The sequence below is a fragment of the Nocardia sp. NPDC059229 genome, from assembly GCF_042754165.1.
GTDB lineage: Bacteria > Actinomycetota > Actinomycetes > Mycobacteriales > Mycobacteriaceae > Nocardia.
The window spans coordinates 144739-258171 of record NZ_JBHZAK010000011.1 but is presented as its reverse complement, the minus strand read 5'-3'; the positions used below and the strand labels follow the sequence as shown (position 1 = coordinate 258171).

The window sequence follows — 113433 nt, the reverse complement described above, 5'->3', positions numbered from 1 at the left end:
CGGGCCGTGATTCCAGGTGCAGGCGGCCGATATTCGCGCCCGGACGGGCGAGCACGGTGAGCGAGGCGGTCCAGCCGACCGCGTAGATCACCACGTCCCCGGTTTCGCCGTGCACCACCACCTCGTGGAAGCCGCCGCCGTGCGCGGTGGCCGAAAGCCGGTGGGAGAGCGAGAGCTGGGCGGCGGTGAGCGCGGCCATGCCCGCGGGCTCGATGTGCGCGGGCAGATCGTGCGCGATGAGCAGCCCGTCGGTGGACGCCACCAGTGTGCCCGTCAGCTGCGGCACCCGGTCCCGCAGCGACTTCAGCTCGTTGAGTACCTGCGTGTTCGGTTCTGGGCCGGACATCGCCACTTTGGTCAACCTTCCTATCAATTCACCGAGCCGCCTCTTCCGCGCGGTCACGCGTGCTCCTCCAAGGCCGCCTCCCTATCCGTTCGCCGAGCGGTTGTGCCCGTTGTCTCCCACCGGGTGCACCGGCCGCGGTCATGCCAGTTCCTCCAGTGCTGCCCGCAGTCGTATGAGCACGTCCCGGTCGGGCGGCTCCCAGCGGTCGGGGACGGTGACCGCCGCGGCCTGCCGGATGCGGCGGCGCAGCGGGGGCATGGAATCGGCTGCCGCGCTTGCGGGCTGGGCCGGGACGGCCGGTTCCGCGGCACGGTGGCGCGCGCCGGTGCGGTCACCGGGATCGGGGCGGCCGCCGGCGTCGGGCGGGGCCGGCAGGCCGATGTGGTCGGCGAGGGTGACCATGACCGGCGGCTCGATCAGTCCGGCCGCGGTGAGTTCGCGCACCGCCAGCAGACAGCCGTAGGTGGTGCGGCCCAGTTCCTCGGCGATGGCGGTGATGCTGTGCCGGGCGTCGACGGCGGCGAGCACCTCGGCCTGGCCGCCGGTGAGTACGACGCGCCGCCGCCGGACCCGCCGCACCGGCACCACGGCGACCCGGTCGACCAGTTCCACCGGCCACTCGCCCGCGGCCGGGTCGCCGCGCCGGGCGCATTCGTGCAGGAGCGCGCCCGGGGTGATGCGGCAGGCGGCGGCCAGCCAGTGTGGCGGCCCGGCCCGGAATTCCAGCGGCCCGGGCGCGGCCAGCAACATGTAGGCGGCGTCGAAGACCGACAGCAGCGCAAGGGTTTCCAGGCGAAGGCTCGTCAGTAGCCCGCCGGCCGGGCCCGGCCGTGGCCCGCCGGCCGCGGCCGCGCGGGCGCGCCGCCAGCCCTCGGCATCGGTCAGGCCGGCCGTCACCGCCATCCGGTCCAGCCCGGTGGTGCGCCGGCATTCGGCGGCCACGATCGCGCCCTCGACGAGATGAAATGCGCCGTCGCCCACGGTGAGTGCGCCGGTGCCGCATTGCTGCTCCAGCCGCCGTAGTTCGAGGACGAGTTCACTGTCCATGATCGTCCTCGGCAAATTCGGCAAGAATTGCCCGCAGCTGGTATCGCGCCATGGCGAGATTGCCGGTGTCACCGTCGAAGAGGATGTGCACGAAAAGCCGTCCGTCGAAATCGCCGTCGATCAAATTCAGCAGGTGATATCCCTGGGTTCCGCAGACGATGATCTCGGTGATGTCGTCGCCGGCGCGGCCGGTGACCAGTGCCGGGGAGGTGAGCACGGAGCGCACGACATCGGTTGCCGCAGCGGCGTCTTCGTGTTGATCGACCACATCGTGGCGCCCCGCCGCGGCAATGGCCAGGCCGCTCGCGCCGTCTACCAGGGTTACGCTGCATGCACCGGGAATGTCCATGATGCGTTTGAGGCATCCGTCGATACCGACCACTGCGCCACGTTTTTTTCAGGAGAGAATTCCAGCAAATCCAGACGCTACACATGATCTGCTCGTGATGGGCGGCAAACGCCGGATCAATCCGGGTAACTCATCATTCTCCCGGGTCCGAAATAAAGAATACTAGACAGTATTCAATACCTTTCGGTATTTAATGCCATGGGGCGGAGTGGATATCCACAATGGATAAAAGGAGTTGCTGAGCAGCGTCAGGGCTTTCACCAGCGACGATGGGTGCGCGACGGACACCGGCCCGCCGAGGGCATCGGAAGGCGCGGTGCTACCGGGGAACTCGGCGGTAGCCGGGCGGGCGCTCGGCGCGGTATGCGGGAATCTCAGCGGGGCAGACGGGGATACGGCAGATCCGAACTGGTGTGCTCGCTGATCGCCAGCGGCCGCCCGATCTGCGGGAAGGCGCGCTGGGCGCAGCCGGGGCGCTCGCACACCTTGCAGCCCGCGCCGATGGGCGCGGCCGCGGCCGGATCGTCCAGCTCCAGGCTGCGCGAATACACCAGCCGGTCGGCGTATTCGATGTCGCAGCCCAGCCCGATGGCGAATTCCTTTCCGGCCGTGCCGAATCCGGTCGGGGTGGGCGCGGTGGTGCGGGCCACCCACAGGTAGCGCCGCCCGTCGGGCATGGCGGCGATCTGGGACAGCATGCGGCCGGGATGGTTGAACGCCTCGTGCACCACCCACAGCGGGCAGCTGCCACCCACCCGGGAGAAGTGGAAGGCGGTGGCGGACTGGCGTTTCGAGATATTGCCCGCGCGATCGGTGCGGATCAGGAAGAACGGTACCCCGCGCTGGCCCTGCCGCTGCAGGGTGCTGAGCCGATGGCAGACGGTCTCGAAGCCGACCTCGAAGCGCAGGCTCAGCAGGTCGATGTCGTAGTGCAGCTCCTCGGCCGAGCGCAGGAACTTGCTGTACGGCAGGACGAGCGCGCCGGCGAAGTAGTTGGCCAGCCCGATCCGGGCCAGGGTGCGGGATTCGCCGGTGAGCGCGGGACTTTCGTCGAGAACCTCGTCGAGCAGGCCGCCGTGCAGCAGGAAGGCCAGGGTGGTGGCGATCTGGAAGGCCCGCTGCCCGGGCCGCAGCCGCCGGGCCAGGGTGAGGGTGCGGGTCTCGGGTTCGTAGTGGCGCTTGGGGATGTTCGGATCGGCGCCGTCGCCGCGGACCAGGACGGTGACCCCGGCGCGTTCCTCCGCGACCCGGGCCAGCTGCCGGTCGAGGGAGCCGATGGTGAGCCCGCTCTCCTCGAACAGCCGCTCGGCCGCGAGATCCAGCTGGGCGATGTGATTGTGGTGATCGTAGAAGAAGTCGCGCACGTCCTCGTAGGGCATGGGGACGCCGGGCGCGCCGGTGGGGGTGGCCACCTTGGAGGACAAGAGATCCAACTGGTCGGTCGCGGCACGTAGTCGGCGGTGCATGGCCACAACGATTTTCGCGACCTCGGGCATGCGGGTGGCCAGGTCCTCGACCTCGGCCACCGGCGCGGCATTGCCGCCCGCGGCCTCCACCAGGATCTCGTGCAGGTCCGAGACCAGCCGCGCGTCGGAGTCCGCGGCGAAGAACTGCACATCGAGGTCGAAGGTGGAATTCAGTTTCAGTAGCACGGGAATGGTGAGCGGCCGCTGATCACGTTCGAGCTGGTTGAGGTAGCTGGGCGACAGGTCCAGGGATTTGGCCAAGGCCGCCTGGGTCATCCGCCGTTCCTCGCGCAACCGCCGTAGTCGGGCGCCCGCATACATCTTGCGCACGTGCAGGATGGTACCGATTCGGCTTCGCAAACATCGCAATTTGAGGAGACTCGCCGCAACGTCACCGACCCTGCGTGGCACTTCGCCATGACGGACGGCCTGCGTAGCATGCGAATTCGGTGCTACGAGCGGTTTTGTGCGCGAGTCCCCATCGTACGACCAACCCGACGCCGCCGAGGGGGAACGAGGTCCGGAATGTCCGCCGAAATCAGCGGGCTCACCCCAGAATCAGGTGAACCTGGAGTTCGCCGACCAGGAACCCGAGTACCGCACCGATGGCCACCAGCTTCCATTCGTCCTGTTTGAACGCCGGGCGCAGCAGGCCCTCGTACTCGTCGTCGGTGAGTTGCTTCGTCTTCTCGATGACGAGGTTGCGCACATCCAGGGCCTCGATGGCGTGCTGATCGAAACCGGAGTGCGCGGCGGCCTTGACGTGATCGAGCACGAAGGTGACCGCATCGCGTTCCAGGGCGGTGTAGCTGTCGCGCGCGACCATCATCATGAGCGGGCGGGCCGGGCCGGTCTGCAGTTCGAGGAACTCGCTGGCGTGCCGGCTCAGGAGAGATGCCAACCGGTCGGCACGCTCGCCATTGAGGACGGCCTCGAGAATGCGTGCGGGGGTGAGGATCTCGGTGGCGATGAGATCGCCGTAGTCGGTGCAGACCTGCTCCCGGCGCTTGTGGAACAGGCCCTGCCACTTGAACGGTCCAATACCGATCGGACGGATCGGACGGAAGATCATCTGCAGCGCCAGCCAGTCGGTGATCAATCCGGTGAAACCGCCGAAAGCGGGCATGAGCAGCGGGGAGTGGGTGAGCGCCCAGGTGATCATCTGCACGAAGCCCAGCACCGTGCCGAAGATCAGGCCCGAGCGGACGATGAAGCGCAGCTCGTTGCGGCCCACCCGGCGCACCATCTCCACCAGCAGCGACTTGTCGTCCACCAGTGCGCTGATGGCCATGCCGCGCAGATCCATCACCTGGTCGATATTGGTGCGCAGGTCGTAGACGATGTCCGCGATCAGCTGCGGCAGATCCCGTTGCGCGCGTTCGATGATGGCGCGCTGGGCGGCGTCGGGCATGTTCACCCAGAGCCGGGGCTGATGCTTCATCATCATGGCGCGGACCATGTAATCGACACCGGCGTCGAGGGGTTCGCGCAGCCGCGTGGTCAGCTCGGCGACATCGATGCGGGCGATGATGTCCTGCGGATAGATGAGCTTGCCGAACATGAGATCCACCGCGATGGTCGCCATGCGCGGCGCGGAGCGTGGAATGACGCCCTGCCAGCCCAGCCACGGTGGGATGCCCTTGAATTCGAGCGGATACATCAGCATCTGCACGGCGACGATCTTGGTCACCCAGCCGATGAGGGCGGCGACGAGCGGGATGGAGCAGTACAGCAGCCAGTGGTCGGCGAAATCCGCGATCAACCCTTCACCCCGGTGGTTGCCATGCCCTGCTCCTCGGTGCAATTATTCGTATTCAGCCGTACGGCTATTTGTGCCGCGGCTCAGGCTAGGAGACCCGCGTGCCCACTGGCAAGACCGAGAGCTCGCCGCCCACCCAGCGCGTCATCGCCATCGTGGAACTGCTGGCCGCCCAGGACGACTCGCTCACCTCCGCCGAGATCGCCGACAGCCTGGACCTGAACCGGTCCACCACCGGAGCGATCCTGGCCGCGCTCGCCGAAGGCGGCTGGGTGCGCCGGCGGCCCGATCTGCGCTATGAACTCGGCGAGCGGCTCGCCGCGGTCGGGGCGCGCGCCGCGCTGGGGCAGCGCGATCGCGCCTGGCTGGACCGGGAATTGGCGCGGCTGGCCGATCGCGTCGACTGTGGTGCGGCGCTGACCGCGCTCAGCGGCGGCCATCTGAAGTTCGTCGCCGTCACCCGCGACCGCCTCACCGTGGGAATGGAGTCCGGCGTACGGATTCCGCTGCTGGCGCCGGCCGGCGCCGCGATCATCGCCCACACCGGCGCGGCCCGCCAACGGGATTGGATCGACACCCGCGGGGCCGAGCGACGTGACGAATATCGCGCCGTCCTCGACACCCTCCGCACCGCAGGCTACTGCGCCTGGCGGCTGGAACGCGACAGCCTCCCCGGAGTCCGGGTGCTCTCCGAGGTCGCCGACCACCTCGCCGAACATCCGGGAAACACGGACCTGCAGGGCAAGGTGCTGGCACAGCTGGCGACCTTCGGCGGCAGCGCCTACGACCAGCAGACCTTCGACAGCGACGCGACACTGCCGCTCAGTTATATGAGTGCCCCGGTTTTCGACGGCGGCGGCCACGCGGTCATGGAATTACAGATCGGCCCCCTGCGCGAGGACGTCACCCGCACCGAGCGCCGCCACTACCTCACGGAATTGTCCGCGGCCGCCCGCCGCATCGGCGACGGGCTCGAGCCCGTCAGTCATCGCCCCACACCACCGCCTGCGCGGCGATGACCGCGGTGCCGTTGAATGTCACCGCCGGTGATCCGTGCAATCGATACCCCTCATCCAGCAGTGCGCTGATCCGCTCGCAGAAGGTCGCTTCGTCGGGCCCGGTGATCAGTCGATAGCGCAGTCGCGGTTGCTCGGTCATGACGCCAGCCTAGGGACGGCGGATTCCGGAGGGGCGGGCGCTATTGCATGTCGCGGGTGGTCGCGATGAGGAATTGGATGGTGTCCTGGACCTTCTGGTCCGTCATCCGCAGTGGGACCGAGCTCGTCGCGGCGATCTTGTCATCGATCGCCAGCATCCCTTCCCAGGTGCCGACCCGGGTCAGATAGCTGTCGTCCGGGGTGCGCCAGACGTCCTCGCCGAAACCGTCCAGGCGCTGGTAACGGGCGCCGATCGGGTCGGTGTGGTCCGGCTTGTGCATATTGCGGACCGTCAGCCACGCCACGTAGGGGGCGCGGCGCTGCAGGTTCAGGTAGCAGGATCCGGTGGTATCGATCGAAGCGTCGATCGTGCCCTGGCTGAGTTCGGCCACCTGCACCTCGGGAACGCCGAGCGTGTTGTGGAAGAAGTCGATCATCCGCGTGCACAGATCCCGGTTCGAATGCGCGGAAGTCGTTGCACCGGGACTGATTTGGGTTGCCGGGGGCGATCCGCATCCCGCCAGCGCCAGCACGGCCACGACCGGCAGGCACCGGCCCCCCCACCGCTTTCCGATCACCTCGACCTCCTGTACGGGCCGCAGCGTAACAGGACCGGCGGGTCCGGCCAACCGTCGTGGCGCAACTGCGCCGGGCCGCCCATCAAGCGCCACAACAACTCTCGATGCGGAGGACGTCGACCGGGCTCGGTCAGAGCACCTTCACTATCGCGGGCACGACCTTCTGGACAAGGACGTCGGGGGAGCGGTCGGACCAGGTCTGGAAGGACTGGACGGTGGCGGGATCGTCGACGATCACCAGCCTGGCGTGGGAGAGGCTGGAGGAGAGGAAGCTGCTGGGCAGGCCGCGCAGGCCGCCGTTGCCCGCCTGCCGGTCGGTGCGCACGACGATCACGATGTCGACGTCGGGGACCGAGACGTCGGAGGGGGACAGTGGGCGCGGCGACGCCTCGCCGGGCTGGGCGCGGTAGTCGGTGCTGTAGCGAAAGCCGATGTCCACCAGGAACTTCGCCTGATCGCTGGTGTCCAGGTCGGCGGAGAGGCTGCCGTCGCCGAAGTTGAACGCGGCGACGGTCTTGTTCTGGAAGGTGGGGTGGGCGGAGCGAACCTGATCCAGCGCATCGGTGTGCACGGTGGTGGTCGCGCCGGTCGAGCCGCCGGACTCGTGGTTGGTGGCCAGGAAGGCGGTGATGCCCGAAATACCGAGCAGCACAACGATTGCCGCGATGAACGGAGCGAGCCGGCGCCGCCGGCGCGGCTCGGGGACGACCGGTGCGGCGGACGGCATCCGGCCCTGCAGTGCCAGCGCCGCGTCATGGGTGAAGTCGTGGCAGGTCGCGTAGCGGTGGTCCGGATCCTTGGCCAGCACCTTGGCGATGACCGCGTCCAGCGCCGGCGGCAGATCCGGGCGCAGCGGGCTCAGCGCGGGCGGCGGCTCCTGCAGGTGGCCCAGGGTGGCCTGGGCCAGGGAGGTCACCGGGAACGGGGTGCGGCCGGTGAGCAGCTTCACGAACGCGCAGCCCAGGCTGTAGATGTCGCCGCGATGGTCGAGCGGCCCGGCGACCAGGCGTTCGGGCGGCGCATAGGCCAGCGTCGCCATCAGGCTGTCGGTGGCGGTGAGCTCGCGGCCGTCGGTAATCGATGTGGCCACACCGAAATCGGTGAGCAGCACCCGCTCCTCGCCGCCGGGCTCGTCGTCCGGTTCACCCGGCGAGAGCAGGAAGTTCGCGGGCTTCACATCGCGGTGCAGCAGCCCGCGCCGGTGCGCGTGGTCGAGGGCCTTGCCGACCTCGGTGATGATGCGCAGCGCCCGCTGCGGCGTCATGCCGGCGGGGTTCTTCTTCAATTCCACGGCGGCATCGGTGCCGGGCACGTACTGCATGGCGATCCACAGCCGGCCGTCCTCCTCGCCGCGCGCGTAGACCGTGACGATGTTCGGATGATCCAGCTCCGCAGCGAGATTCGCCTCACGCTCGAACCGCGCCCGGTAGTGCTCGTCGTGGGACAGATCGGCGCTGAGCACCTTCAGCGCGTCGAGCCGCCGCGGGAACATCGGATCCTGCACCAGATACACGGTGCCCATGCCGCCACTGCCGAGCACGCGGATCACCCGGTGGCCGCCCACGATCGTGCCGGGCCGCAACGGCATGGACATCCTCCCTCAGCACTGCCAGGATCCCGACCCTTACGAATGTAGCAACGATCGTCACCTCCGGCCCGGCATCAGATGTGCCCGTAGGCCAGTAGCTCGTACTGTGCCGAAAGTCGTTGGCGCAGATCCTGGGACTGGTCGGCGAACACCTCGGCGACAAAGTGGTCGTAGGGCAGATAGCACATGAATTTCGCTCCGGCGGCGTTCTTCTCGTCCTTCAGCTGCAGGCACCGGGCGGTCGCCAGGCCGGGCGGCGGGTCGATGGGTTTGTACCGGTCGCCCAGCTCGTCCACGAAGGCGCCGGTGAGCCGTTGCGCGCCGGCCGCGTCCCGGGCCCGGTAGACGCCGGAGAGCGCATGCGCCACCAGGTCCACCCCGGCCTCGTCGAAGGCGCGCCGCGTGGCCACCGGCCGGTCGTCGAGGGTCAGGGCGGCATGGGGACCGTACAGTCCCTCGGTCGCCCAGATCTGGCCCTTGCCCGGCGGCAGGGTGCGGCCGAGCAGATCCTCGGGATCGGCGGCCAGCCCGGCGAGCTGATCCAGCGGGGTGGGCCGGTAGTCCCGCATGGCCTCGATCGTCTTGTCCAGCACCAGTTTCGCCGTGTCCAGCAGCGCCCCCGGACCGTCGGGCACCGTGAGGTCGTCCTCGATGTAGAGCCAGTAGAGGTAGTCGTCCTGCGCGTAGGTGGCCTTCACCCATTCGAGCGAGGTCAGCGCCGCCTTGGCGGTGGGGTACCCCGGAATCTGCAGCGGCGCCTTGTCCGGATAATCCGGACTGGCCAGTCCGACAAGGAAATTGCCGGCCGCCGCGGCCTGCTCGGGCTTCGCGAACCGCAGCACCGTGATGTCCACGTTCAGCCCGAGCGTGGTGTCGGACCGATGCCGCCCGCCCGACTCCCAGCCCGAGATCAGGCCCGGCGCTTCGTCATTGAAGTTGTCGATGCTGATCGGCGGGTAGTCCGCCGTGATCGCGTGCGCGGAATTGTTGAACACCAGGCGGTTGTCGATATCCAGCGCCAGTGGCACGTGTTCGGCCATCCGGATCGACTCCTGCAGCAGATCGCCCACCGTGATGTCGGGCTTCTGGCTGGTGATCGCGCGCGGTACGACCGGGTAGTTGCCCGGATCCAGTTGGGAGGTATCGACGATCGCGGCCTTCGAGGCGGGTGTCGCGGGATCGCGATGGTCCGAGCCGCACGACGCCGCGAGGACGGCCGCCAACGCCAGCAGGACCAGGCGGCCGGGCAGGGTGCTGGTGCGCGCGGTGGTCATGACTGTCCACTCTTGGCCAGCATCGAATACTGCGCCGCCACCCGTTGCGGGAACGAGGCCGGTGCGCCGCCGCTGAACCGCGCCTCCGCCCCGATCACCGCGACATACCGGCCGTACACGACCGCGCAGATGTAGGTGTACTGGCGAATCGGCTCGGGTTCGTCGAGCTGGATGCAGTGCGCGTCGGTGATGCCGGGCGGATTGGGGAATTCGTCGTCGTCGCGGCCCAGGGTGGTCAGCGCGGCCTGTAAACCGAAGGCGGCCGCCAGATCCCGGGTGCGGTAGACGGTCGCGGCATTGCGGGCGACCAGATCCACCCCGGCCGCCGCGAACGCCTTGCGGGCGGCGGCGCCGTCGCGTTCGTAGTGCAGGGCGCCCGCCGGGGTGTAGACACCGCCGTAATTCCATCCGAACTGATCGGCATCGGAGGTGTCGTACTTGTTCGGCAGCGTCAGACCCAGGATGTTGTCGGGGTTGATCGGCAGATCGGGGAGGTCCTCCAGCGGGGTCGGCGTCAGATCGGCCATCCGGGCGAGCTGGGCCTGCACCATGGCCCGCAGCCGCACCCCCAGCGCGGCGGGATCGGCCTGCGGGATCACGGCGTGGCCGACGATCGCGTACACGCCGTGCACTGCGAAGACCTGGCCCTTGGCATCGGTGATCGACGACGCCCGCGCGTCGACGCCGTCGATCGGAATCGCGTGCAGCCCAGGGGCGGCCAGCGCATCGGCGAACCCGTCGATCGCGGCCCGGGCGGCCGGCTCGGTCGGGAACCGCATGACCGCCAGCGTGATGTGCTTGCGCGCCCGGACACTGTTGTTGTTGCGCCAGATGTACGCGCCCGCGATCATGCGATTGTGCTGGGCGATCGCCTGCCAGGCCTTGGGGAAGGGGCCGTCGGTGTCGTCGAAGTTCGCGTCGGAGGTGTCCAGCACCCGGGCCCCGCCCAGATACGTGACGTCGGGATCGATTTCGTCCGGACCGACCAGATAGGTCATCATGCGGCGCGACTCGATCTGGTACGCGTCGGTGGCGACCGAGTACGTCGGGGCGTACTCGACCGGGGCCGAAGGATACGGTCCGACAATGAGTTTCGAGAAGTCGGCCGGTGTCATGCCGGGGATCGGGCGACCCGGAACCGCCGGCAACGCCACCGCGATGCCCAACGCCAGGACGGCGGTCACCACGGTCACGATCGCCAGAACCATTCGCGGCCTGCGGAATTCGCGGATTCGCCTCACGCCGTCACCTGCTCGTCACCAGCACGTACTCGGCCGAGGTCTTCTGATACAGCTCCGGCACGTTCATGGAGCCGACCTGCACGGTGTACCGGTCCACGTGGAAGTTGCACTGGTTGGCGACCACATTTCCGTGATCCAGCACCGCGAAACAGCCGATGTCGCCGGGGAAACCCGGTGGCGGGGCGATGCTCCGGCGATCGCCGGAGGTGTCCGTGGCCGGATTCCACCGGTCCCACAGCGCCCGGGCCGCCGTCCCGGTCCGGCTGTGGAACACCAGCGCGTCGCCATAGCCGACCAGGTCGATGTCGCCGACCGTCAGGAAATCGAGGTCGTGGTCGGTCAGGCTCTGCAGTGCACCGCGGCCCGTGTACACCCCGTCCGGGTCCGGCCGCATGGGCTCTTCGGGATTCGTCGGCAGGGTGCGGCCGAGAATGCCGTCCGGATCGAGCGGCAGGTGCTCGAACCGATCCGTGGGTGTGGGCTGGAACCGGTCCAGCAGCGGTAGCGCCACCTCCAGCATCCGCTCGGTGCGGGCGGTCAGGTCGGCCAGGTCCGGTGCGGTGGCCAGCTCGTCGACGACCTTGATGAACACCACGTAGCGGTCGTGCGCGGTCCAGGAGCCGATCGAGGCCACGTTCGGCCGCCAATGCGCCTTGCTGTCAGGGTATTTCGGCAGGGTGACGGCCCGGTTGTCGACGTTGTAGGTGAAGTCGTCGTGCTCGAGCGCGGGGCCGACGGCCGCGGCCCGCCCGGCGTCCGGCAGCTCCAGCACCGCGATGCTCAGCCTGCGGTGCTTGTCGTCGGAATCGGATCCGGTGCACCAGGTATCGACCCAGCCTCCACGTAGATCGTGGGCGACCTCGTCGAAGGTGTCGTTGATGAGGATGTCGCCCAGGCCCTTGTGATTGGTGACGATGTGCGGGCGGACGTCGTTGGAGCACTCGTAGGCGTAGTCCCGGTCGGCCTCGAACGGCAGTGCCACGTAATCCGACAGCCGCTGTGACTCGCGGATGCGGGATTGCTTGTCGGTCTTGGCATTTCCCACCACGCGCGGCGTGATCTGATAGTTGCCGACCTCGAGGCTGCCCGGATCGGTCTGCTGCCGCACCGGTTGCCCGGAAACGCTGGCGGTACAGCCGGTCGCGGCGGCGAGCACGACCGCGACACCGCACAGCAGCGGCGCGCGCGACGCGAACGATCTCACCGTCCCCTCCTCGCGCCGGATGTTACCGGCGCGCAAGTCTTCTCGCGCGGCTTTGGCGGCCGGCGGTGTGGTCTCGGACACGATCGCGCGGCAATCCGGGCACCGTGATGTCTCGGCGCGCCCCCGCGCCGCGGCGGGCCTCGGGGCCGCAATCCTTAGCATGGCGGCGAATTCCGTGGTCGGAGCGCCGCAACCCTCACCGACAGGGATGTATCGCGGTGATTAACACAAATTCGCAAGCGAGAGGTCCGTCCTGTGAAGATTGCACCGAACGGGACTTCGATGCCCGATCCGTATCCCCGGGCAGGTACCTTCTACCCATGTTCTCCAAAGTCCTGGTCGCCAACCGCGGCGAGATCGCCATTCGCGCCTTCCGCGCGGCCTACGAACTCGGCATCGGTACCGTCGCGGTTTTTCCGTACGAGGACCGCAACTCCGTGCACCGGCTCAAGGCCGACGAGGCCTACCAGATCGGTGAGCCCGGCCACCCCGTGCGGGCGTACCTGTCGATCGAGGAGATCATCAAGGCCGCCAAGAGCGCCGGTGCGGACGCCATCTACCCGGGCTACGGCTTCCTGTCGGAGAACCCGGACCTGGCCGCCGCCTGCGCCCGCGAGGACATCACCTTCATCGGCCCGTCCGCGCAGGTCCTCGAACTGACCGGTAACAAGGCGCGCGCCATCGCCGCCGCCAAGGCCGCCGGGCTGCCGGTGCTGCGCTCGAGCGAACCGTCCGCCGATGTGGACGCGCTCATGACCGCCGCGGAGTCCATGGAGTTCCCGCTGTTCGTCAAGGCCGTGGCCGGCGGTGGCGGGCGCGGCATGCGGCGGGTCACCGATCCGGCCCAGCTGCGCGAATCCATCGAAGCCGCCGCGCGCGAGGCCGAATCCGCCTTCGGCGACGCGACCGTGTTCCTCGAGCAGGCGGTGGTCAACCCCCGCCATATCGAGGTTCAGATCCTGGCCGACCAGCAGGGCAATGTCATCCACCTCTTCGAGCGCGACTGCTCGCTGCAGCGCCGCCACCAGAAGGTGATCGAGCTCGCCCCCGCCCCGAATCTGGATCCCGAACTCCGCGACCGCATTTGCGCCGACGCGGTGGCCTTCGCCCGCCAGATCGGTTACTCCTGCGCGGGCACCGTGGAATTCCTGCTCGACGAGCGCGGCAATCACGTCTTCATCGAGATGAACCCGCGAATCCAGGTGGAGCACACGGTGACCGAGGAGATCACCGATGTCGACCTGGTGCAGTCGCAGCTGCGCATCGCCGCCGGGGAGACCCTGGCGGATCTGGGCCTGAGCCAGGACGGCATCCAGATCCGGGGCGCGGCGCTGCAGTGCCGCATCACCACCGAGGACCCGGCCAACGGCTTCCGGCCCGACACCGGCCGCATCACCGGCTACCGCTCGCCCGGCGGCGCGGGCGTGCGCCTGGACGGCGGCGCGAATGTCGGCGCGGAGGTCGGGGCCTACTTCGACTCCATGCTGGTCAAGCTCACCTGCCGCGGGCGCGATTTCGCCACCGCGGTGGCGCGCGCCCGGCGCGCGGTCGCCGAATTCCGCATCCGCGGCGTGACGACCAACATCCCGTTCCTGCTCGCGGTGCTGGACGATCCGGACTTCCGCGCGGGCCGGGTGACCACCTCGTTCATCGATGAGCGGCCGCAGCTGCTCACCCTCAAGAGCTCGGCCGACCGCGGCACCAAGATCCTGCAGTACCTGGCCGACGTCACCGTGAACAAGCCGCACGGCTCGCGGCCGACCAAGGTGTACCCGCACGACAAGCTGCCCGTCCTCGACATGACCGTGCCGCCCCCGCCCGGCTCCCGGCAGCGGCTGCTCGAGCTGGGACCGGAGGGCTTCGCGCAGTGGCTGCGCAACCGCGAGGGGGTGGCCGTCACCGACACCACCTTCCGCGACGCGCACCAGTCGCTGCTGGCCACCCGGGTCCGCACCAACGGCCTGCTCGATGTGGCCGGGCACGTGGCGCGCATGACGCCCGAGCTGCTGTCCATCGAATGCTGGGGCGGCGCAACCTACGACGTGGCGCTGCGCTTCCTCTACGAGGACCCGTGGGAGCGGCTCGCGGCGCTGCGCGAGGCGGTGCCGAACATCAACCTGCAGATGCTGCTGCGCGGCCGCAATACCGTCGGCTACACGCCGTACCCCGAAAAGGTCACGCGCGCTTTCGTTTCCGAGGCCACCGCCACCGGCATCGACATCTTCCGCATCTTCGACGCGCTCAACAATGTCGACCAGATGCGCCCGGCCATCGACGCCGTCCGCGAAACCGGCACGGCCCTGGCCGAAGTCGCGCTCAGCTACACCGGCGACCTGTCGAACCCGAGCGAGGACCTCTACACCCTCGACTACTACCTCAAGCTCGCCGAGCAGATCGTCGAGGCCGGGGCGCACGTCATCGGCATCAAGGACATGGCCGGACTGCTGCGCGCGCCCGCCGCGCACACCCTGGTCACCGCGCTGCGCCGGGAGTTCGACCTGCCCGTGCACGTGCACACCCACGACACCCCGGGCGGCCAGCTGGCCACCTACCTGGCGGCCTGGCAGGCCGGTGCGGACGCCGTCGACGGCGCGTCGGCGCCCATGGCGGGCACCACGTCTCAGCCCGCGCTCTCGGCCATCGTTGCGGCAGCGGCGAATTCGCCCCACGACACCGGGCTGAACCTGCAGAACGTGTGCGACCTGGAGCCGTACTGGGAGGCGCTGCGAAAGGTGTACGCGCCCTTCGAATCCGGGCTGCCGGGGCCGACCGGTCGCGTCTACCACCACGAGATTCCCGGCGGCCAGCTGTCGAACCTGCGCCAGCAGGCCATCGCGCTCGGCCTGGGCGACCAGTTCGAGCAGGTCGAGGCCAAATACGCCGCGGCCGACCGGATGCTGGGCCGGCTGGTCAAGGTCACCCCGTCCTCCAAGGTGGTCGGCGATCTGGCGCTGGCACTGGTCGGCACCGGCGTCGACGTCGAGGACTTCGCCGCCGACCCGGGCCGCTACGACATCCCGGACTCGGTCATCGGCTTCCTACGCGGCGAACTCGGCACCCCGGCCGGCGGCTGGCCCGAGCCCTTCCGCAGCCGCGCCCTCGCCGGCCGCGGCCCCGCCAAGCCGGAAACCCAACTGACCACGGCCGACGAGGCCGGGCTGAACGGGACCTCGGCCGAGCGCCGGGCCACCCTCAACCGCCTGCTGTTCCCCGGCCCCACCGCCGAATTCGTCGCCCACCGCGAGAAGTTCGGCGACACCACCGGGCTGTCGGCCAACCAGTTCTTCTACGGCCTGCGCCACGACGAAGAACATCACGTCCAGCTCGACAAGGGCGTCACCCTGCTCATCGGCCTGGAGGCCATCTCCGAGCCCGACGAGCGCGGCATGCGCACGGTCATGTGCATCCTCAACGGGCAGCTGCGCCCCATCACGGTGCGCGACCGCTCCATCGCCAGCGAGATCCCCGCCGCCGAGAAGGCCGACAAGACCAATGCCGGCCACATCGCGGCGCCCTTCGCCGGCGTGGTGACCCTGGCCGTCTCCGAAGGCGATTCGGTCGCGGCGGGCGACACCATCGGCACCATCGAGGCCATGAAGATGGAGGCCGCCATCACCGCTCCGCGCGCGGGCGTGGTCCGCCGCGTGGCCATCGCCAAGGTGCAGCAGGTGGAGGGCGGCGACCTGCTCGTCGACCTGAGCCTCACCGAGGCCGCCGCCGAATGACCCGCATCGTGGCGGGTACCGCCGGGGGCCGACGCCTGCGCGTCCCCCCGGCAGGCACCCGCCCCACCTCCGACCGTGTGCGCGAGGCGCTGTTCAGCCTCCTGCACGCCCGCATGGATTTCGACGGCCTGCACGTCCTCGACCTCTACGCGGGCTCGGGGGCGCTGGCCCTGGAGGCGCTGTCCCGCGGCGCCTCGCACGCGCTGCTCATCGAAGCGGACCGCAAGGCCGCCGCCATCATTCGCGGCAATATCGGCGACCTCGGGCTGCCGGGCGCGGAGCTGCGCCAGAACTCGGTCACCAGCGTCCTGTCCGGTGTGCCGCCGGAACGCTACGACCTGGTCTTCTCCGACCCGCCCTACGACCTCGACGTCGCCGCCGTGCAGGCCGACCTCCGCGCCCTCGCCGCCAACGGCTGGCTCCACGACGACGCCCTCATCGTCGTCGAACGCTCCACCCGCTCGCCCGAGGTGTCCTGGCCCGACGGCTACGCACCGCTGAAGTCCCGCACCTACGGCGAAACCCGCATCGATCTCGCCGAATTCGAGGGCTGACACCCGACGGATTTCCCGGCTCCCGCTGGTCTGAATACCGACAGGAACAGACCGGAGTAGGGAGTACGTGATGTCGGATTCGATACGGACCGCCGTGGTCACCGGTGCGAGCCGGGGATTCGGGCGGGCGATCGCCGCCTCACTCGTCGCGTCGGGCGCGCGGGTGATCGGCGTGGCGCGGGACGAGCAGACCTTGCGGGACGTCCGTGCGGAGCTCGGGGACCGATTCGTGCCGGTGGCGGCCGACGCTACCGAGGAAGCCGTGGCGCAGAAGGTGATTCGCGTGTACCGGCCGGATCTGCTGGTGCTCAATGCCGGGGCCACTCCGCCCCTGGCCCCCGTGCACGAGCAGACCTGGGAGACCTTCAGCCGCAACTGGGAGACCGATACCAAGCAGGCGTTCGTCTGGATCGGGGCCGCCCTGCGGGAGCCGCTGCCCCCGGGGAGTGCGGTGATCGCCATGTCCAGCGGGGCCGCGCTGGCCGGGTCACCGCTCAGCGGCGGATACGCGGGAGCCAAGTCCACCATCCGATTCATCCGGACCTACGCCGCTGAGGAATCGGACCGCGCCGGGCTCGGCATTCGGTTCGTGGCCCTGCTGCCCAGGCTGACACCGGCCACCGGGCTCGGTGAGAAGGCGGTCGCGGGGTATGCCGCCCGGCAGGGCATCGACGTGGAAACCTATCTCGCCGGGATGGCGCCGGTGCTCACACCCGAACAGGTCGGCAAGGCGGTGGTCGAACTCGCCGATGATCCCCGCAGTGCGGCGGAATACTTGGTGAGCGGCGCCGGGCTGAAGCAGATCGGCTGAGGGGCCGCGACCATGACGACCAGCGCACCTCCGGGAGTAGCGGCCATGCCCTCCGACACCGAACGGCCTGCGGTCACCGCACCGCCCACCGAGCGCGAATTCGCCGCTCTCACACAGCGATTCCGGCCGGAGCTGCTCGCGCACTGCTATCGCATGCTGGGGTCGGTGCACGATGCCGAGGACCTGGTGCAGGAGACCTACCTGCGGGCCTGGCGCGGGTTCGGCGGGTTCGAGGGCCGGTCGTCGCTGCGGCGCTGGCTGTACCGGATCGCGACCATGGCCTGCCTGACCGCGCTGGAGGGGCGTTCACGTAGGCCGCTGCCGTCGGGGCTGGGTGCGCCGGAGGACGATCACCGGGTGGCGATGGCGGCCCGGGAGCCCGAGGTGGCGTGGTTGCAGCCCGCGCCGGACTCGTTGTTCGGGTTCGACGATCCGGCCGCCATCGTGGCCGGGCGGACGGGAGTGCGGCTGGCCTTCATTGCGGCACTGCAACTTCTGCCCGCCCGGCAGCGGGCGGTGCTGACGCTGCGCGACGTGCTGGCCTTCCGGACCGCGGAGGTCGCCGCCATGCTGGACACCACGCCGACCGCCGTGGACAGTGCGCTGCGGCGGGCGCGGAGCCGATTGGCGCAGGCCGGGCCGGTGGAGGCGGACCTGGCCGAGCCGGACGAACTCGCGCAGCGGCGGCTGCTCGACGGCTATGTCGACGCGTTCACCCGCGCCGACCATGCCGCGCTGCTCCAACTGCTGCGTGCCGACGTGGAGATGGAAATGCCGCCCACGCCAACGTGGTTCACCGGACGCGAGGCGGTCCTCGGGTTCCTGCGCAGCCGTATCCTGCGGCCGGGCCTGTGGCGTTTCACGCCGACCCGCGCGAATGACCAGCCCGCCTTCATCGTTCACAAACGCGTCGACGACCACCACTACGAGGCCTACGGGATCCACGTCCTGACGCTGATCGGGGCCAGGATCGGGCGCATCACCGCGTTCAACGACCCGGCCCTGGTCCGCACCTTCGGCGCGGAGGCCGCGCTCGAACTCTGAGGCCCGGCCCGCCGTCGAGATCCGAAGCGGGAGTGGAGGATACGGCGATGCCCGCCGTGCGCGAACACGGCGGGCATCGTCACAAAGGTCCGAGAACGTCAGTTCTGGAACAGGTCCTTCACCGACTCCGGGGCCTTGTACTGGCAGGTGTTGGCCAGACAGCCCAGGTCCCACAGCTGCTCGATGGCCGACAGCACCGAGTAGTGGTCCGAGACCTCGGTCGAAACCTTGTGGTGCGGCTGAGGCTTGCCCTGCTCGCCCTTTTCCTTGTGCACCTTGTCGGAGTTGATCACCAGCAGCGGGGCGTCGCCGCCACCGAGCACGGTGCCGTTGGCGCCGACCGGGCTGCCCGGGCCGCCGGAGAAGCCGGAGTAGTCGTTCTCGTCCCAGGCGATCACGATGCTGGAGCGGGTCTTCTTCCAGACCTCCGAGTTCGTGATCTTGGTGACGGTGTCCTTCAGGTAGTCGTCACCCAGGTGGATCGGGCCGTGCGCCACACCGGAAGCCGGCTCCTCACAGGTCGGCTTGTTGATCAGCGTCGCAGCCGCGTGGGAGAGGCCGTGCATGTCCGAGCACTGGTCGGGGCTGATCCAGGTGAAGGCCGGCACGTTGCCGCTCTTCAAGTCGGCGTCGAAGTTGTCCTCGAACGGCACGACCTTCTGCAGGCGGGCGTTGCCGGGGGAGTTGACGTCCGAGAAGTACATGAACGGGTTGTGCTTCTGGGCGTACAGCTTGACCGTGGTGCCGTTGACATTGCCCGGCGCGAACTCGCCCTGGAAGCCGGCCGACGGCATGCCGCCCATGTAGGCCTTCCAGGACTTGCCCTTGCCCTCGAGCTCGTCGACCAGGTTCTTGCCGGCGAACATGTGCGGCTTGGCGGTCGCGCTGGCGATCTGCGCCGGGGTCAGCGCGGCGCCGGAGGTGCCGTCGCCGGAGTTCGGGACGAATTCCTCGGGGGCGCAGGTGGAGTCGGCGCCGGCCTTGCAGTCGTCCCAGATGCCCTGGAAGTCGCCCGAGAACATGGAGAGATAGTTCGGCAGACTCGGGTGGGTCACACCGTGGAAACCGGTGGACACGCCGTTGTCGTTGGCCAGCTGGTTGATGAACGGCGCGTCGGCGGTGTTGCCGAGGATGTCGTCGTCCCCCTGGTTCTCCATCATGATGTAGAAGATGTGTTCCGGCGCCGCCCCTTGGCCGTTCCCCGGATCGGCCGACGCGGACGCGCCCACCAGGCCGCTGAACGCGCTCACCGTCGCAGCCACGGTGACTGCGATCTTCCGACCCAACGATGCCCTTGCCATATGTGTGTACTTCCTTCATCGAGCGAGATTGCCGATGCAGCTTCGCAATCGGGTCAGGAAACGATCAACGCGAGCAAACCGAACAGTACGCGAACGGGGGGCAAGCAGATGCTAGGTTGTGGAACCATAGCTGACCAGGCATAACTTGGCAGCGGAGGTCGGACCGGGCTGCGGCAGCCCCGCCGACATGCGGTAGCGTTCGGCCATGGCTGGAGCACTGTGCCCCGGGTCGTTCGACCCCGTGACCAATGGACATCTCGACGTGATCGCCCGCGCCGCCGGGCAATTCGACGAGGTCGTCGTGACCGTCGTGGTGAACCCCAACAAACAGGGCATGTTCACCGTCGAGGAGCGGATGGACCTGATCCGCGAGGTCACCGCCCACCTGCCCAATGTGCGGGTGGAATCCTGGCGCGGCCTGCTGGTTGACTTCGCCAAACAGCAGGGCATCACCGCCATCGTCAAGGGCCTGCGCGATGCCACCGACTTCGGCTACGAGCTCCAGATGGCCCAGATGAACCGCAAGCTCACCGGTGTCGACACCTACTTCATCGCCACCAACCCGGCCTACGGCTTCGTCTCCAGCTCCCTGGTCAAGGAGGTCGCCGCCTACGGTGGTGACGTCGCCGACCTGCTCCCGCCGATCGTCCACAAGCGCCTGCTCGCCCGCATCGCCGAACGCCGGGCCTGATCGCCACCGCAGGGGCGCAACCCCTTCCGCCCCTGCGGAATCCGGCCCGATTCAGAGTGCGCGAACGGCGATATCAAAGTGCGCGGATCGTCAGGCCGCGCGGTTCGGGCGCCGGGGCCGGCTCGATCCGGCCGTCCGGGCGGCGTCGGCGGGTGGCCAGAGCGGACCGCAGGTGCCGGGCCGGCCGCCCCCTGACCAGGTCGTCCCAGGTCCAGCGGACCACGTCGAAACCGAGGGCGCGCAGATAGGTTTCGCGGGTCCGCTCGCGCTGCACGGCGGCCGCGAGGTCCTGACCCGGCCGCAGCAGCCGGCCGTACTCGGTGGGCCCGTCGAATTCACAGAGGACACCGGCGGATTCGTAGTAGAAGTCGACCCGGCCGACGAACCGGCCGTCCGGAGTCAGCACATTGCCCTGCGATCGGGGCAGCGGTAGCGCGTGCTGCTGGATCATGGTGCGGCTGAGGGACTCGCCGATGCTCCGACTACGGCCGTCGAGCATCGCGATCACCTGCTTCGCCTGGCCGATCCCGTAGCGGCCCTTGGCCCGGGCGAGCTCCTCACCCAGTTCGGCCGCTCCCAGCCCGAACATGCCCGCCAGCGCGTCGCCCGCCACGACGGCCGCGTCGAACGGCAGGGTCAGGGCCAGATCCACCACCGTCCGCGCCGGGGTGGTGACCAGCAGCCCGTCGAGCTCCGCCGCCGAATCCACCGGCGAACCATGGACTTTCGTGCACGGCCTGGTCCGGCCGCCGCCACGTCGGTTGCGGGTGACGCACACACGGTCCAGGGGAGTGCGCCACAGCGTGGTGCCATAGAGCACGGCCGCCGACTGGTGACTCACCACGGTGCCCGCCGCCATGTCCGGTAGCACGGCCCGGATCAACTGCCGATGCTGTTCGCGCCGGTCCAGTGCCGGCGCGAGCCCGTGCTGCCCAGGTCTGCGCTGCTGCCCGAGGCTCCGCCGCTGCCCGTGCCCCCGCTGCTGCCCGAGGCTCCGCTGTGCGCCGCACCCCTCGAGCAGCGCCTGCCGGGATCCGCTTGTCCCGCACCGCCGTCCGCCCCTCCCGGCCGTCCCGCCGGCGCTGGTGGCGATCGTCTCGGCCGTGGCGCCCATCGCCGCGGCGGCAGCCGTGGTCCGGGTTGTCACTCGCCCTCCCGGCGGGGCGGCTGCGGGCGCCGGTGCCGCACGCACGACCCGCAGACCCGCCCCGTCGGCCGCTGTGGTCGCGGCCCGGCCGTATCCCGCCGTCCCCCAAGGCATCCGCGCCAACGGTCCATGTCGGAACTCCTTTCGTCGTCGATGCTGTCTTGGACGCCGACAGGCCGAAAAGGGTTCCCGCACACACGGAGAACACGGAGCGGATGGGGCTCAGAACACCCAGAGCCGCAGGGTGAGGAAGCGCATGGTGCCGACCGCGGCGGTGATGCCCAGCACCGCAATGGCTTCGGTGAGGCCGCCGATGCCCGGATCGGTGACCTCGAGAATGGCCAGCCCACCCGAGGTGATGGCCAGTCCGGCCAGCGCGAGCGCGCCGCCCTCCAATTGCGCTGTGTACCAGCGCACCCGGTCGGCCGCCTGGAAGGTGAGCCGCCGGTGCATCTCGTTGGCCAGCGCGGTGCTCACGATGGAGCCGGCCAGATTGGCCAGCTGCGGGCCGCCGCCGTAGAGCGCGAGGAACAGCAGGATGTAGCCGACATTGCTGAGGCCGCCCACCAGGGCGAAGCGAATCAACTGCGCGAAGACCGCGTCGCCGCGGAGCCATACCCCGAGCCGGCCCAGCCAGCGCGAGCCCGTCGCGTGCAGGGCTTCGGTGCCGTAGGCCAGGGCCTCGGTGCCGTAGGCCAGGGCCTCGGTGCCGTAGCTATAGGTGTTCACCAGCCCGGTCACGGGCATCGTCGCCCGTTCCGGAATCTCGTGGACAGCCATCGTCTTCCCCATCCGAACACATGGGTGTCGGCCAGGCGGTCCGGAGTTCTTCCGGGCCACAGCCATTGGCCGACACGTTCTCGCCCTTCCACGGTAACACCAAGTGGAGTGGATTCCTCCACTTGTTTTTGTGGTCTGTGAAACAGGCCATGTTCCGGAAAACCAGCGACACGCCGTGTCGGACCTTGTTGACAGCGCTGAGATTGGCAGACTGGCGGAAGCGGAGAGTCTCGCCGTGAGTCCTGGCAGGAGAGTGGGGTAGCACATGTACCGGGTATTCGAAGCGCTCGACGAACTGGTGGCCATCATCGAAGAGGCCCGTGGCATCCCGCCGACCCGCAACTGCATCGTGCCGCGCGGTGAGGTGCTGGAACTACTGGACGATGTGCGCGAGGCCCTGCCCGGCGAACTCGACGACGCCCAGGACGTGCTCGATCACCGCGACAAGATCGTCACCGACGCCCGCACCGGCGCCGAGACCACGGTCAAGACCGCCAATGAGCAAGCGCACCACACCGTTACCTCCGCGCGTGACGAGGCCGACCGCATCCTCGCCGACGCCAAGGCGCACGCCGATCGCATGGTCGCCGAGGCCCGCGCCCACGCCGAGCACCTGGTCGGCTCGGCGGAGGAGGAGGCCGAGCGCACCGTCGCCGACGGCCAGAAGGAATACGACACCCTCACCGGCCGGGCCCGCGCCGAGGCCGACCGCCTGGCCGTCGCCGGACAGGCCTCCTACGACCGCTCGGTCGCCGAGGGCAAGGCCGAGCAGGACCGTCTGGTCTCGCAGACCGAGGTGGTCCGCGCCGCCCACGCCGAATCCGCCCGGCTCATCGACACCGCCCAGGCCGACTCCGACCGCCTCCGCCAGGAATGTGACGACTACGTCGACGGCAAGCTCGCCGACTTCGAGGAAACCCTGCACAACACGCTGCGCATCCTCGGCCGCGGCCGCCACCAGGTCCGCCCCGGCTCCAGCGTCCCGGATTACGCCTCGGAATTCCGCCGCTGATCGCTGATCGTTTCGCCCCGCTTGCTCATTTGGGCTGCAAGCGGGGCTTTCGGTATTGTTGGGTGGTTGCCCATTCCACACCTAAGGTGAGTGAGTTCGTAGATGCCTGCCGATTCCGGTAAAGCTTCGCGTCATCGTCATCAGATGACCGACGCGGGCTTCGTGCTGGACGTACGCAGTCTCGGACGCGCGCCGGGGTCGATGAAGGAACGGCATCGGAGCTTCACCACCGACTCGCGGATCGGGCTCGACCTGATCGCCATCCCCGCCGGTGCGCAGATCGAAATGGATCTGACGCTGCAGTCGGTCTCCGAGGGCGTGCTCGTCATGGGCACGGTGACCGCTCCCATCGAGGGTGAATGCTCGCGCTGCCTCGAATCCTTCACCGACGAGATCGAGTTGCAGCTCACCGAGCTGTTCGCCTACCCGGACAGCGCCACCGAGCAGACCACCGAGGAAGACGAGATCCACCGTCTCGTCGACGACATGATCGACCTCGAGCCGGTCGTCGTCGACGCCGTCGGCCTGGAGCTGCCGTTGCAGCCGCTGTGTGAGCCGGACTGCGCCGGATTGTGCCCGGAATGCGGTGTCAGGATGGCGATTGCGGGTTCCGGCCACGGTCATGAGATACTTGACCCTCGCTGGGCCGGGCTCGCCAAGTTCAACGCTGAGTCCCCCGATACGGACACCGTGTCGGACCCATCAACCGATTCCACCCTTGCGGGACACAACGGTGCCGCAAGTATGAAGACAGAGGAGAGCTAGTCGTGGCCGTTCCGAAGCGCCGGATGTCCCGTGCCAACACCCACGCGCGTCGCAGCCAGTGGAAGGCCGCCGCGCCGACCCTGATCACCTGCCCGAACCGCGCCTGCGGCCAGAAGACCCTGCCGCACATCGCGTGCCCGAGCTGCGGCACCTACAAGGGCCGTCAGGTCACCTCCGCGATCTGATTCGCGTTCAGCGACCGTGACCGCCAGCAAGGATGCGGCGGATATTCCCGCCGTAGGTGATGCAGCCGACCATGCCAGTCTGCTCGAGGCACTCGGCGTGGACGTACAACCGGAGCTTTTGCGCCTAGCGCTGACGCACCGGTCGTACGCCTACGAGAACGGTGGCTTGCCGACCAACGAGCGCCTGGAATTTCTGGGCGATTCGGTGCTCGGCCTGAGCATCACCGAGCGTCTCTATCTGGAGCACCCGGACAAGTCCGAGGGCGAGCTGGCGAAGCTGCGCGCGAGCGTGGTGAACATGCACGCGCTGGCCGAGGTGGCCCGCTGCCTCGGTGAGGGCGGTCTCGGCCGCCATCTCCTTCTCGGTAAGGGCGAGGAGCTCACCGGTGGCCGCGACAAGCCGAGCATCCTGGCCGACGGCATGGAGTCGCTGCTGGGTGCGGTGCACCTGCAGCACGGCATCGATGTGGCACGCACCGTCGTGCTGCGGCTGTTCGCCGAACTGCTCGAGCGCGGTCCCCGCATGGGGGCCGGGCTCGACTGGAAGACCAGCCTGCAGGAGCTGACGGCCGAGCGCGGCATCGGCGTGCCCAGTTACGAGATCACCTCCACCGGGCCCGACCACGACAAGGAGTTCACCGCCACGGCGGTGATCGGTGGTCAGGGTTACGGCCAGGGGGTGGGCCGCTCCAAGAAGGAAGCGGAACAGAAGGCCGCGGGCGCGGCCTACCAGGCGTTGAACGCCGAGAACGCGCCCGAGGGTTCGGCCGACGGCTCGAAGAGCTAGATGCCCGAACTTCCCGAGGTCGAAGTCGTCCGGCGCGGGCTCACCGAGCATCTGGTGGGCCGCGTCCTGGACCGGGTGACGGTCAAGCATCCGCGTTCGGTGCGCCGGCACGAGCTGGGCGGGGACGATCTCGCCGCCCGATTGACCGGTCTGCGCGTAGAGAACGCGCAGCGGCGGGGCAAATTCCTGTGGCTCACCTTCGACGAGCCCGACACGTCTCTGGTCGTGCATCTCGGCATGTCCGGGCAGATGCTGGTGCAGCCCGCGACCGCGCCGCTGGAAAAGCACGCGCACATCATCGCCGCCCTCGACGACGGGAACGAACTACGGTTCGTGGACCAGCGCACCTTCGGCGGCTGGATGCTCTCGGATCTGGTCGAGGTGGACGGGACCTGGGTGCCCGAGTCCGCCGCGCACATCGCGCGCGACCCGCTGGATCCGCTCTTCGACGCCGATGCCGTGGTGAAGACCCTGCGCGGCAAGCAGTCCGAGGTCAAGCGGCTGCTGCTGGATCAGACCGTGGTGTCCGGGGTCGGCAATATCTATGCCGACGAAGCGCTGTGGCGGGCCAAGATCCACGGTGAGCGCTCGGCGGCCAAGCTGACCGGGCCCGCGCTGCACACGCTGCTCGGCGAGACGCGGAACGTCATGGACGAGGCGCTGCGGGCCGGCGGCACCTCCTTCGACGCCCTCTACGTGAACGTCAACGGCCAGTCCGGGTACTTCGAGCGGTCGCTCAATGCCTATGGGCGCGAGGATGAGCCGTGCCGGCGCTGTGGTGCGATCATGCGCCGGGAGAAGTTCATGAACCGTTCGTCTTTCTCCTGCCCTCGCTGCCAACCCCGCCCGCGCGGCTGAGACCAGCGGGTATTCTTCGCGTCAAGGTCATTCCAGTGTGGCCGAGCCTCCCTATCCCGTCTGTCGAGGCGCTACCTTTTTCACTAGCGGCATATGTTGTGCCGGCTGGAGGAAACAAATGCGCAAACTGACCTACTACGTCGCGGCCACCATCGACGGATTCATCGCCACCGATGCGGGCTCGGTCGACTTCTTCCCGGTCGGAGGTGACCACGGGCCCGCGATCATCGCGCAGTATCCCGAGACCCTCCCGACCAAGGTTCGTCAGGTGCAGGGCCTCGACAAAACCTGCCAGAACTTCGACACCGTGATCATGGGCCGCAAGACGCACGATTTCGGCGTCCGGACCGGCACTTCCAGCCCGTACGCCCATCTGCGGCAGTTCGTGGTGTCCACCACGCTGCCGGAGAATCCCGCCCCCGATGTGGAATTGATCGCCGAGAACCCGATCGAGCGGGTGCGCGAGCTCAAGCGCGAGAAGGGGCTCGGCATCTGGCTGTGCGGCGGCGGTGAGCTCGCCCAGACCCTGCTGCCCGAGATCGACCAGGTGTTCCTGAAGCTCTACCCGATGGTGCTGGGCCACGGCCGCCCGCTGTTCGGCACGGCCGGTCACCTGCCCGAACCCGCCCGGTTCCGGGTGCTCACCAGCCGCGTCTTCGAGGACGGCGTGGCCTTCATCAAGTACAGCCGGGTGCGCTGACCGCCGCTATGCCAGGTCGTGGTCGAGCGCGTAGATCGCGGCCTGGGTCCGATCCCGGACGCCCAGCCGCGTCAGGATGTTCGAGACGTGGTTCTTCACCGTGCCCTCGCTGACATACAGGGCGCGAGCGATCTCCCGGTTGGATGCGCCCCCGATCGAGAACATCACGAGCTCGGCCGGCCGCGCGGTGCCGGTGCGGTCGTCTGCGTGCAGCGCGACGGCGGTGGCCACCACGCCGAGGATCGTCGCCGCCACCCCGATCGCGGCTCGGCGGCCCAGCGTCACAAAGGCTTCGAACGGCAACAGCACGAACAAGACCTTGGCATTGCCCGAAACGTCGGCAGCCGCCGCCACCGCGAACAGCGCCGGTGTGGTGTGTGGTGCGGCCACCGCACTCGCTGGTGTCCTGGAAACCATTGCCGGGCAGAAGTTTCCGGTCACCGAGGTGCTCAACGGCGGGGCGGTGCCGTTCGGGATCGCGTTCGCGGCGGGGCTCTACCTGGCGCAGTACGAGCGGATGGGGCGGTTCGGCGGGTGGGCGTTCGCGGTGCACTTCCTGAGCTTCGGATACTTCGCGGGCATCGCGTTCACCATGAACTTCGTCCTGGTGCACCTGGATCCGGCGGTGGTCGGCCACCTGCTCGACGGGCCCGCGCGCTGGGCGTTTCTCGCCACAGCGGCGCTCACCCTGCTCGGGACCTGGCTGTTCTCGGCGGCACTGTGGCTTGTGCGCGTGGTCCCGCCCTTCGCTGTCGGGTGCTACGCCGCCGGACTGACGGCGCTGTCGCTGACGTTCCTACTGCCCGCGCCGATCGTGCGGGTGGGCCATGTGTTCGTGGGCGCCGGCACGATCTGGCTGGCCACGTGGCTGCGGGCGGCGGCCGGGCGCGCCGCGGACCAGCTGCCGCAGTACAGCTAGCCGGGCCTCAGAGGATCGCGACCGCCACCACCAGGCCGATGGCGATGTGCGCGGCGGACACCACCACGGACTCGGTGCTGAACTCCGGATTCTTCAGCACCGTACCGATATCGATGCCGAGCACGAATTCCAGGCTGCGCATCGCGATCACCTGGGCCACGATGCCGACCAGTCCGTAGATCGTGGTGGCGATCAGGCCCTCGGCCAGCTTGCCCGCCTGCGCGTAGATGGCCAGCACCACGATGAACGCCGTGCTGAGCATGGCCGCGGAGCTGACGATCACGGCGTTCGGCAGCCCGCGCGCCACCATGGCGCGCAATGGACCCGGGGTGGTCCAGTCCACGGCCTGGAAGCCGATGAGCAGCAGCACCAGGCCCAGCAGGGCGTAGCACAGGATCGCGCCGACGCCGCGGCCCAGGGAGTGCCAGTACCCGGCTTCGAGTGCGAGAGCGGTGGTCATCGGGATCCTCCGGGTCGGGGTGAATCGGGCGGTGGCTACTGCGGTGTGTGGTGGCTACTGCGGTATGCGGTGCGGGACGAAGGTGGAGCTGTCGTCGGTGATGAGGCCGACGGTCTCCCGGATACCCAGTCCCGCGGAGGTGTCGCCCACGATCCAAGCACCCAGCACCGGTCGCATGCCGTCGAATTCGGGGAGCGGGTCCAGCATTTGGTAGACGTACCCCTCGGCGCCGTAGACGCCGCCGGTGGCGGTTTCCATGCCCGCCCCGACGATGGTCATGTTCGCGCCCTCGCGGCCCAGCTTCGGCTTGCGGATGTACTCGGTCAGCTCGTGCGGGTCGTCGAGGTAGGCGGGCAGCAGGTTGGGGTGGCCGGGGTACATTTCCCACAGCACCGCCAGGATCGCCTTGTTGGACAGCAGGGACTTCCAGAGCGGTTCGATCCACATGGTTTCCGGCAGGGACTCCACCACCCGGCGGCCGAAATCGTCGTCGAGGGCCCATTCCCACGGGTAGAGCTTGAAGATGGCCTCGATGGGAGCCTCGGCCAGATCCACGAAACGGTGCAGCTCCGTGTCGAATCCGACGTCCTCGATGGGCAGGGCGACGGTGTCGAATCCGGCCTCGGCGGCGGTCTCCTGCATGTAGGCGGTGGTGACATTGTCCTCGCCGGAGGAGTCCGCGCCCGACCAGCTGAAGTGCAGCTGCGAGCCCGGCAGCGTCTCGCGCATCTCACCCCAGCGCTCGACCAGCTTCTCGTGCAGCGAATTCCACTGGTCGTCGTCCGGGTGGGTGTCGGTGAGCCAGTGCCACTGCACGATTGCCGCCTCCAGCAGGGAGGTGGGCGTATCGGCGTTGTACTCCAGCAGTTTCGCCGGGCCGCGGCCGTCGTAGCGCATGTCGAAGCGGCCGTAGATGTGCGGGTCGGAGCGGTGCCAGGACTTGGTGATGGGTTCCCAACTCCATTGCGGCAGACCGAAATCGGCGAATCGCTCGGTCAGCACCACCTGTTCGACGGCGTGCAGGCACATGGAGTGCAGCACCTCGACCTGCGCCTCCATGGCCAGGATCTCGTCCATGTCGAACTCGTAGTGCACCGACTCGTCCCAGTAGGGCCGGAGTTGCCCGTTCGGGTATTGCCCCGGCGAGCCGTAGACCAGACCCTGACTCTCGATGATCCGCTGCCAGCCCGGCCGCGGAGTGCTGCGTACCCGCCGCACTAGGAACCTCCACCGTGGATCTTCGCGCCGAGTCCGCCGCGTTGAATCGTGCTGCCGCTCTTGGTCTTCACCGTCGAACCGCTGGGCGCCGACGTGCTACCGCCGCTCGGCGCGTGCCCGATGGTGCCGGTGCCGCCGTAGTAGTAGCGATACGAGTGCCCCGCCAGGAAGAAGAAGCCCGGGTGAATCCCGCCGTCCCCGTGGTCCGTCGCATCCGAGCAGTAGTTGTCCGGAACGACGATCTCCTGATTGTCCTGTGTCGCAGTGACACTCTGCCCCTGCCCGGTGGGCACGGTCTCACCCTTGTTCGCCACCACCGTGCAATAGGCGGTCACCTCGGGTCCGTTCCACGCCGACGCCACCAGATATCCGCCACCGACCAGCGCCGCGATCCCCACCACGGCGGCACCGCCGATGAGTAGTCGCTTCTTCTTGCGCTGCTTGGCTTCCGCGGCCTCCGCCTCGGCCCGCTCCTGCGCCTCGGCCCGCTTCCGGGCCTTCTCCCGCGCCCGCGCCTCCGCGACCGTGGGCGGCCGCGGCTGGGTGATCCCCGCCTCCTGCGTGGTGATGCTGCCACGTCGCGGCGGCGCGGCCGGCTCGTCCACCGTCGCCGGCAAGGCCGGTTCCGCCGGCTCCAGCACCGGCCCGGGCAGGACGAATCCGGCGTTGCCCAGCAGCGGCCCCGGCGCGGCGGTCGGGCCACCGGCCCCCGGCCGCCCGAAAGCTCCTGGCCCACCATGGAATTCCCCCGCGAGATGATGCGGCCCGTGCTGTTCGCCGCCGTGCTCCGCCCCGAAATCCGCCGGCATCGGCAGCGTCGGCTGATGCCCGGCCGGTCGATCCGCACCGGGCTCGCCGAAACCGCCCGCGCCGCTCTGAGATTCGCCGGAGCCGGATTCGTTCGGCAGCGCGAGCGTCGGTTCGTAGCCGCCCGGACGGCCAGGGCCCGGCGCGCCGGATTGTTCGGACTTGCCGCCCGCATCTTCTGCACTGGATTCGGCGGGCAGCGCGAGAGTTGGCTCCTGGCCGCGTGGTTGACCTGGTGCGGGTACTCCGGTCGAACCAGGTGCGGAGTCCGAACCTCGCGCGGTCTCCGGTGTGAATCGGACGGTCGGGTCGGTACGGCCGATGGGCGTGGCGGTCTCGGCGTCCGGATCGCTGGGTAGCGGGTAGTGCTCGTGGCCCGGGTGGGCGGGATCGGCTGGGGCGGTATGGGATTCGGCGGGGTGTGCGGGGTCGGGGGTGGGGCGGTCCGGGTTTTCCGGACTACCGGGACGGTCTGTGGACATTGGTCGACTCCGTGGGCTCGCCGCTCGCTAGCGTTCTTCGAATCCTGTCATGTCGCCCGCGGCGGCACTCCAGTCTTCCACCACCAGGTTTACCCGACCCGGTGTAGTACCGGAACGTAGCAGGTCGAGCAGGGTTTCGCAGCGATCGCGGGGCCCTTCGGCCACGACGTGCACGCGGCCGTCGCGCTGATTGCGGGCATAGCCGGTCAGGCCCAGTTCCAGGGCGCGCGAGCGCGTCCACCAGCGGAAGCCGACTCCCTGGACCAGGCCGTGGACCCAGGCGCTGAGCCGGACCGGTTCACCGCTCATTCGTCGACGCGGAATGTCAGGTTGACGGTGGTGCCCGCCTCGAGGGTGCGGCCGACCGTGCAAACCTTGTCGACGGCGCGCTGCGCGGCGACCAGCAGGCGCTCGCGGGTTTCGGCGTCGAGTTCGCTGAGGTCGAGCTCGAACTCCTCGTTGAGCTCCGGGTACACCTCGTTCTCGCGGTCGGCGTCGCCGGAGACGTGCACGGTGGCGTCGAACGACTCGCCCAGCCGGCGCGCGAGGGTGAAGTCGGCGCTCAGGCCGGTGCAGCCCGCCAGCGCGATCTTCAGCAGCTCACCCGGGGTGAACGCGCCGGGCACGCCCGCGGACGCGATGAGCACCTCACCACCGCGGTTGTTGCGGCCGGTGTAGGCGCGGGTGCCGGTGCGTTCGGCCCACAGCTTGACCGGCTCGGCGGCCGGGTCGGTGGTGGCGGTCTGCGGTGCGGCGGTCTGTTCGGACATAAGGAAGATCCTCCCATTGGGTCACCCGGGACAACCATCTGGTTGCCGCTCGTGGGAACGCCGAGGTCGTCAGCGGAATTCCGCCATCAGCTCCGGGGTGACCTCTTTCAAGCTGTCGGCGACGTACGCCGCCAGCGCGAGGGCGTCCACGGCAGGCGGGTACTTGGGATGCGGAACGGCGATCACCGTCATGCCCGCGGCGTGGGCAGCGCGCAGGCCGTTGCTGGAATCCTCGATGGCCACACACGCGTCGGGGTCGATGCCCAGCCGCGCGGCGGCCTCCAGGTAGCCGTCGGGCGCGGGCTTGCCGCGCGCCACCTCCTCGGTCGAGACGGTGGCGGCGAACAGGTCGGTGACGCCCATGTGATCGAGCACCACGTCGATCAGCCGGCGCGGGGACGAGCTGGCCAGCCCGAGGGTGTAGATACCGGCCAGCCGGCGCACGGTGTCGACCGCGTCCGGCATGAGCGGCAGGTGGTCGCTGTAGCGGGCGGCCATCCGGGTGATGACGTCCTCGGCGACCTCGTCGGGTGTGCGGCGGCCATCGAGCAGCTCCTCGCTCAGGTACCGCGACCATTCGGCCGTGCTCATTCCCATCAACCGGTCCTGGGTGTCGGGCAGCCAGCGCCCGCGCATCTCCTCGACGTACGCGCGCCGCACCTCTTCCCAGATGGGTTCGGTGTCGATGAGCACACCGTCCATGTCGAACACGATCGCAACAGACATGTCCTCCATGGTGGTTCATCACCGTCGGGGTACCCGGCATCGGGGGCGCATGCGGCGCGTCCACTGAATGGGATCGCGGTGCGGAACCGCGCCGCCTGCTCGCGCGCGGCGTTAGCGTCCGAAGCGAAAGACGCATACCCGCAAGCGAATACCGAGGTGGGCCGTGGGCACGGTCATGGACATCTACGATCCGGAGCTCTATGTGTCCGGGCCGATCCACGAGATCTTCGCCGATCTGCGGCGCACGGACCCGGTGCACTGGCAGGAGATGCCGGGCGAACCCGGCTACTGGGCGATCCTCAAACACGCGGATGTGGCGTACGTGGCCCGCAATCCGGAACTGTTCTCCGCCGAGCGGGAGGGCGTGATCCTGGAGAACCAGCCGCCCGAACGCCTCGAGCAGACCCGCAACATGCTGCTCATGATGGATCCGCCGCGGCACACCGACTACCGCAGGCCGCTGGCCGAGCACTTCAAGGCGCGGGTCATCGGCGAGCTGGAGGACCGGGTCCGGGAGCTGACCCGGAACCTGCTCGAAAGCGTCGACGGCGACGTCGAATTCGTGCACGACGTGGCGGGCGTGCTGCCCAGCCAAGTGGTGGGCGGTCTGTTCGGGATTCCGGTCGCGGACTGGCCGAGCATCCGGCGCTGGGCCGAACAGTCCACCAGCCAGCAGGATCCGGACCTGGTCGGCGATTTCGACGTGACGGCCGAGCTCACCAATATGGCCATCTACGCCATCCAGTTCGCCATGGCGCGGCGGGCCGAGCCGCCGCAGGCGGATCTGACCTCGCTCATCCTGGGCGGGTCCTACGGTGGAAAACCCATGTCGGACCTGGAGTTCGGCAGCTTCTTCACCCAGCTGGTGACCGCGGGGAACGACACCACCAAGACCATGCTGTCCTCGGGTCTGGAACTGCTGCTGCGGCATCCCGAGCAACTCGCGGCACTGCGCGCGGATCCGGCGCTGATTCCCGGTGCGGTGGAGGAGATCCTGCGATACGCCAACCCGCTGCACTACTTCCGGCGCACCGCCACCGCCGACACCGAGATCCGCGGGGTGCCCATCAAGGCCGGGGACAAGGTGGCCATGTGGTACACCTCGGCCAATCGGGACGAGGACGTCTTCGACGACGCACAGCGGTTCGACATCCGCCGAAATCCCAACCCGCACCTGTCCTTCGGGCTGGCCCAGCACTTCTGCCTGGGCGTGCACCTGGCCCGGCTGGAGGGGCGGGTGTTCTTCGAGGAGCTGCTGACCCGCTTCCCGGGACTGGAGCAGACCGGCGAATCCCGCCGGATCCGTTCGAATCTGAACAACGGCCTCAAGACGCTGCCGCTCCGCCTGACGCGGTAAGTTCGCGCGTCCATCACCACGGCGACGCCCGGCCGTTACCCGCACCCGCGACTCTGTCGGGATCTCGGCGTACCCGTTCGGGTGGCCGGAGGTGAGGAGACGGAATTGAGTCAGGTGCGGGGACTGGGCTACCGGCTGGCGGCGGCCGGGGTCTGCGGGATGCTCGGGCTGGCGGCCGCCGGGTGCGGGAGCAGCGGAAATTCGGCGGCGCACGATCAGCATGTGCTGCTGCTGTCGATCGACGGCATGCATCAGTCGGATCTGGCCGGTTATGTGGCGGCGCACCAGGATTCGGCGCTGGCCAAGCTGGTCGCGCGCGGCGCGCAGTACACCGGCGCGCAGGTCCTGGCGCCGGCCGACTCCTTCCCGGGCACCATGGCGATGATCACCGGCGGCAGCCCCAAGACGACCGGCGTCTACTACGACGACACCTGGGCCCGGGACCTGCTCCCCGCCGGCACCAAGGACTGCGCCACCGCCAAGAAGGGTGCGCAGGTCCCGCTGACCGAAGAGATCGACAAGAACACCGACGAGCTCGACGGCGGCCAGGGCCTGACCGGTCTGCCGGACGGCATCACGGCCATGACCGGAGATCCGGGCTCGGTGCTGGATCCGGCCAAGCTGCCGGTGGATCCGGCTACCTGCAAGCCGATTTCGCCGTCCGACTACCTGAAGGTGAACACTGTCTTCTCGGTGGTGCACGACGCCGGGCAGCGCACCGCCTGGTCGGACAAGCACCCGGCGTACCAGATCATGAACGGCAAGGGCGGCCGCTCGATCGATGACCTGTTCACCCCGGAGATCGACAGCAAGTCGCCGAAAGGTGATGCCTGGACCAAGGATTCGGACCAGACCAGGCGTTACGACACCTACAAGGCCGATGCGGTCGTCAACGAGATCAATGGCAAGGACCACTCCGGCGCCCAGCAGGTCGGTGTACCCGCGGTGTTCGGCATGAACTTCCAGGCGGTGTCGGTCACCCAGAAGCTGCCTGCCTCCAAGGGCTACTCCGCCGACGGGAAACCCGGTGCGCTGCTGTCGGCTTCGCTGGATTTCGTGGACCAGCAGATCGGCCGTTTCGTCACCGCCCTGGACCGCGCGGGCCTGACCGGCACCACCACCATCGTGCTGACCGCCAAGCACGGGCAGTCGCCGATCGATCCCAACGCGCTGACCCGGGTCGACGACAAGCCGATCATCGATGCGGTGAACAAGGAGTGGGCGGCCACCCACCCCGAGACGCCGAAGCTGATCGCGCACTCCATCGACGACGCGGCCATCCTGTGGTGGCTGGCCGACCGTTCGCCCGAGGCCACCGCCTTCGCGAAGCGAAAGCTGCTGGAGGCCAGCGGAACCGGCACCGACATCAACGGCAACCCGAAGCCGTTCACCGCGTCGGGCGTGGACACCGGCCAGGTGTACGCGGGCGCGGACGCCGTGAAGTACTTCGGCGCGGATGCCGAGGACACCCGCGTGCCCGATCTCTTCGCGGGCACCAACGGCACGGTCTACACCGCCGGCAAGTCCAAGATCGCCGAGCACGGTGGCACCAGCCCCGACGACCGCCACGTCCCGCTGGTGGTCGTGGGCTCGGGCATCTCGAAGCACGATGTCCCCGACCAGGTTTCCCTCACCCAGGTCGCTCCCACCATCCTGGCCCGCCTCGGCCTGGACCCCCGCAAACTCGACGCCGTGAAATCCGAACACACGGCGACCCTGCCGAGCTAGGGGTCCATACCAGATCAGGGAGCTCTCAGCGCGGAATTCTGTCCGATACCGCGCGGTGAGAGCTCCCTGATCGCTGTCCGGGGATTTACGACTGGAAGCGGTAGCCCATGCCCGCCTCGGTGAGGAGATGTTTGGGCTGGGAGGGGTCGTCCTCGAGTTTGCGGCGCAGCTGGGCGAGATAGACACGCAGGTAATGGGTTTCGGTCGCGTAGGACGGGCCCCAGACCTCGCGCAGGAGCTCACGGCGGCCGACGAGCTTGCCGCGATTGCGGACCAGCATCTCCAGCACGCCCCACTCGGTGGGGGTCAGGTGCACGTCGTGGCCATGGCGGGTCACCTTCTTGGCCGCGAGATCGACGGTGAAGGAGGCGGTTTCGATGACCGGCTCGGCGGTGTCGGCGGTACTGGCCGAGCGGCGGACGGCGGCGCGCAGGCGGGCCAGCAGTTCGTCCATGCCGAAGGGCTTGGTGACGTAGTCGTCGGCGCCGGCGTCGAGGGCCTCCACCTTGTCGGAGGAGTCGGTGCGGGCGGAGAGCACGATGACCGGGGCGGTGGACCAGCCGCGCAGGCCGGCCAGCACCTCGATGCCGTCCATATCGGGCAGGCCGAGGTCGAGAATTATGACGTCCGGGTGCTTCTCGGCGGCCGCGCGCAGGGCCGCGGCCCCATTGGACGCGGTGGTCACCTCGTAGCCGCGGACCGACAGATTGATGCGCAGGGCGCGCAGGATCTGTGGTTCGTCGTCGACCACGAGCACTTTGATCGGCGCTGCCGCCGCGTTCGTCACCCGACCTCCTCTTCGGTGTTCGCGGGGTCGTCCCCCGCGGGCAGATCGATCACCATGGTCAAACCGCCGCCCGGGGTGGGCTCCGCGTGCACGGTGCCACCCATGGCGTCCACGAAACCGCGCACCACCGACAGGCCCAGGCCCACGCCGGTGGAGGTGTCGCGGTCGCCGAGTCGCTGGAAGGGCTCGAACAGCTGGTCCTCCAGGCCGGTCGGTACGCCCGGACCGGTATCGACCACCGTAACGGCCACCCGCGTCCCGACCTGCTCTGCTGCCACCCGCACCATCGAATCCCTGGGGGAGTAGCGGGCGGCATTGTCGATCAGATTGGCCAGGACCCGTTCCAGCAGACCGGGATCGGCGCGCACCGAGACGGTGTCGACGTCCACTTTCACCCGGTCCATGGTGGTGCGGCGCATGCCGCGGGTGCCCATGCCCATGAGCGCATGATGCACCACCTCGTCGAGGTAGACCTTGCGCACCTGCGGCTTGATCACGCCGACCGCCAGGCGCGAGGAGTCCAGCAGGTTGCCGACCAGCGCCGTCAGCTGATCCACGGATTCCTCGATGGTCTCCAGCAGTTCGGCGGTGTCCTCGGGGGAGAACTCCACATCGTCGCTGCGCAGGCTGGACACCGCCGCCTTGGCCGCGGCCAGCGGGGTGCGCAGATCATGGCTGACCGCCGAGAGCAGGGCGCGGCGCAGCTTGTCGGCCTCCATGACCGCCTGCGCGGCGCTGGCCTCCTCCTGCAGCTGCTTCTGTTGCACCAGTCCCGCCGCCTGATTCGCGACCGCGCCCAGCACCAGGCGGTCCCTGGAGGTCACAGGACGTCCTCGCAACAGCAGCCAGTGCATGTCATCGCCTGCCTCCAGAGCGGTTTCGGCGTCGCTGACCTTCGTCGGCGGCCGCTGGCCCACCGACGCGATTACCTCGTCGTCGGTGACCAGGCTGACGGCGTCCTGGCCGTAGGTCTCGCGGGCGCGTTCGAGCAGATCCGGGAGATCCGCGCCGTGCAGCACCGAGCCCGCGAACAGCGTCAGCAGCTCGGCCTGGCGAGAGGCCTTGCGCGCCTCCAGGGTTCGCTTGGCGGCCACATCCACCAGCGCCGCGACCGCGACCGCCACGAACAGCAGCACCACGATGGTGAGGAAGTTGTCGAGCTGGTCGATGGTGAGGCTGTAGCGGGGTTCGGTGAAGAACCAGTTCAGCAGGACGCCCGACAGGAGCGCCGACAGCGCCGCGGGGGCTACACCGCCGAGCAGCGCGACCGCGATGACGCCGATGAAGAACAGGGCGCTCTCACCGCTGAGGTCCAGCAGGCGATCGAGCCAGAAGTAGATGACCGCGCAGATCAGCGAGGGCACGATGAACGCGGCCGACCAGGAGCCGACCTTGCGCTCGCGCCGGGTCAGCGAGGACCAGCGGAAGCCGCCCTTGTTGGATTCCTCATGGGTCACCATGTGCACGTCGATCTTGCCCGACTCCTGCACCACGGTGGCGCCGATACCCTCGTCGAGCATGCGTGCCCAGCGTGAGCGGCGGGAGGTGCCCAGCACCAGCTGGGTGGCGTTGACCTGGCGCGCGAAATCCAGCAGCGCGGTGGGCACGTCCTCACCGGTGACGGTGTGCAGGCTGGCGTCGAGACTCGTGGCCAGGTCGCGCAGGCGGCTGAGCCGCTGCGTCGAGACCCCGGCCAACCCGTCACCGCGCACGATGTGCACCACGATCAGCTCGGCGCTGGACTTGGCGGCGATGCGGCTGGCGCGCCGCACGATGGTCTCCGATTCCGGGCCGCCGGTCACCGCCACCACGACGCGTTCGCGCGCCTCCCAGGTGGTGGTGATCTTGTGGTCGGCACGGTATTTGGCGAGCGCGGCGTCGACCTGATCGGCCAGCCACAGTAGCGCCAGCTCGCGCAGTGCGGTCAGATTGCCCGGGCGGAAGTAGTTGCGCAGCGCCGCGTCGACCTTCTCGGCGGCGTAGACATTGCCGTGGGACATGCGGCGGCGCAGGGCTTCCGGCGTGATGTCCACCAGCTCCACCTGGTCGGCGGAGCGAACCACCCAGTCCGGCACGGTTTCCCGCTGCACCACGCCCGTGATCTGCTCGACCACGTCGTTGAGGCTCTCCAGGTGCTGCACATTCACCGTCGACACCACGTCGATGCCCGCGTTCAGCAGGTCCTGTACGTCCTGCCAGCGCTTCTCGTGCTTGCTGCCCGGGACATTGGTGTGCGCCAGCTCGTCGACCAGCACCACCGCCGGATGCCGCCGCAGCACGGCGTCCACATCCAGTTCGGGCATGGTGGTGCCCCGGTACTCGATCATCCTGGGCGGGATGCGCTCGATTCCGGCCAGCAACTCGGCGGTCTTGTTGCGGCCGTGGGTCTCGACGACGGCGGCCACCACATCGCGCCCGCGCTCGAGCCGCCGATGCGCTTCGGCGAGCATCGAGAAGGTCTTGCCCACGCCGGGGGCCGCGCCGAGGTAGATGCGTAGTTGGCCGCGTTTCACTCGTCCATCATCGCGCGCGGTGCGCGGAAGCCCTGCTGTGCCGTGCGGATGGATTCGCGGGTGCCTTCGGCGGCGGCCAGGACGCGCAGTATCAGCGCGCAACCGAGGAATCCGAAGATCACCATCAGGGTGACGGCGATGTGCGGCACGGCTTCTCCTTTATCTATCGGGGGTGTGCGCCCGGGCGCACCTGCGCGCGTACGGGTTCCCACTTCATACCTCCGATGCTGGTCAGGTCGCTGATCCTGACGGTTTCTTTACGGTGGTGTCTCGCGTTGTTGACAGGATCCGAGCGGGCCCCGAAAGGCCGACCGGTACGAGATCTAGCTGGATGTCGGCGTCCAGGAGTCGATCGGTGAGCCGCTACGCGGATAGCAACAAAGTGGCAAACATTCTGCGGCATCGAAGGCGGAGACCCTTCATGTCATGCGGGAGTCACCGTGGCTCGATGCGGCCTATGGCTAAATAATGTGGTTTGCGCCACACTTTTCTGCAGGACACAGTTACTGTGTAGCTATCATTCTTGATGCGCATGTCCGATAACCAGTGGCCAGGGGAGCTGTTCCAAGTCGAATCCAGCGAGAAGGTGGTCGCATGACTCGTCGGTATGGAGAATCCAAGACCAGCGCGTCGCGACGCGCCCTGCTGCCGATCGTCGGCGCGATACCACTGGCCGTCGCGGTGACCTGCTCCATCGCCACGGGCGACGCTGCGGCGCAGCCCAGCGTCCCGGCTCCCGCGGCTGTCGAGCAGCTCTGGACGAGTCCGGTACAGCCCGGTGCGTTCGGCATCCCGGTGCCGCAGAGTGTCCCCGACACCATGCTCGATCAGGCGAAAAACGCTGCAGCCGCCACCAATGCCGCCATCGGTGGCGGCCTGCACTCGGTTGACGACAACTACTCGGACAGGGTCACCAGGCTGAACGTGGGTAGCGGTGCCGCCGGTATCGCCATCGGCGCGGTCGTGGCGGGTATACCGTGCGCGGTGGTCGGGGCGGTTCCGGGAGCGGTTATCGGGGCTGCGGTCGGTGCGATTGCCGGCGCGGTCATGGGCGGTGTCGTCATGGCCGTTCCGACCCTGGGGATGGGTGCGCCCTTGGGAGTCGCAGGCGGCGCTCTCGCGGGGGCTGTCGTCGGTGGTGTGGTGGGCGCTGTGGCCGGCGGGCTGGTGGGCGGTGTTTCCGGTGGCGTCGTGGGCGCAGCCGTCGGTTACGAGCTCGGCGCAGCCACCGGGACCGGCAACGGTTTGCAGGGTACTTAGCCTGAATTCATCGGGCTCGAAAAGACTGACCGGTACGAGATCTCGCGTGAGCAGTGGGAGAACCCTAAGCTGTCGTGCGTGAATTCCGGGCGGGCAATGGTCGACGGGCGTTTCGAGTTGATCGAACCACTCGGCAGTGGCGGCATGGGCACGGTGTGGCGCGCCTACGACATCGCGCTACACCGTGAGGTGGCGTTGAAAGAGGTGCGGGCCGAAGGCGACGCGGGCTCCGCGGAGGTGCAGCGGGAACGGGTGCTGCGCGAGGCACGCGCGCTGGCGCGCATCACGCACCCGAATGTGGTTGCCATCCACCACATCGTGGACACACCCGCCGAGAAGCATCCGTGGATCGTGATGGAACTGGTCGCGGGCGGCTCGCTCGCGGACCGGATGGACGAGGGGCCGATGTCGCCGGGACAGGCCGCCTGGGTCGGTCGCGGCATCCTGGCCGGCCTCCGCGCCGCGCACGCGGTGGGCGTCCTGCACCGCGATGTGAAACCCCCGAATGTGTTGCTGCGCACCGACGGTTCGCCCGTCCTCACCGACTTCGGCATCGCGGCAGTGAACGACCTCACCGGTCTCACCTCCACCGGCAGCGTCGTCGGCTCCCTCCCGTACGTCGCCCCCGAACGCCTCCAGGGCCACGAGGGCAACCCCGCCTCCGATCTCTGGTCCCTCGGCCTGGTCCTGTTCGCCGCCGTCGAGGGCTACCAGCCCATGCGCCGCGACACCGACGTCGCCACCCTCGCCGCTGTTCTGATGGGCGCGGTCCCACCCCCGCGCCAGGCGGGCCCGCTGACCCCGGTCCTGCAAGCCCTCCTGGTCCCCAACCCCGGCCACCGCCCGCCGGCCGACCAGGTTGACCAGATGCTCGCCCAGGTCACCCAGGACTTCACGCCGCCGTCCCAGGGCTTCCAGTCGTCGCCGCAGGACTTCACGCCGCCGCCCCATTTCCAGGGATTCACGACGGCGTCCGGACCCCAGGACGCGCCGCCGTTGCAGGGCTTCCCGGCAATGCCCCCGCCCCAAGGGTTTTCGACCGCACCGCAGCAGCAGGGCTTCCCGACCTCGCCACCGCCGACGGGATACCCGACAGCCCAGCAGCCCCACGGATTCACCGCATCCCAGCCGTTTCCGCACGGCTCGCCGAACCCCGTCCCCCCTGCGCCGCAACGCAATTCGCGCCCCTTGATCCTCGCCGGCGTCGCTGTCGTCCTGGCCGTCGCCGCGGTCGCCGCCATCGCCTTGTGGCCCTCCTCCTCCGGCGGCGGCCAAGGCCAATCGGGTCAGCCGAACATCCCCACCCAGCCCACCGGCATCCCCCTGAGCGGCATCATCCCACCCACCGTCATCGCCCCCACCACCGCCAAGGACGACGACACCACCGACCTGCTCACTCCCGACGGCGTCCGCAAGGCCGTCGCCGCCCTCGAAAAGGTCACGGGCGGCAAGCAATTCACCGAAACCACGATCTACCCGACCTACATCAGCACGGGCGCCCCGGTCCAGGGCCAGCCCAAGCTTTACGACCAGTTCTCCTACCGCAAAGGCACCGCAAAACGCGACGCCGCCGGCAGCGAGCTGACCGCCCCCACCATCGACCTCGGCTCCATCAACTGGGACCTCCTCCCCGCCCTCCTCACCGCCGCCGCCCAGCAACTCAACGTCCCCAAACCCACCAGCCGCTACATCATCGTCAACCCAGCCTGGACCTTCAACGACGACCAGCCCAGCCTGCTGGTCTACCTCTTGGACGACTACGGCGGCGCCTACCTGGCGGCCGGCCTCGACGGCACCATCGTCAAGACCTACCCCCGCTAGTAACCCCGCCGTTCAAGCCACGGTCGAGGACGGCCCGGCCAACCGGGTCCGTTCCGATGCGCCTTCTGGCGACAGCCCCGGAGAGCATTGCTCTCCGGGGCTTCTCCGCGTCCGGGTTCCGTCGAAATGCCTGGTCCTGACGGTTTCTTGATGGTTTTGGGTGGTATGTCGACGACATCTCTGCGACACGCGGGGCGACCCTGTAAGCGGAGCGTCAATGCAACCCGCTGGGACGCTAAGAACGCGTAAATGGCCTCGAAGTTGGGCTATCCGGGCGCTTGACTCACCTCCGGCGCGTCTCAGGACGTGCCCGTTAGCAGAGAGGTTTCAAGACATGTCTGTCGTGGTGTTCACGGTGCTGACGGTGGCGATCTTCGCCCTGTTCGGCTTGATCCAACGCGGGGTGGAACGGCTGTGACGCAGAACATTATCGGTCTGGTCCTTGCCATCGGCATCGCCGTTTACCTGGTAGCTGCGCTGCTGTATCCGGAGAGGTTCTAAGTGAGCACGACAACAGCGGGGATCCTGTTCGCGGTATCCCTGGTCATCGCGCTGGCCGCGGTGCATGTGCCTTTGGGCGACTACATGTACCGGGTTTACAGCAGCGAGAAGCACTCCAAGGCCGAGAAGGGCATCTATCGACTGATCGGCGTGCAGCCGGGCGTCGAGATGACCTGGGCCGTCTACGCGCGCAGCGTGCTGGCCTTCTCGGCCATCAACGTGCTGCTCCTGTTCTTCCTACAGCTGATTCAGGGCAAACTGCCATTGCACTTGAACGATCCGGGTACCAAGATGACCCCGGATCTGGCGTGGAACACCGCCATCAGTTTCGTCACGAACACGAACTGGCAGAACTATGCCGGTGAATCGACGATGGGTCACGTCGTTCAGGCCGTGGGCCTGAGCGTGCAGAACTTCGTCTCGGCGGCTGTCGGTATGGCCGTGGCGGTCGCGCTGGTGCGCGGTTTCGCCCGGCGTCGCAGCGGCGAACTCGGCAACTTCTGGGTGGATCTGGTGAGGGGAACCATCCGTATTCTGCTGCCGCTGTCGATCGTGTTCGCCATCGTGCTCGTCGCGGGCGGCGCCATCCAGAACCTGCACGTGTACGACCAGATCGCCCAGACGGTGGGCAACACCGGTTCGCAAACCCTGCCGGGCGGACCTGTTGCCAGCCAGGAAGCGATCAAGCTGCTCGGCACCAACGGCGGCGGCTTCTACAACGTGAACTCGGCGCACCCGTTCGAGAACCCGACCGCGTGGACCAACTGGGTCGAGATCTTCATGCTGCTGGTGATCAGCTTCTCGCTGCCGCGGACCTTCGGTCGCATGATCGGCTCCAAGAAGCAGGGTGTGGCCATCGCAGCCGTCATGGCGACCCTGGCCCTCCTCAGCGTCACGGTGATGAACTTCTTCCAGCTGCAGCACCACGGCACCGTCCCGAGTGCCATCGGGGCGTCCATGGAAGGCGTGGAAACCCGCTTCGGTGTATCGAATTCGGCGACCTTCGCCACCGCGACCACGCTGACATCCACCGGTGCGGTGGACTCGGCGCACGACTCGTACACCAGCCTCGGCGGCATGATGACCATGTTCAACATGCAGCTCGGTGAGGTCGCGCCCGGTGGCACCGGCTCGGGCCTGTACGGCATGCTGATCTTGGCCGTGATCACGGTCTTCGTCGCCGGTCTGATGGTCGGCCGCACCCCGGAGTACCTGGGCAAGAAGATCAACCCGCGCGAAATCAAGCTGGCCGCTTCGTATTTCCTGGTGACCCCGCTGATCGTGCTGACCGGCACCGCCATCGCGATGGCACTGCCGGGCGAGCGTGCGGGCATGGCCAACTCGGGTCCGCACGGGCTCTCGGAGGTGTTGTATGCCTTCACGTCCGCGGCCAACAACAATGGTTCGGCCTTCGCCGGTCTGTCCGGCAACACGCAGTGGTGGAACACTGCGCTCGGCCTGGCCATGGTCTTCGGTCGCTTCCTCCCCATGATCTTCGTACTGGCACTGGCCGGTTCGCTGGCGGCTCAGGGTCACACCCCCGCCTCCGAGGGCACGCTGCCGACGCATCGGCCGCAGTTCGTCGGCATGGTCGCGGGCGTCACCGTCATCCTGGTCGCGCTCACCTTCCTGCCGATGCTGGCGCTCGGCCCGCTCGCTGAAGGAATCCACTCATGAGCACTCCCACCCTCGATTCCGCGCCGGCGGAACAGGCGCACGGCAAGCCGAAACGCGGCGTCTCGGCAGGGTTGTTCGACCCCAAGATGCTGGTGAAGTCCCTGCCGGACGCGGTCAAGAAGCTGGATCCGCGCGTCATGTGGCGCAATCCGGTGATGCTGATCGTCGAGATCGGTGCGGTCTGGTCCACCATTCTCGCGCTGGTGCATCCGACGTTCTTCGCCTGGGCGATCGTCGTATGGCTCTGGCTGACAGTGATTTTCGCCAACCTGGCCGAGGCCGTGGCCGAGGGCCGCGGTAAGGCGCAGGCCGACACCCTGCGAAAGGCCAAGACCGACACCATCGCTCGCCGTCTGGTGGACTGGTCCCCGGGCGCGCGAGTGGTCGAGGAGAAGGTCGCGGCCCCCGAGCTGCAGCGCGGCGACTACGTGGTCGTCGAGGCGGGCCAGGTCATTCCGGGTGACGGCGATGTCGTGGAAGGCATTGCCTCCGTGGACGAGTCGGCCATCACGGGTGAGTCCGCGCCGGTGATCCGCGAGTCCGGCGGTGACCGTTCCGCGGTCACCGGCGGCACCACGGTGCTGTCGGACCGGATCGTCGTCAAGATCACCCAGGAGCCGGGCGGCTCGTTCATCGACAAGATGATCGCGCTCGTCGAGGGCGCGTCGCGGCAGAAGACGCCGAACGAGATCGCGCTGAACATCCTGCTGGCCGCGCTGACGATCATCTTCGTGTTCGCGGTGGCGACGCTGCAGCCGCTGGCCATCTTCTCGAAGGTCAACAACCCGGGTGTGGGTGACAACCAGGCGCTCGACATCAACGGTGTCACCGGCATCGTGATGGTCTCGCTGCTGGTGTGTCTGATCCCGACCACCATCGGCGCGCTGCTGTCCGCCATCGGCATCGCCGGTATGGACCGTCTCGTGCAGCGCAACGTGCTGGCCATGTCCGGTCGTGCCGTCGAGGCGGCCGGCGACGTCAACACCCTGCTGCTGGACAAGACCGGCACCATCACCCTCGGTAACCGCCAGGCCGCGGACTTCGTGCCGATGCCGGGCATCACCGCCGACGAATTGGCCGACGCCGCACAGCTTTCCAGCCTCGCGGATGAGACCCCCGAGGGCCGCTCCATCGTGGTGTACGCCAAGCAGGCGTACAACAAGCGCGAGCGCACCCCGGGCGAGCTGGTCGGCGCCAGCTGGGTGGAGTTCACCGCCCAGACCCGTATGTCGGGTGTGGACCTGGCCGACGGCCACCAGTTGCGCAAGGGCGCGGCCAGCGCGGTCACCGAGTGGGTCCGCGCCAACGGCGGCGAGATTCCCAACGAGGTCGGCGTGACCGTCGACGGCATCTCCGCCTCCGGTGGCACCCCGCTGGTGGTTGCGGAGATCAAGAAGGGCACCGCCAAGCTGGTCGGCGTCATTCACCTGAAGGACGTCGTCAAGCAGGGCATGCGCGAGCGCTTCGACGAGATGCGCAAGATGGGCATCCGCACCGTCATGATCACCGGTGACAACCCGTTGACCGCCAAGGCGATCGCGGACGAGGCCGGTGTGGACGACTTCCTCGCGGAGGCGACTCCCGAGGACAAGCTGGCGCTCATCAAGAAGGAGCAGCAGGGCGGTCGCATGGTCGCGATGACCGGTGACGGCACCAACGACGCTCCCGCCCTGGCGCAGGCCGACGTGGGTGTGGCCATGAACACCGGTACTTCCGCAGCCAAGGAAGCCGGCAACATGGTCGACCTGGACTCCGACCCGACCAAGCTGATCGAGATCGTGGAGATCGGCAAGCAGTTGCTGATCACCCGTGGTGCGCTCACCACGTTCTCGATCGCCAACGACATCGCCAAGTACTTCGCGATCATTCCCGCGATGTTCGTGTCGCTGTTCCCTGGTCTGGACATCCTGAACATCATGCGGCTGCACTCGCCGCAGTCGGCGATCCTCTCGGCGGTCATCTTCAACGCGCTCGTCATCGTGGGGCTGATCCCACTGGCGCTGCGCGGCGTGAACTACCGTCCGTCGAGCGCGTCGAAACTGTTGAGCCGCAACCTGTACGTCTACGGCATCGGTGGCATCATCGCGCCGTTCATCGGGATCAAGCTCATCGACCTTGTCATCCAATTCTTCCCGGGGATGTCCTAATGCGTATGTCAACCTGGATCCGGCAACACATCGCGGCGCTGCGCGCGCTGCTGGTGCTCACGGTGATCACCGGGCTCATCTACCCGGCCGTGGTTCTGGGTATCTCGCAGATACCCGGGCTGAAGGACAAGGCGGACGGGTCACTGATCACCAAGGACGGAAAGCTGGTGGGCTCCAGCCTGATCGGGCAGGCGTTCACCGACGGTAAGGGCAATGCACTGGTGCAGTACTTCCAGACGCGGCCGTCCAACTCCGCCCCGACCGACGGCAGCATCCCCGACGGCTACGACCCGACCAACACCGCGTTCGGCAATATGGGCCCGGAGTCGGTGGTCGACACCCTCGACGCCAGTGACCCGAAGAAGGACAAGCTGAGCCTGCTCAGCACCGTGTGCTCGCGTAGCGCGGCGGTCGGCCGGCTGGAGGGCGTGGACGGCAGCCGTCCGTACTGCACCTCCGGTGGCGTCGGCTCGGTGCTGGCGGTCATGGGCGACCGTGACTCGCACGGTCTGGTCACCCACCCGACCCAGGTGATCAGCATCAACGAGGCCTGCTCGACCGATCCGAAGAACCCGACGACGCCGTTCATGGAGGCGTACGAGGGCGTGAAGGTGGAGTGCGCCAAGCGTGGCGAGGACTACTCCGCCGGTCAGATCGTGCCGATCCGCGGCGACGCCTCGTCCGACACCCCGGTGCCGACCGACGCGGTGACCGCCTCGGGCTCCGGCTTGGACCCGCAGATCTCCCCGGAGTACGCGGCCATCCAGGTGGCGCGGGTTGCCAAGGCGCGCCACGTCTCCGAGGATCAGATCAAGGCCCTCGTGGATGCCCACAGGAGCGGCCGGGCCCTGGGCTTCATGGGTGAGCCCACGGTCAATGTCGTCGAGCTGAACTACGACCTGGACAGCAAGTACCCGTCCAAGGGCTGATCAGCCGATCCCTGGGGTCCGGTCGCTTCGCTCACGAAGGTGACCGGGCCCCTTGGCATGTCACCGTCTCGATGCCGGAAGCCCTTGCCGCGTCGGAGTATTCGCGGCCTAGCGCCGGTGGCGACAAGGTTCCGTGGTCGAAAGGCGAGGCGTCACCATCCGGGTCCGCGCAGCAGCGGGCCCGGAATCGTCGTGTCAGGGGGCGTGTCAGGTCCGTGTCAGGCGTTTGCCAGCGGGGGCGACGACAGTTGCGGACATCGCCCCAAGCGGATCAAGGAGCAACCTGTCATGACGAACAACAGCATTTCCCCAGCTACCTCGACCTGGACCGGCATGGTGGCGGTGGAGGACACGGCCCTCGCGGTCACCGACACCGGCGGTAGCGGCGTTCCGGTCGTCTACCTGAACGGTTCCTATGCCACGCAGAAGAACTGGAAGAAGGTGATCGCCGATCTCGGTCCCGGGTTCCGGCACATCACCTTCGACGAGCGGGCGCGCGGCAGGTCGAGGACCTCGGCGGACTACTCGTTCGACGCCTGTGTGCGGGATGTCGATGCCGTGCTCGCGGCGCGGGGTGTGGAGCAGCGGCCGATTCTGGTGGGCTGGTCCTACGGTGCGCTGGTCGCGGTGCACTGGGCCGACCGGAACCCCGACCGCATCACGGGCGTCGTGTCGGCCGACGGTGCGATGCCCTGGGGTTTCACCGATGACGAGAACCTGGAGCGGATCCGGGCGATGTTCCGCAAGATGGGGCCGATGATGCCGGTGCTGCGCCCCCTGGGCCTGGCCGCGCGGATGAGCGCCGAGCAGCATGCCGAGGTCAATGTCGAGCTCAACCAGCTCTGCGCCGCCCTCGCCCCGGTCCTGGAACGGCTGCGCTGCCCCGTCCGCTACGTCGTGGCCACCGGCGCCAATCTCGGTGCGGCCGAAGCGGAGATCGAAGCGGTGCGGGCCTCCCTGGAACCGCTGCTGGCGGTCAACCCGAACCTGACGGTCAGCGTGCGGGTCGCCAGCAACCACTCCAAGATCCTCGCCAAGGACTTCCACGCTGTCGCCGAGGCCATCCGCGAGACGGCGGCGGCTCTCGACCAGCTGATCTGAGCAGATCAATCCACCGGACACTCACCAGGTTTCAGGACATCCATGTACTTTCCGACATCCGGCAAGCGGGTCGGCCCGCTTGCCGCGCTGCTTGCCGCGCTGCTGGCCGCGGCCGCTCTCGTCGCGGTCTCCTGCTCGTCGTCACATGACACCGCGGCACCGAAACCCGCGGAATTCCCTGGATTCCAGGACGGAACCGTCGACGCCGACGGGATCGCGATGCACTACGTCAAGGGCGGACAGGGTCCGGCGATCGTGCTGCTGCACGGCTGGCCCGAAGACCTGCAGGCGTTTCAGAAGGTCGCACCCGATCTGGCCAAGGACCACACCGTGATCGCCGTCGACTTGCCCGGGTTCGGGGATTCAGGATTCCCCGAGACCGATGACGGGTATCAGGCCCTGGCTGTCGCCGCCGACGTGCACGCGGTGACCCAGGGCCTGAACCTCGGCCGCTTCGACCTCGTCGGCCACGACTGGGGCGGGGCGATCGCATTGGCCTATGCCGCCGAATACCGTTCCGATCTGGGGCATCTGGCGATCCTCGAAGCCCCGCCGACCACCGACTACCTCGAGCTGGTGCAGCACAGGCCCGGGACCTTTTGGTGGGATTGGCTGGCGAACGGCCCCAAGAACGACCTGGCCGAACAGCTCATCGACGGCAAGGAGTCCGCCTTCTACGGATCCTTCTACCGGGAGGCCGACGGCGCCATCGACAAGGCCGAAAGCGATGGCCTGATCAGCGCTTTCAGCAAGCCCGGCCGCACCCACGCCGGACTGGAGTACTTCCGTGAGCAGGAGATCGGCGAGAAGGCGGTCGACGCTCTCATCGCCAAGGACGGCAAGATTACCGTCCCTGTGCTGGGCATCGGCGGCGAGCACAGCATGGGCGCCGGCGTCGGGGGGCTCTCCGCACGGGTCGCCGAGCACGTCACCACCGATATGGTGCCCGGCGCCAATCATTGGGTGCTGGAGGAGAATCCGATCTACGTGCTCACCAGCGTGCGGAACTTCCTGAAGAGCTGAACGATCCGCCCGGCGCCAGGGCAACCATCGGTCCAGGATGGGCTACCACCAGTCCAGGATGGGCTGGAGTTCGCGGGCCAGTTCGGGGGCCATGGACCGCGAATAGCTTGCGGTCAGATGGTGTTCGTCGTGGTAGATGAGGATGTTGCCCTCCACGACGGGGCAGATGTCGGGTTCGCAGACCGCGTCGTTGGGGTCGATGAGGTGCATGTTCGGGAAGGCGGCGGCGGGTGTGGCGGCCGGGTTCTCCGCATTGAGGGCCTCGGCGCGCGGGATGCCGCAGCTGAGGCGATCGCCGCCGCCGGCCAGGCAGTCGATGGCGCGGTAGCGAATGCCGTTGCGGCGCAGCCACGGAGTGTCGCGGATGCCGATGAGCTGGAGGCCGCGGTCGGAGAGCGCCGACCAGACGTCGACGTAGTCCTGCGGGGTCTCGTCGCCGCCATTGTCGCTGGGGCGTGTGGCGGTGGTGAAGACGTAGTCGGGGCGCTCCACGCCGAGTCGGTCGATCACCTCGGACGACCAGTCGCGGCAGTCCGGATTCTGCTGGCCCTTGTACACGGGATCCTCGGCGACCGTGAGCGGGCAGCCCATCTTCAAGTAGACGACGACCCGGAAACGGTACTGCTCGCCCAGGATCTGCAATGCCGGAATCCAGTGCTCGGCATGCGAATTGCCCACCACCGCGAGGGTGCGGTGCGCGTCGCGATCACCGTAGGTGCAGGTGGTGACCGCGCGGGTGTCGAAGTCGGAGATGCAGCCGTCGCGCGTGGGGTAGGGGATATCGGCGGGGGCTTCCTCGGTGGTGGGGCGCATCGGGGCGCGGGGCACTAGCGCGTGATCGGTGAGCGCCTCCGCACCCGGATATTTGGCGGGATCCAGCTCGCCGACCGCGTGCGCCTTCGCACCCATGCTCCACTGCCAGGCGAGGGTCGAGCCGACCAGCAGCACCCCGACCGTGGACACCGCCACCCCGGCGAGCACGCGGCCGAGCGCGGGGGTCGCGGCGGGCCGCGAGCGCAGCCGCAGCGGCTCCTCGACCAGATGATGGGTCACGAAGGCCAGCAGCAGCGAGATCAGGATGATGACCAGCCCGCCCAGCCACCCGGCCCGGCGCTGATGCTGTTCACCCAGATAGAAGATGAGCATCGGCCAGTGCCACAGGTACAGCGCGTAGGCGAACCCGCCGAGCTGCACCACCGGTCCGGTGGCCAGCAGGCGATTCACCACCGGCTGATCGGCGGTGTCGCGGCCCGCGCCCGCGAGAATCAGTGCGGCCGTGGCCAGGACCGGAATCAGCGCGGCCGGGCCGGGGAAGACCAGGGAGCCGTTCACCATCCAGCCACAGCAGGCGATGGCCGCGATTCCGGCCCAGGCGAACACTTCCCGCGTCGGCCTGGGCAGCCGGATCAGCGGCGCGGCCAGGGCGAGCAGACCGCCCACCAGCGGTTCCCAGGCGCGGGCGACGGTGTCGTAATAGTTCCAGCCCTGCTGGGTCGAAACGCCTTCACCGGCATGGCGGAACGAGATGATGGCGCCGGCGGCGAATATCACCGCGAGCGTCAGCCGCAGCACGCCGTCCTGTCCGGCGCGGCGCAGCAGCAGGTACTCGGCGGCCAGTTTCCACGCCCCTGCCTGGACCACGCGGCGCAGCACCCAGGCCACGGCGGCGACCGTCAGCAGCAGCACGAGATACATCTGGCCCTGTACCGACATCGACCACAGATGCTGCAGCGGGCTCACCGAGGGATCCGCGGCCAGATAGTCCGACCAGGACAGCGCCAGGTACCAGTTCTGGTAGTAGAACAGCGAGGCCAGCGTCTGGCCCGCGATATTCGACCAGCGGGTGTGGGGGAGCAGCACCACCGTGGCGACGACCACCGCCGCCAGCACCACCACCATGGCGGGCAGCAGCCGGCGCAGCGTGCGCCGGATGGTGGTCAGCACACCCACCGATCCGCCGTCGGCGCGGCGCACCAGCATGCCGGTGAAGAAGAAGCCGGACAGCACCAGGAACACGTCCACACCGCCGGAGACGCGTCCGGCCCAGATGTGGAAGGCGACCACCAGCGCGATAGCTACGCCACGCAATCCGTCCAGATCGCGTCGGTAGGCCCCGGGCCTGGTGGGTGCGTCCGGGGCGTCCTGTCGGTCGCTGCCCGGCGCGGTCGGGTGATCGGTGCTGGATATGGACATGGCGGCTGCCATTGTCGGTCAGGGGTCGCGGAAATTACCAATCGCCACACAGAAGTGGTCCGTGTTGGGCCGATTGTCGCTGGTCAGGCGAATGCGAAATAGCGCAGCCACAGATATGGCGCGGCCACCGCAATCGTGACCGCAGTCACCGGAATGCCCTTCCGGGTGAATTCCCAGAACGAGATCGGATGGTCCGATCGCCGCGCAATGCCGAGCATCACCACATTCGCGCTGGCCCCGACTGCTGTGAGATTGCCACCGAAATCCGCGCCCAGTGCCAGCGCCCACCACAGAGCGTTCGCCTGGGCCGGGTGATCGACGTGCTCCACCAGCTGGGCCACCAGTGGACTCATGGTCGCCACGTACGGGATGTTGTCGATGACACCCGACAGCACCGCCGAGACCACGAGTATCAGCAGAGTTGCCACGAGCGCGTCACCGCCGGTGAGTTCGGTCGCGGATTTCGCAATCCGGGCGATCACACCGGTTTTCACCAGCGCCCCGATCATCACGAACAGGCCGGCGAAGAACAGCAGCGTCTCCCATTCCACCGCGGACAGGTAATCCTGTTGCGGCAGACCGGAAATCAGCACCAGCGCGCCCGCGCCGAGCAATGCCACCAGCGATGGTTCGAGGTGGAAGATCGGGTGGCCGAAGAATCCCGCGAATACGGCGGCGAGCACAATTCCGCACTTGATCAGCAGCTTCGGATCGCTGATCGCCTCGCGCTCGTTCAGCTGCATGATGTCGGCGGCGCGTTCGGGATCGACGTCGAACGAGCCCTTGAACAGGCGCGGCAGCAGCAGGGTGAACACGGCCAGCGTGATCAGCACGATCGGCGTCAGATTCAGGAAGAAATCGTTGAACGACAGCCCCGCCCGGCTGCCGATGATGATGTTGGGCGGGTCGCCGATGAGGGTCGCCGCGCCGCCGATATTGGAGGCCAGCACCTCGGCGATGAGGAACGGTGTCGGCGGCACCTCGAGGCGCTCGCACACCAGCAGGGTGACCGGGGCGATGAGCAGCACGGTGGTGACATTGTCCAGGAAGCCGGACGCAGTGGCGGTGATGAGCACCAGCAGGATCATCACCCGCAGCGCGGATCCCTTGGCGCGCTTGGCTGCCCAGATGGCGACGTACTCGAAGATGCCGGTCTGCCGCAGTACCCCGACGATGACCATCATGCCGAGCAGCAGGTAGATGACGTTCCAGTCGATGCCGGTCTCGTGCGAGTAGAAGACGTCGTCGGAGTCGAGGATGCCGATGCCGATGACCACGCCCCCACCGACCAGCGCCGCAATGGTCTTGTGCACCCGCTCCGTCGCGATGAGCACATACGCGACGACGAAAACGGCGATGGCGACAGCGGTCACGACTGCCGCCCCAGCGGGCTCAGTTCGCCAGCGCCACCTCGAGCAGCCGCGCGGACGTGATCACGCCGAGCAGCGTGGTCCCGTCCTGCACCGCCACCAGCGGCGACTTGTACTTCGCCATCAGCGCGGCCACCTCGACGATATTGTCGTCGGCCTTCGCGGCCGGAATCTTGGTGAGCCGCTCCGGAATCACATCCCGAACCTTCTTGCCCCGCAACCGCTTCACCACCTGCCCGCACATGGACTCGTTCAGCACCCCCGCCAGCGACGGATCGTCCTGCACGTACTTCGGCACGATGAACAGCGCCACCTGCGATGCCGGCAGCACCGAATGCGGCGCCCCCTTGGCATCGGTCACCAGAATCCCGGGTAGTCGATGCTCGGCCAGCAACTTCGCCGCGTCGATCGCGTCGGAGTCCAGGTCGATCACGGGATAATCCTCGGCCATCTGAGCGGCATGCATAACTGCAGGATACGACGAACAGCCGGGCATTCACGGCAGCAGAATACGTCAAGATCGAAAACGGATGCCGCATCGAAACTCCCAGGTCGGACCGTGCGGCCCGAGGTTTCGGACCGGCCGACCAGACTTCCCGGCACACCGTGTGTAGAGATTTCGTCAACGGTACCGCGAACGGGTTTACCTGTCGCTCGGGTGGCCGAGCTCGTACACCCGGCAGGCTGCGCGGATGACCGGATAGGAGGCGTTGCGCACCTCGACGCCGCCCGCGGTGCGGCCGAATTCGGTGCCGCCGTGGGCGTGGCCGTGGATGGCGAGGGCGGCGCCGGCCGCGTCCACCGCCTCGGCGAGATCGTGGCAGCCCAGGCCCGGGTAGATCTTCGGGGGTTCGCCGGCCAGGGTGCCGACGACGGGGGAGAAGTGCATGAGGGCGATGCGGAGATCGGTGTCGAGGGATTCCAGGGCGGCGCGCAGGCGGGTGGCGTCGGCGGGGCCGCGGCGGAAGCGGGCGCGGTGTTCGACACTGCCCTCGGCGGGATTGCCCGGGTGGCCGGGAAATCCGCCGCTGCCGCCCATCACCCCGGCGATGCCCAGGCGAATCCCGTTGACGGGCAGGGTGATCGCGGTGCCGTCGAGCATGTGGACGCCGATCTCGCTGAGCCGCACCGAGATCCGGAAGCCGAGCCGGCGGTCGTGATCGTGATTGCCCAGGACCGCGACCACCGGGACCGGCAGGTCCTCGATCTCGGCGCACAGCGCGTCGGTGTCGCGCAGGGTGCCGCCATTGGTCAGATCACCGGCCAGTAGCAGCACATCCGCGCGTTCACCCAGTTCCAGCAGGGCGGGCCGGAATCGGCCGCGCATGCTCTCGCGCATGTGCAGATCGCCCACTGCCGCGATCCGGACGCGTCCGGAATCGCTCTCACCACGGCCCATACCGTCAGCCAGCCACAGAACCTTCCTGGCTGTCAACGCTATTCGGGCCGTGGCCGGTGCGGGCTACTCGCCCAGGGGCTCCAGCCGCAGCGGGACGCCGATCCGGTTCCACAGGTTGATCTGCGCGGTCACCGCGACCAGACCCGCCCGCTGGCCCTCGTCGAAGTGCTTCTCCACGCCTGCCCAGATCTCGTCGCTCACCCCGTGCGGGCCGAGTTGCGTTGCGGCCTCGGCGTATTCCAGCGCGGCCTGTTCGGCCGGGGTGAAGAGCTCGGACTCCCGCCAGGCGTTGAGGTGCCAGAGCCGCCGCTCGGTCTCGCCCTCCTTGCGGGCCTCGGTGGAGTGCATGTCGATGCAGAACAGGCACCCGTTGACCTGCGAGACCCGGATCTTGACCAGTTCCCGCACGGTGGCGTCGAGGGGGCCGCGACGGATCGCGGTCTCAGCGGCGATCCAGGCCTTGTAGACCTCGGGGGCCGCCTGTTGCATGTTCAAACGCGACATGGTGTCGTCCTTTCCTCCCGTTCGTTTCCACACCAAGGACGAGACAGGGCCCGCGGACGTGACGGGTGGGCCGCTGTGGCCTCGATCACACCAGCATGGCGCTGGTCGCGGCCGCAGTTGCCGGTGGGTTCCCGGACCGCGTCCCAGCTGGACCGGTCGGCTCCTTCGGTCCGGAGGGTGGCGTTTGCCGTAATTGTGCGAAATGCGGCGCGGCGGACAATAATCCGCACGTGGGAACAGTTCTGCTGATCGCGCTGGGTCTGCTGTGCTTCGTCACCGGACCCGCATTGGCGCTGGTTATCGTGCTCGCCGTGCGAGGATCGGCGCGGGGCGCCGCCGCCGCGCCCCGCGCCGGACGCCGTGATGCCGGACGGATACCCGTCGGCGTCGACCAGGGCCATCGCCGGTAGCTACGGGATCGCCCGCGCGACGGCCGGGTCACCCCTGAACCGGTGCGCGGGAACCGCTACGGCCGCGTCAGTGCGGCATAGCGGGCGATGTGCTGGTCGGTGGTGCCGAACTCGTACTGCACGGCGGTCAGGCGCTTGAAGAAGTGGCCGATGGCCAGCTCTTCGGTCATGCCCATGGCGCCGTGCAGTTGCACCGACTCCTGGCCGATGCGCCGGGCGGCGCGGCCGATGGTGGCCTTGGCGGCCGAGGCGGCGCGGGCCCGCTCGGGTGCGGGGGCGTCCAGCTTCAGCGTCACCAGATACGTTGCGGCCACGGCCTGTTCGAGCTCCAGCAGCATGTCCACCATGCGGTGCTGCAGCGCCTGGAAGCTGGCGATCGGGACGCCGAACTGCTGGCGCTGCTTGGTGTAGGCGACGGTGTCGGCGACCACCTTGCGCATGGCTCCGACCGCCTCGGCGCACACCGCCGCGATGGCCTCGTCCAGGGTGGCGGCAATGGCCTCGCCCGCGTCCGCGAGCAGCAGGGCGTCGGCGGGCACGCGCAGGGCCTCGAAGGTCAGGTCCGCGGCCTGGCGCTCGTCGATGGTGCGGTACGGGCGCGCGGTGAGCCCGGCGGGGGGATGGGCGGCGTCGAAATCGACCACGAACAGCGCGATGCCGCCGTCCAGTCGCGTGGTCACCAGCAGGTGGGTGGCCAGCGGTGCGGCGGTCACCACCGTCTTCTCACCGGTCAGCACCCAGTCGTCACCGTCGCGGACCGCCGTGGTCGCGACAGCGGTGTAGTCGTAGCCGGATCGCGGTTCCAGCGCGGCGAATCCGGTGACCACCTCGCCGGCGGCGATGCCCGTCAGCAGATCCTCGGCCCGCTTGCCGCCGGCGCGCCGCAGCAGGCCGCCGCCCACCACGACGGTGTCCACGTACGGTTCCAGCACCAGTGCCGCGCCCAGCGCCTCGGCGATGATCATGGTCTCGACCGGGCCGCCCCCGATGCCGCCCACCGACTCCGGCAGGCTCGCCCCGAGAATCCCGACCTCCTCGGCCAGCCCGCGCCACACCTCCGGCTGCCAGCCGGCCCCGGTGTGCGCCGCCGCGCGGCTGGGCTCGAGCGGATAGCGCGCCGCGAGGAACTCGGTGACGGTGTCGCGGAGCAGTTCTTGTTCGGCGGTGAAGGAGAAGTCCATGGCTACAGTCCCAGGGTGGCTTTGGCGATGATGTTGCGCTGAATCTCGTTGCTGCCGGCGTAGATCGAGCCGGCGCGGTCGTTGAAGTACCGCAGCGGTGCGACCGCCTGCCAGTCGGCGCCGGCGACGAAACCGTCTGCGGGCGGGGTGAAATCGGCGATCGGGCCGCCCGGCATGGTGGCGTGCGGCTGATAGGCGCGACCGCGCGGACCGGCGGCCTCCAGCGCGAGCTCGGTGAGTGTCTGGCTCAGCTCGGTGCCCAGGATCTTGATGGTGGACGCGGCCGGGCCCGGGTCCTTCCCGCTGGAAACCAGTGCGAGGGTGCGGTATTCGAGGATCTCCAGCACGTCCGCGCGCAGGCGGGCATCGGCCAGCTTGGCGGCGAAGGCGGGGTCGTCGATGAGCGCGCCGCCGTTCGGGGCGACCTGCTGCGTGGCCGCCTGGGCGAGCTCCTCGGCCATGACCTGCAGGGCCGGGGCCGCCGCGCCGCCGCCGCGCTCGAAGTTGAGCAGGTACTTGGCGACGGTCCAGCCGTCGTCGATGGCGCCCAGCACATTCGCCTGCGGCACCCGCACCTGATCGAAGAACACCTGGTTCTGCACCTGCTCGCCGGAGGTCATGACCAGCGGGCGGATCTCGATCCCCGGGGTGCGCATGTCGATGAGCACGAAGGTGATGCCCTGCTGCTTCTTGGCCTGCCGGGAGGTGCGGACCAGGGCGAAGATCCAGTTGGCCTCGGTGGCGTGCGTGGTCCAGATCTTGGAGCCGGTGACGACCAGGTCCTCGCCGTCCGGCACCGCGGCCATGGTCAGCGAGGCCAGGTCCGAGCCCGCCTCGGGCTCCGAATAGCCCTGGCAGAAGAAGACGTCGCCGGTGAGGATGCGGGGCAGGAAGAAGTCCTTCTGCTCCGGGGTGCCGAAGGCCATGATGGCGTGCGCGACCATGCGAATTCCCATGGGGGACAGGTTCGGTGCGCCGGCCAGGGTGCATTCGCGGCCGAAGATGTAGTGCTGGGTCAGGCTCCAGTCGCAGCCGCCGTACTGCACCGGCCATGCCGGGGCGGCCCAGCCGCGTTCATGCAGGATGGCCTGCCACTGCATGCTGGCCTCGTGGTCCGGGTAGACGCTGGTCGCCAACCGTCCCGCACGGCGAAGATCGTCGGTTAACTTTTCGTCGAGGAAGCTGCGCACTTCATCACGAAATGCCAGATCGGCAGGCGACCATTCGAGGTCCACGATGACTCCTTGTCCGAGAACTGGCACTAACCATCTCATCGCATCACCCCTGCTGGCAAATGTGCTGGCACCCGCCATCACTTCAATGTCCTTGACATTCCACTGTGGAGGTTTATCCTGGATTCATATTCCACTGTGGAACATATGGCAGCGTCCGACCGAGAGGATCGACATGGACATCACCACCGGCACCCGCGCCTCCGACGCCGAGCGCGCCCAGATCGCCGACCTCCTCGGCCGCCACCTCTCCGACGGCCGCCTCGACCTGGCCGAATACAACGAGCGCCTCACCCGGGTCTACGCCACCGCCACCCGCGAAGACCTCCAACTTGTCCTCCAGGACCTCCCCAAACTGCCCAAGACCGTTGCACCCCGGTCCATCTCCCGCACCCGCTTCCCCATCTGGCAGCAGATCGAAGGCAGCGCCTGGCTGGGCGTCAGTCTCCTCTGCCTCGTCATCTGGGCCGCAATCTCCCTCACCACAGGCGAATTCACCTACCCCTGGCCCATCTGGGTCATCGGCCCCTGGGGCGCAGTCCTCGTCTTCCGCGTCGTCATGGGCTGGGAATCCGCCGCCCAGAACCGCCACCGCACCCGCTGACCCCGCCGCCCTCGAGCGTGCCGCACGTCCGATGCAGGAGGTGCGGCACGCTGTTCGGCCTTGGACGTTGGCGGTCGTCCCTTCAGCGCTGACCGATTCGGGTGCGGAGCGCGGTGGCGAACCAGTCGAAGGCTGGGGTCAGGTCGGGGAGTGGGGGCCAGGCGTTGATGGTGGCCACCAGGCGCCAATAGCGTTCTACCCGTGGGTCGTTGGCGATTTCCAGGCGGTTCAGGATCCATTCTCGGAGATTGCGGTCGTCCGGCTTGGTGAAGGTTTCGGCGTAGCGGGCTGTGAGGGCGTCGAGGACGGGTGCTGCGGCGGGGCTTTCGGGGGCGATGCCGTCGGTCAGGGCTCGGGCGACTTCGGTGCGGACGGCCTCGGTGAGGTCGTGGTGGAGGCCGGTGTGGTCGCCGGCGGCGCGTTCCTCGGCCTGGTACTCCGCCATGCGGCGGACCGCGGCGCGAAATTCCTTGTCCTGCACCAGTTCCACCAGGTCCATCCAGGCGCCGACCTGGTCGGGGGTGGGGTCGTCGGGGAGTTCCGGCATGGTGGAACGGAGTAGTTCCAGGACGGCGGGGTTGCCGTCCACGGCGCCGAAGGTGTCGTCGACGAAGTCGTGAATGATCCGGGCGCGTTCGGCTTCGGACAATTGCACCAGTTTGTGCATGAATCCCATCTCCTTGTCATCCGATCCCCGGTTGGCCACCGCGCGGAGCACCGCGCGCCGGAGCCGCAGTACGCGGATCTGTACGTCCACCGCTTCGGCGTGCGCGGTCGCGACCTCGGTCAGGGAGGTTTCGCGGGACAGCACGCGCCGCACGGTCGCCAGGTCCATGCCCAGTTCGCGTAGGGTGCGTACCAGTTCCAGGCGCGCCACGGCCTCGATGTCGTACAGCCGGTAGCCGCCGGGGCTGTACATGGTCGCCGGAACGATCCCCTTGTCGGAGTAGAACCGAATGGTCTTGACCGTCAGGCCGGTGCGTTCGGCCAGCGCCCCGATCGTGTAGAGCGTTTCGTCGTCCATGCGTCAACCTTGGTGCTTCCCCTTGGGGGAGACTCAAGTCCTGGTGTCCGGCATACTCGGGGCAATCCCGGCGGAGCGGGTAGTCTGAGCCGCTGTGCACCTGAAGAGTCTGACGCTGAAGGGGTTCAAGTCCTTCGCGTCCGCGACGACGTTGCGATTCGAACCGGGGATCACCTGCGTGGTCGGGCCCAACGGGTCGGGGAAATCCAACGTCGTCGACGCGCTCACCTGGGTGATGGGTGAGCAGGGCGCGAAAGCCCTGCGGGGCGGGAAGATGCAGGACGTCATCTTCGCCGGTACCACGGGCCGCGCCCCGCTCGGTCGTGCCGAAGTCACGCTGACCATCGACAACTCCGACGGCGTGCTCCCAATCGAGTACTCCGAAGTGTCCATTACCCGCCGCATGTTCCGCGACGGCGCGGGCGAGTACGAGATCAATGGAAACTCCTGCCGGCTCATGGATGTCCAGGAGCTGCTCAGCGACTCCGGCATCGGCCGGGAAATGCACGTCATCGTCGGTCAGGGCCAGCTGTCGGCGATTCTGGAATCGCGGCCGGAGGATCGGCGGGCCTTCATCGAGGAGGCCGCGGGCGTGCTCAAGCACCGGCGGCGCAAGGAGAAGGCGGTCCGCAAGCTGGACGCCATGCAGGCCAACCTGGCCCGCCTCACCGACCTCACCACCGAATTGCGCAGGCAGTTGAAGCCGCTGGGCCGACAGGCCGAGGTGGCCCGCCGCGCCGCGACCGTCCAGTCCGACCTCCGCGACGCTCGTTTGCGCCTGGCCGCCGACGATCTGGTGAGCCGTCGCCGCGAACTGGAGAGTCAGCAGAGCAAGGAGGCCTACGCCCGCGAGCAGCAGGTCAATATGCAGGCCGAGCTGGACGCCGCCAATGCCGCCCTGGCCCAGCAGGAATTCGAGCTCGCCAAGCTCACCCCCAGCGCCGAGGCCGCCGCCCAGACCTGGTTCCAGCTGTCCGCCCTGGCCGAACGCGTCAATGCCACTATCCGCATTGCCCGCGATCGCGCGCGCAACCTCACCATCGAGCAACCCGCCGGCGCCGGCCGCGACCCGGAACAGCTGGAGCGCGAGGCGGATCGGGTCGAAGCCGAAGAGGCCGAACTACGCGAAGCGGTCGAAATGGCCACCGAAACGTTGGAAGCCGCCCGCGAGCAACTGTACGAACGCGAGCAGGCCGCCAAGGCTGCCGAACAGGCCCACCTGGCCGCCGTCCGCGCCATCGCCGACCGCCGCGAGGGCCTGGCCCGCCTGTCCGGCCAGGTCGACAGCCTGCGCATTCGCGCCCAGTCCGTGGACGGCGAGATCGCGCGCATGTCCACCGGCATCGCCGAGGCCCGCCGCCGCGGCGAGGACGCGAACGCCGAATTCGAGGCCGTCCAGGGTGAATTGAGCGAACTCGACGCGGGTGAGGAGGGCCTCGACCACTCCTACGAGCACGCCGCCCAGGCGCTCGCCCTGGCCGACCAGCGCGTCACCGAACTGCGCGAGAAGGACCGCGAGGCCGGTAAACGCGTCGCCTCGCTGACCGCCCGCATCGAGGCCCTCACCATGGGCCTGCGCCGCAAGGACGGCGCGGCCTGGCTGCTCGAGCACCGCACCGACGGCCTGCTCGGCCCGCTGTCCGGGCTGATCCGGGTGCACGGCGGTTTCGAGTCCGCGGTCGCCGCCGCGCTGGGCCCGCTGGCCGACGCCGTCGCCGCCGACACCGGGCCCTCGGCCCACGCCGCCGTGCGGGCCCTCAAGGAATCCGACGGCGGCCGCGCCGCCATCGTCTACGCCGACGCCGCCGATCAGCCGGTGGCACCGGCGGATTCGCGACTACCGGCCGCCGCGCGCTGGCTCACCGAGGTGGTGGACTGCCCCGCCGATCTGCGCGCCGCCATCGCCGCCCTCACCGCCGGCATCGCCGTCACCGACGATCTCGCCACAGCCGCCGGGGTCCTCGCCGAGCGCCCGGAACTGCGCGTGGTCACCCGCGACGGCGACCTCACCGGCAGCGGCTGGTTGCTCGGCGGCTCCGACCGCGCACCCAGCCAGCTCGAGGTGCAGGCCGACATCGATTCCGCCAAGGACGAATTGGCCTCCTGGCAGCGCACGGCCGAGGAACTCGAGGCCGCGCTCGCGGGCGCGCTCGCCGAGCAGTCCGACCGCAAGGAGGCGGTCGATCACGCCCTGCTCGCCCTGCACGAATCCGATCAGGCCCTGGTCGCCATCTACGACCGCCTGGGCCGTCTCGGCCACGCCGCCCGCACCGCCCAGCGCGAATGCGACCGCCTGCTGGCCCAGCGCGACGACGCCGAAACCGGCCGCGAGGACACGCTTTCCAAGCTGGCCGACCTCGAGGACCGGCTGCGCCACGCCGAACTCGAACAGGCCGAAATGGATCCGGAGGCCGCCGGCACCGAGACCGCGGGGTACGCCCGCGAGGAGGCCGCCGCCGCCCTCGCCGAGGCCCGCTCGATGGAGGTCGAGGCCCGCCTGGCCGTCCGCACCGCCGAGGAACGCGCGGAATCGGTACGCGGCAAAGCGGATTCGCTGCGCCGCGCGGCCCGCGTCGAACGCGAGACCCGCGCCCGCGCCGAACGCGCCCAGGCCGCCCGCCGCCAGGCCGCCGCCGTCGCCGCCGTGGTCGCCGAGTCCGCGGAACGGGTGGCCGCCGAACTCGAGCAGGTGGTCGGCCAGGCCGCCACCCGCCGCGACGAATTGGTGCGCCGCCGTAGCGAATTCGCGGCCCAGGTGGAGCAGACCAAGGAACGCTCCCGCGCCCTCACCACCCAGCTCACCCAGCTCACCGACGCCGTGCACCGCGACGAGGTGGCCCGCGCCCAGGCCGCGCTGCGCATCGAACAGGTCGAGACCACCATCTCCGAACAGTTCGGCATCAGCCTCGACGACCTCATCGCCGAATACGGCCCGGACGTCCCCATGCCGCCCACCGCGCTGGAGATGATGGAGTACGAGCAGGCCCGCGACCGCGGCGAAGCCGTCAGCGCACCCCAGCCCATGCCCTACGACCGCGCTACCCAGGAGCGCCGCGCCAAGCGCGCCGAGAAGGACCTCACCACCCTCGGCAAGGTGAATCCCCTGGCGCTGGAGGAGTTCGCGGCCCTCGAGGAGCGCTACACCTTCCTCAACACCCAGCTCGAGGACGTCAAGAAGGCCCGCCAGGACCTGCTCGACGTGGTCGCCGAGGTGGACGAGCGCATCCTGCAGGTCTTCACCGAGGCCTACGAGGACGTCGAACGCGAATTCACCGGCGTCTTCGGCCGCCTGTTCCCCGGCGGCGAGGGGCGGCTGCTGCTCACCGATCCCAGCGACATGCTCACCACCGGCGTCGAGGTCGAGGCCCGCCCGCCGGGCAAGAAGGTCAAGCGGCTGTCGCTGCTCTCCGGTGGCGAGAAATCCCTTGCGGCAGTGGCTTTCCTGGTGTCGATCTTCCGGGCCCGGCCCTCCCCGTTCTATGTCATGGACGAGGTCGAGGCGGCGCTGGACGACACCAACCTGCGCCGGCTCATCGGCCTGTTCGAGCAGCTGCGCGAGAAGAGCCAGCTCATCGTCATCACCCACCAGAAGCCGACCATGGAGATCGCCGACGCGCTCTACGGCGTCAGCATGCGCGGTGACGGCATCACGCAGGTGATCTCGCAGCGCATGCGCGGGGAGAATCTGGTCGGCGCGACACCGTGACCCGGTGACGATCGTGGCGCCGCCGTCCCGGTGAGCGGGATTGCGGTGCGGGGCAAAGTGAAACGCCTGCGCGTCGCATAGGCGGGGCATTAGCGTCCGGCCCCATGAGACGTTCCATCGCAGTACTGGCCGCCGGCATCGCCGTCGGCCTGGTCGCCCCGCTCCCGGCCGCCCTGGCCGACTCCGGATCCTCCGCACTCGGATCCGGCTCGGCGTCCGGCTCGGGCACCGGCTCCCTGTCTGGTTCCGGCGGCAGCAACAGCAACCTGCCGCCCTACAGCCAGTGGATCGGCGACATCACTCCGATCGCCGCCGACGCGCAGACCTACCTCACCACCGCGCTGCCCGGAACCACCAAGCCCGCCATCGTCTTCGACGTCGACAACACCGTGCTCGAGACGACCTACCATCCGGGCCCGATCACTCCGGCCATCCAGCCGATCCTGAAGCTGGCGCAGTGGGCGAAAAGCCAAGGCGCGTCCATCATCTTCGTGACCGGCCGGCCCGCGCTCATGAACTTCTACACCCAGATCAACCTGACCACTGTCGGCTACCCGGTGGACGGGCTGTACGGCGGCGGCCTCACCACCGGCTCCAGCGGCGCGGGCGCCCTCGCCGACTACAAGACCGCCACCCGCGCCTCCATCGAGGCCCAGGGCTACACCATCGTCGCCAATATCGGCAACAGCGCCTCCGACCTGTCCGGCGGCCACGCCCTGAAGACCTTCAAGCTGCCGGACTACAACGGTGCCCTGCAGTGACCTACCCAGTCCGGTGACCGCGGGAGAGGAGGCTCGGGTCTTCCTCGCCCGCGGTTCTCACCCGTCCAGCAGCGACTTCAGCCGTGCCGCACCGGTTTCGGCCAGCCACATGTCGAAAGTCCGCAAGCCGGGATGGATTTCGCGCAGCGCGGGAATGTCGGCGTGCCAGCCCTGGCCCTGCCGCGACAAGCGCCAGACCGCCCCGACCTCGGGTCCCATGGCCTCGGCCTCGGCCTCGGTGCCCTCCAGGTAGCGCACCGCGTGCCCGGTGGCGGCCGTGATGGCGGCGGCCGCGGCGGGCATGGTCGGATCGTCACCGGCCAATTCCAGGACCCGGCCGTGGAATCGGGCCGGATCCTCGAAGGCCAGGTGCGCGAACACGGCGATATCGTCGAGGGCGATGGACTGCACCGGCCGGTCCGCCGGGAACAGATGCTTGTGCACACCATCGTTGATGCCGTCCACCGGGAAGCCCTGTATGAAGTAGTTCTCCATGAAGCGGGCCGGGCGCAGGATCGTCCAGTGCAGGCCACTGGACTGCAGCGCCTCCTCCACCCGCCGCTTGCCCTGCGCACCCCACTTGCCGTCCTCGGTGTAGGAGGCGACGGTGGTGAACACGATGAACTCCACCCCGGCGGCGCGCGCCGCCGCGATGAACCGCGTGCCGCGCTCGACCTCCAGTTCGGTGTCCCAGCCGTTCGGGCCGAAGGTCGCGGGCGGCACCAGGAAGGCCGCGCCCACGCCGGACAGCGCCGGGGCGAGGGACTCGGGAGCGTCGAAGTCCCCGACGGCCAGTTGTGCACCCGCGGCCGCGAGTACCTGTGCCGCAGGCGATTCCGGATCACGTACCAGCGCCCGCACCGCCCGGCCGGCGGCGAGCAGCCGGCGCGCGGTGGCCCCGCCCTGCTTGCCGGTCGCCCCGGTCACCAGCACCAGATCATTGCGAGAAGGCTCGGTCGGATCATTTCGAGAAGACATCGTCAGCCGTTCGTTCGGTAGTATTCGGGTCGGTCAACCCGAATATGGACGCTAGAACCGCCCGTTTCCGTTGACCACCACCGGAAAGGACCCGCGTAACGAAATGTCCGCGCCCAGCCTGTCCCACGTAGAGCACACCCTGTCCCGCGTAGAGCCGACTCTGCTCCGCGACAAGCCCGCCCCGAACACCCGGTCCGATGCGCGCCGCAATCGCGCGCTGGTGCTGGCCGCGGCGCAGCGGGCCCTCGCCGAGGGCGGCGTCGCCGTGTCGCTGGCCGAGGTGGCCCGCCGCGCGGGCGTCGGCGCGGGCACCGTCTACCGGCATTTCCCCACCAAAACCGCACTGCTGGAGGCGGTCATGCAGCAGCGCATCGACCGCCTCACCGCTCTCGCGCACCGCCTGCGGGACGCGCCCGACCCGGGCCGGGCCTTCTTCGTCTTCTGTACCGAGGTCATCGTCACGTCCCATCGCAACCAGGCCGTCTGCGACCTGGCCGCCAATGACGGCTGGCCCCGCGAACTGGTGCAGGACGCGGGCGCCCGCTTCCACACCGCCCTCGACGATCTGCTGGTCGCCGCGCAGCGCGCCGGCGCGGTCCGCCCGGACCTCGCGCTCTCCGACGTGCTGGCCCTGTTCACGGGATGTGTTGCCATCCAACGCCTCAGCCCGGGCCACGAGCTGTCCCGCCCCGCCGCCCTGGTCCTGGACTCCATGCGTGCCCGGCCCGTGTCCGGCACCGTGACGAAACTCCGGAACCCGCCCGCGCCCCGTGACGAAACCATGGCGCGTGACGAAACGCCGCACTGCCCGATCTGCGCGACCCCGATCCACCCGACCGGCACCGGCCGCCCGGCCCGCTACTGCTCCGCCGCCTGCCGTCAGAAGGCACATCGCCGTCGCCACGCCACCCCCGCATGAGCCCCTAATCGGCCCCGCCCTGAAAGCCGTTGGGGCACTCCGTGACCTGGGTGTGTCCGAACGGATGCGAAGGTGTGACGAGGCGGGTGTGGAGGCGAAAAATACTGGTAGAAGGCCATATTTGGCGTCTTCGTATGGACCCGCAACGGGCCAGTGGGGAAGTACGCTCCCTGCGTGGTTTGGGTGTCGGCCGCGACGTTCGGTGTCGCATGGTGGCTCGGTTTGTATCTACTGGCGCGGGATCCGCGAAAGCCGTTGTTACGCAGGGCTGCCATCGGGCTGCTGGCATTCGCCGCGGCCGTGGTGGCGGATCGGCTGGCCGGCGGCAACTCCTGGTTCGACGGTCCGCGCATCGTGCTGGTGTGCGCGCCGGTGCTGGCCTTCAGCGGAGTCTTCGTGCGGCTGCTGCCCCTCGGCGCCGTCGAGCGCGTAGACCGCTGGTGGCGGGTCGGGCTGCTGCCGCTGTGCGCCCTGCTGGCCATGCCCGCCGCGGGCGGCTTCCTGCCCGCCGGGTACCTGCTCGGCGCGCTCACCCTGCTGGCGCTGCTCGGCACCATGCTCGGGATGCTGGGACAGCACGCCGAATGGTCCGAGGATTCGCGGCGGTCGGCGGCCGGCCTGCTCACCATCGGCGCGCTGCTGCTCGGGCTCAGCGCGGCCCTGATCCTGTTGGGGCTCAACGTCCTGCCGCGCACGGCCATGCTGTCGGTGATCGCGGCCGACCTGGTGGTGCTGGGCCTGGGCATCGCCGTGGTGGACGCCTACGACGAGGGCGAGGCGCTGCGCGCCGACATGACCCACTCGCTGGTGCTCTCGGCGGCCACCGCGGCCGTGTTCGGCGGTCAGGCCGCGCTCGCCCTCACCCTGGCCGGTGAGCGCCCCGCCCTGATCGCCCTGTTCTTCGGCGCCGTCGCCGGCTCCATCGCCCTGCAGGTCCTCCACGGCCCCCTGCACGCCGGCGCCGATCGCGTGGCCTTCGCCTCGGACCCGCAGCTGTGCGCGGCCCGCGTCGAATTGCGCAGCGCCACAGAGGCATTGCTGCGCAGGGGTAGCGACAACGGACTACACACCGGCGGCTGAGCCGACTGCGGCAGGGTCTCAGAGCAGGTCGCTGACGTCGTCGGGGACGTCGACGGCGTACTTGCGCAGGGTTTCCATGGGCACCACCTCGAGGGCGTTCTCGTGGGTGGCGGCCAGCACCACCGGCGCGGCCACCCCGTCCTCGTGGGCGTGCAGCCAGCGCACGGCCACCACACACCACCTGTCGCCCGGTTGCAGGCCCGGGAAGTTGTTCTCGGGCCGCGGAGTGACGAGATCGTTGCCGATCGACTTCTGGTGCTCCAGGAATTCCGCCGTCACCACGGTGCAGACGGTGTGGCTGCCCAAATCCTCGGGACCGGTGCTGCAGCATCCGTCCCGGTAGAAGCCGGTGAGAGGATCGGTGCCACACTCCTCCAGCGGTCCCCCAAGCACATTTCGATCGGTCACGTCGCCGATCCTATTGTCTCGGTGTCGCATTCGCCGCTCCTTCCGCACTGTGGCACTTTCTCGAGCAGACCGGTTGGTAGTTGCTGGGATTTCCAGGCCCCTACCCGGCGTGTCTCCGCATCACACGGCATCGCTGTGTGATAGACGACACTGCCCTGCGACGCGTCGGTAGGTATGTGAATCCGGTAATACAGGTGCCTCTGAAAGGATGGGGGCGTGACGACTGCTGAACTGTGGATTCTCATCGCCGCGATCGCGGCGGTGCTGCTCGTGGCGCTGGTTGCCGGCTACGCCCTGAACAAGCGCCGCCGGATCTCGCTGACCCCGGAGGTCACCGAGACCAAGGAGGTGACCGACCGGTCGGGCGGATATCAGGCCTCGAGCGGATTCAACTTCAGCCAGGGCAGCGGCACCGCCGAGCGCGAGCAGGCGCCCGCCGCCAAACCCAAGCCGCAACCGCTGCCGCTCCCGCCCGAGCGCACCGACGACGAGGGTCAGCCGCACGTCGGCGACGACGCCGCCGTCCCGCGCGACGCCGCCAAGCGCAGCATCACCAATGTCCGCCTCCCCGACCCGGTCCAGGGCCCTGAGCCCGCTCCGGCAACCGAGCCCGTCACGCCCACCGAGCCCGTCGCCACCGAATCCGCCCCGGCCGCCGAGGTCGCCGACGCGGGTGACGCGGCGACGCAGTCGCCCGAGAACGCCGAGGACAGCGCCCGAGCTGCGGCGGTCGAGGCCGCCGATCAGGCCGGTGAGACCGCGGCCGGCACCGCCGCCGGGGATGTCGTCGAGCACCCTGTCTCGGAAGAGGCCGCCGCCGAGGAGGCCGCCGAGGCCGCGGTCGCCGCCGCCGAGGTGGCCGCTGCCGCCGAGGCCGCCATCGCCGCGCACTCGGGCGCGCCTGCCGCCGCGCCCGAAACCGCGCCCCCCGCCGAGGCGGCCGCCGCGGCCATCGCCGAGATCGAGCCCACCGCGGGCCGGCTGACCCGGCTGCGCGGTCGCCTGTCCCGCTCCCAGAACGCCGTCGGCAAGTCGCTGCTGGGCCTGCTGGGCGGTGGCGATCTGGATGAGGACTCCTGGGAGGAGATCGAGGACACCCTGGTCATGGCCGACCTGGGTACCGCCAGCACCGCCGCCATCGTGGAGCGGCTGCGCCAGGAGATGGCCGCCCGCAGCATCCGCACCGCCGCCGACGCGCGCGTCCTGCTGCGCGAGGTGCTCGTCGACGCGCTACGACCCGAGCTGGATCGCGCCATCCGTGCCCTACCGCACGCCGATCACCCGTCGATCCTGCTGGTCGTGGGCGTGAACGGCACCGGAAAGACCACCACCACCGGCAAATTGGCGCGTGTGCTGGTGGCCGACGGCCGCCGCGTGCTGCTGGGCGCGGCCGACACCTTCCGTGCCGCGGCCGCCGATCAGCTGCAGACCTGGGGTGAGCGCGTGGGCGCGGAGACCGTGCGCGGTAAGGAGGGCGCGGATCCCGCGGCTGTGGCCTTCGACGCGGTGTCGGCCGGCATCGATCGCGGCGTGGACGTGGTGCTCATCGACACCGCCGGCCGCCTGCACACCAAGACCGGCCTGATGGACGAGCTGGGCAAGGTCAAGCGTGTGGTGGAGAAGAAGGCCGCGGTGGACGAGGTCATCCTGGTGCTCGACTCCACGGTCGGCCAGAACGGCCTGATGCAGGCGCGGGTCTTCGCCGACGTCGTGGACATCACCGGTGTCGCGCTGACCAAGCTGGACGGAACCGCCAAGGGCGGCATCGTCTTCCAGGTGCAGCATGAGCTGGGCGTTCCAGTCAAACTGGTCGGTTTGGGAGAGGGCGCCGACGACCTCGCACCCTTCGAACCGGGCGCCTTCGTCGACGCCCTGCTCGGTTAACCGCTACTGAACTGCATCGATACCGAAATCAACATCATCCTCACCCGGTCGTCATAACAGCGGTGCGGTTTCGGAAACGTAACCGCAACACTGCAAGCTCACCCGTTCACCTACGCGAAACGCCGCAGGATCACGGCTGAAACACCGACTGGTGAATCTCATTGCAGGCTTATTCGCAGGTTGCTGCGGGGCCAGAGATGAGGAGGACAAAGGTGGCGTACCCCATCGTTGATTTGCCGAACACCGGCGACACAGCCTGGATGTTGGCGAGTTCGGCATTGGTGCTTTTAATGACCCCGGGGCTCGCGTTCTTCTACGGCGGCATGGTCCGTAGCAAGAACGTGCTCAACATGATCATGATGAGCGTCAGTGCCATGGGCATCGTCGGCGTGCTATGGGCAATCTTCGGATTCTCGGCAGCGTTCGGCAACAACAAGTTCGGACTGATCGGCAACCCGAAGCAGTTCTTCGGCCTCAAGGGCCTGATCGGTCCCGACGCGGTCGCGGATTCCGATCCGACCAAGGTCGTCGGGATCCCGCTGGCCGGTAACACTCACATTCCGATGACCGTGTTCGTGGCGTTCCAGCTGATGTTCGCGATCATCACCGTCGCCCTGATCTCGGGCGCGGTCGCGGACCGCCTGAAGTTCGGCGCCTGGGCGCTGTTCGCCGCGGTGTGGGCCACGATCGTCTACTTCCCGGTCGCGCACTGGGTCTTCGACTTCAACGCCACCGACTCCGACGGCAATGTCATTCACGAGGGCGGCTGGATCGCCAACAAGCTGCACGTGATCGACTTCGCCGGTGGTACCGCGGTCCACATCAACGCCGGTGCCGCGGGCCTGGCCCTCTGCCTCGTCCTGGGTAAGCGCAAGGGCTGGCCGAAGACCCCGATGCGTCCGCACAACCTGCCCTTCGTCATGCTCGGCGCCGGTCTGCTGTGGTTCGGCTGGTTCGGATTCAACGCCGGTTCGGCGCTGTCCTCCAACGGCACCGCGGGTTCCACCTTCCTGACCACCACCTTCGCCACCTGCTCGGCCATGCTCGGCTGGCTGCTCGTGGAGAAGCTGCGTGACGGTCACGCCACCTCGCTGGGCGCCGCGTCCGGCGTCGTCGCGGGTCTGGTCGCCATCACCCCGTCCTGCTCCTCGGTGAACGTCCTCGGCGCGCTGGCCATCGGCGCGGTCGCCGGTGTGGCCTGTGCCCTGGCCGTCGGCCTGAAGTTCAAGCTGGGCTTCGACGACTCGCTCGACGTGGTGGGCGTCCACCTGGTCGGCGGCATCATCGGCACCCTGATGGTCGGCCTGGTGGCCACCAAGGAGGCGCCGGCCGGTGTCGCGGGTCTGTTCTACGGCGGCGGCTTCAACCAGCTGTGGCGTCAGGCCGTGGGAGCCGGTGTGGTGCTTGCCTTCTCGTTCATCGTGACGCTGATCATCGCGTTCGCCATCAAGTTCACCATCGGCCTCCGCGCGAGCGAGGAAGAGGAGTTCGTCGGCATGGACGAGTCGGATCACGCTGAAACGGCATACGATTTCGCTGCTGTGGGTGGTGCGGCGCGCACCGCCGCCGTCAAGGAGGCATGACGAAAATGAAACTGATCACTGCGATCGTGAAGCCGTTCACCCTGGAGGACGTGAAGACCGGCCTGGAGCAGGCGGGCGTGCTCGGCATGACCGTCAGCGAGGTTCAGGGTTACGGTCGCCAGAAGGGCCACACCGAGGTCTACCGCGGTGCCGAGTACTCCGTCGACTTCGTCCCGAAGGTTCGGGTCGAGGTGGTCGTGGACGACGCCTCCGTCGACAAGGTCGTCGAGGTCATCGTGGAGGCCGCCCGCACCGGCAAGATCGGTGACGGCAAGGTCTGGGTGACCCCGGTCGACGCCATCGTCCGGGTGCGCACCGGCGAACGCGGTTCCGACGCTCTGTAAGCGGTAACCAGAGCAGCGGAACCAGTGGCGGCCCCGGCCACCGTCGGTGTCGAACCGGCGGTGGCGGGGCCGCCCCCATGTGCGGCGAAGAACTGAATTCAGATGGGTGGTGGTGGGTTGTGGGTTTCCAGCAGGAACGCGACGACAAAACCGAGGCCGAGCAGGTTTCCGGCGGAGCCTCGGACCTGGTCCGGGCCCGCAACCAACTGCTCGCGGAGCACAGCGCCAACGGCCGCGCGGCCCGTCTGGACCCCGAGGCGCTGCGGGAAGCGCTGGTGGATCTCTACGAGCTGTGGCTGACCACCAAGGGCCACGAGGTCGGCATCACGGCCGACAGCGGGCTCGCCCTCGTCGCCGTGGGCGGACTGGGCCGCCGGGAAATGCTGCCCTACTCCGACCTGGATCTGGTGCTGCTCTACGACGACGTCGATCCGCATCGGGTCGCCGAGGTCGCCGATCAGCTCTGGTATCCGCTGTGGGACGCCCACATCAAGCTCGATCACAGCGTGCGCACCGTCCCGCAGGCGCTGCGCGTGGCCGCCGACGATCTCACCGCCGCCCTCGGCATGCTCGAGGCCCGGCACATCGTGGGCGACGACGGTCTGAGCAACCTGCTCATCAGCGGCGTGCGCCGGGACTGGCGCGCCGGAATCCGGTCCCGCTTCGACGCCCTGATCGAACAGGCCCAAACCCGCTGGCGCAGAAGCGGAGACGTCGCGCACCGCGCCGAGCCCGATATCAAGAACGGGCGCGGCGGGCTGCGGGACATCCAGCTGCTGGACGCGCTCGCCATCGCACAACTGACCGACGCCATGCCGGGGCTCGGTCCGGATGTGCCCGGTGGCGGGTTGCAGCAGGCGCATCGCCGCCTGCTGGATGTCCGCACCGAACTGCACCGGGTGGCGGGCCGGGCCCGCGACCAGTTGCGGGCCCAGGACGCCGACGAGATCGGGGCGGCCCTGCGCATCGGGGATCGCTTCGATCTGGCCCGCACGCTCAGTGATGCGGCCCGCACGGTGAGCTACTCCACCGACGTCGGGCTGCGGACCGCAGGGAACGCGCTGCCTCGGCGCGGGCTCGCGCGCTTGCGCCGCGCCCCGGTACGCCGACCACTCGATGAGGGGGTGGTCGAACACTCCGGGGAGGTGGTGCTTGCCCGCGATGCCCGGCCGCAGCGCGATCCCGGGCTGATCCTGCGGGTGGCCGCGGCCTCGGCGCAGACCGGGCTGCCGATGTCGGCGACCACGCTCAACCGGCTCGGCGAGGACGCGCCCGAGCTACGCGAGCCGTGGCCCAAGGAAGCCCTCAACGACCTGCTGGTCCTGCTGGGCACGGGCCGCGGCGCCGTCGATGCCGTGGAGGCGCTGGACCGGACGGGCCTGTGGGGCAGGCTCTTTCCGGAATGGGGCGTGGTGCGCGACCTGCCGCCGCGCGATGCCATGCACACCTGGACCGTGGACCGTCACCTCATGGAGACCGTCGCCCGGGCCGGGGCGCTGTCCACCCGGGTCGCCCGCCCGGACCTGCTGCTGCTGGGCGCGCTGCTGCACGATATCGGCAAGGGCCGCACCGAGGATCACAGCGTGGTCGGTGCGGAGCTGGCCGTCTCCATCGGAAATCGCCTGGGGCTGTGGCCTTCCGACGTGCAGACGCTCGCGGGTGTGGTGCGCCACCACCTGCTGCTGCCCGACACGGCCACGCGGCGCGACATCACCGATTCCGACACCGTGAAGATGGTGATCGACGCCCTCGACGGTGACCCGCAGCTGCTGGAGCTGCTGCACGCCCTGGCCGAGGCCGACGCGCTGGCCACCGGGCCCGGCGTCTGGAACGACTGGAAGGCCTCGCTCATCGGCGATCTCGTGCGCAACTGCCGCACGGCCATGGCGGGCTACGCCCTGCCCGAGCCGACCCCGATTCCCGACGAGCTGCGCGCCCGCGCGGAATCCGGTGGCGTGCACGTGGATCTGAAGCCGGGAGAGAGCCGTTACCAGCATGTGGTCACCGTGGTCGCGCCCGACAATCCGGGTCTGCTCTCCGACGCGGCGGGCGTGCTGGCCGTGCACTCGCTGCGGGTGCTGTCGGCCGAACTCGCCAGTGTGGGCGCCTCGGCCATCGATACCTTCGTCGTGGCACCGCGTTTCGGTGATCCGCCGGACCCGGGCCTGCTGCGCCAGGAACTGATCCGCGCCATCAACGGCGATCTGGATCTGGCCTCGGTGCTGGCCCGCAAGGAGCGCGATGCGGGCGGCGCCCAGCCGAGGCCGTTCGCGCAGGCGCGGCCACGGGTGTTCTGGCACGAGACCGCCGATCCGGGCCGGGTGCTGCTGGAATTGCGTGCCGAGGATCGCATCGGGTTGCTGAGCCGGTTGGCCGCGGCGCTGGCCGAGGCCGGGGTGAATGTCTGCTGGGCGAAGGTGGTGACCATGGGTTCGGCGGTCATCGACTCGTTCTGTCTGGATCTGGGCGCTTCCGACACGCCCGGGCGGCGGGCGGAGATCGAGGCGGCGGTGCTGACGGTGGTGCCGCCACAACAACCGAAGAAACCTCTCGAATCGGACAGCTGAATCGGATCTCCCGGAGGTTTCCCCATTGTTCGCCAGGAACCGGGATTAGCGGGCAAACCGCACGTTTGCCGGTTAATCAGAATGTTGCAGGAGATTTGCTGCAATACCGGTCGGGTGATTCAAGCCACACCCTAGTATTCGCGTGCAAGGTCGATCCGGAGGTCCCAAGCTGTCGCGAGCATGAGGGGAGCAGGTCGGTGGCAATCGAAGTCGTATCCGCGTCGATGATGACCAGCGATTTGACCGCACACATCGCCCGCTGCGTCGGTGGTGATCGCTGGGTGGTCTCCTGGCTGCCGGGGCGCACCCTGAGCGGCCAGCAGGCGGTGACCGCGATGACCATCGCGTCCACCGTCGCCGACCAGGCGCCCTCCGACGCCGAATGGGCGTTGCTGGACGGGCTCGCCCTCGAACTGGGCCTCACCGCCCGCGAGGCGGTCGGTATGGTCGCCACCGAGAACCACGATCTGCGGCGGCCCGGCCCGCGTCCCCGCTCGCTGGAATAGCCGCCGGAACCACTTGCCACGCCGCCTCGTTCGCGCAGGTCCGAGCCTGGCGCAACGGCATCACGCGGATCCCACTACCCTGGTATCTCGAGTGACGTCCCTCGAGATCAGGAGCATCGGTGTTCGAATCCCTTTCCGACCGGTTGGCCGGTGCCCTCAAGGATCTGCGTGGCAAGGGACGCCTGTCGCCGGCGGACATCGACGCGACCGCCCGTGAGATCCGGCTGGCGCTGCTCGAGGCCGACGTGGCGCTGCCCGTGGTGCGCGGCTTCATCGCCAAGATCAAGGAGCGGGCCAAGGGCTCCGAGGTCTCCGCCGCCCTGAATCCGGCGCAGCAGGTCGTCAAGATCGTCAACGAGGAGCTCATCAATATCCTCGGCGGCGAGACCCGGCGGGTGCGGCTGGCCAAGAACCCGCCGACCGTCATCATGCTGGCCGGTCTGCAGGGTGCCGGTAAGACCACCCTCGCGGGCAAGCTCGCCAAATGGCTCAAGGCACAGGGACATACGCCGCTGCTGGTGGCCTGTGACCTCCAGCGTCCCGGCGCGGTCACCCAGCTGCAGGTGGTCGGCGAGCGGGCCGGGGTGCCAGTCTTCGCGCCGCACCCGGGCACCTCCATCGGCGGCGGCGAGAACCCGCTGGGCGTCTCGGCCTCCGACCCGATCGATGTGGCGCGCGCCGGTATCGAAGAGGCGAAGACCAAGCAGTACGACGTGGTCATCGTCGACACCGCCGGTCGCCTCGGCATCGACGAGGAGCTCATGCGGCAGGCCGCGGGCATCCGCGACGCCGTCAACCCCGACGAGACCCTGTTCGTCCTCGACGCCATGATCGGTCAGGACGCGGTCGCCACCGCCGAGGCCTTCCGCGACGGCGTCGGCTTCACCGGTGTCGTGCTCACCAAGCTCGACGGTGACGCCCGCGGTGGTGCGGCCCTGTCGGTGCGTGAAATCACCGGCCAGCCCATCCTTTTCGCCTCCACCGGCGAGAAGCTCGAGGACTTCGACGTCTTCCACCCCGACCGCATGGCCAGCCGCATCCTCGGCATGGGCGACCTGCTCACCCTGATCGAGCAGGCCGAACAGGTCTACGACGCCAAGCAGGCCGAGGAGGCCGCCCGCAAGATCGGCTCCGGTGAGCTGACCCTCGAGGACTTCCTCGAGCAGATGCTGGCCATCCGCAAGATGGGCCCGATCGGCAACCTGCTGGGCATGCTGCCCGGCGCGGGGCAGATGAAGGACGTGCTGGCCCAGGTCGACGACAAGCAGCTCGACCGGGTGCAGGCCATCATCCGCGGCATGACCCCCGCCGAGCGCGCCAACCCCAAGATCATCAATGCCTCCCGCCGCCTGCGCATCGCCAACGGCTCGGGCGTCGCGGTGTCCGACGTCAACCAGCTGGTCGACCGGTTCTTCGAGGCCAGGAAGATGATGGGCGCGATGTCCCGGCAGTTCGGCCTGCCGGGCGCGGGCCGTGGCGGCAAGAACACCAAGAAGGGCAAGAAGGGCAAGAAGGGCGGGCGCGGCCCGACCCCGCCGAAGGTGCGCGGCGGCTTCCCCGGCATGCCCGGCCTCCCGGGCGGCATGCCCGCCGGTATGCCCGACCTCTCCAACCTCCCCGCCGGTCTCAACGAGCTGCCGCCGGGCCTGGAAGGTTTCGACCTCTCGAAGCTGAACTTCCCCAAGAACTGATCCGCGCGAACCTGATTCGGCCCCGCCCCACCCGGGCGGGGCCGAATTGCGTTCCCGGCCAAGGGTCATCCTGCGTTCCGGGCCCGGGGTGATGCGGGCGGGCGCCCTGATCAGCGCCCAGGATTCGATCGGCATCGCCATCGGTGCCCCCAACGCTCAACTGGTCCTGTACGCCGACGACGACCACTGCGCCATGGGTCATGCCGTGCAATGGTCGGAATTATCGGTACGGTTCCTGCGTGACCACTTGGTGTCCTCCGACACGGCAGAACCGGTGATGCGATGTCCGAACCCACCCCGCTCCCGCGCCTGCGCCGCACTCTCGACCGCGGCCGGCGGCGCATCCTCCGCCAGATCGACACCGGCGGCGGGTGGACGATGGTCGGCGAATCCGATGGCGGCGCAGCCGATCTGGTGCCCTCGGCCTGGACCGAGGAGTTCGAGCTGGCCCGCTACGAGCGCCTGGACCTCGCCGACGGGGCCACGGTACTGCCGGTGTGCCCGGTCTCGTTCCGGGACTTCATGCTCTACGAGAAGCATGCCGTGGACGCCGCGCGCGGGATGGCCCGCCGGTTCCTGCCCGCCGGATACCGGCTCGGGCAGGCGTTCGAGACGCTGACCCGCCGGACGTTCCCGGCCTACCGGCCGCACCGGCTCTGGTACGCCCAGCCCATCTACTACCTGTCCAATGCGCTGACCATCGTGCCCTCGGGTGTCCCGATCGCGCCGCCCGCCTACAGTCACGCACTGGATTTCGAACTCGAACTCGGGGTGGTGCTGGGCGCTCCGCTGCGCGACGCGTCGCCGGAGCAGGCGCTGGCCGCGATCGCGGCGGTGGTGGTCGTCAACGACTTCTCGGCGCGGGACGTGCAATTGGCGGAAATGCGGTCGGGTTTCGGCCCGCAGAAGTCCAAGCATTTCGTCAGCTCGATGTCCGGAACGGCGGTCGCCGGTGCGGCGGTGGCCGACCGGCTCGATCGGCTCACGGCCACGGTGGCGATCAATGGGGAGACGGTGTCCCGCACCGGGACCGGGGGCATGCGCTTCTCGCTCGGTGAGGCCATCGCGCATGTCTCGCGCTCCGAGCAGCTGTATCCGGGTGAGCTGCTGGCCACCGGGACCCTGCCCGGTGGCAGCGGTATGGAAGTGGGCCGCTGGCTGGCTCCCGGCGACGAGCTCCGCCTGGAGATCGACGGCATCGGCGTCATCGAACATCGAATCCAGCCGTGATCGATCACCGAATCCGACACTGAGGAGGGGTACGTGAAGATCGACCAGGTTTCCGATTCCGTCTACGTCGTCGCGGGCACGAACGTCAACTGGGCGTTGGTCAGTGACGAGCGCGGTGTGACCGTCGTGGACGCCGGATATCCCGCCGACACCGAGTCGGTGCTGAGCTCGGTGCGCCAGATCGGGCACGAGCTCGGCGATATCGCCGCGGTCCTGCTGACCCATGCGCACCTCGATCACATCGGTGCGATTCCGACCCTGGTCGAACGCCTGGGCGTGCCGGTCTACACCGGCGCCGAGGAGGTCCGGCACGCCAAACGTGAGTACCTGCAACAGATCACGCCCGTGGACATGGTGCGGCAGTTGCGGACTCGGCGTGGGGCGGTCTGGGTCGCGCAGACCCTGCGCGCCTGCGTCGGTCACATCGGGATGACCGTGCCGACCGCTCGAACCGCCGACGCCGACATCCTGGCGGCGCTACCGGGCGGTTTCGTCGAGGTGCCGACGCCCGGTCACACCAACGGTCACACCGCGTACCTGATGCCGTCGGAGGGTGTGCTGTTCTCCGGCGACGCCCTGGTCACCGGCCACCCTCTGTTGCTCGAGACCGGTCTGCAACTTCTTCCGAGCGTGTTCAACCACGATGAGGCGGGGACGCTCGCGAGCGCCCGCGCTCTCTGCACGGTGGAGGCCGGGATTCTGGTTCCCGGGCATGGGCTGCCGGTCCGGCACGACCTGTCGAGCCTGCTGGGCGATTTCGCCCGGCCGTGATCGTCGCGGTGAGGTCAGATCGGCAGGCAGGGGTTGTCGTTCCCGGGCGTGACCTTGGTGCTGCCGGTGCTCAACCCGATACTGCAGAGGATCACGGCCACGATCGAGATGGGCGCCGCGGCCGAGGCGGTGATCATGCCCGGATCCCAGTTGATTCCGAACGCGCTGGACCCCGAGCTGGTCGCTACGGGGGCGGCGGTGGTGTCCGGGGACGGCTGGTCGAGAGAGACGGGCGCGGCCTGTGCGGTGGCGCCGACTGCGGTGACGGTCGCGCCGATCGCCAACGTGGCGATGGTCAGGCGGATTCGATTGCGGGCGAACAACGATGACATGGGTGGGCCTCCAGCGAGATGATGTGCGACCCGCTGGTAAACGGATATTGAAACTCGCGTCCTTCAAATTTTGAATGCCGCGGGGGACAGGTGCATACGCACGGCGCCACAGGCGCAGCGGGTGTAGCTGACGATGCCCTCGGAGGTGCGGTGGCGCGAAAGGACTTGGAAGGGTTGGGCTGTGGGCCAGCCGCAGTGGCGACACTGTCGGTCCGATTCGGCTACGGGACGCGAATACTGAACTGACCGTGCTGCACGACGATCCGGTCCCGGTCCGCCGTCACCTGTCCGCGGTGCGGCGGGGCAGCGCCGCGCATCCGGTGATCGCGGCCGGGCTGGATGCCATTCGCGGGCTTTGCCGGGAGCGCACCGATATCACCGTGCTCGACGACTGATGCGATAGTGGACCCGGATTCGTGTCGAGACATACCGTCCAGGCGAGGAGGTCGGCATGCGGCTGCATTTCCGCGGCGTGGTCCTGCCCGATGACGAAGTCCGCGACCTCTGGGTGCGCGGCGGCCGGATCTCCGCGGAGCCGATTCCCGACGCCGACACCGTGGAGGCCTCCGGCTGGATCGTGCCCGGCCTGGTCGACGCCCACTGCCATGTCGGCATCAAATACGGCGGCGGACACGAGGATTCGGCGGGCGCGGTCGCCCAGGCCGAGATTGAGCGGGACGCGGGCGCCCTGCTGCTGCGCGATGCGGGCTCGCCCATCGACACCCGTTTCATCGACGACCGCGACGACCTCCCGCGCATCATCCGCGCGGGCCGCCACATCGCCCGCCCCCGGCGCTACATCCGCGAACTCGGCATCGAACTCGACGACGAGCGCGACCTGCCCGAGATCGTCGCCGAGCAGGCCCGCCGCGGCGACGGGTGGGTCAAGATCATCGGCGACTGGATCGACCGCGCGATCGGCGACCTCGCCCCACTGTGGTCCGACGACATCCTGAAGGCCGCCATCGATGCCGCCCATGGCGAAGGCGCCCGGGTCACCGCCCACGTCTTCGGCGAGGACGCCCTGCCCGGCCTGCTGAACGCCGGCATCGACTGCATCGAGCACGGTACCGGCCTCACCGACGACACCATCGCCCTGATGGCCGCCCGCGGCACCGCCCTCGTCCCCACCCTCGTCAATATCGACACCTTCCCCGGAATCGCCGACGGCGCAACCAAATTCCCCACCTACGCCGCCCACATGCGCGACCTGCACCGCCGCTCCCGCGCCACCGTCGCCGAGGCCCACGAGGCCGGCGTCCCCATCTACACCGGCACCGACGCCGGCGGCTCCATCCGCCACGGCCGCATCGCCGACGAGATCGCCGCCCTCGCCGGCGCCGGCTTCACCCCCCACAACGCCCTCGGCGCCTCGTCCTGGCAGGCCCGCACCTGGCTCGGCCGCCCAGGCATCGAACCCGGCGCCCCCGCCGATTTCGTTGTGTACCAAGAAGACCCACGCGAGAACCTGGCCGCGCTCGCCACCCCCTCCTGGGTGGTATTACGCGGCCGCGTCTACAACCGCCGCGACCCGGTCACCAGCCACCGCTGAGCTCCGGGTGCTGAGGCGACGAGAATTGCTTGTTCAGCGTATGGAACGCGCATATCCCGCACATGGAACCATGTCGATTGGATTGAATCCGGCACAGCCGGATACGCCATTCGGACCGGTACACCCGGTCGAGGTGGCAACCGCCGAGTTGCGCTGAAGACTCGCCCATTTCCTCGGAATCGGTAACCGAATCCGTCACTCGGCACCACGATCTGGGTGCGCCGTAGGGGAGGGGCCGGTCGGGCGGGTCTGGCGATTCGGCTGCGCATTCAAAGTGAATCGGTCATGCTTCAGACGTTTGTTGTTTCGACTCGATGAGGAGATGACCGTGGGGTCTATCGAAACCCTGGCCATTAGCGTGTTGGCCGGTTTGATCGTGAAGCTGCTGACGTCCGGGAGCTCCGGGCCCGGCCCGGTTCAGCCGTAGGCTCTGCGTGAGACGCAGCCCATCGGGGTCGTACCCGGTGGGCTGTGGTGTTCCCGGGCCGGGTCGGGGCGATTTCTCCGGGCCGCCGGTGCTCTGGCAGAATGGACGACCGTCCTCATCGAGGACAGTGTCAGCCCGTCTCCGGTTCCGTACCGCGCGGCGGTCACAGCACTTGACGCAAAACCGGGTCCACCTCGTGTGGGCTGCTGAATTGCGACGTGACCAACCATTTGAAAGGCATCAGCTCATGGCTGTTCGTATCAAGCTGACCCGTATGGGCAAGATCCGCAACCCGCAGTACCGCGTCGTCATCGCCGACGCCCGTACTCGTCGTGACGGCCGCGCCATCGAGTCCATCGGCAAGTACCACCCGAAGGAAGAGCCGTCGCTCATCGAGATCGACTCGGAGCGCGCTCAGTACTGGCTGGGTGTCGGCGCGCAGCCGACCGAGCCGGTGAAGCGTCTGCTGGAGATCACCGGCGACTGGCAGAAGTTCAAGGGCCTGCCGGGCGCCGAGGGCACCCTGAAGACCAAGGCCCCGAAGCCGTCCAAGCTGGACCTGTTCAACGCCGCGCTGGCCGCCGCCGAGAACGAGCCGGTCGCCGAGGCCGTCACCCCGAAGAAGAAGGCCGCCAAGAAGGACGAGGCCGCCGAGGCCGAGGCCGCTGAGGCCACCACCGAAGCCGCCGAGTAATGAGTGCCGTTGTCGCCGATGCCGTCGAGCACCTGGTGCGCGGCATCGTCGCCAATCCCGACGACGTCCACGTCGAGCTGATCACCAGCCGTCGCGGCCGGACCGTCGAGGTGCACGTGCACCCGGATGATCTGGGCAAGGTGATCGGTCGTGGCGGTCGTACCGCGACCGCCCTGCGCACCCTGGTCGCCGGGATCGGCGGTAAGGGCATTCGCGTCGACGTGGTCGACACGGATCAGTAGATGGAACTGGTCGTCGGGCGGGTCGCCAAGTCACACGGTGTGCGTGGCGAACTCGTCGTAGAAGTCCGCACCGACGAGCCGGAACTGCGGTTCGCGCCCGGCAGCGTCCTCAAGGGGAAGCTGCCGCGCGCGAAGCAGACGCAGGAATTCGAAGTGGAGTCGGTCCGGGAGCACTCGGGCCGGCTTCTCCTGCGTCTGGACGGCGTCGCCGACCGCACGGCCGCGGATGCGTTGCGGGGCATGCTCTTCGTGGTGGACTCCGCGGATCTGCCACCGTCGCAGGATCCGGACGAGTACTACGATCACGAACTCGAGGGCCTGCGCGTCGAACTCGGCGACGGCACCCAGGTCGGCACCGTCAACGAGGTGCTGCATTCCGCTGCGGGAGAACTGCTTTCGATCAAGGCCGGGGATGCGTTCCCGCCCGCGGGCCGGGAGATCCTGGTGCCGTTCGTGCTGGCCATGGTGCCGACGGTGTCGGTCGCCGACGGCCTGATCGTCATCGACCCGCCCGAGGGCCTGCTGGACCCGGAGTAGCGGCGTGCGAATCGACGTAGTCACGATCTTCCCCGAATACCTCGAGCCGATGCGAGCGGCCTTGCTGGGCAAGGCGATCGACAAGGGTCTGCTCGAGGTCGAGGTGCACGACCTGCGCCGCTGGACCCACGACGTCCACAAGTCGGTGGACGACACCCCGTACGGCGGCGGGCCGGGCATGGTCATGAAGCCGACCGTGTGGGGCGACGCCCTCGACGAGGTGTGCCCGGACGATGCGCTCCTGGTGGTGCCGACTCCGGCGGGCGTGCCGTTCACGCAGGAGACCGCGCAACGGTGGTCCGCCGAACAGCACATCGTGTTCGCCTGCGGGCGCTACGAGGGCATCGACCAGCGCGTCTTCGACGATGCCGCGCGCCGGGTGCGCGTCGAAGAGGTCAGCATCGGCGACTACGTGCTCATCGGCGGCGAGGCCGCCGTGCTGGTCATGACCGAGGCGTTCGTCCGGCTGATCCCGGGCGTCCTCGGCAATCAGCAATCCCACGAACAGGATTCGTTCTCCGACGGTCTCCTGGAAGGCCCCTCCTACACCCGGCCGGTGTCCTGGCGCGGCCTCGACGTCCCCGAAATCCTGTTGTCCGGCAACCATGCCAAGATCGCCGGGTGGCGGCACGAACAGTCGCTGCGCCGCACGGCCGAACGCAGGCCCGACCTCCTACCGGATAACCTGGGCCATGCGTGAAGGAGAGTCGATCATGCGTGAAACCAGAGGATTTCTCAGCGCGACGCTGGCCGGGCTGGCCCTGTTCGCCGCGATGTTCGGCGGCGGTAAGGCGGTCGCGGACAACCTCGATGTGCTATTCCTGAGTCATCTGGGCGACCAGACGGTCGCGTCGCCCGGCTACGAGGACACCGCGGACGGGCAGCGCCTGATCGCCGAGGGCAAGGACATCTGCGCCCACCTGCGCGCGGGCACCCCGGTTGTAGCGACCGACCAGTGGGGATTCGGGGAAAGGCTCGCCCGCGCGGCCGTCTCGGTGTACTGCCCCGAATTCAAGGCGTCCCCAAGAGATTTCGGCTGACGGTGAAATTCGGTACGTAACAACTGATTTCGCGAGGATCGGGGTAACTCCCCGGGTACGCCCAGACCTGATTCGGCACCCGGCGCAGGCACGCATGCGTCACGGGTGACGGCTCTCGGCGGGGCGCTGAAGTCTCGGAGAGGCGGGGCAGTGACCGAATCCTGTGTGGGCCTTGCACGCACTGTCGGGTGGCGGCGGTAGTGTCTGCGGGCGTGACGACAGCCTCCGAAACCGTCAGCGCAGCATCCGCAGGTGCCGCATCCACGGGTGCAGTGAGCACCGAGAGCACCGTCCGCCTCGCCAGCGTCGGCCGGCGTATCGCCGACGAGCTGGGGGTGCGCGAGGAGCAGGTGCGCTCCGCCGTCGAACTACTGGACGCCGGGTCGACCGTGCCGTTCATCGCCCGCTACCGCAAGGAAGTCACCGGCGGACTCGACGACGCCCAGCTACGCACCCTCGACGAGCGCCTGAGCTACCTGCGTGAACTCGACGAGCGCCGGGGCTCGATCATCGAATCCATCCGCAGCCAGGGCAAATTGGACGAGGCGCTGCACGCGCAGATCATGCTCGCCGACACCAAGGCCCGCCTCGAGGACATCTACCTGCCCTACAAGCCCAAGCGGCGCACCAAGGCGCAGATCGCGCGCGAGGCCGGGCACGAGCCCGTGGCCGACGCACTGCTGACCGACCCGACCACCGATCCCGCGCAGTACAACGCCGAACAGCTCGACGGCGCGCGGGCCATCCTGGTGGAGCGTTTCGCCGAGGACGCCGACCTGGTCGGTGAACTGCGCGAGCTCATGTGGGAGCGCGGGCAGATGAGCTCGACGGTGCGCGCGGGCAAGGAGGAGGCGGGCGCGAAGTTCGCCGACTACTTCGAATTCTCCGAGCCCTTCAGCAAGCTGCCCTCGCACCGCATCCTGGCGCTGCTGCGCGGCGAGAAGGAAGAGGTGCTCAACCTGCACCTCGAACCCGACACCGAGACGGCGTCCGATGCGGGCTCCGCAAGCTCCGCCCGTGGCGAGGACGGGCAGCGCTCGATCTACGAGGGCCGCATCGCCATCAAGTTCGGGATCGCCGATCAGGGCCGCGCCGCCGACTCCTGGCTGCTGGACACCGTGCGCTGGGCGTGGCGGACCAAGCTGCAGGTCAGCATGGGCATCGACACCCGAATGCGGTTGCGGCAGTCCGCCGAACGCGATGCCGTCGACGTGTTCGCGGCCAACCTGCGCGACCTGCTGCTCGCGGCGCCCGCCGGCACCCGCTCGACCATGGGCCTGGACCCGGGCTACCGCACCGGTGTGAAGGTCGCCGTCGTGGACGCCACCGGCAAGGTGGTCGCCACCGAGGTCATCTACCCGCACAAGCCGCAGGGGCAGACCGAGAAGTCCCTGGCCGTGCTGGGCGCATTGGTCGCCCGCTTCAATGTCGAGCTCATCGCCATCGGCAACGGCACCGCCTCTCGCGAGACCGACGCCCTTGCCGCCGAACTGATCTCGCGCATCCCCGAGAACAAGCCCACCAAGATCGTGGTCTCCGAGGCGGGCGCGTCGGTGTACTCGGCCTCCGCATACGCCTCGCAGGAACTGCCCGACATGGACGTGTCGCTGCGCGGCGCCGTCTCCATCGCCCGCCGGCTCCAGGACCCGCTGGCCGAACTGGTGAAGATCGACCCGAAGTCCATCGGCGTCGGCCAGTACCAGCACGACGTCTCCGAAACCCTGCTGGCCCGCTCGCTGGGCGCGGTCGTCGAGGACGCGGTGAACGCCGTCGGCGTCGACGTGAACATCGCCTCCGTCCCGCTCCTGTCCCGGGTCTCGGGCATTTCCAACTCGATCGCGGAAAGCATTGTGGCGCACCGCGATGCCAACGGCCCGTTCCGCAGTCGCGCCGCACTCAAGGATGTCCCGCGCCTGGGCCCCAAGGCGTTCGAACAGTGCGCGGGCTTCCTCCGCATCCGCGAGGGCGACGACCCGCTGGACACCTCCGGCGTGCACCCCGAGGCGTACCCCGTGGTCCGGCGCATCCTCGATGCCAGCGGTAAGGGCGTGCAGGAGATCATCGGCAACACCTCCGCCCTGCGCGCCCTGCGGCCGGCCGACTTCACCGATGAGCGGTTCGGTGTCCCGACCGTCACCGACATCATCGCCGAACTCGAGAAGCCCGGCCGCGACCCTCGGCCCGAATTCAAGACCGCCGAATTCGCCGCGGGCATCGAGAAGGTCGCCGACCTGAAGCCCGGCATGGTGCTCGAGGGCGTCGTCACCAATGTGGCCGCCTTCGGCGCCTTCGTCGACATCGGCGTCCACCAGGACGGCCTGGTCCACGTCTCGGCCATGTCCCACAACTTCGTCAAGGACCCTCGCGAGGTCGTGAAGTCCGGCGACGTCGTGAAGGTCAAGGTCCTCGAGGTCGACGTCCAGCGCCAGCGCATCGGCCTGTCGCTGCGCCTCGACGACGAGCCCGGAAACGCCAAGCCCGACCGCGCCGACCGCGGCCCGCGCAACAACCAGGGCGGCGGCCAGCGCGGCGGCAACCGCGACAACCGGCAGGGCGGCCAAGGTGGCCAGCGCCAGGGTGGACAGCGTCAGGGCGGCGGCAACCGCAATCAGCCCGCCCCCAGCGGTTCGATGGCCGACGCCCTCCGCCGCGCCGGCTTCGGCCGCTGACCGGCCGATTCCGAACCACCCGTTCGGCCGCACCCACACCCGGGTCCGGCCGGACGGCCGTTTCCGAACTTGGACCGACACGGCTAGCCGAGTGGCGAGCCGACCCGGTGCAGGGTGCCATCGGGGTCGACGTAGCCGAATTCCCTCAGGCCGTAATCGGTGTCGACCGGGGTGGTGAGGCGGCCGGGCAGGTCTGCGGCGGCCCACTCCGCGTGCAGCGCGTCGGCGTCGGAGACGTAGAGGTAGATGGCTGCGGCGGTTCGTATCGAGTCGTGTTCGTCCCACTCGGTGAGGTGCAGGGATACGTGGCCGCGGTCGGCGAAGCCGTAGTGAGCGTCCCCCTCGTAGGCGTGGACGCTGAACCCGAGGCGGCGATAGCGGGCCAGGGCGGCGTCGAGGTCGAGGACCGGGATCACGGGGGCGACGCGCTCGAAGGTGATGTCGTCCGGCATGGAAGCTCCGAAAAATGAAGACGCCGAGGCGGTCCCGGTTCGGAGGCGCCTCGGCGTGTTCGTGGTGGGTTATTCGACGCCGAGGGAGACCTCGGTGGATTTGATGAGGACCTTGACGGGCTTGCCGTCGGCGAGACCCAGGTCGTCGGCGGCGTCGCGGGTGATGGAGGAGGTGATCTCGTCACCACCTGCGAGGCGGATGCGCACCACCGCCATGGCCTCGCCGCGGGTGACCTGGGTGACTGTTCCATCGAGTTGGTTTCGTGTACTCAGTCGCATGGTGGTGAGCCTAGTCACCGGTGGCCGCCATTTCGATGGTGGCTGGAAGGTTGCTCTATATCGTCGCGACCGCATGTGATCTTTCCGTGCGGGTCGGCGGCGCGGGTAGCGTGGCGGGGGTTGGCGTTCGCACGAGGGTTTCGGAGGCGACAGGGGCATGCACGTGCATCGGTGGTGGGAAGATGTCGTGGTGGCACACGGCAGATTGCCATTGGCATGCCTGCTTCTGGGGTTCATCGTGGGGTTCCTGCTGATCCGAATCAGCGTGCGGCTCATCCGCAAACAGGTGCGCTGGTGGCCGGGCAATGTGCGGGCCGGGGACGTGCACATCCACCACATGGTGTTCGGGGTGATCCTGGTGCTCGGCTCCGGCGTCGGGTTCGTGACGCTGTATCAGAGCAGCGTCGGCGTCACCAGTGCGTTGGCCGCGGTGTTCGGGCTCGGCGCGGCGCTGGTGCTCGACGAGTTCGCGCTCATCTACTACCTGCGCGACGTGTACTGGGAGGAGCAGGGCCGCACCTCGGTCGATGCGGTGTTCGTCGCCCTTGCCGTGACCGGGCTGCTGCTGCTCGGTTTCCATCCGCTGTGGTTGCTGAACATCGGCAATATTCGTGATCTCCGGACCGATCAGAATGTTCCCGAGCGGCTGTTCACGATCGGGTTCGCGTTCGGGAATCTGCTGCTGGCGGCCATTGTCATTGCCAAGGGCAAGATTTGGACCGGTCTGTTCGGAATGTTCTTCCCGCCGCTGCTGGTCATCGGCGCGCTGCGGCTGAGCCGCCCGGGCGCACCCTGGGCGCGCTGGCGCTATGCCGCCGGCTCGGGCCTCATGCGGCGTGCGGTGCGGCGCGAGCGCCGCTATCGCCGCCCGGTGATCCGGGCCAAGATCTTCGTGCAGGACCTGCTGGCGGGCAAGCCCGATGCCGCGCACGTGCTCCGCGCCGCCGAGGAGGAGCTGGCACGGACCGTGGTCCCGGCCCCGCCCGCGCCGCTCTCGGCCCACCTGCACCTCATGCACGGGCGCAAGCACGGGGATCGGCCCTTCGAGCCCGGGTCCGCGGAGCGTCCCCCAGAATCGGTCGATAGCCAATGAGTTGCTGACTGTCGGTCGGCGTGCCAGTGTTGAGCCATGGGCTACGTTGTGGGCGACTATCTGCTCGATCGGCTCCGGGAACTCGGCGTCACCGAAATCTTCGGCGTCCCCGGCGATTTCAATCTGCAGTTCCTCGACCATGTCATCGCCCACCCCGACATCCGCTGGATCGGCAGCGCCAACGAGCTGAACGCCGGCTACGCCGCCGACGGCTATGCCCGCCTGCGCGGCATCGGCGCGGTCGTCACCACCTACGGCGTGGGCGAGCTGAGCGCGGTCAACGCCATCGCGGGCAGCTACGCCGAGCATGTGCCCGTGGTGCACATCGTCGGCGTGCCCGCCAAGGACATCCAGGCCGGTCACCGCGTCATCCACCACACCCTCGGCGACGGCGACTTCCACCACTTCCGCCGGATCGCCGCCGAAGTCACCTGTGCGCAGGCCGATCTCGGCGCGGCCGACGCCTGCCAGGAGATCGACCGGGTGCTGAATTCGGTTCGCGTGCACCGCCGTCCGGGGTATCTCATGCTGGCCACCGATACCGCGCGGGTGGAGGTGTCCCCGCCCGCCACGCCGCTGGCGCCGTCCGCCGACTTCTCGAGTGCGGGCGCGCGGGCAGCCTTCGCGCAGGCGGCACGCGAATTCCTCGGCGGCCGGAGGGTGACCGTCCTCGCGGACATCTTCGTCGACCGGGTCGGAGCGACCGACCGGTTGCGCACCCTGGTCGGCCCGACCCCGGGACAACCGCACGGACTCCCGCACGCCACCCTGGCCTGGGGCAAGACCGTGGTCGACGAATCCGCCCCGAACTTCCTCGGCGTCTACACCGGCGCGGCCTCCCCGCCGCAGGTACGTGCCGCCGTCGAGGACGCCGACCGCCTGGTGACCGTCGGAGTCCAGTACACCGACAGCATCACCGCGGGTTTCAGCCACCGCATCGACCCGCACCGCGCCATCGATATCGGTCCCGAGCGCACGGTGATCGGGGGAGTCGACGCCTTCGCGCCGCTGTCGCTCACCGCGGCACTGGAGATCCTCACCGAGCTCGCCCTCGAATTCGCCGCTCCCGCACCGATTCCCGCCCCGGCGGCCGCCGCCCCGGACGCCCCGCCCGCCGTGGACGCCCCGCTCACCCAGGCCGCCCTGTGGCCCCTGGTCGCGGCAGCGCTGGGCAACAACAACATTGTGGTAGCCGACCAGGGCTCGGCCTTCTTCGGCCTCGCCACGCTGCGCATGCCGACCGGCATCACCTTTCTCGGCCAGCCGCTGTGGGGCTCGATCGGCTATGCCCTCCCGGCCGCCCTCGGCGCGGGCATCGCCTGCCCCGACCGTCGCGCGGTCCTCGTCATCGGCGATGGCGCCGCCCAGCTTTCGATCCAGGAGCTGGGCACCTGGATCCGCGAGCAGCTGAACGGCGTGATCATCCTGGTCGACAACGACGGCTATGCCATCGAACGCGCCATCCACGGCCCGGCCGCCCCGTACAACGAAATCGCCCCGTGGCGCTGGCCCGAACTCCCGCACGCCTTCGGCGGCGACGACGAGTCCGTCCTGACCCTCCGCGCGACCACGGTCGGCGAGCTGCAACACTGTCTGAATGCCGCGACGGACGAGCAGGACCGGCTGGTCTTCCTGCAGGTGATCACCGGCGCCACCGACTACCCGCCGCTGGTCTCGGACATCGCCTCCGCCCTCACCCGCGCGAATACCCGTACGTAGGGGCCGATTAACCGCGTGATCCCGGCGTCTGGCACAATGTTCAGGTTGCTTTGGGCGCGCTGTGCCCAGGCACCGCCCAAATATCCGGAGCACGAACCGGTAGAGCACCCTCCCCGGGTAGCCGCCAGGTTCCTCTGTTCGCGCGAACTCCAATAAGGACGGACATGAACACCCTCGACTTCGTCGACGCAAGCTCGCTGCGCAGCGACATCCCGGACTTCCGCCCGGGTGACACGGTCAACGTGCACGTGAAGGTTATCGAAGGCAACAAGGAGCGCATCCAGGTCTTCAAGGGCGTCGTCATCCGCCGCCAGAACGGTGGCATCCGCGAGACCTTCACCGTGCGCAAGGTTTCGTTCGGTGTCGGCGTGGAGCGCACCTTCCCGGTGCACAGCCCCAACCTGGACAAGATCGAGGTCGTGACCCGCGGTGACGTGCGTCGCGCCAAGCTGTACTACCTGCGCGATCTGCGCGGCAAGGCCGCCAAGATCAAGGAAAAGCGCTGAAGTAGTCGCAGCCCCCGCTGAGCCCGTGATCGGCTCGGCGCAGGATCGACAGTCGGCTCGCCGACAACGAGTAGCCCGGCACCGCATGGTTCTTCGCGGTGCCGGGCTACTCTGTTCCGGTGGCAGACGAGAGCGAGTCGGTGACGAAGTCCGGGTCGGGCAACGGCAATGGGGCGAAGACGCCCGAGGCGCCCGAGGCACCCCAGCCGAAGTCGAAGAAGAAGCAACGACCGTTCTGGCAGGAACTGCCCATCCTGATCGGTTTCGCGGCGCTGATCGTGGCGTTGCTGGTGACCTTCATCGGCCGGCCCTACGTCATTCCGTCGCAGTCCATGGAACCCACCCTGCACGGCTGCGCGGGCTGCACCGGCGACCGCATCTATGTCGAGAAGTTGAGCTACTACTTCGGCGATCCCGAGCCGGGCGACGTGGTGGTGTTCGTGGGCCCGACCAGCTCGTGGAACAGCCACTACAAGTCGATCCGGTCCTCAACCACCGTGGTGCGCGGGGTGCAGAACTTCCTGTCCTTCTTCGGCCTGGTGCCGCCGGACGAGAACGATCTGGTGAAGCGGGTGATCGCCACGGGTGGGCAATCGGTCAAATGCTGTGACGCGCAAGGCCGGATCCTGGTCAAGGACGACAGCCCCGGCGCCGACTGGAAGCCGCTCGACGAGCCGTACGTGAAGTTCAACAACCCCTTCGACCCCCAGCACCCGGACGTGCAGTTCAACGCGGGCGGTCGTGCCTTCCCCGAGATCAAGGTGCCCGCCGGCAATCTGTGGGTGATGGGTGACAACCGCGCCGAGTCCGCCGACTCCCGTTACCACATGAAGGACGAGCTGCAGGGCACCGTGCCGGTGAAGGACGTGCGCGGCAAGGCCGTGTTCAAGATCTGGCCGCCGAGCCGGATGGGTCCGGTCCGGGCGCAGGACCCGCAGTAGAAGCGAGAATCGCGGGATAATCGACCGGTGGGGAAGATGGCGAGGGCCGCCGAGTCCGGTGTGAGCCGGAAGGCGAGCGGCGGCAAGAAGATTCAGCGGATCGACCGCGGTGACTGGCCGCCGCGCGTGGTCATGCGGCAGGCTGGCGGGCTACGCACCCTGGAAGCCGCGCTGATCCGCAGCGGCCTCGGTCCGGTCGCGGGCGTCGACGAGGCCGGGCGCGGCTGCGCGGCGGGCCCGCTGGTGGTGGCCTCCTGCCTGCTGCCACCCAAGGCCTATGCTTCCCTCGCCGGTCTCGACGACTCGAAGAAGCTCACCGAGAACGCCCGCGAACAGCTGTTCCCCATCATCAAGCGGCTCGCGCTGGCCTGGGAGGTGGTGGTCGTCCCGGCCTGGGAGATCGACGCCATCGGCATCCACGTGGCCAATATCGAGGGCATGCGGCGTGCGGTGGCCGGGCTGGATCCGGTGCCCGGCTACGTGCTCACCGACGGCTTCCGGGTGCCCGGCATCCCGGTGCCGTCGCTGCCGGTGATCGGCGGCGACGCCTCGGCGGCCTGCATCGCCGCGGCCAGCGTGCTGGCGAAGGTGACCCGTGACCGCATCATGGTGGAGATGGACGAGCTATACCCGGGCTACGGATTCGCCGCCCACAAGGGCTACAACACCCCCGAGCACAATGAGGCGCTGACCCGTCTCGGCATCACCCCCGAGCACCGCCGTTCGTGGCGAAACGTCCGGGAGACCGGCCGAGTGGCTACCGACACGGCGTATGCGGGATGATGTCTCTACACCCAGTTGGGCGACAAGGAGGACGTTCCACCCGATGAGCGCCGAGGACCTCGAGAAGTACGAAACCGAGATGGAGCTATCCCTGTACCGCGAGTACAAGGACATCGTCGGGCAATTCTCGTACGTGGTGGAGACCGAACGTCGCTTCTACCTCGCCAATTCCGTCGAACTGCGGCCGCAGAACGCCGATGGCGAGGTGTACTTCGAGGTACGGATGTCGGATGCATGGGTGTGGGACATGTACCGGCCGGCGCGCTTCGTGAAGCACGTTCGCGTGATCACCTTCAAAGACGTGAATATCGAGGAGCTGGAGAAGACCGACCTGCGGCTTCCTGACTGATCCACAGGCCGCAGGTTATCCACAGGCTCACTCTTTTCCCAGTTCGGCATGGCCGGGTCCGCCACGGGCCCGGCCATGCTGGCTGAATGGCACAGCATCTGGCGCTGGGAGCGCAGGGGGAGGAACTGGCCGCGGACTTTCTCCGCGCCGCCGGCATGGAGATCGTCGCCCGCAATTGGCGATGCCGCTTCGGCGAGCTCGACGTCATCGCCCGCGAGGGCGAGGTGACGGCCTTCGTCGAGGTCAAAACCCGCCGCACCCTGACCTGCGGCCCACCCGAGGAAGCCGTCACCTACCTCAAACAGCGCCGCATTCGCGAACTCGCCACCCGCTGGCTGCGCGAACAGCACGGCCCATTTCTGCGCATCCGCTTCGACGTGGTTGCCGTCCTCCTGCGTCCGGGCCGTACCCCGGAAATCCGCCACCTGAAGGCGGTGTTCTGAAATGCCTTTGGGCAGAGCCTATTCCGTCGCCGTCAACGGCGTAGAGGGCCAACTCGTAGAAATAGAAGCCGACATAGGCCAGGGCCTCCCCTCGGTCCACCTGGTCGGCCGCCCCGACACCACCCTCCAGGAATCCCGCGACCGCGTCCGCGCCGCCGTCACCAATACGGGTGAGAAGTGGCCTGACGGCCGCGTCGTCCTCGCCCTGTCCCCGGCCACGCTGCCGAAGGTCGGCAGCGTGTACGACGTCGCTCTGGCCGGCGCCGTGCTGGACGCGGCCGGAGTGATCCCGTCGAATCGGCTCTCGGAGTCGGTGCTGCTGGGTGAACTGGCATTGGATGGCCGCGTGCGCCGGGTGCGCGGCATTCTTCCGGCGGTACTGGCGGCGCGGAACGCGGGGCGGCGCACCGTCATCGTCCCGACGGCCGCCCTGCCCGAGGCCGGCCTGGTCGACGGCATTCGCGTCCTGGGGGCGTCGACGCTGCTCGAATTGCTGGATTGGCTGCGTGGCGGCGGTGAGCTCGCGCTTCCCGATCCGGTCCAGCCGACGGCCGAGACAGCGATCGGGGACCTGCGCGAGGTGGTGGGCCAGGACGAGGCGCGCTGGGCCCTGGAGGTGGCCGCGGCGGGCGGGCATCACCTGCTGCTGACCGGCCCGCCCGGCATCGGGAAAACCATGTTGGCGCAACGGCTTCCAGGCTTGCTGCCGCCGCTGCGCGAACGGGATTCCCTGGAGGTGACCGCAATTCACTCGGTGGCGGGCACACTGTCCGACGATGCTCCGCTGATCACCGCGCCGCCCTTCGTGGCACCCCATCATTCGTCGTCGGTCACGGCGATGATCGGCGGCGGTTCGGGGTCCGCCCGGCCCGGGGCGGTCAGCTGCGCCCATCGCGGCGTCCTGTTCCTGGACGAGTGTGCCGAGATCGGCAGCAAGGTCCTCGAGGCGCTGCGAACTCCCTTGGAGGAAGGCGAGGTTCGCATCGCGCGCCGGGACGGGGTGTCCCGTTTCCCGGCCCGATTCCAACTCGTCCTCGCGGCCAACCCGTGCCCGTGCGCACCCGCCCGCGATATCGACTGCATCTGCGCGCCCCTGGCCCGCCGCCGCTACCTCGGCAAACTCTCCGGCCCGCTGATGGATCGCATCGATCTCTCGGTGCAGATGCACGCCCAGGCCGCCGGAGCCTTCACCGGCGACGAGGTCGAGAGCAGCGAGGAGGTCCGCGCCCGCGTGACGGCGGCACGGAACGCGGCGGCCCGACGATGGGTCGAACTCGGCATGACCACCAATGCGGAGGTGCCCGGCCACGTTCTCCGCCAACGCTTCCGGTTGCCCCGTGAGGCGCTCGCCCCGGTCGAGAACGCCCTCCAGCACGGCCGCATGTCCGCCCGCGGCGCCGACCGCGCGATCAGAGTTGCCTGGACTGTCTGTGACCTGCGTGGCGGTGAGGTGCCCAGCGCCCAGGACGTACTGCAGGCATTGAGCTTTCGACAGCGAGGTGGAGCATGAGCGAGACGACGGACAACCCCGATTCGATGCAGCGTACTGGCGTACGCCACGAATTCACTTCGGCCTCAGGGGATGTGGCGGCGAAAGCATCGCTTGTGCCTACCTCTGGAAGTGCTGCCGGTGCAACCGACACCGGACTTGGTCAGCCTGGTTCGGTCGGCATAACCGATTCCGGGTCACGTGCACCCGGTCACGTCAGCGAATTCGGCCGGGGCTCCGGGTGGACGGGGGCGAAGCACGGCGCGAAAGGCGCTGTCGGCGGGGCGGTTGCGGGTGGTAGTGCGGATGAGAGGCGGTTGGCTTGGGTGTATTTGTCGCGGGTGGTGGAGGGGCCCTGTGCGGCGTTGTCGGCGTTGATCGGGTCGGTGGGGGTGGTGGAGGCGGCGCGGGCGGTGCGGGAGTGGGCATTGCCCGAGGTGTTGCGGGGGCCTACCGAGCTGCGGCGGGGAATCGACCGGGCGGAAAGGGATTTGGCGTATATCGAGCGGTTGGGTGGGCGGGTGGTGACGCCGGACGATGCGGAGTGGCCGGCCTGGCGGATGCTCGGGCTGGGGCAGCTGGATCCGGCGCAGGATGCGGATGCGGCTGTGCCGCTGGTGTTGTGGGTGCGGGGGCCGCGGTCGCTGCTGGAGACCACCGAGCGGGCTATCGCGGTGGTGGGGGCGCGGTGCAGCACCGGGTACGGGAATCATGCGACCGGCGAGATTGCCGGTGAGCTCGCGGCGCGCGGGTGGACGATCGTGTCCGGGGCGGCGTTCGGGATCGACGGGATGGCACACCGGGCCGCATTGGCCGTCGGCGGGATGACGATCGCCGTGCTCGCCTGCGGTCCGGATCGGCCGTATCCCGTGCAGCACGATCAGCTGCTGGCCGAGATCGTCGATACCGGTCTGGTCGTCACCGAGTACCCACCCGGCACCTCCGCGCGCAAACACCATTTCCTGGCCCGCAATCGGCTGATAGCCGCCTTCGCGGACGGTGTCGTGGTGGTGGAGGCCGGGATGCGCAGCGGGGCGCGCAACACGGTGAAATGGTGCCGCCGGCTGGGCCGGCCCGCGATGGCCGTTCCCGGCCCGGTCACCTCGGCCGCCTCCGTCGGCTGCCACCGCATGATCCGCGAGGGCGAAGCCTTCATCGTCACCCGCGCCGAGGACATCCTCGACGAAGCCGGGCCGCTGCGCCTGTCCCTGCCGGGCGCGGTCCCACCCAGCCCGGAGGACAATCCCTCCGGCGACGAGGCCCTGGTCTTCGCCGCCCTCCCCAACACCGGTTCCCGCCTCCCTCGTGGTCTGGCCACCGACACCGGCCTCCCACTGCCCACCGTGCGGGCAACCTTGTCCGCTTTGGAGATCGCCGGCCTGGTGGCCTGCGACGGCAACGGCTGGTACCGCACCACCCACCCGACCTCGGCCACCGCCGCCATAGTCGCCGCCCACGATCGACATCGCTGACCAACCGGCCCGCCTGCACAGGAATGCGGTGCCGGGCATGGACAACCGCTGGTGGTCCGGCCCTGTGATGGGCGCGGCGGCGGCGGTGCTTGATATGTGGCGGGATTCGGGTCAGCGTGGACGGATGAGTGAGCTGCCCGAGGATTTGGAGGCATTGCTGGCCGAGTACGGGCGGCACTTGCGGTTGGGGCGGAATCGGTCGGAGCATACGGTGCGGGCGTATGTGGGCGATGCGCGCGGGTTGCTGGAGCATTTGCTGGGGCGGGCGGTGGATTCCGGTGTGGGGGAGGTGGATCTGGCGTTGCTGCGGTCGTGGCTGGCGGCGCAGGCGGCGGGGGGCGCGGCGCGGACCACTATGGCGCGGCGGGCCTCGTCGGCTCGGACGTTCACGGCCTGGCTGACGCACACGGGGCGGCTGGCGGTGGATCCGGGGCCGCGGCTGGGGTCGGCGCGGGCGCATCGGGTGCTGCCGTCGGTGCTGGGGCGCGAGCAGGCGCAGGCGGCCATGGCGGCGGCGGAATCGGGTGCGGCGCAGCATGATCCGATGGCCTTGCGGGATCGGCTGATTGTCGAGATGCTGTACGCGACCGGGATCCGGGTGAGCGAGCTGTGCGGGCTCGACATCGAGGACGTGGATCGGGAACGGCGGCTGGTGCGCGTGCTGGGCAAGGGGAACAAGGAGCGGGCGGTGCCGTTCGGCGTGCCCGCCGAGCAGGCTCTGGACGGCTGGCTGCGGTTCGGTCGGGCCGCCTTCGCCACCGCGGAGTCGGGGCGCGCGCTGCTGCTGGGCCGGCGGGGGCGCCGGATCGACCAGCGGCAGGCCAGAACGGTGGTGCACGAGGTGGTTTCCGCCATTCCGGGCGCACCCGATATGGGCCCGCACGGTTTCCGTCACACCGCCGCGACCCATCTGCTCGAGGGCGGGGCCGATCTGCGGGTGGTGCAGGAGATCCTGGGCCATGCCAGCATGGCCACCACACAGCTGTACACCCACGTGTCGATCGATCGGCTCAAGAAGGTGCACGACCAAGCCCACCCGCGCGCCTGACCGCCATGCGAATGCCCGACTCGGCCGAACTGCTGCCCGGTGCCGCCGATTCGCCTGTGGTGCTGCATGTTCCGCACTCCGCCCGCACGATTCCCGCCGCTGTCCGCGCGGAGCTGCTGCTCGATGACGGGGCGCTCGACCGTGAGCTCGACGCCATCACCGACGCCCATACCGCGCGGCTGGCGGATACGGCCGCACACCTGTCGCCCACCCGGCCATGGCAATTCGTGAACCGGCTGTCCCGGCTGGTCGTCGACCCGGAGCGCTTCCCGGACGAGCGGGAGGAGATGCGCGCCGTCGGCATGGGCGCGGTGTACACCGCCACCACGGACCGGATGCCGTTGCGGGCGGCCGATTTCGATCCCGCACCGTTGCTGGACCGCTACTTCCACCCCTATGCCCAGGCCATGACGGATCTGGTCGCCGATCGCCTGTCGGCGACCGGCCGTGCGGTGATCATCGACGTCCACTCCTACCCGGCTCAGCCCCTGCCCTATGAGCTGCACGGCGACGCACCGCGTCCACCGATCTGCCTGGGCGCGGACGCCTTTCACACGCCGCCCGGACTGCTCACCCGTGCGGCCGGGGCCTTCGTGGACTTCGGTGGCGTCGGCGTCAACAGCCCGTTCGCGGGAACCTATGTGCCGCTGGACTTCTACGGCACCGAGCCCCGCGTCTCCGCGCTGATGGTGGAGATCCGCCGCGACCTGTACCTGTCCGAACCCGGCGGTCCGCCCGGTCCCGGAATCGGTCGCCTGGCCGCCGCCCTGGCCGCGCTTATTGCCGATATCCAGTGACCGACGGCCTATCGAAATGCTATCGACGACCTATCGGAATTCATGCTAGCGTTACTTAGGTAATCCTAATTATGGAGGCTTCCTTTGGCACGCACACGCATCACGCTGGTGGTCCAGAACACGATCCGACTGACCGATCACCTGATCCGGGTCCGGCTGGGCGGCCCCGGCTTCACGTCCTTCCAGCCCAACGACCGCACCGACGCCTACGTCAAACTGGTCTTCCCCGGTGCCGACGGCGACACCGTGCGCACCTACACCGTGCGCGGGGTGGATCGCGCGGCGCAGGAGCTCACCATCGACTTCGTCTACCACGGTGACGAGGGCGTCGCCGGACCATGGGCCGCCGCGGCCCAGCCGGGCGACACCATCGACCTCATGGGTCCGGGCGGCGGCTACGCCCCGCGTTCCGACGCCGACTGGCATCTGCTGGCCGGCGACGAATCCGCACTCCCCGCCATTGCCGCGGCCTGCGAGTCGCTGCCCGCCGATGCGGTCGGGCAAGTATTCGTGGAGGTCGCGGATCCCGCCGACGAGCTCGCCTTCGCGCACCCGGAGGGCGTGGAGCTGACCTGGATTCACCGCGGCGCCGACGAACCGGGAGTCCGCCTCGCCGCTTCCGTCCACTCCGCCCCCTGGCGTGACGGCCAGGCGCACGTCTTCATCCACGGTGAAGCACAGGCCGTCATGCACGACCTCCGCCCCTACATCCGCAAGGACCGCGGCGTCCCCGCCGACTGGGCATCCATCTCCGGTTACTGGCGGCGCGGCCGCACCGAAGAGGGCTTCCGTCGCTGGAAGTCCGAACTCGCCGAACGCGAAAAGGCCACCCCCGCAGCCCTTTAGCCAATCCACTCCTCCCGACTCGGGTGTCCCCTGCGGCCCGCCGCATGCATTTGCGGCGGGCTCCTCATCGTAGGCGCGGCCGGTGATTACGGCGTCAGCACGTATTCGAGTTGGTCGAGGTGTGGTTGCTGGACCGAGTGGCGGGGCCGGGGTGTGAGGATCGCCTCCAGGTGCATGTGTCCCCGCCGTGCCAGGCGCCCCCTCGGACAATGTGTTTCGGTCCCGGACGCCCCACCACCGCAGCGCCATAGCCGAAATCGTAGCGGGTAGCGTCGATGATCATGACGAACCCATCTTCCCTGCGTGAACGTCTGCGCGCCGCGCTGCCCGTGGCTATGAAGGCTCGCGATCGCAATGCCACCGCGGCGCTTCGTTCGGCTCTGGGCGCTATCGACAATGCCGAAGCTGTGGACGGTTCCGATGTTCGTGCCGGGGCCATCGAATCCAGTGCTGTGGGGCTGGGCGCGGCCGAACGCGCTCGGCGCGACCTCACCGAGTCCGATATCGCCGGTATCGTGCGTGCCGAGATCGACGACCGTCTCACTGCCGCAGGGGAATACGATGCGCTCTCCGGTGGGGCGGACCGTGCCGCCTCGCTGCGCGCCGAGGCCGCTGCCCTCTCGGCTCACCTTGCGGATGGCTGAGGCCGCGTGCCTCAGCGTGGCCGGATGGTTCCGATGTAGCGGTGTGCGAACCAGCGCTGGATGAGTCGCACGATCGGGCCGCCGAGCCGGGTGTACCAGGCGCCCGGTTTCGAGAACGCGGCGATGACCCCGTGGACCGAGCCGTCGGCAGGGTCGTATTCGACGCAGAACAACTCCTCACCGCTCTCGGGGTGGCCGGGGAGCGTCCCGTAGGCGAAACCGCGCCGATCCGGCTCGTCGAGGACGTAGACGACCCGGCACGGCGCATTCACGCCGATCGGCCCCAGCCCGAGCCGCACGGTCAGCTCGGTTCCCGGCTCGGCCACCGGCGTGGTCGCGTCCTGGAATATCCCGGTACCGCGCTGCATCCCGTACCCGAGAATGTGTTCGGCCGCCTGCTCGAACAGCGCTCGGCCCGAACCGATGTGCCTGCGGAGCCGGAAATGGTCATAGCCCGGCGGAAATTCACCCGCGGTCGCGCCGACATCGGAGTACGTGAAGGGCGCGGGTTTCTGCGACATGGTCACCATCCTCGCTCGGTTTCGAAGTTCACGTCCATGCGGCCGGGACCGGCCGGGATGTCGCCGGTGAGGGGCTTGAGCCGGATCGGAGTGCGGTGGAGCAGCCCGAGCGGATCGAGGTATTCGCCGTCCCGCCGCGCTCCCCAGTGCAGGCATGGAGAGCAGGGCGGGTGTCCGGCCTCCAGCAGCCCGATCGGTGTGCCGCGAGTCAGCCTGCGGCCCACGGGAATTGCCGCGGACACGGGCTCGTAGGTCGTTCGGAGCCCGCCGGGATGGTCGATGGAGACAACTGGTTTGTCGGCCACGATTCCCGCGAAGACGACGATGCCGTCCCCGGCCGCGAGCACCACCTGCCCCCGATCGCCCGCCAAATCCACCCCCCGATGCCCCGGCAGCCAATCGTGTTCGGGCTTGTCGAAGGCGCGCACGACCCCCGGCCGCGGCCGCAGCGGCCAGTCGAAATCGCCACCGGGCGCAGGTAAACCGCCGGCGGCAGGCATGGCGGCGCACAGCCCGATCAGGCTCGTCGCGCACGCTCCGGCCACGACCCGGACGACCGTGCCGCCTGGACCATGTGCACGCGATGCGAGCCGAAATCTGGTGTGCAGTCCGGGGGAAACGCCCGCGGCATTCGAAGCCGTCATGGACGGCACGGCTGAGACGTCGGTGTGCTGGGTGGGAGGCGGTGGTTCGGGCATGGGAATCAGCCTGCGCCGTGGTGGGGGCGGTGGGCGAGAGGGTGCGCGGCGAGTGTGGATGACACGACCGGTTGTGGACAACGTGAATGTCAGTTGCTGGGTCGCGTCAGGGAGTAGTGGACCATCGGGCCGAGTACGCCCCGGACCGTCTCGTAGGGACGCATTCCCAGGCGCTCGACAACGGCTCGTGAGGCGGTATTGCCTTCGTCGATTTCGGCGAGGACTCGATCCAGCCCGAGCGTGTCGAAGGCGTAGTCCAGGACCGCGGCTGCGGCCTCGCCTGCCAGGCCGCGGCCCCAGCGGGCCGGGGTCAGGCTGTAGACGATCTCCAGGTCGGGGCCGCCGTCGAGTCCACGCAATCCAGCCGTGCCGACCAGTGGCCCGCCGCTCCTTTCCCGGAGCGCCCAGAGCCCGAAATTCACGGTGGCGAAACTATTTTCGGAATTCGTGATGATCCGCGTGACCTCATCGACGGAGAGCATTTCGCCGTCGAAGAGGAATTCGCGGACGAGCGGGTCATGCCACAGCGCCACGAGTTCGTCGCGATCGCTCGCGCACACCGGTGTGAGCGCCAGTCGCCCGGTTCGCAGCATTGCCCCACCGTAGGCCGCTGACCTGCGATTGCGCACCTGAGTAACGCACACCCCCTGGGCCCGATTTCGGTCTGACGCCTCTGCTGCGTAAACTGATCCAGCGGTTTGCGTTAACGCAGACCGACTTCGCGCGCCCACAGTGAGTGTCGCCGGCTGGTCCCCCTGATTCGTTTTCGGAGGGTTCCGGTGGCCGTGAGCGCCAGGGCAGGGATCGCCGATTCCTGTGTCAACCAGCAACGAGAGGAAGTTACGGAGCCATGGCTGTCGTAACAATGAAGCAGCTGCTCGATAGCGGCGCGCACTTCGGTCACCAGACCCGCCGGTGGAACCCGAAGATGAAGCGGTTCATCTTCACCGACCGCAACGGCATCTACATCATCGACCTGCAGCAGACGCTGACCTACATCGACAAGGCCTACGAGTTCGTCAAGGAGACCGTTGCCCACGGCGGCACCGTTCTCTTCGTCGGCACCAAGAAGCAGGCCCAGGAGTCGATTGCCTCCGAGGCGACCCGCGTCGGCATGCCCTACGTGAACCAGCGCTGGCTGGGCGGCATGCTCACCAACTTCTCGACCGTCCACAAGCGGCTGCAGCGCCTGAAGGAGCTGGAGTCGATGGAGCAGACCGGCGGTTTCGAGGGTCGCACCAAGAAGGAAATCCTCATGCTGACGCGTGAGAAGAACAAGCTGGAGCGCACCCTGGGCGGCATCCGGGACATGGCCAAGGTTCCCTCGGCCATCTGGGTTGTCGACACCAACAAGGAGCACATCGCCGTCGGTGAGGCTCGCAAGCTGAACATCCCGGTCATCGCGATCCTGGACACCAACTGCGACCCGGACCTGGTCGACTACCCGATCCCGGGCAACGACGACGCGATCCGCTCGGCCGCGCTGCTGACCAAGGTCGTCGCCTCCGCCGTCGCCGAGGGCGTGCAGGCTCGCGCCGCGCGTGCCACCGGCGATGCGAAGCCCGAGGCCGGCGCCGGCGAGCCGCTCGCCGAGTGGGAGCAGGAGCTGCTGGCTCAGGCCACCCCGGCCGCCGAGCCGGAGACCGCGGCCGAGGCCGAGCTGAAGGAAGAGCCGGCCCCCAAGACCCCGGCCGACTTCTGATTTCCAGCCGCGAGGCATCTGTTCACCTTGCCGACCGCTCATGTTCCATGACGGTCGGCAAGGTGTGACCCCCACAGACTTTCACTCACAAAGGGAGGCTCGCCCGAGATGGCGAACTACACCGCCGCCGATGTGAAGCGGCTCCGCGAGCTCACCGGCTCCGGCATGATGGACTGCAAGAAGGCGCTCGAGGAGAACGCGGGCGACTTCGACAAGGCCGTCGAGTTCCTGCGTATCAAGGGCGCCAAGGATGTCGGCAAGCGCGCTGAGCGCGCCACCGCCGAGGGCCTGGTCGTCGCGCAGGACGGCATCCTGATCGAGATCAACTCCGAGACCGACTTCGTGGCCAAGAACCAGGAGTTCCAGGACGTCGCGAACGCCATCGTGGCCGCCGCCGCGAAGGCCCGCCCGGCCGACCTGGACGCCCTGAAGGCCGTTGAGGTCGACGGCAAGACCGCCGACCAGGTGCTGCAGGAGCTGGCCGCCAAGATCGGCGAGAAGCTCGAGCTGCGCCGCGTCGCCACCTTCGACGGCACCACCACCGTCTACCTGCACAAGCGCGCCACCGACCTGCCGCCCGCCGTCGGCGTTCTGGTCGAGTACACCGGCACCGACGCCGACGCCGCCCGTGCGGCCGGCATGCAGGTCGCGGCCCTCAAGGCCAAGTACCTGACCCGCGAGGACGTCCCGGCCGAGCTCGTCGCCAAGGAGCGCGAGATCGCCGAGGCGACCGCCAAGGAGGAGGGCAAGCCGGAGGCCGCCCTGCCGAAGATCGTCGAGGGTCGCGTCAACGGCTTCTACAAGGACGTCGTCCTGCTGGAGCAGGCGTCGGTCACCGACTCCAAGAAGACCGTCAAGCAGCAGCTGGACGACGCCGGTGTCACCATCACCCGCTTCGCCCGCTTCGAGGTCGGCCAGGCCTGATCGCCTGAAGCATCGAAAAGGCCCCTCGCCCATCGGTTTCCGATGAGCGAGGGGCCTTCTCGTATCGCCGTGCTACCTGGCGCAGTTCCCCCAGCCGCCGCCGGAGGAGCCGTTGATCAGCAGCCATCCCAGCTGCCCCAGCCCGCTGCTGCCCTGACCGCACGGAAAGCTGTAGCCCGAGGCGGAGAGGAGCAGCTCTGCCAGGGTTCCGGTGCCGACCGGGGCGGAGCTGAAGGGGTAGATCAACTGCTGGCTGCCGGTCACCCCGCTGCCACTCGAGGTACCCGCGATATCGGAGGTGCTCGGGGGCGCGGCCGGCTCGAGAGTGATGTCGGCTGTGGCGGGGCCCGCGGCGACGATGGCCCCGGCGATTGCGAGGGTGGCCAGTCCGGCCCGGATGGCGACGTTGCGTGTGTTCACGATTTCTCCTTGTGATTCTGAATGCCCTACTGCGCCGGGAACGGAATCCGGTTCAGCTGCAGAGTCCGTGGCAGGGGTCCTTCGACGGCGGGGCGAGCAGTTCCCCGAGGTAACCGAGGAAATTGCTGCTGCCGGAGGGGAGGGTCAGGCCGCTGCTCCCGCTGTCGGTGCCTGTGGCGAGACTGATCGGGTCGACGGGCGTGCGGGGTACCTCGGCCGAGGCCTGGCCCGCGCAGCCGATGACGCCCATCGCGAGTGCGAGAGCCGCGAATCCTGTTCGGGCAGTGTGGTTTCTGATCACGACGCGCACCCCGCGCCCAGGTACCAGGTCCCGGTCGTCAGGCTCATCAGCAGCGCGACCGTGCTGGCGAGAACGCTGTTCGTGTGCGGGTTGGACAGGCTGGTGCACGGGACGTAGTCCAGGGCTTTCAGGATCGTCTCCGCGACGGTGCTGTTGCCCATCGGTGCGGAACTGAAGGGATTGACGAGCTGCTGGCTTCCGGTCGCCGAGCCGGAGGCCGAACCGGAACTGGTTCCGCCGCTGGTTCCGTTCTCCTTCTGGCCGCTTCCGGTCGCGGGATTGAAATTGCCGCTGCCGGTGGAGGCGTCGGCGATGGCGGACGGGCTGGAGGACGAAGGGGGCTCGAGGGGGATGTCGGCCGCTGCGGGGCCCGCGACGGTCGCGAGGGTCGCTGCGAGGGCGAGGGCTGCCAGTCCGGTCCGGACCGTGCGGTTCTTCGTGGTCACGCGCCGAAGATATGTGAAACAGCTTTATTTGAAACAGGATTGAGCGCCCCCTGTTTCCTGGGCAATGTTTCCGGGGGCCGGGCGTCAGGTGGGTCGGTTCTGTAGTGCCGTCAGCTGGTGGATGTCGTGCTTCAGCCGTAGCTCGGAGATAGCCTCCGTGGTTGCCGAACCGGACAGTAGCAGGTCGCTCAGCTCGGCGAGGTATTTCTCGTGCCCGGCCGGCGTGACCATGAAAAGCATTCTGGCGGTGGTGGTTCCGGGATTGTGGAAGGCGTGGGGGCAGCCCGCGGGCACGTACATGAAGCTGCCCGGGCCGCCGCGGTAGACGGGCGTGCCGTCGGCGGCCTGCCAGGTGAGCCAGTCGCCCACGGTCTCGGCCCCGGGGTGGAAGGCCAGCAGGTCGAGTTCGCCGTCGACGATGTAGAAGATCTCCTGGGCGTGCCCGTGCCAGTGCGCGCCGACGTCGAAACCGGGCGGAACCTCGGCCTCGAAGGCGGACCAGGCATCGGAGTGGTCGGCCCCGACCTTGAGGGTCATGGTGGGCTGCACCTTCTCACCTACGCCGGGTGGCAGCAGCAGGCCGTCGGCGGCCAGTAGTCCGTCGGTCATGGTGTGCTCCTCAGAGGGTCCAGTCGGTGGCGGTCAGCCAGGCGTCGAGGGTCATCAGGTCGGGGAGGGCCGCGCGCAGGGCGGGCACGTCGATGGCCGGCGCGGGGCGGGAGTTGAAGAAGGCGAACATCTTTCCCACCTGCTCGTCGAAGGCGCGGATCTGCTCGACGGGGACCTGGACGGTCCGCGGGAGCAATCCGGCTGCGCGCGCGAGGGTTTCGGTGATCTGTGTGGGCGTCGGGCTGTCGCCGGCGAGGGTCAGGGTGCGGCCCAGGAACGTGTCGGGGCGGTCGAAGGCCAGGGCGGCGAAGCAGCCGATATCGCGGATGGCGATGAGCGGCATGGGCAGGTCCGGCGGCACCGGCAGGGCCAGGACCAGGTGGTCTCCGTCGCGGGCCGGCTGGTTGTAGGTGGCGAAATTGTCCATGAACGACACCGGCCGTAGCACGGTCGCGGGCAGTCCGAGGGCGCGGATGTGGTTCTCGATGTGCTCCTTGGCGTCGTAGTACTCGATGCCGGAGCCCGCTCCGACCCCGTGCAGCGAGCTGTAGACCAGGTGCGCGACACCGGCTTTGGCGGCCAGGTCCGCCACCGCTTTCCCGCGCCGCTCCTCGTCGGCGACCGCGGCCAGGCTGATGTGGGCGCCGTCCATCATGGTCAGCATGAGGAAGACGCCGTGTGCGCCGTCCATGGCGGTCCGCAGCGATTCCTCGTCATCCAGGTCGCCGACGGTGAGCTCGGCCCCCGCGTCCCGTAGCCGGCGGGCCTGCGGTGCGTCCGGATTCCGGACGAAGGCCCGGACCGACCGGCCCCGCTCCAGTAGTGCGGTGGTGGTGGCGCTGCCTTGCCGCCCGGTTGCTCCGATGACCAGTACCGGTCCGTTGTCCGCTCTCATCTCCAGCTCCCGTCGCGTCGATCTCGATTCGACGGTAGGAAGCCGCATGCACGCCTGTCCTGGTGGCGATAATGCTAGGCAGGTCTCTGTACAGGGGGACGGCCGAATGGTAAGCGGCAATGGCACTTCCGGCTCGCATCACGTCTCCGCCCGGCACGCGCAGCTGGGCGAGTTCCTGCGGGCGCAGCGGGCGCGGTTGCAGCCGGGGGACGTGGGCCTGGTGCCGTACGGCGATCCCGCGCGGCGGCGCACGCCCGGATTGCGGCGCGAGGAGGTCGCCGAGCTGTCGGGGGTGGGGGTGACCTGGTACACGTGGCTGGAGCAGGGGCGCGAGGTGGCGGCCAGCCGGCAGGTCATCGACGCCCTGGCCCGCACCCTCCGGCTGGATCCCGATCAGCATCGTCACCTGCGGTTTCTGGCCGGTCTCGCGGAGCCGGAGGACGCCGGGCCCGAGGCCGACCGGTCTCGGCTGCAGCGTCTGGTGGACGCGGTCATGCCCAGTCCGGCGAGCGTGTACGACGCCGGATTCGACTATCTGGTCTGGAATCGGGCCTATGTGCTGGTCCGCGACGATCCGCTCGCCCTGCCGCCGGAACGCCGCAATCTGCTCTGGATGATGTTCACCGAGAACGCGAATCGCATGCGCATGGCGCATTGGGAGCGTGCGGCGCGTGCGGTGGTCAGTCAGGTGCGCGATGCCGTGGGCCGTCGCCCCGACGATCCCCGGCTGGCCGCCTTGGTATCGGAATTGTCCGTTGCGAGCCCGGACTTCCGGCGCTGGTGGTCGGAGTATCCGGTGCGCCGATTCCGGCCCGCCACCATTACCGTGCGCCATCCGCGGGCCGGGCCGATCGAACTCGAAGTATTCCAATTGCGCCCGGTCGAGTACCCGAACCTGCTGATGGTGGTGCAGGCCCCTGCCACGCTGGTTGCCGCCGGGCGAATCGCTGCGGTCCTGGCGGCCGGGCAAATCGGGTAAAAGTTACGAATCGGTAGGCCGTATCGAGGGTCGGGTCACGCTCGCCACCGGTCGTGAGGCAGGATGGATGGAGCTTTCAAGCCGTCCCGTGCAATTCATCGGCCGGGATGGTCTTTTCATGTGCGTGCGCACGCTCGACCGCCGAGACAAGGAGACCGATGACGGACCCGGATACCGCCCCCGATCGCAAGGGCTACCGCCGAGTGCTCCTCAAGCTCGGTGGCGAGATGTTCGGCGGTGGTCGGGTGGGTCTCGATCCCGATGTGGTGCAGGCGGTCGCGGAGCAGATCGCCGAGGTCGTCGAGACCGGTGTCCAGGTGGCGGTCGTCATCGGCGGCGGCAACTTCTTCCGCGGCGCCGAGCTCGAGGAGCGCGGCATGGAGCGGGCCCGCTCGGACTACATGGGCATGCTCGGTACCGTCATGAATTCCCTTGCGCTGCAGGACTTCCTGCAGAAGCAGGGCATCGATACCCGGGTACAGACCGCCATCACCATGGGTCAGGTCGCCGAGCCGTACCTGCCGCTGCGCGCCAAGCGGCACTTGGAGAAGGGCCGCGTCGTGATCTTCGGCGCGGGCATGGGCATGCCCTACTTCTCCACCGACACCACCGCCGCCCAGCGCGCGCTGGAGATCGGCGCCGAGGTGGTCCTGATGGCCAAGGCCGTGGACGGCGTCTTCACCGCGGATCCGCGGGAGGACCCCGACGCCACCATGTTCACCGAGATCACCCACAAGGAGGCGTTGGAACGCGGCCTGAAGGTCGCCGATGCCACCGCTTTCAGCCTGTGTATGGACAACCAGATGCCCATGCTGGTGTTCAATCTGTTGACCAAGGGAAATATCGCCCGCGCGGTCGCCGGTGAGAAGATCGGCACGCTGGTCCGGTCATGACCGAGACAAGAACGATGACGCAGTGGAGGAATCGCCGTGATTGAAGAAGCGCTCTTCGACGCCGAGGAAAAAATGGAGAAGGCCGTCTCGGTGGTGAAGGACGATCTGGGCTCCATTCGGACCGGGCGCGCGAATCCCAGTATGTTCTCGCGAGTAGTGGTCGACTACTACGGTTCGCCGACGCCGATCACCCAGATGGCCTCCATCACCGTGCCCGAGCCGCGCATGCTCGTCATCAAGCCCTACGAGCAGTCCCAGCTGCAGCCGATCGAGACCGCGATCCGCAACTCGGACCTCGGGGTGAACCCGACCAACAATGGCGACATCATTCGCGTCAGCGTCCCGCAGCTCACCGAGGAGCGCCGCCGGGAAATGGTCAAGCAGGCCAAGTCCAAGGGCGAGGACGCCAAGATCTCGATCCGCAATGTCCGCCGCAAGGCGATGGACGAGCTCGGCCGCATCCAGAAGGACGGCGAGGCCGGCGAGGACGAGGTCGGCCGCGCCGAGAAGGAACTCGACAAGACCACGCAGAAGTACGTCGCACACGTCGACGAACTGGTGAAGCACAAGGAAGCTGAGCTGCTCGAGGTCTAGGACGGCCGACGCCGGCCGGGGGCAGGGACGAACGGACGACAAGTGAGCGACGGGACAATCGTGGCCGAAGAGACTGCCGCCACCGGCGAGATGCCGGAGGACGCCAGCGCACCGCCGGCGGCGGGCGGGGAGTCGGCAGGGCCGGGAAATGACGAGGGGAAGCCGCCCGCGTCGAAGGCGGGCCGCAACCTGCCGGCGGCGCTGGCGGTCGGATTCGGGCTGGGGTTGTCCCTCATCGCGATTCTGCTGTGGGCGCCCAAGGTGCTGATCGGCGTGATCGCGGTGGCGATCGCGGTGGCCACCTGGGAGGTGGCCAAGCGGCTGCGCGAGGCCGATGTGCTGGTTCCCCGGATTCCGCTGCTGGTCGGCGGGCAGGCGGTGGTGTGGCTGGCCTGGCCGTCCGGGCCGCAGGGGGTGCTGGGCGCCTTCGGCGCGACCGCGCTGACGATCATGGTGTGGCGACTGTTCGACCACGGCCTGCGGGCCACGCCGCGAAACTACCTGCGCGACACCGCCATCGCGGTGTTCGTGCTGGCCTGGATTCCGCTGCTGGCGGCCTTCGCGGTGCTGATGCTGCAGGAGGACGAGGGCAACCTGCGGGTGCTCACCTTCATGATCCTGGTGGTCTGCTCGGACGTGGGCGGCTATGTGGCCGGTGTGCTGTTCGGCAAGCACCCGATGGTGCCGCACATCAGCCCGAAGAAGTCCTGGGAGGGCTTCGGCGGATCGCTGGTGTTCTGTGTGATCGGCGGCCTGCTCACGGTGACGCTGCTGCTGCAGGCGAACTCGATGATCGGCGTGTTGCTCGGGGTGGGCCTGGTGCTGGTGGCGACCAGCGGGGACCTGATCGAATCGCAGGTCAAGCGGGAGCTCGGCATCAAGGACATGGGCACGCTGCTGCCCGGCCACGGCGGGATCATGGATCGCCTGGATTCCATGCTGCCGTCGGCCTTCGTGGCCTGGCTGGTACTCACCGCGCTGCTCTGACGCGTTGAAACGGTTGCCGCTCAGAATGTTTCGGTGGTTCAATGCAGGGGCGCTGACGCGGCAGCGGTGACAGGGGGCGACCATGGGCGACATCAAGCAGATCGAACTGCCCGACGGCACGATCATCCATGCCCGGGTCATCTCCGATGAGGACGAGCAGGCCGGTGGTGACGCCGGCCTCGGCGACTACTTCAAACTCGAGAAGTTCGGTGACACCGTCAAGGGTGTGGCCGCCTCGGTGCGCCAGAGCGTTTCCGGTCTGCGGGCCGACAAGGTCTCGGTCGAATTCGGGCTGGAGCTGTCCGTCGATGCCCACGGTGTGATGGCCGTGCTGGCCTCCGGCGGTGCGAAGGCGTCGGTGAAGATCAAGCTCGACTGGGAGCTGGACGCGCGCGATGCGGGGGACCAGGCGGCAGGGTGATGCCGGGTGCCAGATGACACAGCCGAACTGCTGAAAGGCGCGACCGCCGAGGTGGTTCCGGTGCCGCGGCGGCGGGATGGGAAGTCGCTCGGCACGGCGTTCCGGGTGGCTCCCGGCTTCGCGATCACCGCCGCACATGTCGCTCGCACCGAGGGTGCGCGGGTCGAGCTCCGCTTCACCGGTGGGACCTGCGCGGCCGAGGTCGTGGTCGCCCACCCGGCTCCACCGGACAGCACTCGCTGGGACTTCGACGATATCGCCGTGCTGCGCATCCTCGAGCCCGACGAGGTGCGGGCCGTCCCCTGCGTGCTCATGGCCGAACCGGTGCCGGAGCCCGGGGACAAGCTGCTCATCTGCGCCTACAACCCGGGCTATGTCGCGGACTTCGTCGAGAACTATCGCGATTGCGTTGTGCGGGAACCGCATCCGCCGAAGTTCTGCACGATCGACGGGACTCGTGCGGTGATCCAGGGCATGTCGGGCGGACCGGTATGGTCGGTCCGGCACGGCGGGGTGTTCGGATTGGTGAAGGGGAGCGAGAACTACAACGCACCCCAGGGCGGCGCGGTGGCCCTGCTGCTGGACGGCCTGCGGCGGCTGTGCCCGCCGGAGCTCTATCAGGAGATCATCACCTCGCACGACCGGTATCAGAGCGCGAATCAGCTGTGGTCGGACCGGTTGTCCGGTCGTTCCGCGGCGCTGCGCCGCTGGATGATCGATCTGCACGGCCTGCTCGCGCAGATTCCGGCGGGCCCCGGCCGGCTGGCCCCCGAGGAGTTGGTCAGCCACCTCTTCCGCGACTTCGTCCGGCCGCGGGAGGTGAATCGCCTTGCGACACTGCGCGATCTGGTCGAATTCCTGGGTACCGAGTTCCCGCGGCCCAATGAGGCCCTGGCCCGCTTCTGCATCCTGGTCTCCCGGCTGCTGCCGGGACTCGACAAGGCAGTTCTCGAAGGACTGCAGCGCATCAAGGGCCGCATACTCACGCCCGCGGCACTCGAGGCGCTGGAACAGTATCTGGTGGCGCAGCTGCCCGAGGCCGCGGTGCGCACAACACTTTTCGGCGTGATTCAGCCGAGCGAGAAGCCGAAGGTCGACGGGCGGCCCGCATCCTTTCGCTACGAGGTGCACCAGAGATTCGACGACCAGGAAATCCTCCAGATCGAGGACGAAAAATCCTATGCGCCGGGCGAATACGATCTGGTCAAAGAGGAATTGAAGTCGGCTCTGGATCGTCAGTTGAGCAAAACCCGGGCAGCGACGCACGGGGTCGAAATCGTTGTCGCGCTGCCGGACGAATTTCTGACAGAGGAACCGCTGTATGAATGGCGGCGCCCGGATGCGCGTCCGTTCAGCAAATACGTGATGCGATTGCGCCGCAGCAGTACCTGGGAAAAGGACGACGAGAAGATCGTCGAAGTCGAGGAGCGTTATCGGCGGCTGCTGCGGCAGGCGTCCGACGGGGTGGTCTGGATCTGCTGTGCCGACCCGCGCGCCCAGGATCTGGGTCTGCTGCAGGAACTGTTCGTCTACGACGAGGACGATCTGGCGCCGCACGACAGTCTCGCGATCACCGAACCGCCGACCGTGCACGCCCTGGCGGCGTCCCGGAGCAACGCCCTGCCGGTGACGGTCTGGCGCACCGAACGCTGCCCCGATCACCCGGTGGGGGGCGCGCCGTGCGGCGGGTTCCGATTCCACGTGAAGCTGACCGCGTGGCTGCAGAGCGAACCGCCGGCGGACTGGCATGCCGCGGTGTGGCGCGAACAGCGCCGGCCGCAGCCCTCGGCCCAGCGAGATCAGTTCTGGCGCAAGATCGTTTTCCTGTTCGACAAGCCGGGGGAGAGCCGTCGCCGGCCGCCGCTGGCGGGTCCGCGGATGGCATGAGGGAGTGGGGATGACAGCACCCAATTGGCATGTGTTCCATGGTTCGGGGGAACCGCGGCCCGACGGCTGGGACGCCGTGCCGCCGCCCATGCTCGCGCGCACCTTCACCGGCGCGCCGCTGGTGCCGCCGCCCCGGGAGCGGGCGGATCAGCCCGATCAGATCCGGCGCAAGCTCGGCGCGGGCGACATCGGCGCGCATCAGTTGCGGCCCGACGATCTGGATGTCATCAACGCCGCGCTGCTGTGCCGCAGACCGTTGCTGATCACGGGCGCACCGGGATTGGGGAAATCCTCGCTGGCCTATCTCATTGCCCGCGAGCTGGCGCTGGGGCCGGTGCTGACCTGGCCGATCACCAGTCGCAGCACGCTGCGCGAGGGGCTGTACCACTACGATGCCCTGCGGCGCTTCGAGGAGGCGCAGCTGCCGGACGCGGGGCGGGTGGAGCTGGCCGACTACATCACGCTCGGACCGCTGGGCACCGCGCTGCTGCCGTACCGGCGGCCGCGGGTGCTGTTGATCGACGAAATCGACAAGGCCGACGTCGATCTGCCCAACGACCTGCTGCACGTGTTCGAGAACGGCGAGTACCAGATCGACGAATTGCGCCGAATTCGGGCGCAGCGCGAGACAGTTGACGTTTTCACCCACGAGGGCCGGGAACAAGTCTCGATTTCCGAGGGTTTCGTGCAGTGCAACGCATTCCCGATCGTGATCTTGACGAGCAATGGGGAGCGCGAATTCCCGCCCGCCTTCCTGCGCCGCTGCCTGCAACTCCAGTTGGCGAAACCCGAACGCGCGCAATTGGAGCGCGTGGTCGCCGCACATCTGGGAGACTCGGTGGTGCGGGAATATGACGAGATTATCGAGACTTTCATCAGACGACGAGATGATCTGGGAACACTACCGACCGATCGGCTTTTGATCGCTCTGCATGTTCTCACCCGGGCCGCCGGCGACGATCTGAACCAGGAGGGACGGAAACGGCTGGCGGAGCGTCTGATGCAGCCGACGGAGAGCGGGGGCTGAGGTGGGAAGCCTGTCGGAACTGCTGGAGGCTCTGCGCGGGCTGGAGATGGACCCCGACCAGGTCGCCGAGGCGCTCTGGCTCGCCAAGCACATCGAGGATCAGCCCGCGGCCGCGACACCGTCGCCACCGCCGGCGGCCGAAGTACCTGAGTCCGAGCCCATTTCGCCGATTCCGGCGCTATCGCCGCCGGACCTGCCGGTGGCGCCCCGGGCCGCGCCCGCCGCGCCACCCGGCCGTACCTACGGCTGGCCCTTCCGCGCGGAGATCGAGGTCTCGGCACCCGCACCGCTGGATTCGGAACTGCGGCTGCTGGGCGAATTCCGCCCGCTCGGACAACGACTTCCGGATCCCGGCCAGCGCGAGTTCGACGAGGACGCGACGGTGCAGCGCAGCGCGAGCACGGGCGTGGCCTGGCCGGTCACCCGCCCGGCACTGGTGCGCCGGCGCGAGGCCGCGCTGGTGTTCGACCGGCATCCGTCCATGGTCGCCTGGGGCGGCCTGGCCCGCGCGGTGCGAGAGATGGTGGAGAAGGTCGGTTTTCGCCAGGTGCGAGTCTGGTATCTGGACGAGGACGCCGCGGGCGCGCTCCGATTGGCCACGGGCGCACGGGAACCCGCGGACCGGGCGCTGTCGGAGCTCTACGACGCCTCCGGCAGCCGGGTGATCATGGTCTTCAGCGCCTGCCTGGGTGACGCGTGGCAGTGGGGCACGGCCGCGGCGGAGCTGCAGCAGCTGGCCAAGGTGTCCCCGGTGGCGGTCATTCAGCCGCTGCCCAGCAGCATCTGGAGTAGGACCGGTCTGAACTGGGAGCAGGGCCGAATAACTCCGGTGATCCCCAACTGTCCCTCGCCGCTGCGCGTGGTCGCGCCGGCGGGTTCCGGCCCGATGCCCGTCCCGGTGCTGGAGATGACCCCGGGCTGGATCGCGCCCTGGACCGACCTGCTCACCGGCCGCCGCCGGGCCGCCGGTTTCCCGCTGCTGAGCCGCCCGGCGAGCGACCCGGACCGCTCGCGCACGCTCGCCGCCCGGCAGAACGCCGAACTCGGGGATCGTCCGCTGGAACGGGTGCGCCGCTTCCGTTCGGCCTCCTCACCGGACGCCTTCCGCCTGGCCGCCAGTTTGGCGCAGGTGCCGCTGCTGCTGCCGATCATGCGGCTGGTGCAGCGGGCGGTGCTGCCCGGCACCCGAGCGAGCGTGCTGGCCGAGGTGCTGGCGGGCGGCCTGATCGAGGAGGCCACCGAGACCTCCGCGCCGCCCTACACCATTCCCGAGGACAGCCGGGTGTTCGTCTTCCGGCAGGAGGTCGCGGCCATCCTGCGGGACGCCCTGCCGCGCAGCGAGGCGACCGGGGTGCTGAATGCCGTCTCGCAATTCATCGAGACGCATTACGACGTGCCCGGAAAAGTCTTCCGGGCCACCGTTTCCGAGCCGTCCTCCGGCGGTGGCGCGCCTTTCGCCTATCTGTCACCGGAAACCCTGCGGCGCATTGCCCCGAGCTTTCCCGATCCACCCGGCGAACCGCCCGACGAGGACGACCGTCGCCGCTATGACGCGGTGCTGAGTGATGCCGTGGCAACCGTCGCGCTGGATGATCCGGATCTCGCGCTCACGCGGTGCCGGTACGCGCTGGCGTCGGTCCCGATGGGTTATGCGCCGCGAATCACGGTGCTGCACAGCATGACAATGCTCTTGCGCGTCCGCTGGGAGCGATTCGGCGACACCTCGGATCTGGACGAGGCGATCGCGGTGGCGAAAACCGCGCTCACCGAAATGCCCGACGCGGAGGACGATCCGGAATTCGTGGCCGAACTCGGCGGGTTGCTGTTCCGGCGGTATTCCGCGGTCGGCGGGGTGGATTTCCTGATCGATTCCACCCGGGTGCTCCGCATCGTGGTGGAGGCCGTGGAACCGTACGGCCGGCTCGGTGTCCAGGTTTCCGAACAACTCGGTGACGCCCTGGTGCTGCGCTGCGAGGTGGCCGCCGAACCGCTGTACGCATGGGAGGCGATCGATCGATACCGGGTGGCCGCCGAGGGCGCCGACGTGTCGCGCGGGCCGGTGCTGTTGCTCAAACTGGCGCGCGCACGGCTGGATGTCGTGGTGTTGTCCGCGTATCCGGACAGCACGGTGGCGGAGCAGCTGCTCGAAGACTTCCGTTATGCCGCACCAGAATTGACGAATGCCGGGACCGAACTGAACGAGGCGACGCGCGAATTCGTGCGGCGGGTGGAGTCGGGCGCGGCCACCGGGCGGTTGGAAACCACCTTGATGTACCGACTGGCCGGGATTGTGCGGGCGGCCCTGCCGGACCTGATGGACTCGGCAGCCGAACCCGGATCGGCACTGTCGGCAGTGCAGGCACTGCTGGAACTGGCACCGCCGGAAGCGGAGTCCAGCGGTCGATGACGGAGGTCGGCGCCCGACGGCGATCACGCTGGGGCATTCGCGTCGCGTCGCTGCTGATAGTGGCGGTGGCGGCCGGGCTCGGCGCGGTCGCGCTGCGCGGGGCGCTCGAATTCGCCACCCCGCGGCTGCTGGGCGCGGTCCTCGCGTTGCATCCTGTCGAGGGTGGGCTGTGGGAGCCGACGCAGGTCCTCGCCCATGACCGCCGCGTGGCTCTGCTGCCCGTCATGGTCGCGGCCGGAATGGTGCTGGCCGTGCTGTTTTCGCGGTGCAAAGGAACCTCGGTCGATCGCACTGACCGGACCCTGGCCAATGGCACTGACCGGACCCCGGTCAATGGCACTGACCGGACCCCGGTCAATGGCACTGACCGGACCCCGGTCAATGGCACTGACCGGACCCCGGTCAATGGCACTGACCGGACCCCGGTC

114 protein-coding genes (1 of these 114 only partly in view) are annotated in these 113433 nt (G+C 68.6%); 69 read left to right on the top strand and 45 right to left on the bottom strand.

Features of this window, described 5'->3' with window-relative positions; all coding sequences use genetic code 11:
* From ACFXHE_RS25305 to ACFXHE_RS25285, 5 genes are all read right to left on the bottom strand, one after another.
* Window positions 1-346: the 5' portion of a roadblock/LC7 domain-containing protein gene (locus tag ACFXHE_RS25305; RefSeq protein ID WP_379386816.1), read on the bottom strand. It extends 77 nt beyond the left edge of the window; 346 of the gene's 423 nt are visible here — the first part of the coding sequence; the start codon lies at window positions 344-346; the stop codon falls past the left edge of the window.
* Window positions 347-484: 138 nt separating this feature from the next.
* Window positions 485-1393 carry a hypothetical protein gene (locus tag ACFXHE_RS25300; protein WP_379386814.1) on the bottom strand — a complete coding sequence of 303 codons (909 nt, stop codon included), beginning with the start codon at window positions 1391-1393 and terminating at the stop codon, window positions 485-487.
* A complete protein-coding gene (locus ACFXHE_RS25295; protein ID WP_379386812.1) occupies window positions 1383-1775 on the bottom strand; it encodes a hypothetical protein in 393 nt (130 codons plus the stop codon). Before ACFXHE_RS25295 ends, ACFXHE_RS25300 begins: the two co-directional genes overlap by 11 nt.
* Before the next feature lie 341 nt (window positions 1776-2116).
* Window positions 2117-3538, bottom strand: coding sequence for a short-chain fatty acyl-CoA regulator family protein (locus ACFXHE_RS25290; RefSeq protein WP_379386811.1), 1422 nt, complete (start codon window positions 3536-3538; stop codon window positions 2117-2119).
* Window positions 3539-3755: 217 nt separating this feature from the next.
* Window positions 3756-4970 carry a DUF445 domain-containing protein gene (locus ACFXHE_RS25285; RefSeq protein WP_379386809.1) on the bottom strand — a complete coding sequence of 405 codons (1215 nt, stop codon included), beginning with the start codon at window positions 4968-4970 and terminating at the stop codon, window positions 3756-3758.
* 98 nt (window positions 4971-5068) lie between these two features.
* On the opposite strand from ACFXHE_RS25285, the gene ACFXHE_RS25280 reads away from it, so the two are divergent.
* Window positions 5069-5986, top strand: a complete 918-nt coding sequence (locus ACFXHE_RS25280) for a helix-turn-helix domain-containing protein (protein ID WP_379386807.1) — start codon at window positions 5069-5071, stop codon at window positions 5984-5986.
* On the opposite strand, the gene ACFXHE_RS25275 is transcribed toward ACFXHE_RS25280, so the two are convergent.
* The 6 genes from ACFXHE_RS25275 to ACFXHE_RS25250 all read right to left on the bottom strand — a co-directional run bounded on the left by ACFXHE_RS25275 (window position 5949) and on the right by ACFXHE_RS25250 (window position 12009).
* Window positions 5949-6125, bottom strand: coding sequence for a DUF1737 domain-containing protein (locus ACFXHE_RS25275; protein ID WP_379386805.1), 177 nt, complete (start codon window positions 6123-6125; stop codon window positions 5949-5951). The genes ACFXHE_RS25280 and ACFXHE_RS25275 overlap by 38 nt on opposite strands.
* Before the next feature lie 40 nt (window positions 6126-6165).
* Window positions 6166-6561: a hypothetical protein gene (locus tag ACFXHE_RS25270; RefSeq protein ID WP_379386804.1), complete on the bottom strand. Its 396-nt coding sequence runs from the start codon at window positions 6559-6561 to the stop codon at window positions 6166-6168.
* Between the two features lie 271 nt (window positions 6562-6832).
* Entirely contained in the window at window positions 6833-8290 is a 1458-nt protein-coding gene (locus tag ACFXHE_RS25265) for a serine/threonine-protein kinase (RefSeq protein ID WP_379386802.1), read from the bottom strand.
* Between the two features lie 74 nt (window positions 8291-8364).
* Complete coding sequence (locus tag ACFXHE_RS25260) at window positions 8365-9564, bottom strand: hypothetical protein (protein ID WP_379386800.1); 1200 nt, start codon at window positions 9562-9564, stop codon at window positions 8365-8367.
* Window positions 9561-10805, bottom strand: a complete 1245-nt coding sequence (locus tag ACFXHE_RS25255; RefSeq protein ID WP_379386798.1) for a hypothetical protein — start codon at window positions 10803-10805, stop codon at window positions 9561-9563. Before ACFXHE_RS25255 ends, ACFXHE_RS25260 begins: the two co-directional genes overlap by 4 nt.
* 4 nt (window positions 10806-10809) lie before the next feature.
* Complete coding sequence (locus tag ACFXHE_RS25250) at window positions 10810-12009, bottom strand: hypothetical protein (protein ID WP_379386796.1); 1200 nt, start codon at window positions 12007-12009, stop codon at window positions 10810-10812.
* Between the two features lie 320 nt (window positions 12010-12329).
* Here ACFXHE_RS25250 and ACFXHE_RS25245 point away from each other — a divergent pair, with 320 nt between their 5' ends.
* From ACFXHE_RS25245 to ACFXHE_RS25230, 4 genes are all read left to right on the top strand, one after another.
* Complete coding sequence (locus ACFXHE_RS25245) at window positions 12330-15734, top strand: pyruvate carboxylase (RefSeq protein ID WP_379386794.1); 3405 nt, start codon at window positions 12330-12332, stop codon at window positions 15732-15734.
* A complete protein-coding gene (gene rsmD, locus ACFXHE_RS25240) occupies window positions 15731-16288 on the top strand; it encodes a 16S rRNA (guanine(966)-N(2))-methyltransferase RsmD (protein WP_379386792.1) in 558 nt (185 codons plus the stop codon). Before ACFXHE_RS25245 ends, rsmD begins: the two co-directional genes overlap by 4 nt.
* A gap of 70 nt (window positions 16289-16358) precedes the next feature.
* Window positions 16359-17099, top strand: coding sequence for an SDR family oxidoreductase (locus ACFXHE_RS25235; protein WP_379386791.1), 741 nt, complete (start codon window positions 16359-16361; stop codon window positions 17097-17099).
* A gap of 45 nt (window positions 17100-17144) precedes the next feature.
* Window positions 17145-18143 (top strand): sigma-70 family RNA polymerase sigma factor, encoded by a 999-nt coding sequence (locus ACFXHE_RS25230; protein WP_379386898.1) that lies wholly within the window; start codon window positions 17145-17147, stop codon window positions 18141-18143.
* Window positions 18144-18241: 98 nt separating this feature from the next.
* Here ACFXHE_RS25230 and ACFXHE_RS25225 read toward each other — a convergent pair whose 3' ends face one another.
* Window positions 18242-19405 (bottom strand): alkaline phosphatase family protein, encoded by a 1164-nt coding sequence (locus tag ACFXHE_RS25225; RefSeq protein ID WP_379386789.1) that lies wholly within the window; start codon window positions 19403-19405, stop codon window positions 18242-18244.
* 244 nt (window positions 19406-19649) lie between these two features.
* On the opposite strand from ACFXHE_RS25225, the gene coaD reads away from it, so the two are divergent.
* Window positions 19650-20135: a pantetheine-phosphate adenylyltransferase gene (coaD, locus tag ACFXHE_RS25220; protein ID WP_379386787.1), complete on the top strand. Its 486-nt coding sequence runs from the start codon at window positions 19650-19652 to the stop codon at window positions 20133-20135.
* A 73-nt stretch (window positions 20136-20208) separates the two neighbouring features.
* Here coaD and ACFXHE_RS25215 read toward each other — a convergent pair whose 3' ends face one another.
* Both ACFXHE_RS25215 and ACFXHE_RS25210 read right to left on the bottom strand, forming a co-directional pair.
* The gene (locus tag ACFXHE_RS25215) at window positions 20209-21282 is read right to left on the bottom strand and encodes a hypothetical protein (protein ID WP_379386785.1); all 1074 of its coding nucleotides are present in this window, start codon (window positions 21280-21282) and stop codon (window positions 20209-20211) included.
* A 222-nt stretch (window positions 21283-21504) separates the two neighbouring features.
* Window positions 21505-22062, bottom strand: a complete 558-nt coding sequence (locus ACFXHE_RS25210) for a GtrA family protein (RefSeq protein WP_379386784.1) — start codon at window positions 22060-22062, stop codon at window positions 21505-21507.
* A 265-nt stretch (window positions 22063-22327) separates the two neighbouring features.
* Between ACFXHE_RS25210 and ACFXHE_RS25205 the strand changes: the two genes are divergently transcribed.
* The 6 genes from ACFXHE_RS25205 (at window position 22328) to ACFXHE_RS25180 (ending at window position 26369) form a co-directional block, all read left to right on the top strand.
* Window positions 22328-23074, top strand: coding sequence for a DivIVA domain-containing protein (locus ACFXHE_RS25205; RefSeq protein WP_379386782.1), 747 nt, complete (start codon window positions 22328-22330; stop codon window positions 23072-23074).
* A gap of 102 nt (window positions 23075-23176) precedes the next feature.
* Window positions 23177-23839 carry a YceD family protein gene (locus ACFXHE_RS25200; RefSeq protein ID WP_379386781.1) on the top strand — a complete coding sequence of 221 codons (663 nt, stop codon included), beginning with the start codon at window positions 23177-23179 and terminating at the stop codon, window positions 23837-23839.
* Window positions 23840-23841: 2 nt separating this feature from the next.
* On the top strand, window positions 23842-24024 hold the full coding sequence (gene rpmF / locus ACFXHE_RS25195) for a 50S ribosomal protein L32 (protein WP_040859971.1): 183 nt from the start codon (window positions 23842-23844) through the stop codon (window positions 24022-24024).
* A gap of 16 nt (window positions 24025-24040) precedes the next feature.
* Window positions 24041-24811: a ribonuclease III gene (gene rnc / locus ACFXHE_RS25190; RefSeq protein ID WP_379386779.1), complete on the top strand. Its 771-nt coding sequence runs from the start codon at window positions 24041-24043 to the stop codon at window positions 24809-24811.
* Window positions 24812-25669 (top strand): bifunctional DNA-formamidopyrimidine glycosylase/DNA-(apurinic or apyrimidinic site) lyase, encoded by an 858-nt coding sequence (mutM, locus tag ACFXHE_RS25185; RefSeq protein ID WP_379386777.1) that lies wholly within the window; start codon window positions 24812-24814, stop codon window positions 25667-25669.
* A 118-nt stretch (window positions 25670-25787) separates the two neighbouring features.
* Complete coding sequence (locus ACFXHE_RS25180; RefSeq protein ID WP_379386775.1) at window positions 25788-26369, top strand: dihydrofolate reductase family protein; 582 nt, start codon at window positions 25788-25790, stop codon at window positions 26367-26369.
* A gap of 6 nt (window positions 26370-26375) precedes the next feature.
* On the opposite strand, the gene ACFXHE_RS25175 is transcribed toward ACFXHE_RS25180, so the two are convergent.
* Window positions 26376-26678: a LuxR C-terminal-related transcriptional regulator gene (locus tag ACFXHE_RS25175; RefSeq protein ID WP_379386773.1), complete on the bottom strand. Its 303-nt coding sequence runs from the start codon at window positions 26676-26678 to the stop codon at window positions 26376-26378.
* 10 nt (window positions 26679-26688) lie between these two features.
* Between ACFXHE_RS25175 and ACFXHE_RS25170 the strand changes: the two genes are divergently transcribed.
* Window positions 26689-27288: a hypothetical protein gene (locus tag ACFXHE_RS25170; RefSeq protein WP_379386772.1), complete on the top strand. Its 600-nt coding sequence runs from the start codon at window positions 26689-26691 to the stop codon at window positions 27286-27288.
* Window positions 27289-27295: 7 nt separating this feature from the next.
* Here the strand turns inward: ACFXHE_RS25170 and ACFXHE_RS25165 are convergent, their stop codons facing one another.
* From ACFXHE_RS25165 to ACFXHE_RS25140, 6 genes are all read right to left on the bottom strand, one after another.
* Window positions 27296-27748, bottom strand: a complete 453-nt coding sequence (locus ACFXHE_RS25165; protein WP_379386770.1) for a DUF350 domain-containing protein — start codon at window positions 27746-27748, stop codon at window positions 27296-27298.
* A gap of 54 nt (window positions 27749-27802) precedes the next feature.
* Entirely contained in the window at window positions 27803-28966 is a 1164-nt protein-coding gene (locus ACFXHE_RS25160; RefSeq protein WP_379386768.1) for a glutathionylspermidine synthase family protein, read from the bottom strand.
* Window positions 28966-30255, bottom strand: a complete 1290-nt coding sequence (locus tag ACFXHE_RS25155; protein WP_379386766.1) for a hypothetical protein — start codon at window positions 30253-30255, stop codon at window positions 28966-28968. Before ACFXHE_RS25155 ends, ACFXHE_RS25160 begins: the two co-directional genes overlap by 1 nt.
* Before the next feature lie 27 nt (window positions 30256-30282).
* The gene (locus tag ACFXHE_RS25150) at window positions 30283-30564 is read right to left on the bottom strand and encodes an acylphosphatase (RefSeq protein WP_379386764.1); all 282 of its coding nucleotides are present in this window, start codon (window positions 30562-30564) and stop codon (window positions 30283-30285) included.
* Window positions 30561-31025, bottom strand: coding sequence for an OsmC family protein (locus tag ACFXHE_RS25145; RefSeq protein WP_379386762.1), 465 nt, complete (start codon window positions 31023-31025; stop codon window positions 30561-30563). Before ACFXHE_RS25145 ends, ACFXHE_RS25150 begins: the two co-directional genes overlap by 4 nt.
* 69 nt (window positions 31026-31094) lie before the next feature.
* Window positions 31095-31751 carry an HAD family hydrolase gene (locus ACFXHE_RS25140; protein ID WP_379386760.1) on the bottom strand — a complete coding sequence of 219 codons (657 nt, stop codon included), beginning with the start codon at window positions 31749-31751 and terminating at the stop codon, window positions 31095-31097.
* Between the two features lie 163 nt (window positions 31752-31914).
* On the opposite strand from ACFXHE_RS25140, the gene ACFXHE_RS25135 reads away from it, so the two are divergent.
* Both ACFXHE_RS25135 and ACFXHE_RS25130 read left to right on the top strand, forming a co-directional pair.
* The gene (locus ACFXHE_RS25135) at window positions 31915-33108 is read left to right on the top strand and encodes a cytochrome P450 (RefSeq protein ID WP_379386758.1); all 1194 of its coding nucleotides are present in this window, start codon (window positions 31915-31917) and stop codon (window positions 33106-33108) included.
* Between the two features lie 114 nt (window positions 33109-33222).
* Window positions 33223-34836 carry an alkaline phosphatase family protein gene (locus tag ACFXHE_RS25130; protein ID WP_379386897.1) on the top strand — a complete coding sequence of 538 codons (1614 nt, stop codon included), beginning with the start codon at window positions 33223-33225 and terminating at the stop codon, window positions 34834-34836.
* A gap of 85 nt (window positions 34837-34921) precedes the next feature.
* Here ACFXHE_RS25130 and ACFXHE_RS25125 read toward each other — a convergent pair whose 3' ends face one another.
* Genes ACFXHE_RS25125 through ACFXHE_RS25115 form a run of 3 tightly spaced genes read right to left on the bottom strand, consistent with a single transcriptional unit; the run spans window position 34922 to window position 38285 of the window.
* Complete coding sequence (locus ACFXHE_RS25125; RefSeq protein ID WP_354837780.1) at window positions 34922-35623, bottom strand: response regulator; 702 nt, start codon at window positions 35621-35623, stop codon at window positions 34922-34924.
* Window positions 35620-38136: an ATP-binding protein gene (locus ACFXHE_RS25120; RefSeq protein ID WP_379386756.1), complete on the bottom strand. Its 2517-nt coding sequence runs from the start codon at window positions 38134-38136 to the stop codon at window positions 35620-35622. The genes ACFXHE_RS25125 and ACFXHE_RS25120 overlap by 4 nt, the downstream gene beginning before the upstream one ends.
* Window positions 38133-38285 carry a hypothetical protein gene (locus ACFXHE_RS25115; RefSeq protein WP_379386754.1) on the bottom strand — a complete coding sequence of 51 codons (153 nt, stop codon included), beginning with the start codon at window positions 38283-38285 and terminating at the stop codon, window positions 38133-38135. Before ACFXHE_RS25115 ends, ACFXHE_RS25120 begins: the two co-directional genes overlap by 4 nt.
* 445 nt (window positions 38286-38730) lie before the next feature.
* On the opposite strand from ACFXHE_RS25115, the gene ACFXHE_RS25110 reads away from it, so the two are divergent.
* The 8 genes from ACFXHE_RS25110 (at window position 38731) to ACFXHE_RS25075 (ending at window position 48595) form a co-directional block, all read left to right on the top strand.
* The gene (locus tag ACFXHE_RS25110; RefSeq protein ID WP_379386752.1) at window positions 38731-39396 is read left to right on the top strand and encodes a hypothetical protein; all 666 of its coding nucleotides are present in this window, start codon (window positions 38731-38733) and stop codon (window positions 39394-39396) included.
* Window positions 39397-39474: 78 nt separating this feature from the next.
* Complete coding sequence (locus ACFXHE_RS25105; RefSeq protein ID WP_379386750.1) at window positions 39475-41217, top strand: protein kinase; 1743 nt, start codon at window positions 39475-39477, stop codon at window positions 41215-41217.
* 306 nt (window positions 41218-41523) lie between these two features.
* Complete coding sequence (gene kdpF, locus ACFXHE_RS25100) at window positions 41524-41718, top strand: K(+)-transporting ATPase subunit F (RefSeq protein WP_379386748.1); 195 nt, start codon at window positions 41524-41526, stop codon at window positions 41716-41718.
* Window positions 41719-43395, top strand: coding sequence for a potassium-transporting ATPase subunit KdpA (kdpA, locus tag ACFXHE_RS25095; RefSeq protein ID WP_379386746.1), 1677 nt, complete (start codon window positions 41719-41721; stop codon window positions 43393-43395).
* Window positions 43392-45542: a potassium-transporting ATPase subunit KdpB gene (gene kdpB / locus ACFXHE_RS25090; protein WP_379386744.1), complete on the top strand. Its 2151-nt coding sequence runs from the start codon at window positions 43392-43394 to the stop codon at window positions 45540-45542. Before kdpA ends, kdpB begins: the two co-directional genes overlap by 4 nt.
* Complete coding sequence (locus ACFXHE_RS25085) at window positions 45542-46471, top strand: potassium-transporting ATPase subunit C (protein ID WP_379386742.1); 930 nt, start codon at window positions 45542-45544, stop codon at window positions 46469-46471. Before kdpB ends, ACFXHE_RS25085 begins: the two co-directional genes overlap by 1 nt.
* 288 nt (window positions 46472-46759) lie before the next feature.
* Window positions 46760-47572: an alpha/beta fold hydrolase gene (locus ACFXHE_RS25080; RefSeq protein ID WP_379386740.1), complete on the top strand. Its 813-nt coding sequence runs from the start codon at window positions 46760-46762 to the stop codon at window positions 47570-47572.
* A gap of 42 nt (window positions 47573-47614) precedes the next feature.
* The gene (locus ACFXHE_RS25075) at window positions 47615-48595 is read left to right on the top strand and encodes an alpha/beta fold hydrolase (protein WP_379386738.1); all 981 of its coding nucleotides are present in this window, start codon (window positions 47615-47617) and stop codon (window positions 48593-48595) included.
* Between the two features lie 42 nt (window positions 48596-48637).
* Here ACFXHE_RS25075 and ACFXHE_RS25070 read toward each other — a convergent pair whose 3' ends face one another.
* The 5 genes from ACFXHE_RS25070 to ACFXHE_RS25050 all read right to left on the bottom strand — a co-directional run bounded on the left by ACFXHE_RS25070 (window position 48638) and on the right by ACFXHE_RS25050 (window position 54061).
* Entirely contained in the window at window positions 48638-50788 is a 2151-nt protein-coding gene (locus ACFXHE_RS25070; protein WP_379386736.1) for an acyltransferase family protein, read from the bottom strand.
* Window positions 50789-50871: 83 nt separating this feature from the next.
* Window positions 50872-52161: an ArsB/NhaD family transporter gene (locus ACFXHE_RS25065; protein WP_379386734.1), complete on the bottom strand. Its 1290-nt coding sequence runs from the start codon at window positions 52159-52161 to the stop codon at window positions 50872-50874.
* Window positions 52162-52180: 19 nt separating this feature from the next.
* Window positions 52181-52624 carry a CBS domain-containing protein gene (locus ACFXHE_RS25060; RefSeq protein ID WP_379386732.1) on the bottom strand — a complete coding sequence of 148 codons (444 nt, stop codon included), beginning with the start codon at window positions 52622-52624 and terminating at the stop codon, window positions 52181-52183.
* A gap of 177 nt (window positions 52625-52801) precedes the next feature.
* On the bottom strand, window positions 52802-53512 hold the full coding sequence (locus ACFXHE_RS25055; RefSeq protein ID WP_379386731.1) for a metallophosphoesterase: 711 nt from the start codon (window positions 53510-53512) through the stop codon (window positions 52802-52804).
* Window positions 53513-53620: 108 nt separating this feature from the next.
* A complete protein-coding gene (locus tag ACFXHE_RS25050) occupies window positions 53621-54061 on the bottom strand; it encodes a carboxymuconolactone decarboxylase family protein (RefSeq protein ID WP_354837756.1) in 441 nt (146 codons plus the stop codon).
* Window positions 54062-54291: 230 nt separating this feature from the next.
* Here ACFXHE_RS25050 and ACFXHE_RS25045 point away from each other — a divergent pair, with 230 nt between their 5' ends.
* Window positions 54292-54471, top strand: coding sequence for a hypothetical protein (locus tag ACFXHE_RS25045; RefSeq protein WP_379386729.1), 180 nt, complete (start codon window positions 54292-54294; stop codon window positions 54469-54471).
* A gap of 56 nt (window positions 54472-54527) precedes the next feature.
* On the opposite strand, the gene ACFXHE_RS25040 is transcribed toward ACFXHE_RS25045, so the two are convergent.
* Together ACFXHE_RS25040 and ACFXHE_RS25035 are read right to left on the bottom strand one after the other, a co-directional pair.
* The gene (locus ACFXHE_RS25040) at window positions 54528-55652 is read right to left on the bottom strand and encodes an acyl-CoA dehydrogenase family protein (protein ID WP_379386727.1); all 1125 of its coding nucleotides are present in this window, start codon (window positions 55650-55652) and stop codon (window positions 54528-54530) included.
* Between the two features lie 2 nt (window positions 55653-55654).
* Window positions 55655-56887, bottom strand: coding sequence for an acyl-CoA dehydrogenase family protein (locus ACFXHE_RS25035; RefSeq protein ID WP_379386725.1), 1233 nt, complete (start codon window positions 56885-56887; stop codon window positions 55655-55657).
* Between the two features lie 172 nt (window positions 56888-57059).
* On the opposite strand from ACFXHE_RS25035, the gene ACFXHE_RS25030 reads away from it, so the two are divergent.
* A complete protein-coding gene (locus ACFXHE_RS25030; protein ID WP_379386723.1) occupies window positions 57060-57488 on the top strand; it encodes a DUF1707 domain-containing protein in 429 nt (142 codons plus the stop codon).
* An 82-nt stretch (window positions 57489-57570) separates the two neighbouring features.
* Here ACFXHE_RS25030 and ACFXHE_RS25025 read toward each other — a convergent pair whose 3' ends face one another.
* Complete coding sequence (locus ACFXHE_RS25025; protein ID WP_379386721.1) at window positions 57571-58512, bottom strand: MerR family transcriptional regulator; 942 nt, start codon at window positions 58510-58512, stop codon at window positions 57571-57573.
* A 94-nt stretch (window positions 58513-58606) separates the two neighbouring features.
* Here ACFXHE_RS25025 and smc point away from each other — a divergent pair, with 94 nt between their 5' ends.
* Both smc and ACFXHE_RS25015 read left to right on the top strand, forming a co-directional pair.
* A complete protein-coding gene (gene smc / locus ACFXHE_RS25020) occupies window positions 58607-62218 on the top strand; it encodes a chromosome segregation protein SMC (RefSeq protein WP_379386719.1) in 3612 nt (1203 codons plus the stop codon).
* Window positions 62219-62322: 104 nt separating this feature from the next.
* Window positions 62323-62979, top strand: coding sequence for an HAD family acid phosphatase (locus tag ACFXHE_RS25015; RefSeq protein WP_379386717.1), 657 nt, complete (start codon window positions 62323-62325; stop codon window positions 62977-62979).
* Between the two features lie 57 nt (window positions 62980-63036).
* Here ACFXHE_RS25015 and ACFXHE_RS25010 read toward each other — a convergent pair whose 3' ends face one another.
* Window positions 63037-63957, bottom strand: a complete 921-nt coding sequence (locus ACFXHE_RS25010; RefSeq protein ID WP_379386715.1) for an NmrA family NAD(P)-binding protein — start codon at window positions 63955-63957, stop codon at window positions 63037-63039.
* Between the two features lie 103 nt (window positions 63958-64060).
* On the opposite strand from ACFXHE_RS25010, the gene ACFXHE_RS25005 reads away from it, so the two are divergent.
* Window positions 64061-64876, top strand: coding sequence for a TetR/AcrR family transcriptional regulator (locus ACFXHE_RS25005; RefSeq protein WP_379386713.1), 816 nt, complete (start codon window positions 64061-64063; stop codon window positions 64874-64876).
* A 174-nt stretch (window positions 64877-65050) separates the two neighbouring features.
* Window positions 65051-65956, top strand: coding sequence for a hypothetical protein (locus ACFXHE_RS25000; RefSeq protein WP_379386712.1), 906 nt, complete (start codon window positions 65051-65053; stop codon window positions 65954-65956).
* Between the two features lie 18 nt (window positions 65957-65974).
* Here ACFXHE_RS25000 and ACFXHE_RS24995 read toward each other — a convergent pair whose 3' ends face one another.
* Entirely contained in the window at window positions 65975-66364 is a 390-nt protein-coding gene (locus ACFXHE_RS24995; protein WP_326357779.1) for a DUF2237 domain-containing protein, read from the bottom strand.
* A 216-nt stretch (window positions 66365-66580) separates the two neighbouring features.
* Between ACFXHE_RS24995 and ftsY the strand changes: the two genes are divergently transcribed.
* The 8 genes from ftsY to ACFXHE_RS24955 all read left to right on the top strand — a co-directional run bounded on the left by ftsY (window position 66581) and on the right by ACFXHE_RS24955 (window position 76940).
* Complete coding sequence (gene ftsY, locus ACFXHE_RS24990; RefSeq protein WP_379386710.1) at window positions 66581-68248, top strand: signal recognition particle-docking protein FtsY; 1668 nt, start codon at window positions 66581-66583, stop codon at window positions 68246-68248.
* Window positions 68249-68445: 197 nt separating this feature from the next.
* Window positions 68446-69831 (top strand): ammonium transporter, encoded by a 1386-nt coding sequence (locus ACFXHE_RS24985; protein WP_379386708.1) that lies wholly within the window; start codon window positions 68446-68448, stop codon window positions 69829-69831.
* A 5-nt stretch (window positions 69832-69836) separates the two neighbouring features.
* Window positions 69837-70175 (top strand): P-II family nitrogen regulator, encoded by a 339-nt coding sequence (locus ACFXHE_RS24980; protein WP_040859831.1) that lies wholly within the window; start codon window positions 69837-69839, stop codon window positions 70173-70175.
* A gap of 119 nt (window positions 70176-70294) precedes the next feature.
* A complete protein-coding gene (locus ACFXHE_RS24975) occupies window positions 70295-72742 on the top strand; it encodes a [protein-PII] uridylyltransferase (protein ID WP_379386706.1) in 2448 nt (815 codons plus the stop codon).
* Window positions 72743-72939: 197 nt separating this feature from the next.
* Window positions 72940-73248 (top strand): hypothetical protein, encoded by a 309-nt coding sequence (locus ACFXHE_RS24970; RefSeq protein ID WP_354837728.1) that lies wholly within the window; start codon window positions 72940-72942, stop codon window positions 73246-73248.
* Between the two features lie 119 nt (window positions 73249-73367).
* A complete protein-coding gene (ffh, locus tag ACFXHE_RS24965; RefSeq protein WP_364613828.1) occupies window positions 73368-74939 on the top strand; it encodes a signal recognition particle protein in 1572 nt (523 codons plus the stop codon).
* 282 nt (window positions 74940-75221) lie between these two features.
* Entirely contained in the window at window positions 75222-76169 is a 948-nt protein-coding gene (locus tag ACFXHE_RS24960; protein ID WP_379386704.1) for a fumarylacetoacetate hydrolase family protein, read from the top strand.
* A gap of 33 nt (window positions 76170-76202) precedes the next feature.
* Entirely contained in the window at window positions 76203-76940 is a 738-nt protein-coding gene (locus tag ACFXHE_RS24955; protein WP_379386702.1) for an MBL fold metallo-hydrolase, read from the top strand.
* A 14-nt stretch (window positions 76941-76954) separates the two neighbouring features.
* Here ACFXHE_RS24955 and ACFXHE_RS24950 read toward each other — a convergent pair whose 3' ends face one another.
* Window positions 76955-77272, bottom strand: a complete 318-nt coding sequence (locus ACFXHE_RS24950) for a hypothetical protein (RefSeq protein WP_379386701.1) — start codon at window positions 77270-77272, stop codon at window positions 76955-76957.
* 248 nt (window positions 77273-77520) lie between these two features.
* Here ACFXHE_RS24950 and ACFXHE_RS24945 point away from each other — a divergent pair, with 248 nt between their 5' ends.
* The 8 genes from ACFXHE_RS24945 (at window position 77521) to ACFXHE_RS24910 (ending at window position 84433) form a co-directional block, all read left to right on the top strand.
* The gene (locus tag ACFXHE_RS24945; RefSeq protein WP_379386699.1) at window positions 77521-77667 is read left to right on the top strand and encodes a hypothetical protein; all 147 of its coding nucleotides are present in this window, start codon (window positions 77521-77523) and stop codon (window positions 77665-77667) included.
* A 56-nt stretch (window positions 77668-77723) separates the two neighbouring features.
* Entirely contained in the window at window positions 77724-78824 is a 1101-nt protein-coding gene (locus ACFXHE_RS24940) for an amidohydrolase family protein (RefSeq protein WP_379386697.1), read from the top strand.
* 674 nt (window positions 78825-79498) lie between these two features.
* On the top strand, window positions 79499-79945 hold the full coding sequence (gene rpsP, locus ACFXHE_RS24935) for a 30S ribosomal protein S16 (RefSeq protein WP_364613852.1): 447 nt from the start codon (window positions 79499-79501) through the stop codon (window positions 79943-79945).
* Window positions 79945-80187, top strand: a complete 243-nt coding sequence (locus ACFXHE_RS24930; protein WP_029930032.1) for an RNA-binding protein — start codon at window positions 79945-79947, stop codon at window positions 80185-80187. The genes rpsP and ACFXHE_RS24930 overlap by 1 nt, the downstream gene beginning before the upstream one ends.
* The gene (gene rimM, locus ACFXHE_RS24925) at window positions 80188-80724 is read left to right on the top strand and encodes a ribosome maturation factor RimM (RefSeq protein WP_379386695.1); all 537 of its coding nucleotides are present in this window, start codon (window positions 80188-80190) and stop codon (window positions 80722-80724) included.
* A 4-nt stretch (window positions 80725-80728) separates the two neighbouring features.
* On the top strand, window positions 80729-81424 hold the full coding sequence (gene trmD / locus ACFXHE_RS24920; RefSeq protein ID WP_379386693.1) for a tRNA (guanosine(37)-N1)-methyltransferase TrmD: 696 nt from the start codon (window positions 80729-80731) through the stop codon (window positions 81422-81424).
* Window positions 81425-81437: 13 nt separating this feature from the next.
* The gene (locus ACFXHE_RS24915; protein ID WP_379386691.1) at window positions 81438-81764 is read left to right on the top strand and encodes a DUF732 domain-containing protein; all 327 of its coding nucleotides are present in this window, start codon (window positions 81438-81440) and stop codon (window positions 81762-81764) included.
* A 272-nt stretch (window positions 81765-82036) separates the two neighbouring features.
* Entirely contained in the window at window positions 82037-84433 is a 2397-nt protein-coding gene (locus ACFXHE_RS24910; RefSeq protein ID WP_379386689.1) for a Tex family protein, read from the top strand.
* A gap of 83 nt (window positions 84434-84516) precedes the next feature.
* Here the strand turns inward: ACFXHE_RS24910 and ACFXHE_RS24905 are convergent, their stop codons facing one another.
* Together ACFXHE_RS24905 and ACFXHE_RS24900 are read right to left on the bottom strand one after the other, a co-directional pair.
* Window positions 84517-84885, bottom strand: coding sequence for a bleomycin resistance protein (locus ACFXHE_RS24905; protein WP_379386687.1), 369 nt, complete (start codon window positions 84883-84885; stop codon window positions 84517-84519).
* 69 nt (window positions 84886-84954) lie between these two features.
* Window positions 84955-85164: a TOBE domain-containing protein gene (locus ACFXHE_RS24900; RefSeq protein ID WP_354837704.1), complete on the bottom strand. Its 210-nt coding sequence runs from the start codon at window positions 85162-85164 to the stop codon at window positions 84955-84957.
* Between the two features lie 157 nt (window positions 85165-85321).
* On the opposite strand from ACFXHE_RS24900, the gene ACFXHE_RS24895 reads away from it, so the two are divergent.
* The 13 genes from ACFXHE_RS24895 (at window position 85322) to ACFXHE_RS24835 (ending at window position 97294) form a co-directional block, all read left to right on the top strand.
* Window positions 85322-86257 carry a hypothetical protein gene (locus ACFXHE_RS24895; protein WP_379386685.1) on the top strand — a complete coding sequence of 312 codons (936 nt, stop codon included), beginning with the start codon at window positions 85322-85324 and terminating at the stop codon, window positions 86255-86257.
* A 36-nt stretch (window positions 86258-86293) separates the two neighbouring features.
* Window positions 86294-87976, top strand: coding sequence for an alpha-keto acid decarboxylase family protein (locus ACFXHE_RS24890; protein WP_379386683.1), 1683 nt, complete (start codon window positions 86294-86296; stop codon window positions 87974-87976).
* 164 nt (window positions 87977-88140) lie between these two features.
* Window positions 88141-88482, top strand: a complete 342-nt coding sequence (gene rplS / locus ACFXHE_RS24885; protein ID WP_033086110.1) for a 50S ribosomal protein L19 — start codon at window positions 88141-88143, stop codon at window positions 88480-88482.
* Between the two features lie 119 nt (window positions 88483-88601).
* Complete coding sequence (lepB, locus tag ACFXHE_RS24880; protein ID WP_379386681.1) at window positions 88602-89423, top strand: signal peptidase I; 822 nt, start codon at window positions 88602-88604, stop codon at window positions 89421-89423.
* 27 nt (window positions 89424-89450) lie between these two features.
* Complete coding sequence (locus tag ACFXHE_RS24875; protein WP_379386679.1) at window positions 89451-90206, top strand: ribonuclease HII; 756 nt, start codon at window positions 89451-89453, stop codon at window positions 90204-90206.
* A 43-nt stretch (window positions 90207-90249) separates the two neighbouring features.
* Complete coding sequence (locus ACFXHE_RS24870; RefSeq protein ID WP_040859817.1) at window positions 90250-90555, top strand: DUF2469 domain-containing protein; 306 nt, start codon at window positions 90250-90252, stop codon at window positions 90553-90555.
* A gap of 86 nt (window positions 90556-90641) precedes the next feature.
* Window positions 90642-90998: a YraN family protein gene (locus tag ACFXHE_RS24865; RefSeq protein ID WP_379386677.1), complete on the top strand. Its 357-nt coding sequence runs from the start codon at window positions 90642-90644 to the stop codon at window positions 90996-90998.
* A gap of 1 nt (window position 90999) precedes the next feature.
* The gene (locus ACFXHE_RS24860) at window positions 91000-92508 is read left to right on the top strand and encodes a YifB family Mg chelatase-like AAA ATPase (RefSeq protein ID WP_379386675.1); all 1509 of its coding nucleotides are present in this window, start codon (window positions 91000-91002) and stop codon (window positions 92506-92508) included.
* Window positions 92509-92804: 296 nt separating this feature from the next.
* On the top strand, window positions 92805-93959 hold the full coding sequence (gene dprA, locus ACFXHE_RS24855; protein ID WP_379386673.1) for a DNA-processing protein DprA: 1155 nt from the start codon (window positions 92805-92807) through the stop codon (window positions 93957-93959).
* 124 nt (window positions 93960-94083) lie between these two features.
* Window positions 94084-95007 carry a tyrosine recombinase XerC gene (locus tag ACFXHE_RS24850; protein ID WP_379386671.1) on the top strand — a complete coding sequence of 308 codons (924 nt, stop codon included), beginning with the start codon at window positions 94084-94086 and terminating at the stop codon, window positions 95005-95007.
* A 5-nt stretch (window positions 95008-95012) separates the two neighbouring features.
* On the top strand, window positions 95013-95804 hold the full coding sequence (locus tag ACFXHE_RS24845) for an N-formylglutamate amidohydrolase (RefSeq protein ID WP_379386669.1): 792 nt from the start codon (window positions 95013-95015) through the stop codon (window positions 95802-95804).
* 84 nt (window positions 95805-95888) lie between these two features.
* Complete coding sequence (locus tag ACFXHE_RS24840; protein WP_379386668.1) at window positions 95889-96650, top strand: siderophore-interacting protein; 762 nt, start codon at window positions 95889-95891, stop codon at window positions 96648-96650.
* Between the two features lie 281 nt (window positions 96651-96931).
* A complete protein-coding gene (locus ACFXHE_RS24835) occupies window positions 96932-97294 on the top strand; it encodes a hypothetical protein (protein WP_379386667.1) in 363 nt (120 codons plus the stop codon).
* Window positions 97295-97305: 11 nt separating this feature from the next.
* On the opposite strand, the gene ACFXHE_RS24830 is transcribed toward ACFXHE_RS24835, so the two are convergent.
* The 3 genes from ACFXHE_RS24830 to ACFXHE_RS24820 form a co-directional block, all read right to left on the bottom strand.
* Window positions 97306-97815, bottom strand: a complete 510-nt coding sequence (locus ACFXHE_RS24830) for a DUF1990 family protein (RefSeq protein WP_379386665.1) — start codon at window positions 97813-97815, stop codon at window positions 97306-97308.
* A 2-nt stretch (window positions 97816-97817) separates the two neighbouring features.
* Complete coding sequence (locus ACFXHE_RS24825; protein ID WP_379386896.1) at window positions 97818-98315, bottom strand: M23 family metallopeptidase; 498 nt, start codon at window positions 98313-98315, stop codon at window positions 97818-97820.
* 287 nt (window positions 98316-98602) lie between these two features.
* Entirely contained in the window at window positions 98603-99106 is a 504-nt protein-coding gene (locus tag ACFXHE_RS24820) for a GNAT family N-acetyltransferase (protein WP_379386663.1), read from the bottom strand.
* 257 nt (window positions 99107-99363) lie between these two features.
* Between ACFXHE_RS24820 and rpsB the strand changes: the two genes are divergently transcribed.
* Both rpsB and tsf read left to right on the top strand, forming a co-directional pair.
* Window positions 99364-100215, top strand: a complete 852-nt coding sequence (gene rpsB / locus ACFXHE_RS24815; protein ID WP_379386661.1) for a 30S ribosomal protein S2 — start codon at window positions 99364-99366, stop codon at window positions 100213-100215.
* Between the two features lie 108 nt (window positions 100216-100323).
* Window positions 100324-101139 (top strand): translation elongation factor Ts, encoded by an 816-nt coding sequence (tsf, locus tag ACFXHE_RS24810; protein ID WP_379386659.1) that lies wholly within the window; start codon window positions 100324-100326, stop codon window positions 101137-101139.
* A gap of 72 nt (window positions 101140-101211) precedes the next feature.
* On the opposite strand, the gene ACFXHE_RS24805 is transcribed toward tsf, so the two are convergent.
* The 5 genes from ACFXHE_RS24805 to ACFXHE_RS24785 form a co-directional block, all read right to left on the bottom strand.
* Entirely contained in the window at window positions 101212-101559 is a 348-nt protein-coding gene (locus tag ACFXHE_RS24805) for a hypothetical protein (protein WP_379386657.1), read from the bottom strand.
* A 52-nt stretch (window positions 101560-101611) separates the two neighbouring features.
* Window positions 101612-101860: a hypothetical protein gene (locus tag ACFXHE_RS24800; protein WP_379386655.1), complete on the bottom strand. Its 249-nt coding sequence runs from the start codon at window positions 101858-101860 to the stop codon at window positions 101612-101614.
* Complete coding sequence (locus tag ACFXHE_RS24795) at window positions 101857-102306, bottom strand: hypothetical protein (RefSeq protein ID WP_379386654.1); 450 nt, start codon at window positions 102304-102306, stop codon at window positions 101857-101859. The genes ACFXHE_RS24800 and ACFXHE_RS24795 overlap by 4 nt, the downstream gene beginning before the upstream one ends.
* Window positions 102307-102390: 84 nt before the next feature.
* Window positions 102391-102915, bottom strand: a complete 525-nt coding sequence (locus ACFXHE_RS24790; RefSeq protein ID WP_379386652.1) for a cupin domain-containing protein — start codon at window positions 102913-102915, stop codon at window positions 102391-102393.
* Window positions 102916-102925: 10 nt separating this feature from the next.
* Entirely contained in the window at window positions 102926-103810 is an 885-nt protein-coding gene (locus ACFXHE_RS24785) for an NmrA/HSCARG family protein (RefSeq protein WP_379386650.1), read from the bottom strand.
* A 106-nt stretch (window positions 103811-103916) separates the two neighbouring features.
* Between ACFXHE_RS24785 and ACFXHE_RS24780 the strand changes: the two genes are divergently transcribed.
* The 9 genes from ACFXHE_RS24780 to ACFXHE_RS24740 all read left to right on the top strand — a co-directional run.
* Window positions 103917-104789 (top strand): helix-turn-helix transcriptional regulator, encoded by an 873-nt coding sequence (locus ACFXHE_RS24780; RefSeq protein WP_379386648.1) that lies wholly within the window; start codon window positions 103917-103919, stop codon window positions 104787-104789.
* Between the two features lie 158 nt (window positions 104790-104947).
* Window positions 104948-105682, top strand: coding sequence for a UMP kinase (pyrH, locus tag ACFXHE_RS24775; protein ID WP_040859803.1), 735 nt, complete (start codon window positions 104948-104950; stop codon window positions 105680-105682).
* Between the two features lie 36 nt (window positions 105683-105718).
* The gene (frr, locus tag ACFXHE_RS24770; protein WP_364613922.1) at window positions 105719-106276 is read left to right on the top strand and encodes a ribosome recycling factor; all 558 of its coding nucleotides are present in this window, start codon (window positions 105719-105721) and stop codon (window positions 106274-106276) included.
* Window positions 106277-106366: 90 nt separating this feature from the next.
* Window positions 106367-107263 (top strand): phosphatidate cytidylyltransferase, encoded by an 897-nt coding sequence (locus ACFXHE_RS24765; protein WP_379386895.1) that lies wholly within the window; start codon window positions 106367-106369, stop codon window positions 107261-107263.
* 82 nt (window positions 107264-107345) lie between these two features.
* Complete coding sequence (locus ACFXHE_RS24760; RefSeq protein ID WP_379386646.1) at window positions 107346-107684, top strand: CU044_2847 family protein; 339 nt, start codon at window positions 107346-107348, stop codon at window positions 107682-107684.
* A 6-nt stretch (window positions 107685-107690) separates the two neighbouring features.
* Window positions 107691-109571, top strand: a complete 1881-nt coding sequence (locus ACFXHE_RS24755) for a trypsin-like serine peptidase (protein ID WP_379386644.1) — start codon at window positions 107691-107693, stop codon at window positions 109569-109571.
* 10 nt (window positions 109572-109581) lie between these two features.
* Entirely contained in the window at window positions 109582-110598 is a 1017-nt protein-coding gene (locus ACFXHE_RS24750) for an AAA family ATPase (RefSeq protein WP_379386642.1), read from the top strand.
* Window position 110599: 1 nt separating this feature from the next.
* Complete coding sequence (locus tag ACFXHE_RS24745; protein ID WP_379386641.1) at window positions 110600-113005, top strand: SAV_2336 N-terminal domain-related protein; 2406 nt, start codon at window positions 110600-110602, stop codon at window positions 113003-113005.
* A partial coding sequence (locus ACFXHE_RS24740) for a hypothetical protein (protein WP_379386640.1) occupies window positions 113002-113433 on the top strand: 432 nt, incomplete at its 3' end. The genes ACFXHE_RS24745 and ACFXHE_RS24740, both read left to right, overlap by 4 nt.

Excerpts from the sequence above, each read along its gene's own strand:
- ACFXHE_RS24950 (WP_379386701.1), bottom strand. The coding sequence starts at position 77,272 with ATGTCATCGTTGTTCGCCCGCAATCGAATCCGCCTGACCATCGCCACG.
- ACFXHE_RS24980 (WP_040859831.1), top strand. The coding sequence starts at position 69,837 with ATGAAACTGATCACTGCGATCGTGAAGCCGTTCACCCTGGAGGACGTG.
- rplS (WP_033086110.1), top strand. The coding sequence starts at position 88,141 with ATGAACACCCTCGACTTCGTCGACGCAAGCTCGCTGCGCAGCGACATC.
- ACFXHE_RS25300 (WP_379386814.1), bottom strand. The coding sequence starts at position 1,393 with ATGGACAGTGAACTCGTCCTCGAACTACGGCGGCTGGAGCAGCAATGC.
- ACFXHE_RS25025 (WP_379386721.1), bottom strand. The coding sequence starts at position 58,512 with ATGGACGACGAAACGCTCTACACGATCGGGGCGCTGGCCGAACGCACC.
- rpsB (WP_379386661.1), top strand. The coding sequence starts at position 99,364 with ATGGCTGTCGTAACAATGAAGCAGCTGCTCGATAGCGGCGCGCACTTC.
- ACFXHE_RS25165 (WP_379386770.1), bottom strand. The coding sequence starts at position 27,748 with ATGACCACCGCTCTCGCACTCGAAGCCGGGTACTGGCACTCCCTGGGC.
- ACFXHE_RS25140 (WP_379386760.1), bottom strand. The coding sequence starts at position 31,751 with ATGTCTGTTGCGATCGTGTTCGACATGGACGGTGTGCTCATCGACACC.
- ACFXHE_RS24780 (WP_379386648.1), top strand. The coding sequence starts at position 103,917 with ATGGTAAGCGGCAATGGCACTTCCGGCTCGCATCACGTCTCCGCCCGG.
- ACFXHE_RS25270 (WP_379386804.1), bottom strand. The coding sequence starts at position 6,561 with ATGATCGACTTCTTCCACAACACGCTCGGCGTTCCCGAGGTGCAGGTG.
- ACFXHE_RS25245 (WP_379386794.1), top strand. The coding sequence starts at position 12,330 with ATGTTCTCCAAAGTCCTGGTCGCCAACCGCGGCGAGATCGCCATTCGC.
- ACFXHE_RS24905 (WP_379386687.1), bottom strand. The coding sequence starts at position 84,885 with ATGCCGGACGACATCACCTTCGAGCGCGTCGCCCCCGTGATCCCGGTC.
- ACFXHE_RS24960 (WP_379386704.1), top strand. The coding sequence starts at position 75,222 with ATGTCCGAACCCACCCCGCTCCCGCGCCTGCGCCGCACTCTCGACCGC.
- ACFXHE_RS25005 (WP_379386713.1), top strand. The coding sequence starts at position 64,061 with ATGTCCGCGCCCAGCCTGTCCCACGTAGAGCACACCCTGTCCCGCGTA.
- rimM (WP_379386695.1), top strand. The coding sequence starts at position 80,188 with ATGGAACTGGTCGTCGGGCGGGTCGCCAAGTCACACGGTGTGCGTGGC.
- ACFXHE_RS24860 (WP_379386675.1), top strand. The coding sequence starts at position 91,000 with ATGCCTTTGGGCAGAGCCTATTCCGTCGCCGTCAACGGCGTAGAGGGC.
- ACFXHE_RS24825 (WP_379386896.1), bottom strand. The coding sequence starts at position 98,315 with ATGCCTGCCGCCGGCGGTTTACCTGCGCCCGGTGGCGATTTCGACTGG.
- ACFXHE_RS25085 (WP_379386742.1), top strand. The coding sequence starts at position 45,542 with ATGCGTATGTCAACCTGGATCCGGCAACACATCGCGGCGCTGCGCGCG.
- ACFXHE_RS24845 (WP_379386669.1), top strand. The coding sequence starts at position 95,013 with ATGCGAATGCCCGACTCGGCCGAACTGCTGCCCGGTGCCGCCGATTCG.
- rsmD (WP_379386792.1), top strand. The coding sequence starts at position 15,731 with ATGACCCGCATCGTGGCGGGTACCGCCGGGGGCCGACGCCTGCGCGTC.
- ACFXHE_RS25155 (WP_379386766.1), bottom strand. The coding sequence starts at position 30,255 with ATGTCCACAGACCGTCCCGGTAGTCCGGAAAACCCGGACCGCCCCACC.
- ACFXHE_RS25205 (WP_379386782.1), top strand. The coding sequence starts at position 22,328 with ATGTACCGGGTATTCGAAGCGCTCGACGAACTGGTGGCCATCATCGAA.
- ACFXHE_RS24785 (WP_379386650.1), bottom strand. The coding sequence starts at position 103,810 with ATGAGAGCGGACAACGGACCGGTACTGGTCATCGGAGCAACCGGGCGG.
- ACFXHE_RS24865 (WP_379386677.1), top strand. The coding sequence starts at position 90,642 with ATGGCACAGCATCTGGCGCTGGGAGCGCAGGGGGAGGAACTGGCCGCG.
- ACFXHE_RS25260 (WP_379386800.1), bottom strand. The coding sequence starts at position 9,564 with ATGACCACCGCGCGCACCAGCACCCTGCCCGGCCGCCTGGTCCTGCTG.
- ACFXHE_RS25075 (WP_379386738.1), top strand. The coding sequence starts at position 47,615 with ATGTACTTTCCGACATCCGGCAAGCGGGTCGGCCCGCTTGCCGCGCTG.
- ACFXHE_RS25030 (WP_379386723.1), top strand. The coding sequence starts at position 57,060 with ATGGACATCACCACCGGCACCCGCGCCTCCGACGCCGAGCGCGCCCAG.
- tsf (WP_379386659.1), top strand. The coding sequence starts at position 100,324 with ATGGCGAACTACACCGCCGCCGATGTGAAGCGGCTCCGCGAGCTCACC.
- pyrH (WP_040859803.1), top strand. The coding sequence starts at position 104,948 with ATGACGGACCCGGATACCGCCCCCGATCGCAAGGGCTACCGCCGAGTG.
- ACFXHE_RS24870 (WP_040859817.1), top strand. The coding sequence starts at position 90,250 with ATGAGCGCCGAGGACCTCGAGAAGTACGAAACCGAGATGGAGCTATCC.
- ACFXHE_RS25265 (WP_379386802.1), bottom strand. The coding sequence starts at position 8,290 with ATGCCGTTGCGGCCCGGCACGATCGTGGGCGGCCACCGGGTGATCCGC.
- ACFXHE_RS25060 (WP_379386732.1), bottom strand. The coding sequence starts at position 52,624 with ATGCATGCCGCTCAGATGGCCGAGGATTATCCCGTGATCGACCTGGAC.
- ACFXHE_RS24750 (WP_379386642.1), top strand. The coding sequence starts at position 109,582 with ATGACAGCACCCAATTGGCATGTGTTCCATGGTTCGGGGGAACCGCGG.
- ACFXHE_RS25180 (WP_379386775.1), top strand. The coding sequence starts at position 25,788 with ATGCGCAAACTGACCTACTACGTCGCGGCCACCATCGACGGATTCATC.
- ACFXHE_RS24940 (WP_379386697.1), top strand. The coding sequence starts at position 77,724 with ATGCGGCTGCATTTCCGCGGCGTGGTCCTGCCCGATGACGAAGTCCGC.
- ACFXHE_RS24900 (WP_354837704.1), bottom strand. The coding sequence starts at position 85,164 with ATGCGACTGAGTACACGAAACCAACTCGATGGAACAGTCACCCAGGTC.
- ACFXHE_RS24820 (WP_379386663.1), bottom strand. The coding sequence starts at position 99,106 with ATGCTGCGAACCGGGCGACTGGCGCTCACACCGGTGTGCGCGAGCGAT.
- ACFXHE_RS24830 (WP_379386665.1), bottom strand. The coding sequence starts at position 97,815 with ATGTCGCAGAAACCCGCGCCCTTCACGTACTCCGATGTCGGCGCGACC.
- ACFXHE_RS24895 (WP_379386685.1), top strand. The coding sequence starts at position 85,322 with ATGCACGTGCATCGGTGGTGGGAAGATGTCGTGGTGGCACACGGCAGA.
- ACFXHE_RS25010 (WP_379386715.1), bottom strand. The coding sequence starts at position 63,957 with ATGTCTTCTCGAAATGATCCGACCGAGCCTTCTCGCAATGATCTGGTG.
- ACFXHE_RS25070 (WP_379386736.1), bottom strand. The coding sequence starts at position 50,788 with ATGTCCATATCCAGCACCGATCACCCGACCGCGCCGGGCAGCGACCGA.
- ACFXHE_RS24930 (WP_029930032.1), top strand. The coding sequence starts at position 79,945 with ATGAGTGCCGTTGTCGCCGATGCCGTCGAGCACCTGGTGCGCGGCATC.
- ACFXHE_RS25080 (WP_379386740.1), top strand. The coding sequence starts at position 46,760 with ATGACGAACAACAGCATTTCCCCAGCTACCTCGACCTGGACCGGCATG.
- rpsP (WP_364613852.1), top strand. The coding sequence starts at position 79,499 with ATGGCTGTTCGTATCAAGCTGACCCGTATGGGCAAGATCCGCAACCCG.
- ACFXHE_RS25145 (WP_379386762.1), bottom strand. The coding sequence starts at position 31,025 with ATGTCCGAACAGACCGCCGCACCGCAGACCGCCACCACCGACCCGGCC.
- kdpB (WP_379386744.1), top strand. The coding sequence starts at position 43,392 with ATGAGCACTCCCACCCTCGATTCCGCGCCGGCGGAACAGGCGCACGGC.
- coaD (WP_379386787.1), top strand. The coding sequence starts at position 19,650 with ATGGCTGGAGCACTGTGCCCCGGGTCGTTCGACCCCGTGACCAATGGA.
- ACFXHE_RS25015 (WP_379386717.1), top strand. The coding sequence starts at position 62,323 with ATGAGACGTTCCATCGCAGTACTGGCCGCCGGCATCGCCGTCGGCCTG.
- ACFXHE_RS24765 (WP_379386895.1), top strand. The coding sequence starts at position 106,367 with ATGCCGGAGGACGCCAGCGCACCGCCGGCGGCGGGCGGGGAGTCGGCA.
- ACFXHE_RS24835 (WP_379386667.1), top strand. The coding sequence starts at position 96,932 with ATGACGAACCCATCTTCCCTGCGTGAACGTCTGCGCGCCGCGCTGCCC.
- ACFXHE_RS25210 (WP_379386784.1), bottom strand. The coding sequence starts at position 22,062 with ATGGCTGTCCACGAGATTCCGGAACGGGCGACGATGCCCGTGACCGGG.
- ACFXHE_RS25040 (WP_379386727.1), bottom strand. The coding sequence starts at position 55,652 with ATGGACTTCTCCTTCACCGCCGAACAAGAACTGCTCCGCGACACCGTC.
- ACFXHE_RS24890 (WP_379386683.1), top strand. The coding sequence starts at position 86,294 with ATGGGCTACGTTGTGGGCGACTATCTGCTCGATCGGCTCCGGGAACTC.
- ACFXHE_RS25230 (WP_379386898.1), top strand. The coding sequence starts at position 17,145 with ATGCCCTCCGACACCGAACGGCCTGCGGTCACCGCACCGCCCACCGAG.
- ACFXHE_RS25150 (WP_379386764.1), bottom strand. The coding sequence starts at position 30,564 with ATGAGCGGTGAACCGGTCCGGCTCAGCGCCTGGGTCCACGGCCTGGTC.
- ACFXHE_RS25050 (WP_354837756.1), bottom strand. The coding sequence starts at position 54,061 with ATGTCGCGTTTGAACATGCAACAGGCGGCCCCCGAGGTCTACAAGGCC.
- ACFXHE_RS25200 (WP_379386781.1), top strand. The coding sequence starts at position 23,177 with ATGCCTGCCGATTCCGGTAAAGCTTCGCGTCATCGTCATCAGATGACC.
- ACFXHE_RS24790 (WP_379386652.1), bottom strand. The coding sequence starts at position 102,915 with ATGACCGACGGACTACTGGCCGCCGACGGCCTGCTGCTGCCACCCGGC.
- ACFXHE_RS25275 (WP_379386805.1), bottom strand. The coding sequence starts at position 6,125 with ATGACCGAGCAACCGCGACTGCGCTATCGACTGATCACCGGGCCCGAC.
- mutM (WP_379386777.1), top strand. The coding sequence starts at position 24,812 with ATGCCCGAACTTCCCGAGGTCGAAGTCGTCCGGCGCGGGCTCACCGAG.
- ACFXHE_RS25110 (WP_379386752.1), top strand. The coding sequence starts at position 38,731 with ATGACTCGTCGGTATGGAGAATCCAAGACCAGCGCGTCGCGACGCGCC.
- ACFXHE_RS24760 (WP_379386646.1), top strand. The coding sequence starts at position 107,346 with ATGGGCGACATCAAGCAGATCGAACTGCCCGACGGCACGATCATCCAT.
- ACFXHE_RS24850 (WP_379386671.1), top strand. The coding sequence starts at position 94,084 with ATGAGTGAGCTGCCCGAGGATTTGGAGGCATTGCTGGCCGAGTACGGG.
- ACFXHE_RS25235 (WP_379386791.1), top strand. The coding sequence starts at position 16,359 with ATGTCGGATTCGATACGGACCGCCGTGGTCACCGGTGCGAGCCGGGGA.
- ACFXHE_RS24915 (WP_379386691.1), top strand. The coding sequence starts at position 81,438 with ATGCGTGAAACCAGAGGATTTCTCAGCGCGACGCTGGCCGGGCTGGCC.
- ACFXHE_RS24985 (WP_379386708.1), top strand. The coding sequence starts at position 68,446 with ATGAGGAGGACAAAGGTGGCGTACCCCATCGTTGATTTGCCGAACACC.